At 53.1% G+C, this 115,343-nt stretch carries 102 protein-coding genes, 2 tRNA genes and 5 pseudogenes (2 of these 109 running past the window's edge); 61 read left to right on the top strand and 48 right to left on the bottom strand.

The genetic code is table 11. The features are described from left to right. The 3 genes and pseudogenes from SPI6313_RS10235 to SPI6313_RS24405 form a co-directional block, all read left to right on the top strand. A protein-coding gene (locus SPI6313_RS10235; protein WP_072620908.1) for a Uma2 family endonuclease crosses the window boundary here: on the top strand, window positions 1-338 show its 3' portion. The gene continues 283 nt to the left of window position 1, outside the view; only the last 338 of its 621 coding nucleotides appear in the window; its start codon lies beyond the left edge, outside the window; the stop codon is at window positions 336-338. 51 nt (window positions 339-389) lie between these two features. After that, window positions 390-707, top strand: a complete 318-nt coding sequence (locus SPI6313_RS10240) for a DEAD/DEAH box helicase family protein (RefSeq protein ID WP_072620909.1) — start codon at window positions 390-392, stop codon at window positions 705-707. Between the two features lie 905 nt (window positions 708-1,612). Then, a pseudogene (locus tag SPI6313_RS24405) lies at window positions 1,613-1,996 on the top strand (helicase C-terminal domain-containing protein); the annotation flags it as partial. A 969-nt stretch (window positions 1,997-2,965) separates the two neighbouring features. On the opposite strand, the gene tnpC reads toward SPI6313_RS24405, so the two are convergent. Beyond that, complete coding sequence (tnpC, locus tag SPI6313_RS23985; RefSeq protein WP_072620911.1) at window positions 2,966-4,417, bottom strand: IS66 family transposase; 1,452 nt, start codon at window positions 4,415-4,417, stop codon at window positions 2,966-2,968. 344 nt (window positions 4,418-4,761) lie between these two features. Between tnpC and SPI6313_RS10260 the strand changes: the two genes are divergently transcribed. From SPI6313_RS10260 to corA, 9 genes are all read left to right on the top strand, one after another. Then, a complete protein-coding gene (locus SPI6313_RS10260) occupies window positions 4,762-5,328 on the top strand; it encodes a Uma2 family endonuclease (RefSeq protein WP_072620913.1) in 567 nt (188 codons plus the stop codon). Between the two features lie 78 nt (window positions 5,329-5,406). After that, entirely contained in the window at window positions 5,407-5,970 is a 564-nt protein-coding gene (locus SPI6313_RS10265; protein WP_072620914.1) for a Uma2 family endonuclease, read from the top strand. Between the two features lie 95 nt (window positions 5,971-6,065). Then, on the top strand, window positions 6,066-9,020 hold the full coding sequence (locus SPI6313_RS10270; RefSeq protein WP_084668976.1) for an ATP-dependent Clp protease ATP-binding subunit: 2,955 nt from the start codon (window positions 6,066-6,068) through the stop codon (window positions 9,018-9,020). A 14-nt stretch (window positions 9,021-9,034) separates the two neighbouring features. Continuing rightward, on the top strand, window positions 9,035-9,925 hold the full coding sequence (locus SPI6313_RS10280; protein ID WP_072620915.1) for an Rpn family recombination-promoting nuclease/putative transposase: 891 nt from the start codon (window positions 9,035-9,037) through the stop codon (window positions 9,923-9,925). A gap of 106 nt (window positions 9,926-10,031) precedes the next feature. After that, entirely contained in the window at window positions 10,032-10,709 is a 678-nt protein-coding gene (locus tag SPI6313_RS10285; protein WP_072620916.1) for a TIGR00266 family protein, read from the top strand. Window positions 10,710-10,728: 19 nt separating this feature from the next. After that, complete coding sequence (locus tag SPI6313_RS10290; RefSeq protein WP_072620917.1) at window positions 10,729-11,403, top strand: TIGR00266 family protein; 675 nt, start codon at window positions 10,729-10,731, stop codon at window positions 11,401-11,403. 26 nt (window positions 11,404-11,429) lie between these two features. Further along, on the top strand, window positions 11,430-12,134 hold the full coding sequence (locus SPI6313_RS10295; RefSeq protein ID WP_072620918.1) for a TIGR00266 family protein: 705 nt from the start codon (window positions 11,430-11,432) through the stop codon (window positions 12,132-12,134). Between the two features lie 203 nt (window positions 12,135-12,337). Beyond that, window positions 12,338-13,132 (top strand): M48 family metallopeptidase, encoded by a 795-nt coding sequence (locus SPI6313_RS10300; RefSeq protein ID WP_072620919.1) that lies wholly within the window; start codon window positions 12,338-12,340, stop codon window positions 13,130-13,132. 137 nt (window positions 13,133-13,269) lie between these two features. Beyond that, window positions 13,270-14,421: a magnesium/cobalt transporter CorA gene (corA, locus tag SPI6313_RS10305; protein ID WP_072620920.1), complete on the top strand. Its 1,152-nt coding sequence runs from the start codon at window positions 13,270-13,272 to the stop codon at window positions 14,419-14,421. Window positions 14,422-14,449: 28 nt separating this feature from the next. On the opposite strand, the gene SPI6313_RS10310 is transcribed toward corA, so the two are convergent. After that, entirely contained in the window at window positions 14,450-14,980 is a 531-nt protein-coding gene (locus SPI6313_RS10310; protein WP_072620921.1) for a Tic20 family protein, read from the bottom strand. A 51-nt stretch (window positions 14,981-15,031) separates the two neighbouring features. Further along, window positions 15,032-15,259, bottom strand: coding sequence for a hypothetical protein (locus tag SPI6313_RS10315; protein WP_072620922.1), 228 nt, complete (start codon window positions 15,257-15,259; stop codon window positions 15,032-15,034). Window positions 15,260-15,472: 213 nt separating this feature from the next. Here SPI6313_RS10315 and glyA point away from each other — a divergent pair, with 213 nt between their 5' ends. The 5 genes from glyA to SPI6313_RS10340 all read left to right on the top strand — a co-directional run bounded on the left by glyA (window position 15,473) and on the right by SPI6313_RS10340 (window position 20,495). After that, entirely contained in the window at window positions 15,473-16,756 is a 1,284-nt protein-coding gene (gene glyA / locus SPI6313_RS10320) for a serine hydroxymethyltransferase (protein WP_072620923.1), read from the top strand. Between the two features lie 146 nt (window positions 16,757-16,902). Then, on the top strand, window positions 16,903-17,961 hold the full coding sequence (locus SPI6313_RS10325) for a glycosyltransferase family 4 protein (protein WP_072620924.1): 1,059 nt from the start codon (window positions 16,903-16,905) through the stop codon (window positions 17,959-17,961). 21 nt (window positions 17,962-17,982) lie between these two features. After that, window positions 17,983-19,224, top strand: coding sequence for a competence/damage-inducible protein A (locus SPI6313_RS10330; RefSeq protein ID WP_072620925.1), 1,242 nt, complete (start codon window positions 17,983-17,985; stop codon window positions 19,222-19,224). Window positions 19,225-19,281: 57 nt separating this feature from the next. Further along, window positions 19,282-19,875 (top strand): Uma2 family endonuclease, encoded by a 594-nt coding sequence (locus SPI6313_RS10335; RefSeq protein WP_072620926.1) that lies wholly within the window; start codon window positions 19,282-19,284, stop codon window positions 19,873-19,875. Window positions 19,876-19,889: 14 nt separating this feature from the next. After that, window positions 19,890-20,495 (top strand): Uma2 family endonuclease, encoded by a 606-nt coding sequence (locus SPI6313_RS10340; RefSeq protein ID WP_072620927.1) that lies wholly within the window; start codon window positions 19,890-19,892, stop codon window positions 20,493-20,495. A 27-nt stretch (window positions 20,496-20,522) separates the two neighbouring features. Here SPI6313_RS10340 and SPI6313_RS10345 read toward each other — a convergent pair whose 3' ends face one another. Further along, window positions 20,523-21,437, bottom strand: coding sequence for a branched-chain amino acid transaminase (locus tag SPI6313_RS10345; protein ID WP_072620928.1), 915 nt, complete (start codon window positions 21,435-21,437; stop codon window positions 20,523-20,525). Between the two features lie 39 nt (window positions 21,438-21,476). Here SPI6313_RS10345 and SPI6313_RS23500 point away from each other — a divergent pair, with 39 nt between their 5' ends. From SPI6313_RS23500 to SPI6313_RS10365, 5 genes are all read left to right on the top strand, one after another. Beyond that, window positions 21,477-21,623, top strand: coding sequence for a hypothetical protein (locus tag SPI6313_RS23500; RefSeq protein ID WP_175551116.1), 147 nt, complete (start codon window positions 21,477-21,479; stop codon window positions 21,621-21,623). A 19-nt stretch (window positions 21,624-21,642) separates the two neighbouring features. Continuing rightward, window positions 21,643-22,221 carry a putative antibiotic biosynthesis monooxygenase gene (locus SPI6313_RS10350; protein WP_072620929.1) on the top strand — a complete coding sequence of 193 codons (579 nt, stop codon included), beginning with the start codon at window positions 21,643-21,645 and terminating at the stop codon, window positions 22,219-22,221. 286 nt (window positions 22,222-22,507) lie between these two features. Continuing rightward, window positions 22,508-23,035: a hypothetical protein gene (locus tag SPI6313_RS23990; protein WP_072620930.1), complete on the top strand. Its 528-nt coding sequence runs from the start codon at window positions 22,508-22,510 to the stop codon at window positions 23,033-23,035. Further along, window positions 23,004-23,735 (top strand): transposase, encoded by a 732-nt coding sequence (locus SPI6313_RS23995; protein ID WP_217650564.1) that lies wholly within the window; start codon window positions 23,004-23,006, stop codon window positions 23,733-23,735. The genes SPI6313_RS23990 and SPI6313_RS23995 overlap by 32 nt, the downstream gene beginning before the upstream one ends. 42 nt (window positions 23,736-23,777) lie before the next feature. Further along, entirely contained in the window at window positions 23,778-24,257 is a 480-nt protein-coding gene (locus tag SPI6313_RS10365) for a hypothetical protein (protein WP_072620932.1), read from the top strand. Here SPI6313_RS10365 and SPI6313_RS10370 read toward each other — a convergent pair. From SPI6313_RS10370 to SPI6313_RS10390, 5 genes and pseudogenes are all read right to left on the bottom strand, one after another. Then, entirely contained in the window at window positions 24,212-24,637 is a 426-nt protein-coding gene (locus SPI6313_RS10370; protein ID WP_072620933.1) for a hypothetical protein, read from the bottom strand. The genes SPI6313_RS10365 and SPI6313_RS10370 overlap by 46 nt on opposite strands. Before the next feature lie 82 nt (window positions 24,638-24,719). Further along, window positions 24,720-25,451 (bottom strand): hypothetical protein, encoded by a 732-nt coding sequence (locus SPI6313_RS10375; RefSeq protein ID WP_072620934.1) that lies wholly within the window; start codon window positions 25,449-25,451, stop codon window positions 24,720-24,722. Between the two features lie 210 nt (window positions 25,452-25,661). Then, window positions 25,662-25,889, bottom strand: a pseudogene (secG, locus tag SPI6313_RS10380) (preprotein translocase subunit SecG); the annotation flags it as partial. 419 nt (window positions 25,890-26,308) lie between these two features. Further along, window positions 26,309-26,671, bottom strand: coding sequence for a Spx/MgsR family RNA polymerase-binding regulatory protein (locus SPI6313_RS10385; protein WP_072620936.1), 363 nt, complete (start codon window positions 26,669-26,671; stop codon window positions 26,309-26,311). A 103-nt stretch (window positions 26,672-26,774) separates the two neighbouring features. Next, window positions 26,775-27,146 carry a ribosomal protein L7/L12 gene (locus SPI6313_RS10390; protein ID WP_072620937.1) on the bottom strand — a complete coding sequence of 124 codons (372 nt, stop codon included), beginning with the start codon at window positions 27,144-27,146 and terminating at the stop codon, window positions 26,775-26,777. Window positions 27,147-27,365: 219 nt separating this feature from the next. On the opposite strand from SPI6313_RS10390, the gene SPI6313_RS10395 reads away from it, so the two are divergent. Further along, window positions 27,366-28,265: a sulfotransferase family protein gene (locus tag SPI6313_RS10395; RefSeq protein WP_072620938.1), complete on the top strand. Its 900-nt coding sequence runs from the start codon at window positions 27,366-27,368 to the stop codon at window positions 28,263-28,265. Between the two features lies 1 nt (window position 28,266). Here the strand turns inward: SPI6313_RS10395 and SPI6313_RS23510 are convergent, their stop codons facing one another. Further along, window positions 28,267-28,419: a hypothetical protein gene (locus tag SPI6313_RS23510; RefSeq protein WP_175551117.1), complete on the bottom strand. Its 153-nt coding sequence runs from the start codon at window positions 28,417-28,419 to the stop codon at window positions 28,267-28,269. 245 nt (window positions 28,420-28,664) lie between these two features. On the opposite strand from SPI6313_RS23510, the gene SPI6313_RS10400 reads away from it, so the two are divergent. The 5 genes from SPI6313_RS10400 (at window position 28,665) to SPI6313_RS10420 (ending at window position 36,145) form a co-directional block, all read left to right on the top strand. After that, window positions 28,665-31,454 carry a PAS domain S-box protein gene (locus tag SPI6313_RS10400; protein ID WP_072620939.1) on the top strand — a complete coding sequence of 930 codons (2,790 nt, stop codon included), beginning with the start codon at window positions 28,665-28,667 and terminating at the stop codon, window positions 31,452-31,454. A gap of 2 nt (window positions 31,455-31,456) precedes the next feature. Then, window positions 31,457-33,241, top strand: a complete 1,785-nt coding sequence (locus tag SPI6313_RS10405) for an EAL domain-containing response regulator (RefSeq protein ID WP_072620940.1) — start codon at window positions 31,457-31,459, stop codon at window positions 33,239-33,241. 74 nt (window positions 33,242-33,315) lie between these two features. Then, window positions 33,316-34,221 (top strand): sulfotransferase family protein, encoded by a 906-nt coding sequence (locus tag SPI6313_RS10410; protein WP_072620941.1) that lies wholly within the window; start codon window positions 33,316-33,318, stop codon window positions 34,219-34,221. A gap of 66 nt (window positions 34,222-34,287) precedes the next feature. Continuing rightward, a complete protein-coding gene (locus tag SPI6313_RS10415; protein ID WP_072620942.1) occupies window positions 34,288-35,244 on the top strand; it encodes a sulfotransferase family protein in 957 nt (318 codons plus the stop codon). 184 nt (window positions 35,245-35,428) lie between these two features. After that, window positions 35,429-36,145 (top strand): biliverdin-producing heme oxygenase, encoded by a 717-nt coding sequence (locus tag SPI6313_RS10420; protein WP_072620943.1) that lies wholly within the window; start codon window positions 35,429-35,431, stop codon window positions 36,143-36,145. A 159-nt stretch (window positions 36,146-36,304) separates the two neighbouring features. On the opposite strand, the gene SPI6313_RS10425 is transcribed toward SPI6313_RS10420, so the two are convergent. Together SPI6313_RS10425 and SPI6313_RS22335 are read right to left on the bottom strand one after the other, a co-directional pair. Continuing rightward, window positions 36,305-40,147 carry a CHAT domain-containing protein gene (locus SPI6313_RS10425; protein ID WP_072620944.1) on the bottom strand — a complete coding sequence of 1,281 codons (3,843 nt, stop codon included), beginning with the start codon at window positions 40,145-40,147 and terminating at the stop codon, window positions 36,305-36,307. Window positions 40,148-40,240: 93 nt separating this feature from the next. After that, window positions 40,241-44,182, bottom strand: coding sequence for a CHAT domain-containing protein (locus tag SPI6313_RS22335; RefSeq protein WP_084668979.1), 3,942 nt, complete (start codon window positions 44,180-44,182; stop codon window positions 40,241-40,243). A gap of 214 nt (window positions 44,183-44,396) precedes the next feature. On the opposite strand from SPI6313_RS22335, the gene SPI6313_RS10445 reads away from it, so the two are divergent. The 6 genes from SPI6313_RS10445 to SPI6313_RS10470 all read left to right on the top strand — a co-directional run bounded on the left by SPI6313_RS10445 (window position 44,397) and on the right by SPI6313_RS10470 (window position 50,129). Further along, window positions 44,397-45,974 carry an ArnT family glycosyltransferase gene (locus SPI6313_RS10445; protein WP_072620945.1) on the top strand — a complete coding sequence of 526 codons (1,578 nt, stop codon included), beginning with the start codon at window positions 44,397-44,399 and terminating at the stop codon, window positions 45,972-45,974. Between the two features lie 44 nt (window positions 45,975-46,018). After that, window positions 46,019-46,972, top strand: a complete 954-nt coding sequence (hpsE, locus tag SPI6313_RS10450) for a hormogonium polysaccharide biosynthesis glycosyltransferase HpsE (protein WP_072620946.1) — start codon at window positions 46,019-46,021, stop codon at window positions 46,970-46,972. Further along, window positions 46,957-47,928 (top strand): glycosyltransferase family 2 protein, encoded by a 972-nt coding sequence (locus SPI6313_RS10455; protein WP_072620947.1) that lies wholly within the window; start codon window positions 46,957-46,959, stop codon window positions 47,926-47,928. Before hpsE ends, SPI6313_RS10455 begins: the two co-directional genes overlap by 16 nt. Next, window positions 47,925-49,163, top strand: coding sequence for a glycosyltransferase family 4 protein (locus SPI6313_RS10460; RefSeq protein ID WP_072620948.1), 1,239 nt, complete (start codon window positions 47,925-47,927; stop codon window positions 49,161-49,163). Before SPI6313_RS10455 ends, SPI6313_RS10460 begins: the two co-directional genes overlap by 4 nt. A gap of 74 nt (window positions 49,164-49,237) precedes the next feature. Continuing rightward, window positions 49,238-49,537 (top strand): hypothetical protein, encoded by a 300-nt coding sequence (locus tag SPI6313_RS10465; protein ID WP_072620949.1) that lies wholly within the window; start codon window positions 49,238-49,240, stop codon window positions 49,535-49,537. 190 nt (window positions 49,538-49,727) lie between these two features. Then, window positions 49,728-50,129, top strand: coding sequence for a hypothetical protein (locus SPI6313_RS10470; RefSeq protein ID WP_072620950.1), 402 nt, complete (start codon window positions 49,728-49,730; stop codon window positions 50,127-50,129). A gap of 169 nt (window positions 50,130-50,298) precedes the next feature. Here the strand turns inward: SPI6313_RS10470 and SPI6313_RS10475 are convergent, their stop codons facing one another. Together SPI6313_RS10475 and SPI6313_RS10480 are read right to left on the bottom strand one after the other, a co-directional pair. Further along, on the bottom strand, window positions 50,299-50,739 hold the full coding sequence (locus SPI6313_RS10475; protein WP_072620951.1) for an ATP-binding protein: 441 nt from the start codon (window positions 50,737-50,739) through the stop codon (window positions 50,299-50,301). Window positions 50,740-51,217: 478 nt separating this feature from the next. Continuing rightward, complete coding sequence (locus SPI6313_RS10480; protein WP_072620952.1) at window positions 51,218-51,703, bottom strand: allophycocyanin subunit alpha-B; 486 nt, start codon at window positions 51,701-51,703, stop codon at window positions 51,218-51,220. Between the two features lie 413 nt (window positions 51,704-52,116). Between SPI6313_RS10480 and rlmD the strand changes: the two genes are divergently transcribed. The 5 genes from rlmD to SPI6313_RS24005 all read left to right on the top strand — a co-directional run bounded on the left by rlmD (window position 52,117) and on the right by SPI6313_RS24005 (window position 62,299). Then, window positions 52,117-53,529, top strand: a complete 1,413-nt coding sequence (gene rlmD / locus SPI6313_RS10485; protein ID WP_072620953.1) for a 23S rRNA (uracil(1939)-C(5))-methyltransferase RlmD — start codon at window positions 52,117-52,119, stop codon at window positions 53,527-53,529. Window positions 53,530-53,550: 21 nt separating this feature from the next. Then, window positions 53,551-54,027, top strand: a complete 477-nt coding sequence (locus SPI6313_RS10490; RefSeq protein ID WP_072620954.1) for a hypothetical protein — start codon at window positions 53,551-53,553, stop codon at window positions 54,025-54,027. A 69-nt stretch (window positions 54,028-54,096) separates the two neighbouring features. Continuing rightward, window positions 54,097-54,636 (top strand): tetratricopeptide repeat protein, encoded by a 540-nt coding sequence (locus tag SPI6313_RS10495; protein WP_072620955.1) that lies wholly within the window; start codon window positions 54,097-54,099, stop codon window positions 54,634-54,636. Next, window positions 54,626-59,038, top strand: a complete 4,413-nt coding sequence (locus SPI6313_RS24000; protein ID WP_139276611.1) for a CmcI family methyltransferase — start codon at window positions 54,626-54,628, stop codon at window positions 59,036-59,038. The genes SPI6313_RS10495 and SPI6313_RS24000 overlap by 11 nt, the downstream gene beginning before the upstream one ends. A 3-nt stretch (window positions 59,039-59,041) precedes the next feature. Next, window positions 59,042-62,299, top strand: a complete 3,258-nt coding sequence (locus SPI6313_RS24005; RefSeq protein WP_217650565.1) for an O-linked N-acetylglucosamine transferase family protein — start codon at window positions 59,042-59,044, stop codon at window positions 62,297-62,299. Here SPI6313_RS24005 and SPI6313_RS10510 read toward each other — a convergent pair. From SPI6313_RS10510 to SPI6313_RS10520, 4 genes are all read right to left on the bottom strand, one after another. Then, entirely contained in the window at window positions 62,285-62,557 is a 273-nt protein-coding gene (locus tag SPI6313_RS10510) for a YggT family protein (RefSeq protein ID WP_072620957.1), read from the bottom strand. The two genes, SPI6313_RS24005 and SPI6313_RS10510, sit on opposite strands and share 15 nt — an antisense overlap. Next, window positions 62,554-62,688, bottom strand: coding sequence for a hypothetical protein (locus tag SPI6313_RS24755; RefSeq protein ID WP_281248386.1), 135 nt, complete (start codon window positions 62,686-62,688; stop codon window positions 62,554-62,556). The genes SPI6313_RS10510 and SPI6313_RS24755 overlap by 4 nt, the downstream gene beginning before the upstream one ends. Before the next feature lie 64 nt (window positions 62,689-62,752). Next, window positions 62,753-63,577 (bottom strand): peptidoglycan-binding protein, encoded by an 825-nt coding sequence (locus tag SPI6313_RS24760; protein WP_072620958.1) that lies wholly within the window; start codon window positions 63,575-63,577, stop codon window positions 62,753-62,755. Between the two features lie 102 nt (window positions 63,578-63,679). Beyond that, window positions 63,680-64,498, bottom strand: a complete 819-nt coding sequence (locus tag SPI6313_RS10520) for a M23 family metallopeptidase (RefSeq protein WP_072623089.1) — start codon at window positions 64,496-64,498, stop codon at window positions 63,680-63,682. 379 nt (window positions 64,499-64,877) lie between these two features. On the opposite strand from SPI6313_RS10520, the gene SPI6313_RS10525 reads away from it, so the two are divergent. Then, window positions 64,878-65,294 carry a hypothetical protein gene (locus SPI6313_RS10525; RefSeq protein ID WP_072620959.1) on the top strand — a complete coding sequence of 139 codons (417 nt, stop codon included), beginning with the start codon at window positions 64,878-64,880 and terminating at the stop codon, window positions 65,292-65,294. Here the strand turns inward: SPI6313_RS10525 and SPI6313_RS10530 are convergent. The 13 genes and pseudogenes from SPI6313_RS10530 to SPI6313_RS25375 all read right to left on the bottom strand — a co-directional run. Continuing rightward, window positions 65,291-66,514 (bottom strand): GIY-YIG nuclease family protein, encoded by a 1,224-nt coding sequence (locus SPI6313_RS10530; protein WP_072620960.1) that lies wholly within the window; start codon window positions 66,512-66,514, stop codon window positions 65,291-65,293. The genes SPI6313_RS10525 and SPI6313_RS10530 overlap by 4 nt on opposite strands. Continuing rightward, a complete protein-coding gene (locus SPI6313_RS10535; protein ID WP_072620961.1) occupies window positions 66,507-68,612 on the bottom strand; it encodes a DEAD/DEAH box helicase in 2,106 nt (701 codons plus the stop codon). Before SPI6313_RS10535 ends, SPI6313_RS10530 begins: the two co-directional genes overlap by 8 nt. Window positions 68,613-68,669: 57 nt before the next feature. Further along, a pseudogene (locus SPI6313_RS10540) lies at window positions 68,670-69,795 on the bottom strand (RRXRR domain-containing protein). Window positions 69,796-70,046: 251 nt separating this feature from the next. Continuing rightward, window positions 70,047-70,340, bottom strand: coding sequence for a Fic family protein (locus tag SPI6313_RS10545; protein ID WP_139276612.1), 294 nt, complete (start codon window positions 70,338-70,340; stop codon window positions 70,047-70,049). Window positions 70,341-70,483: 143 nt separating this feature from the next. Next, a complete protein-coding gene (locus SPI6313_RS10550; RefSeq protein WP_072620963.1) occupies window positions 70,484-70,699 on the bottom strand; it encodes a hypothetical protein in 216 nt (71 codons plus the stop codon). Between the two features lie 3 nt (window positions 70,700-70,702). Next, window positions 70,703-71,716: a DNA-binding protein gene (locus tag SPI6313_RS10555; RefSeq protein WP_072620964.1), complete on the bottom strand. Its 1,014-nt coding sequence runs from the start codon at window positions 71,714-71,716 to the stop codon at window positions 70,703-70,705. A gap of 35 nt (window positions 71,717-71,751) precedes the next feature. Beyond that, window positions 71,752-72,342, bottom strand: a complete 591-nt coding sequence (locus SPI6313_RS10560) for a Uma2 family endonuclease (RefSeq protein ID WP_072620965.1) — start codon at window positions 72,340-72,342, stop codon at window positions 71,752-71,754. Between the two features lie 123 nt (window positions 72,343-72,465). Further along, window positions 72,466-72,951, bottom strand: coding sequence for a PIN domain-containing protein (locus SPI6313_RS10565; protein ID WP_072620966.1), 486 nt, complete (start codon window positions 72,949-72,951; stop codon window positions 72,466-72,468). Continuing rightward, the gene (locus SPI6313_RS10570; RefSeq protein ID WP_072620967.1) at window positions 72,944-73,195 is read right to left on the bottom strand and encodes a UPF0175 family protein; all 252 of its coding nucleotides are present in this window, start codon (window positions 73,193-73,195) and stop codon (window positions 72,944-72,946) included. The genes SPI6313_RS10565 and SPI6313_RS10570 overlap by 8 nt, the downstream gene beginning before the upstream one ends. Window positions 73,196-73,399: 204 nt before the next feature. Further along, window positions 73,400-73,723 (bottom strand): type II toxin-antitoxin system VapC family toxin, encoded by a 324-nt coding sequence (locus SPI6313_RS10575; protein ID WP_175551118.1) that lies wholly within the window; start codon window positions 73,721-73,723, stop codon window positions 73,400-73,402. Continuing rightward, window positions 73,723-73,929 carry a type II toxin-antitoxin system VapB family antitoxin gene (gene vapB, locus SPI6313_RS10580; RefSeq protein ID WP_072620968.1) on the bottom strand — a complete coding sequence of 69 codons (207 nt, stop codon included), beginning with the start codon at window positions 73,927-73,929 and terminating at the stop codon, window positions 73,723-73,725. The genes SPI6313_RS10575 and vapB overlap by 1 nt, the downstream gene beginning before the upstream one ends. Window positions 73,930-73,963: 34 nt before the next feature. After that, a pseudogene (locus tag SPI6313_RS10585) lies at window positions 73,964-76,015 on the bottom strand (class I SAM-dependent DNA methyltransferase); the annotation flags it as partial. A 144-nt stretch (window positions 76,016-76,159) separates the two neighbouring features. After that, window positions 76,160-76,915, bottom strand: a pseudogene (locus tag SPI6313_RS25375) (type IIL restriction-modification enzyme MmeI); the annotation flags it as partial. Window positions 76,916-77,271: 356 nt separating this feature from the next. Between SPI6313_RS25375 and SPI6313_RS10590 the strand changes: the two are divergent. Further along, window positions 77,272-78,720 (top strand): alanine/glycine:cation symporter family protein, encoded by a 1,449-nt coding sequence (locus SPI6313_RS10590; protein WP_072620970.1) that lies wholly within the window; start codon window positions 77,272-77,274, stop codon window positions 78,718-78,720. Here SPI6313_RS10590 and SPI6313_RS10595 read toward each other — a convergent pair. Further along, window positions 78,694-78,766 (bottom strand) — tRNA-Arg (locus SPI6313_RS10595). The two genes, SPI6313_RS10590 and SPI6313_RS10595, sit on opposite strands and share 27 nt — an antisense overlap. Window positions 78,767-78,962: 196 nt before the next feature. Between SPI6313_RS10595 and SPI6313_RS10600 the strand changes: the two genes are divergently transcribed. Beyond that, window positions 78,963-79,625: an Npun_F0813 family protein gene (locus SPI6313_RS10600; protein ID WP_072620971.1), complete on the top strand. Its 663-nt coding sequence runs from the start codon at window positions 78,963-78,965 to the stop codon at window positions 79,623-79,625. On the opposite strand, the gene SPI6313_RS10605 is transcribed toward SPI6313_RS10600, so the two are convergent. Then, complete coding sequence (locus tag SPI6313_RS10605; RefSeq protein WP_072620972.1) at window positions 79,622-81,019, bottom strand: GTP-binding protein; 1,398 nt, start codon at window positions 81,017-81,019, stop codon at window positions 79,622-79,624. The genes SPI6313_RS10600 and SPI6313_RS10605 overlap by 4 nt on opposite strands. Window positions 81,020-81,184: 165 nt before the next feature. Continuing rightward, complete coding sequence (locus SPI6313_RS10610) at window positions 81,185-83,092, bottom strand: heavy metal translocating P-type ATPase (RefSeq protein ID WP_072620973.1); 1,908 nt, start codon at window positions 83,090-83,092, stop codon at window positions 81,185-81,187. Window positions 83,093-83,401: 309 nt separating this feature from the next. On the opposite strand from SPI6313_RS10610, the gene SPI6313_RS10615 reads away from it, so the two are divergent. Then, entirely contained in the window at window positions 83,402-83,902 is a 501-nt protein-coding gene (locus SPI6313_RS10615; protein WP_072620974.1) for a GNAT family N-acetyltransferase, read from the top strand. 181 nt (window positions 83,903-84,083) lie between these two features. On the opposite strand, the gene SPI6313_RS23530 is transcribed toward SPI6313_RS10615, so the two are convergent. Further along, on the bottom strand, window positions 84,084-84,254 hold the full coding sequence (locus SPI6313_RS23530; protein ID WP_175551119.1) for a hypothetical protein: 171 nt from the start codon (window positions 84,252-84,254) through the stop codon (window positions 84,084-84,086). 146 nt (window positions 84,255-84,400) lie between these two features. Between SPI6313_RS23530 and SPI6313_RS10620 the strand changes: the two genes are divergently transcribed. From SPI6313_RS10620 to biuH, 5 genes are all read left to right on the top strand, one after another. Continuing rightward, window positions 84,401-85,255, top strand: a complete 855-nt coding sequence (locus tag SPI6313_RS10620; RefSeq protein WP_072620975.1) for a pirin family protein — start codon at window positions 84,401-84,403, stop codon at window positions 85,253-85,255. A gap of 69 nt (window positions 85,256-85,324) precedes the next feature. Further along, on the top strand, window positions 85,325-85,921 hold the full coding sequence (gene leuD, locus SPI6313_RS10625) for a 3-isopropylmalate dehydratase small subunit (protein ID WP_072620976.1): 597 nt from the start codon (window positions 85,325-85,327) through the stop codon (window positions 85,919-85,921). Continuing rightward, entirely contained in the window at window positions 85,918-86,781 is an 864-nt protein-coding gene (locus tag SPI6313_RS10630; RefSeq protein ID WP_072620977.1) for an alpha/beta fold hydrolase, read from the top strand. The genes leuD and SPI6313_RS10630 overlap by 4 nt, the downstream gene beginning before the upstream one ends. Before the next feature lie 254 nt (window positions 86,782-87,035). Further along, window positions 87,036-87,314 carry a hypothetical protein gene (locus SPI6313_RS10635; protein ID WP_072620978.1) on the top strand — a complete coding sequence of 93 codons (279 nt, stop codon included), beginning with the start codon at window positions 87,036-87,038 and terminating at the stop codon, window positions 87,312-87,314. Window positions 87,315-87,452: 138 nt separating this feature from the next. Next, window positions 87,453-88,148, top strand: coding sequence for a biuret amidohydrolase (gene biuH, locus SPI6313_RS10640; RefSeq protein ID WP_072620979.1), 696 nt, complete (start codon window positions 87,453-87,455; stop codon window positions 88,146-88,148). Here the strand turns inward: biuH and SPI6313_RS10645 are convergent. Next, window positions 88,145-89,188: a putative bifunctional diguanylate cyclase/phosphodiesterase gene (locus SPI6313_RS10645; RefSeq protein ID WP_175551120.1), complete on the bottom strand. Its 1,044-nt coding sequence runs from the start codon at window positions 89,186-89,188 to the stop codon at window positions 88,145-88,147. The two genes, biuH and SPI6313_RS10645, sit on opposite strands and share 4 nt — an antisense overlap. 715 nt (window positions 89,189-89,903) lie before the next feature. On the opposite strand from SPI6313_RS10645, the gene SPI6313_RS10650 reads away from it, so the two are divergent. After that, window positions 89,904-93,878, top strand: coding sequence for a PAS domain S-box protein (locus tag SPI6313_RS10650; protein WP_217650567.1), 3,975 nt, complete (start codon window positions 89,904-89,906; stop codon window positions 93,876-93,878). A 70-nt stretch (window positions 93,879-93,948) separates the two neighbouring features. On the opposite strand, the gene queF is transcribed toward SPI6313_RS10650, so the two are convergent. The 4 genes from queF to SPI6313_RS10670 form a co-directional block, all read right to left on the bottom strand. Continuing rightward, window positions 93,949-94,350, bottom strand: coding sequence for a preQ(1) synthase (queF, locus tag SPI6313_RS10655; protein ID WP_072620981.1), 402 nt, complete (start codon window positions 94,348-94,350; stop codon window positions 93,949-93,951). A gap of 505 nt (window positions 94,351-94,855) precedes the next feature. Continuing rightward, entirely contained in the window at window positions 94,856-95,233 is a 378-nt protein-coding gene (locus SPI6313_RS10660) for a hypothetical protein (RefSeq protein ID WP_072620982.1), read from the bottom strand. Between the two features lie 17 nt (window positions 95,234-95,250). After that, on the bottom strand, window positions 95,251-95,625 hold the full coding sequence (locus SPI6313_RS10665; protein WP_072620983.1) for a phasin family protein: 375 nt from the start codon (window positions 95,623-95,625) through the stop codon (window positions 95,251-95,253). 99 nt (window positions 95,626-95,724) lie between these two features. Then, a complete protein-coding gene (locus SPI6313_RS10670) occupies window positions 95,725-96,585 on the bottom strand; it encodes an MBL fold metallo-hydrolase (RefSeq protein WP_072620984.1) in 861 nt (286 codons plus the stop codon). Window positions 96,586-97,032: 447 nt separating this feature from the next. Between SPI6313_RS10670 and SPI6313_RS10680 the strand changes: the two genes are divergently transcribed. The 4 genes from SPI6313_RS10680 (at window position 97,033) to SPI6313_RS10695 (ending at window position 101,093) form a co-directional block, all read left to right on the top strand. Further along, window positions 97,033-97,599 (top strand): ferritin-like domain-containing protein, encoded by a 567-nt coding sequence (locus tag SPI6313_RS10680; protein ID WP_217650568.1) that lies wholly within the window; start codon window positions 97,033-97,035, stop codon window positions 97,597-97,599. 45 nt (window positions 97,600-97,644) lie between these two features. Continuing rightward, on the top strand, window positions 97,645-98,232 hold the full coding sequence (locus SPI6313_RS10685; protein ID WP_072620987.1) for an HMA2 domain-containing protein: 588 nt from the start codon (window positions 97,645-97,647) through the stop codon (window positions 98,230-98,232). A gap of 11 nt (window positions 98,233-98,243) precedes the next feature. Further along, a complete protein-coding gene (locus tag SPI6313_RS10690; RefSeq protein ID WP_072620988.1) occupies window positions 98,244-100,460 on the top strand; it encodes a heavy metal translocating P-type ATPase in 2,217 nt (738 codons plus the stop codon). A 348-nt stretch (window positions 100,461-100,808) separates the two neighbouring features. Further along, the gene (locus SPI6313_RS10695; protein WP_072620989.1) at window positions 100,809-101,093 is read left to right on the top strand and encodes a hypothetical protein; all 285 of its coding nucleotides are present in this window, start codon (window positions 100,809-100,811) and stop codon (window positions 101,091-101,093) included. Window positions 101,094-101,168: 75 nt separating this feature from the next. Here the strand turns inward: SPI6313_RS10695 and SPI6313_RS10700 are convergent, their stop codons facing one another. From SPI6313_RS10700 to SPI6313_RS10725, 6 genes are all read right to left on the bottom strand, one after another. After that, window positions 101,169-101,486, bottom strand: a complete 318-nt coding sequence (locus SPI6313_RS10700) for a DUF5132 domain-containing protein (RefSeq protein WP_217650569.1) — start codon at window positions 101,484-101,486, stop codon at window positions 101,169-101,171. Window positions 101,487-101,869: 383 nt separating this feature from the next. Further along, entirely contained in the window at window positions 101,870-103,228 is a 1,359-nt protein-coding gene (locus tag SPI6313_RS10705; RefSeq protein ID WP_072623092.1) for a sensor histidine kinase, read from the bottom strand. 209 nt (window positions 103,229-103,437) lie between these two features. Continuing rightward, window positions 103,438-104,046: a 30S ribosomal protein S4 gene (gene rpsD / locus SPI6313_RS10710; RefSeq protein WP_072620990.1), complete on the bottom strand. Its 609-nt coding sequence runs from the start codon at window positions 104,044-104,046 to the stop codon at window positions 103,438-103,440. Between the two features lie 202 nt (window positions 104,047-104,248). Next, window positions 104,249-105,373 (bottom strand): RNA-guided endonuclease InsQ/TnpB family protein, encoded by a 1,125-nt coding sequence (locus tag SPI6313_RS10715; protein ID WP_072620991.1) that lies wholly within the window; start codon window positions 105,371-105,373, stop codon window positions 104,249-104,251. 294 nt (window positions 105,374-105,667) lie between these two features. After that, the gene (gene groL / locus SPI6313_RS10720; RefSeq protein WP_072620992.1) at window positions 105,668-107,341 is read right to left on the bottom strand and encodes a chaperonin GroEL; all 1,674 of its coding nucleotides are present in this window, start codon (window positions 107,339-107,341) and stop codon (window positions 105,668-105,670) included. A 425-nt stretch (window positions 107,342-107,766) separates the two neighbouring features. Continuing rightward, window positions 107,767-108,507, bottom strand: a complete 741-nt coding sequence (locus tag SPI6313_RS10725; protein ID WP_425443126.1) for a TIGR00297 family protein — start codon at window positions 108,505-108,507, stop codon at window positions 107,767-107,769. A gap of 86 nt (window positions 108,508-108,593) precedes the next feature. On the opposite strand from SPI6313_RS10725, the gene SPI6313_RS10730 reads away from it, so the two are divergent. Together SPI6313_RS10730 and SPI6313_RS10735 are read left to right on the top strand one after the other, a co-directional pair. Then, window positions 108,594-108,842, top strand: coding sequence for a Ycf34 family protein (locus tag SPI6313_RS10730; protein WP_072620994.1), 249 nt, complete (start codon window positions 108,594-108,596; stop codon window positions 108,840-108,842). Between the two features lie 12 nt (window positions 108,843-108,854). Then, window positions 108,855-109,535: a lecithin retinol acyltransferase family protein gene (locus SPI6313_RS10735; RefSeq protein WP_072620995.1), complete on the top strand. Its 681-nt coding sequence runs from the start codon at window positions 108,855-108,857 to the stop codon at window positions 109,533-109,535. A gap of 63 nt (window positions 109,536-109,598) precedes the next feature. On the opposite strand, the gene SPI6313_RS10740 is transcribed toward SPI6313_RS10735, so the two are convergent. After that, the gene (locus tag SPI6313_RS10740) at window positions 109,599-110,348 is read right to left on the bottom strand and encodes an aspartyl/asparaginyl beta-hydroxylase domain-containing protein (RefSeq protein WP_072620996.1); all 750 of its coding nucleotides are present in this window, start codon (window positions 110,346-110,348) and stop codon (window positions 109,599-109,601) included. A gap of 219 nt (window positions 110,349-110,567) precedes the next feature. Between SPI6313_RS10740 and SPI6313_RS10745 the strand changes: the two genes are divergently transcribed. The 6 genes from SPI6313_RS10745 (at window position 110,568) to SPI6313_RS10770 (ending at window position 114,863) form a co-directional block, all read left to right on the top strand. Beyond that, the gene (locus tag SPI6313_RS10745; RefSeq protein ID WP_072620997.1) at window positions 110,568-111,905 is read left to right on the top strand and encodes a GTP-binding protein; all 1,338 of its coding nucleotides are present in this window, start codon (window positions 110,568-110,570) and stop codon (window positions 111,903-111,905) included. Window positions 111,906-111,917: 12 nt separating this feature from the next. Continuing rightward, window positions 111,918-113,072, top strand: coding sequence for an exodeoxyribonuclease VII large subunit (xseA, locus tag SPI6313_RS10750; RefSeq protein ID WP_072620998.1), 1,155 nt, complete (start codon window positions 111,918-111,920; stop codon window positions 113,070-113,072). Between the two features lie 85 nt (window positions 113,073-113,157). Beyond that, window positions 113,158-113,229 (top strand) — tRNA-Gln (locus SPI6313_RS10755). 130 nt (window positions 113,230-113,359) lie between these two features. After that, window positions 113,360-113,959 carry an urease accessory protein UreG gene (gene ureG / locus SPI6313_RS10760; RefSeq protein ID WP_072620999.1) on the top strand — a complete coding sequence of 200 codons (600 nt, stop codon included), beginning with the start codon at window positions 113,360-113,362 and terminating at the stop codon, window positions 113,957-113,959. Window positions 113,960-114,198: 239 nt separating this feature from the next. Then, window positions 114,199-114,426: a hypothetical protein gene (locus SPI6313_RS10765; RefSeq protein WP_072621000.1), complete on the top strand. Its 228-nt coding sequence runs from the start codon at window positions 114,199-114,201 to the stop codon at window positions 114,424-114,426. Continuing rightward, the gene (locus tag SPI6313_RS10770; protein ID WP_072621001.1) at window positions 114,423-114,863 is read left to right on the top strand and encodes a type II toxin-antitoxin system VapC family toxin; all 441 of its coding nucleotides are present in this window, start codon (window positions 114,423-114,425) and stop codon (window positions 114,861-114,863) included. Before SPI6313_RS10765 ends, SPI6313_RS10770 begins: the two co-directional genes overlap by 4 nt. Before the next feature lie 173 nt (window positions 114,864-115,036). On the opposite strand, the gene SPI6313_RS10775 is transcribed toward SPI6313_RS10770, so the two are convergent. Then, window positions 115,037-115,343 carry the 3' portion of an ATP-dependent Clp protease proteolytic subunit gene (locus SPI6313_RS10775; protein WP_072621002.1) on the bottom strand. It continues 362 nt past the right edge of the window, so only the last 307 of its 669 coding nucleotides appear in the window; the start codon falls outside the window, past its right edge — the gene reads right to left on this strand; its stop codon occupies window positions 115,037-115,039.

A 115,343-nucleotide genomic window follows, 5' to 3' on the forward strand; every position in this document is an offset into this window, starting at 1 on the left:
AACCCTTATGGGAACGGGCTTCGACGGTGATAGCAGGGTCAAGTATTCGCCTGGTGGTGGAGGTGGTCAGCACAAATTGGCGTGATGATTACACGCTCAAATTAGGGGACTATGAAGCGATGGGAATCCCAGAATATTGGCTAGTGGACTACAAGGCATTGGGAGCGCAGCGATACATTGGCTCCCCCAAAGTACCAACATTAACGGTGTGTTCTTTGGTGCAAGGAGAATATCAGGTGGCGTTATTTCAGGGGTGCGATCGGGTTAAGTCGGCGGTGTTTCCTAGTTTAGAACTGACAGCGGAGCAGGTTTTTCGGGCGGGGCGATTGGTGTTGTAGCGATTCACTCACTTTATATAAATCAAGTTCACTGTAGGAAAATAGAAGATAATGGTTGATTTCAAAAAGAAACTCAAAAATAGAACTATTTCAAAAAAAATTGATCCGCTAGAAGTTTATGATTCATTAGATCGTCGGAGCGAAACTGGGCCATTGAGACCTGCTCAAGAAAAGATATTGAAAGATTGGTTTTCAAAACGGCAAGACAAAAGAGATAATATCGTCAAACTTCATACGGGTGATGGCAAGACTCTTATTGGACTATTAATCCTGCAATCCAAGCTAAACTCTGGTGAAAGACCATGTGTAAGGATTCAGGTACTTGAAACGCAGTCACAGCAAGGCTTTCAAAATCGAGGTGAGTTCTAAACTAACAGTTCATTCTCAATAAGTACGCAAGACTAGGGGTTACAGCCTTGTTTATTGAGAATAACAAAATAGCCCGAAATAGCTGAAACCCATACTGAGCAATGCTTACATCCAAATTCTCATGACCTGAATACTTACGACCATGTTTGTACGTGTGCCCAAATAAGTACCTCGCCACGCAAGTTTGCCAGGAAGCACGCAAATTTGGAATCCCATTTACTGAGATATCTCAATCAAACGAGTTACCTGATGATTTTCTTTCTGGAAGCAAGATTCTAATAACTCATATTCAAAAAATATTTAACGGGAAAAGCAAATTTGGATTGGCGAATAAGTCTGTTGATGTAGGGGCAATAGTTATTGATGATTCACATGCTTGTATTGATGCTATAAGGAATTCCTTAACTATTAAGATTTCCAAAGATCATGATCTATATAGCTCTATTCTTATGCTTTGTGGTGACGAGATCAGGGAGCAAGGAGAAGGTAGTTTCCAGGATATACAGCAAGGAGACTACGATACCATGCTTCCAATACCTTACTGGACTTGGTTTGATAAGTACAGAGATATTACGAGCAAAATATTGGAAAGCAAAAATACCAATGAAGTGAAGTTCACATGGCCAGTAATCAAAGACATGATTAAAAACTGTCAAGCTTTTATTTCAGGGAAATCATTGGAAATAATTCCTTCTTTGATACCCATTGATAGCTTTGGTTCTTTTAGTAGAGCAAAGCATCGTGTTTTAATGTCTGCGACCACTCAGGATGATTCATTTTTTATCAAAGGATTAGGTTTCGATATCGATTCGGTAGCTCGTCCTCTTACAAATCAGGAACAAAAGTGGTCGGGAGAGAAATTGATACTCATTCCATCACTTATTCATGAAGATTTAGATCGCGAAATGATTGTGAATTACTGGGGCAAAGTTAATTCAAGGCGTAATTTTGGTGTCGTTTCACTGATTCCAAGTTTTATTAAAAAAGGTCAGTATGAAAGAATTGGTTCTTTTGTTGTGGACACAGACAACATATACAAAAAAGTCCAAGAGCTTAAAAATGGTTGTTATGAAAAAACTTTAGTCTTTGCCAACAGATATGATGGAATTGATCTTCCAGATGACTCATGTAGAATTTTGATTCTTGATTCAAAGCCTTTTTTTGATTCCCTTCTTGATCGCTACGAAGAACAGTGTCGAATCAGTAGTGACATTATAAATATACGAATAGCACAAAAAATTGAGCAAGGATTAGGTCGAAGTGTAAGAGGAGATAAAGACTATAGTGTCATCCTACTCGTAGGAGGTGACCTAATTAAATTTGTGAAAAGTTCTGGAACTAGCAAATATTTTTCAGCGCAGACTCAAAAACAGATCGAGATAGGAATACAAGTTGCAGAGTTTTCAAGAGAAGATGCTGACGATAGTCTACAACCTTCTGATATGTTACTTGAGTTGCTCGATCAGTTACTCAAGCGAGATGAAGCATGGAAAGAATATTATTCTGAAGAAATGAAAGGAATTGGTGAAGAGGAAAAACGAAAGAGCTTATATGAATTATTAAAAAAAGAATATGATGCTGAAAAATACTTCTCTTCAGGTGAGCTTGAGAAGGCCTGTGACAAAATGCAATCTCTGTGTGATGAGTTTTCAGGAGATAAATCTGAAAAAGGGTGGTACTTACAACAGTTAGCACGTTATAAATATCAAATTAGCAAAGTTGCGAGTAATGAAATACAGAAATCCGCTTTTACTTGTAATTCACAACTGTTAAAGCCAAAAGAAGGAATTAGTTATTCGAGACTTGAATATATCAATGAAAATCGAGTTAGCCGTATTCGTACATGGATATCACAATATACGAACTATCAGGACATGATGATTTCTATCGACGGCATTCTTCAAGATTTATCCTTTGGAATACCCTCAGAAAAATTTGAGGCAGCAATTCATGAAATTGGACAAGCTCTTGGTTTTTTGTGTCAAAGACCTGACAAAGAAATAAAGAAAGGGCCTGACAATCTTTGGTGCGTTGCAAAAGATCAATATTTTTTGATTGAATGTAAGAGCGAAGTAAAAGCAGATCGATCAGAGATAACAAAACATGAATCCGGACAAATGAATACACATTCTGCATGGTTTGAAGATGTGTATCGAGATGCTAATTGTAAAAGAATTCTCATAATTCCCACAAAAACACTTTCATACAATGCAGCCTTTACACATGAAGTTGAAATAATGAGAAAAAAACGTAAGGATTCAGGTAGCAGGGATGAGGGAAGGCATGGAGACTTGCTCAGGAGAAGCCGTCGCCATCAAAGCTTGTTTCAAGAAACTCAACACCGAACGCCCTTGAGTCCGACAAGTCTGAATCACACTCAGTAACCTTGCCGTCTGGGCAAAACCTGCCATCGAACGCGAGCCACCACAAACCTTACGCTTGGTTACAGCCAACCGCAACGAGCGTTCCGCACGATTATTATCCGGGGGAATTTCTGGATGGGACAGGAAATACCACCACTGATTTGCCTTATCGCGTAGAGAGCGCAATAACAAGCCCGCCTCATGCCCAGCCAGGGGGAGCCAATGCTCCACAGCCGCCTTCACCTCATAGATAAAGCCCGCCGCCCATTGATGATAGGCAGCCCCATCCTCGGTTTCACGCCACTGACGATGCTGCTCAAAGGCTGTGTCAATCAAATCCAGGAATGCCTTCGCCAACTCTGGATTTTTTCCATGCCTGAGCTTGCAGACTTTCTTGAAGTGCCGCCTTAGATGAGCCAAGCACTTCTGCTGGGCTTTCACCTCATAACCGTTGTACACACTGAAGTCATCAGAGACGAGTACACCATCAAAGCTTCGACCTAATAGGGTCTCTAATTCCGCCCTTGAACGAGTATCAGCGGCGTGGAAGAGGCAAAAACCCACCCCACACACTACCCACATCCACTCTTTCACTCCCTTGACTAGCCATGGTGTTTCATCCACTTGGGCGTAGTCTTGGTGTTTCACCCAGTTTCCCAGTTCCTCTACTGTCGGCTTAACGCTTTGGGATGCCCTTTCGTTGGTCGCTTGTAATGTCCCTACTCCCACGGTGATATTCCCCAGTTCCTCTAGGAATTCCTGCTGCTTTTCATAGCTCATGTGAGCGTAGTTCCCCAACCACACCAACAGGGATTGCAGCCCGACTCCTAAGCTTTGACCTCCCAGCACTTGCGGCGGTAACTCTCCCCATGTTTCCTGTCCGCATCGGCTACAACAGCAGCACTGCTGCTCATACTCCACTACTTCTATGGCGGGTTGGATTAACTCGGCTACTTCATGGCGGCGCGTTTTTCGGGGGACTAGGCTCAACTCTTGGCTCCCACAGTACCCACACACTTGTGCTCGCACCATTTCGTAGCGGTCTATTCTGCCAAACCCTTTGCGAGTTTTTCCCTGATGACCGGGTTGCCCACCGGGTTTACGTTTTCCTTGGCTTGGTGGCTCTTTTTCTGGGGGTTGGTGTTCTGAGCGTTTGTGGATGTCGCTTGATGGGGGTTTCGATGAACTCTCGCTATCGCTGTTGGCGTTGTTCTTGAGCCGCTCTATTTCCCAGACTAGTTGCTGAATAATCTCTTGTTGCCGCAACACCAGTTCCACCAGCACCTCTGATGATGCTTGTCTCAGTTGCTCTCGTTCGACGGCTGGGGGAATCTCGATGGGCTTCATTGTGCTAACTTAGCTGTTTTTTCTGATTTGTCAACCCCCCCCCACCTGAATCCTTACTAAAAGAGAAAACAAAAAAATTCTTTAAAGAATTTGCGCAATATGAAATTCATGATATTAGTGACTTCAAGATACAGCAATTTATCAATACACATGAATTGGCTGTGGATAATCTGAAGAAGAATTATAGTGAACGGTATTTCAAAAAGGAAACCCTTAAAAATCCATCTAAACCTAAACCAGAATGAGAGATAGAAATCTAAAAGTAGACAATGTTCACCGGAAGACAAGTTGAGCGATCACACTATTACCAAATGATTTTTTGTTTGTAACTGTCAAGACCATTTATGATGCTAACTTCTGAAAAGAACCTCACTTTGGCGGAGTTTTTGCAATTGCCAGAAACGCAGCCCGCCCAAGAATATATCAATGGCACAATTTTTCAAAAACCCATGCCCCAGGGAGAACACAGCGCCATTCAAACCGAACTGGCAACAGCGATCAATCTGGCATTAAAACCAGAAAAAATTGCTAGAGCGTTTACAGAATTGCGGTGTGTCTTTGACAATCGCGCCCTCGTTCCGGATATTTCGGTGTATCGCTGGACAAACATTCCCCGCACGAATCAGGGGCGGATTGCAAATCAATTCGACGTGCCCCCCGATTGGGTGATTGAAATCCTCTCACCCCAACAAAGCCAGACCCAAGTCACCAAAAAAATTCTCTATTGTCTGCAAAATGTGACGGTGATGGGCTGGCTGATTAACCCAGAAGTAGAAGAAGTGTGGGTGTTCACGCCGGATCAAATGCCTCGAATTTGCGATCGCGCAGAAGATCAATTACCCATCCCAGAGTTTGCTCAGGTGTTGCAGTTGACAGTGGGTGAGCTATGGCTGTGGTTAGACGAGCTTTAAGCTGCTGAAGTCTTGCCTGACACCTGAGCTACAATGACGATGAATAGGACATTTAGTGAAACAACCCGGTTATTTTAAATGGTAAGTGCTCTAACTAAATCTCTCACCCTCGAAGAGTTTTTACAACAACCTGACACCAAACCAGCTAGCGAATATATTGATGGAGTCATCATCCAAAAACCAATGCCGAGTGGAGAACACAGTGCAATTCAAGGCGATCTCGTAACATTTATCAATGCAGCACTTCGGTCTAAAAAAATTGCTCGTGCCTTCCCTGAATTACGCTGTAACTTTGAAGGCAGAGTGATTGTTCCTGACGTTTCTGTTTATACTTGGCAGCGAATTTCTCGTGACAAAAATGGGAAAGTTTGTGGTACTTTTGCGATCGCACCTGATTGGATGATTGAAGTTCTTTCTCCGGAACAAAGCCCAACGAAAGTAATCAAAAAGATTGTTCATGCTTTAAAGTATGACACTCAAATGGGATGGCTAATTAATCCGTATGAAGAATCTGTTTTAGTATATGCTCCGAACAAAACAACGGAGATTTTTGATGAGCCAGACTTGATTTTGCCGGCTCCAGAATTTGCTGGAGAATTAGAGTTAACGGTCGGTGATTTATTTGCTTGGTTGTTGGAATAGTGTGGGTGAGTTTAGATAGCACGATCGCACCCCTCCCAACCTTGGAACCGAGCACACTGATACAATAGGGTGCTAAATTGCCCACGAAGAGGAGTATGCAGCCAACGGACGCGAGTAAATTTACAGAACAGGCGTGGGATGCGATCGTGCGATCGCAGGAAGTTGCCCGCCGCTGTGGCAATCAGCAGCTTGAAGTCGAACACGTCATTTTGGCCCTCCTCGAAGAAGATGGGTTAACCAAGCGCATTCTCGACAAGGCGGCGATTGAAATCGGGGCGTTTAAACAACAGGTTGAAACCTTCGTCAATGGTCAACAGCGGTTTCCCTATGTGGATCAATTGTATTTAGGGCGAGCCTTGGATGTGATGCTCGATCGCGCCGAGGCCTCTCGCAGTAGTTGGGACGATAGCTTTATTGCGGTGGAGCATTTGCTCGTGGGATTCGCCGAAGATGCTCGCTTGGGGCGGCGTTTGTTTCGCAAGTTCAACCTTGACCCCCAGGATATTGAAACCACGATTAAAGCCGTGCGGGGCAGCCAAAAAGTCACGGAACAGAACCCCGAAGAACAGTATGAAGCCCTGGCGAAATATGGGATTGACCTGACGGAACGGGCGCGGGCGGGGAAACTGGACCCGGTGATCGGGCGGGATGAGGAGATTCGCAGTGTGATTCAGGTGTTGTCGCGGCGATCGAAGAATAACCCGGTGTTGATTGGGGAGCCGGGGGTGGGGAAAACGGCGATCGCTGAAGGTCTCGCCCAGCGGATGGTGAATGGGGATGTGCCGGAATCCTTGAAAAATCGGCAACTCGTTTCCTTAGATATGGGCAGCCTGATCGCGGGGGCGAAATATCGCGGTGAGTTTGAAAATCGGCTGCGATCGGTGTTGCATGAGGTGACCCATTCCGATGGCGGCGCGATCTTGTTTATTGATGAACTGCATACGGTGGTGGGGGCGGGCGATCGCGCCGGAGCCATGGATGCGGGGAATCTGCTCAAACCGATGTTGGCACGGGGGGAACTACGCTGCATCGGTGCAACAACCCTCGATGAATATCGCAACCATATCGAAAAAGACCCCGCCCTGGAGCGTCGTTTTCAACAGGTTTATGTGCGTCAGCCTAGCGTTGAGGATACGATCTCAATTTTGCGGGGCTTGAAAGAGCGTTACGAAGTGCATCATGGTGTCAAGATTACCGATTCGTCCCTCGTGGCAGCGGCGACGTTGTCCCATCGGTATATTAGCGATCGCTTCCTCCCCGACAAAGCGATCGATCTCGTTGATGAAGCCGCCGCCCGGTTAAAGATGGAAATCACCTCCAAACCCATGGAGTTGGAGAGTCTCGATCGGCGGATCATGCAATTGCAGATGGAAAAACTGTCCCTCGAAGGCGACCCCACCTCCAAAGATCGCCAAGGCCGCATCCAGCAGGAAATCGCCGACCTCGAAACAAAGCAAACCGGCCTCTCTGCCCAATGGGAAGCCGAAAAACAAATGCTTGAGGAGATCAACAGCCTCAAGGAAAAAGAAGATAAGCTGCGTCTCCAAGTAGAACGCGCCCTGCGGGACTATGACCAAAATCGCGCCTATCAACTCAAATTTGAGCGCGAACAACTCCAGCAAGAACGGGAAGCCAAAGAAGCCGAATTTCTCGATCGCCAAAACCAAGGCAGCGCCCTGCTGCGGGAACAAGTCACCGAGGGGGATATTGCCGATGTGGTGGCTCGCTGGACGGGCATTCCGGTGACGCGCTTGATGGAGTCGGAAAAACAAAAGTTACTGCAACTCGAAGGCCAATTACACGAGCGGGTAATCGGTCAAAATGAGGCGGTGTCGGCGGTGTCGGCGGCGATTCGGCGGGCGCGGGCGGGGATGAAGGATCTCAATCGTCCCATTGGATCATTCCTGTTCATGGGGCCGACGGGGGTGGGGAAAACGGAATTGGCGCGGGCGATCGCTGCCCTCCTCTTCGATAGCGACGACGCGATGGTGCGTCTCGATATGTCGGAATACATGGAAAAACACACGGTTTCGCGCCTTGTGGGTGCGCCCCCCGGCTACATTGGCTACGAAGAAGGCGGCCAACTCACCGAAGCCGTCCGCCGTCGTCCCTATTCCGTTGTCCTCCTTGACGAAGTGGAAAAAGCCCACCGCGATGTATTCAATATCCTGCTGCAAATCCTCGATGATGGGCGCGTCACGGATTCCCAAGGGCGGGCGGTGGATTTTCGCAACACGATTATTGTGATGACTAGCAACATCGGCAGCGATGTGATTCTGGAGAATGCGATCGCACCCCCCCGACCCGTCAAGCAAGAACTCGACTATAAACTCCGCCAACGGATCGGCCAACTCCTCCAAGCCCAACATCAAAGCCTGCTCCAGGTGGGTACGCAATTAGATGAAGCCGTTACCCCTCAAGAGGTGGAAGCTCTGCTGCGTGAGATTGTGGCGGGAATGGTGCCAGAGAGCGATCGCACCCCCTCAACCGCCAAAAGCACCGTTGGCGGCAGTAAAGACATGGACGAACTGCTGCGCGGCTATTTTCGCCCGGAATTCCTCAACCGTATCGATGAGCGCATCGTCTTTAAACCCCTGTTACGGGAAGAGTTACGGCAAATTGTCACGATCCAACTCCAGCGCATCCGCAACCTCCTCGATGAGCAAAGTATCACCCTCGAACTCACCGAAGCGGCGAAAGATCACCTCGTGGAAGCGGGCTACGATCCCGTCTATGGAGCGCGTCCCCTGAAGCGGGCAATTCAGCGCGAACTCGAAAATCCGATGGCGACGAAAATCCTCGAAAATACCTTTGGAGAAGGGGATACGGTACAGGTAGATTGTGTGGATCAAATGTTGGTGTTGACGAAAATCAGTAGCAGCCCAGCCCCTGAACCGACGGAACTCGAACCCGTTGCCATCTCCGAGGCTGATCCTATCGTCACCGAAGCTGCGATCGCTTCTCCTGCCGACGATGACCCCGACTTTGAACCAGAGGCCACCCCCGTCCAAGCGGAAATTGTCAGCGATGATGAAGGGATTTTATTCTAACGGAGCGTATTTCGATGTACTACTTCACTGAAAAATACATTAACCCCTTCACCGATTATGGGTTTAAAAAACTCTTTGGTGAAGAACCCAATAAAGATCTGCTCCTTGATTTTCTCAATGAACTCCTGCGAGAGGAACAGGGAGAGATCGTCAGTCTGAACTACATCAAAAATGAGCAATTGGGGGATACAAGTCTTGACCGCAAAGCCATTTTTGATCTCTACTGTGAAAACGAGCGCGGTGAAAAGTTCATCGTTGAACTGCAAAAAACGAAGCAAAACTTTTTCAAAGATCGCACCGTTTACTATTCCACCTTCCCCATCCGAGAGCAAACCCAGCAAGGAATCTGGAACTATCAACTCAACGCCATCTACACGATCGCAATCTTAGATTTTGTTTTTGACGAGGATAAACAGGAGCCGCAAAAGTATCGCTATGATGTGAAGCTCACGGACATCGAGACCTGTAAAGTGTTTTATGATAAACTCACGTTCATTTACTTGGAAATGCCCAAGTTCACGAAAACTTTAGAGGAGCTAGAAACGCGCTTTGATAAGTGGCTCTACATCCTCCGCAATCTGACGAAAATTGATGAAATTCCAGACGCATTACAAGAGTCCATCTTTCAAAAACTCTTTGCCGTCGCGGAAATTGCCCAGTTCAACCCTGAACAAGTTCGCTCCTATGAAGACAGTCTGAAATATTATCGGGATTTGCAAAATTCGATTGATACGGCTCGTGACGAAGGACGCGAAGAGGGGCGCGAAGAGGGGATTGCGTTGGCGAAAGAACAGGTGGCGATCGCAGGCCTTCAAAACGGCCTCTCCAACGAACTCCTGATCGAACTCACCGGCCTGACCCCCGCCCAAATTGATCAACTCAGAGCCACGCTCAAGCCCTCATGACCCAGCGTGCAAACTGTAGCGTTTCTTAAAAAAGGCCGAGAAATTCCCCGCTCTGCTGTACAACAGGGAAAGACAACGCAATCACACAATCAGGAGTAATACAGCGGTGAAATACGAGATCCGCTATAAGCCCGCCTTTGCTGCCATCTTCGTCACCCTTGATCCGGGTGAGCGTATCATTGCTGAAGCCGGAGCCATGGCCAGTATGGATGCGGGGTTGACGATGACCACACAATTTAGCGGCGGTTTGATTCCCGCCCTGCTCCGTGCCGGCTTTGGGGGTGAAACCCTCTTTACCAATACCTTTATCAATCGCACCGATAGCCCGCTGAGTCTGGTCCTTACCCAATCGATTATTGGTGATATGGAAGTGATTCAACTGGATGGCCAACAACAGGCCGCCCTCTGTCTGCAACCGGGGGCCTATATCGCCAGCACCGCCCGGATTAAGCTGGGGGTGAAGTGGGCGGGGTTTAACAGTTGGTTGGCAGGGGAAGGGTTGTTTAAGTTGCAAGTGGAAAGCAACGGCAAAGGCTTAGTCTTTTTCGGAGCCTACGGCGGCTTGACGAAACGCCAAATCACGCAGGATTTTATTGTGGATTCGGGGCATCTCGTCGCCTACGAGCCGCAAATTAAGCTCAATGTCCGGTTTGCCAAGGGCATTATTGGTTCGTTGACCTCTGGGGAAGGGTTAGTCAATCACCTCAAAGGGACGGGGGTGATTTATATGCAGTCCCGCAGTGTGGATGGGTTGGTGCGTTTCCTCCGTCCGAAGTTGAGATAAACCTAAGGAGTCAAACGGGATGGAGATTGAATTACTACATCAGCCCGATAGTGCGATCGCAAAAATCACCCTAATCGGCGGCGAAGAACTCGTCGCCCAAGCCGGAGCGATGATCGCCATGAGCGGCCACATCAACGCCAGCACCACCCTCCGACGCGGCAAAGGCGGCGGCGTTTTCGGCGGTCTCAAGCGCGTCCTCGCGGGAGAATCCCTCTTTCTCAGCGTCTTTCGTACCCCCATTACCGGCGAAATCTTCCTTTCCCCCAAACTAATGGGAGATCTCCTGATCTATGACCTGAGCCAGAGTGAACTTGTGGTTCAATCCGGTTCCTACCTCGCCAGCGAAAGCGGCGTAGACATTGACCTCGGCTTCCAAGGCTTTAAATCGATCTTTTCCGGGGAAAGTCTCTTTTGGCTTGACATCAGCGGTCGCGGTCAAGTCCTTCTCACCTCCTTCGGCGGCATTTACGAAATTGACGTAGACGGCGAATACATCGTCGATACGGGCCACATCGTCGCCTTTGAAAAAAGCCTCACCTTTGCCATCAGCAAACCGGGCGGTAGTTGGTTGGGGGCTTTCCTCGGTGGAGAAGGCTTTGTCTGTCGGTTTAAAGGCAACGGCAAAGTCTACTGTCAAACCCACAACAACTACAATTTCGGTCGCGCTGTCGGTAGTAAGCTGCCCCCTCGTTAACCCCAAATCGTTCACCGCCTAGGACTATGGAACTCAATAAATCCGAATTTGTCTACGACATCGAGCATTCTCCCGCCTACGCTGCCCTCGTCCTCACTCTCCAAGCGAATCAAAGCATTGTGGTTGAGGCCTCCGCAATGGCAGCCATGGATAGTTGCATTACCATGGCGACCAAGGTGCGGGGTGGCATGATGCAGGGGATCAAACGCATGGTGGGGGGTGAATCAATTTTTATGAACGAGTTTACTGCCCAGGGCAAGGCGGGACAACTCTATGTGTCGCCGGGTGTGCCGGGGGATGTGCAACATTATGCTTTAACCGATAATCAAGCTCTGATGGTGCAGTCGTCGGGATTTGTCGCCTGTAGCCCCACGGTGGATGTGGATAGCCAATTTCAAGGGTTTAAGGGCTTTTTTAGTGGTGAATCGCTGTTTTTACTGCGTCTCACGGGGCAGGGGTCGGTGTGGTTTAGCTCCTATGGCGGCATTGTGGAAGTGCCGGTGGCGGGGGATTATGTGGTGGATACGGGCTATGTGGTGGCGTTTGAATCGTCGTTGCAGTATGAGGTGGAAATGTTGGGGGGCTTATCGTTTAAAGGCCTGCGGACGGGAATTTTAGGGGGTGAGGGTTTGGTCTGTCGGTTCCGGGGTGAGGGGCGGCTTTGGATTCAGTCGCGCAATATTTACCCGTTGGTGAACTTTTTAAGTCCCTTCCGGCCAGTGCGAAGTTAAGGCAGGGCTAATGGGAGATGATTGAAGGTTAAATGGAGGTTGAGGTGGTCTGGCGCTAAGTCAAAAAGACAATGACGGGTAAGTTATTTATAAAAAAGCATCCAGGCAAGAATCGTGGACTTTGGCTACCCGTCAATAAACATTTGATTGTCCACTAGGTAGCCTTGAAGAAAAATAATGCTGTGTTGTTTCCAAAATGATTGATGACTGAAGATCGTAATGCTCCCCCCCGTAAACGCGAGTTATTGAGCCTATTGGCCCTGTTTGTGGGGGCGTTTTTAGTGGTGGTGTGGCTGCTGAATCTATTGGTGGGGGGGGTAATTGGGATGATTCCCCCAGAGGCGGAACGGCAGTTAGGGCGGTGGATTATTCCGGCCTTGGAGGCCGAGGCGGAGGATTCAACGACGCAGGATCGCTTGAATGATTTGCTCGATCGCCTTGAGGCAGAGTTACCCCCGGAACAGGCGGCGGTGCATGACTATCAACTCCTTTATATTCCTGACGAAACGGTGAATGCGGCGGCAGTGCCGGGGGATGTGATTTTGGTGTATCAGGGATTGTTGGCAGAGATGGAGTCGGAAAATGAGTTGATGATGGTGCTGGGGCATGAGTTGGGGCATTTTGCGAATCGGGATCACCTGCGGGGCTTGGGGCGGGAGATTACGTTACGGTTAGCGATCGCCATTTTCCTCGGAGATGCCAGCGCCCTCCAATCCCTCTCGGGCCGGATTCTCAATCAAGTGGGATCGGCTCGCTTTTCCCAAACCCAGGAAACCCAAGCCGATGAATTTGGCCTCACGTTACTCGATCGCACCTATGGCCATGTGGCCGGCGCGACGGACTTTTTTGCCCGTCTGGCCCAAACACCGGGGGCCAATGTTCAATTCCTGGCCAGTCATCCCGCGCCCGGTAAACGGGTGAAAGATATCAACGCATTGATTCAACAGAATGGCTATACCCTGGGCCAAAAAGTCCCCCTCGATCTTGATCTCGAATGACGGCGATCGCCCCCTGACCCTGACGGTTTCCGGCTCAATAGGCCCGCTCCTTCCCTGGCCTAGATTTCGTGCTTGAGGCTCAATCCGTTAGGCTGGAAAGAACCTCCCTAATTGTCCCTTCGATCCCATAATTCCGCATGAGTCAGACCCCTACCCAGTGGATACCCGAACCTGACGAGGATGATCCCGAAGATGATTATTTTGACTATTACTTTGATCCACCCGGCAGCGAACCGGGGACGCTCACGATTGATCCCGATGGTATTCCGTCGGAACTGGTGCTAATTGACTACAGCCCGGAGCACGCCACCCGCCACCCCGATGTTTCCCCGGAAACCTGCCAAGCCTATTTAAAAACGCCGTCGGTGTCGTGGATTGATGTGCGGGGGTTGGGCAGCGAGGATGTGCTGAAGCGGGTGGGGTATATTTGCCATCTTCATCCGCTGCTGCTCGAAGATGTGGTGAATGTGCCCCAGCGGCCGAAGGTGGAGGACTATAACGATCACCTCTTGATTGTGGTGCAGATGGTGTTGCCGACACCGGATGAGGAGGGGTTTTTTATTGAGCAGGTGGGGTTTGTCTTGGGGGAGCATTATTTGCTGACATTCCAGGAGGAACCGACGCGGGACTGTTTTCAACCGGCGCGCGATCGCATCCAAAACGGTCGCGGCAAAATTCGCCAAGCAGGCCCGGACTATCTCGCCTATATCCTGCTCGATGCAATTATTGATGGGTTTTTCCCGGTCTTGGAAGACTACGGCGAACGGATCGACAGCCTCGAAGATGAGGTGGTCGCCAATCCGACCCGTAAAACCCTCGAAAAAATCTATGATATTCGGCGGGAACTGTTGGCCCTGCGGCGCTCGATTTGGCCACAACGGACGGTGATTAATAGCCTGATTCGCGAACATTACGGCCTGATTAGTCAGGATGTGGAGGTGTATCTCCGCGATTGCTATGACCATGTGATCCAGTTGTTGGATATTGTCGAAACCTATCGAGAATTATCCGCGAGTTTAACGGAAATTTATATGTCGGCGATGAGTAACCGGATGTCGGAGGTGGTGAATCTCCTGACGATTATCTCGACGATCTTTATTCCCCTGACGTTTATTGTGGGGGTCTATGGGATGAATTTTGAAAATATGCCGGAGTTGGGCTGGCGGTGGGGCTATGCCGCCTGCTGGGGGGTGATGGGGGCGATCGCGCTCTGTTTAACGATCTTTTTTTGGCGGCGGGGCTGGTTTGAGGGTTTTTTTTGGAGTCCCCTCGCCTCGAAGCGTCGTTAAGGTGGCGTTAATTCAGAGTGAGGGAGATTTAGTAACGCACTTGGTTATAGGCCGCTTCGGAAACGATCGGTAAATCTGCATATTGCCCCCGGAGGGATTGCGCGATCGCAAAAATCGCCGCCGTCAGCACCGCCAAAAACAGTACACTTTCTAACCCGCCCCCTAACCATGCCGTTGGATTCGCCCCCGTCGGACGCAGCAACGGCGCACTCAAGCCGCTGGATAGCTCCAATACATCCAGCACCAACCGACAGAGAAAGGTGAAAATCGACAGGAGAATGGCTTGCACCGTATTGAAGCGCAGAAAATGGGACACCTGAGAATTGCGCACAACCAAGATGAACAGCCCAAAAAAGAGGCCCAACTCCACAAGGGGCAACCCCCCCACATTGAAAAAATAAACCTGCATCAAGGGGGTCAGCCCGATCAACAACAGTCCCAAGGGCGGAAACAAACTCGCCAGGAAAAAGCCCAACATCGCCACTTCTAGGATGGGAATCAAATACACCAAAGCCGCAAAAATCCGGTCTTGTCGTGTTGTTGCGCCACGCCAATTCATCCCGTTCGTCTCCCAATCAAAACCTTCCTAACCATAACGCACTGGGTTATCCTAGGCATCTACCGGATCAATGTTGGTGAGCCGAAACCCCATTTGGCATTCGTAATATCCGGCGGGGGTGCGATCGCTGCATTCCGCTCCATTCTTGGCGCAACTCACCAACGCACAGCCCAGCTTGCCATGGTGCCAACGGGGTCGTCCCTGTTGATCCGCTAACAAACAACCTTGGCACACCTGTTGGGGTGAAAGAATTTGGGTCTCTGTCATAATCACAAGCATAGTCCCCTCCGCAATGATGAAGTGCTGACAACAGCCATGCCTTGGGCATCGCTAACTCTTCTCATCCTTAATTTTAAGCGAATCTCTGAGGTGATCCGCTGTCATTGCTACCAAGCTTCACGGATGGGATCTGAGGTGAGATGGGCTATCCCCCAATCCGAAACAGCGTTATCATGAAAAATCTCTCCACTATACCTAAATTTTTTATCTCTTATGGCTAATACTGACCTGGAATTTTTGGTAGAAACTGACCCTGCGATCGCTGCCATCATTAACCAAGAACTCCAACGCCAACGGGATCACCTCGAACTGATCGCCAGCGAAAACTTCACCTCCGCCGCCGTCATGGCCGCCCAAGGCTCCGCCCTCACCAACAAATACGCCGAAGGTCTGCCGAAAAAACGCTACTACGGCGGCTGCGAATTCGTTGACCAAGCCGAACAACTGGCCATCGATCGCGCCAAAGAACTCTTCGGGGCCGCCATGGCCAACGTTCAACCCCACTCCGGCGCTCAGGCCAATTTCGCCGTTTTCTTAACCCTCCTCGAACCCGGCGACAAAATCATGGGCATGGACTTGTCCCACGGCGGCCACCTCACCCACGGCTCCCCGGTGAATGTGTCGGGGAAATGGTTTGAAGTGGTGCAATACGGCGTGAGCCAAGCCACGGAAACCCTCGATTATGACGAAATTTTAGCGATCGCCCAACGGGAAAAACCCAAACTAATCATCTGCGGTTACTCCGCCTACCCCCGCACCATCGACTTCGCCAAATTCCGGGAAATCGCCGATGCTGTCGGAGCTTACCTCATGGCCGACATCGCCCACATCGCGGGCCTCGTCGCCGCCGGACTCCACCCCAACCCCGTCCCCTACTGCGATGTCGTCACCACCACCACCCACAAAACCCTCCGCGGCCCCAGGGGCGGCCTGATCCTCTGCCGCGATGCAGAACTGGGTAAAAAGCTCAACAAATCGGTCTTCCCCGGAACCCAAGGCGGCCCCCTCGAACATGTGATCGCCGGAAAAGCCGTCGCCTTTGGAGAAGCCCTGAAGCCAGAATTTAAAGCCTATTCCGCCCAAGTGATCGCCAATGCCCAAACCCTCGGCCAAGGCTTAGTCGATCGCGGCTTTAAGATCGTCTCCAACGGCACGGATAATCACCTGATTCTGGTTGATCTGCGCTCCATTGGCATGACCGGAAAAGTGGCCGATCAACTGGTCAGCGGTGTGCGGATTACGGCCAATAAAAACACCGTGCCCTTCGACCCCGAATCCCCCTTTGTCACCAGCGGCCTGCGCTTAGGCTCCCCCGCCATGACGACGCGGGGCATGGGGGCGACGGAATTCACGGAAATCGCCAACATCCTCGCCGATCGCCTCCTCAACCCCGATGATGCAACGGTGGCCGCTGATTGTCGCCAACGGGTGGGGGCATTGTGCGATCGCTTCCCCCTCTATCCCCACCTGCGCATGCCTACGCCCGCCCTCGCCTAGGCCCCTCAACCCAGAATAGAATCCACAGGCTCAGGGGAACCCCCGCTCATCCCCTGAGATTTGGGCGGTTTAGGGGGATCACGCTAGGCGTAGGCGGCAATTTAGTGTAGATTTTAGCTGATCTCTCCGGTTAGGCCCCTGACTTGATGTCTTTCCATCTTTACCATCTCATTGCCTTTCTCGTCTCCGCCATCGTTGTCCTCTGGAGCACCCCTGTGGTCAAAACCCTGGGACTCAAAAGTGGCCACGTTGATCACCCCAACGAACGCAAAGTCCATCGCCAACCCATTGTCCGCTTGGGGGGGGTGTCGATTTTTGCGAGCACCCTGATCGCGGTGCTGATTGTCTGGGGACTGGGGGGGTTTGAAGGACTCTCGGCCCCAGAACAGGCCGGGATTTGGGGGGTGGCCTTTGGGAGTGTGGGCTTTTTTCTGATTGGCTTGGCGGATGATTTGTTTAATCTCAGCCCCATGTCACGGTTGGCGATGCAGGTGGCGATCGCGATCATCTCCTGGCAGATCGGAGTCAAAATTGAATTTCTCTCCATGCCCTTTGACAATCTCGTCATGCACATTGGCTGGCTCAGTCTCCCGATTACGGTGATTTGGCTCGTGGGCATGGCCAACGCGATCAACTGGATTGACGGGTTAGATGGATTAGCCGCCGGCGTTTCCGGAATTGCCGCTGTGGTGATGTTGATCGTCACCCTGTTTATGGATCAGCCCGGTGCTGCTCTTTTGGCCGCAGCCCTCGCCGGTGGAGCCTTAGGCTTTTTACGCTACAACTTCAACCCCGCTCAAATCTTCATGGGGGATGGGGGATCGTATTTTATGGGGTTTACCCTGGCGGGGGTGGGGGTGATTGGCTTGGTGAAAACCACGGCAGTCACGGCAGTGCTGCTGCCTTACTTAATCCTCGCCGTGCCAATTTTAGATATGTCAGCGGTGATTATTTCCCGCGTCTGGCAAGGTAAATCCCCCTTTCTTGCCGATAAACGCCACCTTCACCATCGGCTGCTGGATGCGGGCATTTCCCAACGGCTGACGGTGTTGTTTATCTATGCGTTGACCCTCTGGGTGGGGAGTTTGGCCCTAGCGTTTTCGGGGATTCCGAGCGGGGCTGCCTATGCGATCGGGGCGACGATGCTGTTGGCCTATGCGGGCTGGCAAGTGTGGCGGCGCAGTGGTAGTAATGTCAGCAATTAGGGGTAGATCCTAGATTTAATTATGAGTGCAGAAATTATATGTGTGGGGACGGAGTTGCTGTTGGGGGAAATCCTCAATGGCAATGCGCGGTTTTTAGCGGCGGAGTTTGCCCGGTTGGGTGTGCCCCATTATTTTCAGAATGTGGTGGGGGACAATGTTGAACGGATTCATCAGGTGATGGAGGTGGCGATCGCTCGCTCCTCTCTGCTCATTTTTACCGGTGGCCTGGGCCCGACTCCCGATGATCTCACCACGGCAGCGATCGCCCAATTTTTCCAAACCCCCCTCACCGAACGGCCCGAAATTCTCCAAGACATCACCGAAAAGTTTGCCCAGCGGCGGCGGCAGATGACCCCCAACAACAGCAAACAAGCCCTCCTCCCCGCAGGCGCGGCGGTGCTGCCCAACCCCACGGGCACAGCACCGGGCATGATTTGGCAACCCAAACCGGGGTTAACCATTCTCACCTTTCCCGGTGTGCCCTCAGAACTCTATCGGATGTGGCAGGATACCGCTGTGCCGTTTTTGCAGTCCCAAGGCTGGGGCCAGCAGATTATTCATTCTCAGGTGCTGCGCTTTTGGGGCGTGGGCGAATCCACCCTCGCCACCAAGGTTACGGAATTATTTGACCTCCAAAACCCCACGGTGGCCCCCTACGCCGCCAACGGGGAAGTGCGGCTGCGGGTCTCGGCACGGGCAGAGTCGGAAGCGGAGGCGATCGCCTTGATTGAACCCGTGGCGGCTCAGATTCGCACCCTCGCAGGGGAAGACTATTTCGGCACCGACGAGGCGACCCTTGCTTCGACGGTGGGGGCGTTATTGAGCGATCGCCGCCAAACCGTGGCCGTTGCCGAATCCTGCACGGGCGGCGGTTTAGGGGCAATATTCACCGACAATCCCGGCAGTTCGAGCTATTTCCTCGGCGGCATCATCGCCTACGCCAATCGTGTCAAAGAAACCCAACTGGGTATCAGTCCGGAAGTGTTGATCCACCAAGGCGCAGTGAGTGAACCCGTTGCCAAACAAATGGCCCTAGGGGTAAAAGCCGTGTTCAGCAGTGATTGGGGGATTAGTATTACCGGCGTGGCGGGGCCCGGTGGCGGCACAGCCCAGAAACCCGTAGGGCTGGTGTATATCGGCCTCGCCCATCCCGATGGCACGGTGGAGATTTTTGACTATCGATTCGGCCAAGAGCGCGATCGCGCCACCATCCGCCACATGAGCGCCTGCCACGCCCTCGATCGCCTCCGCCGTCGTCTCTAGGGCGCTGCTGCCGTCCTGCCCATCCGTTAAAGTAGGAAAAAACGGAAGCACACCCAGATGATCGCCGCTCAATCCCCCCACTATCTCACCCCAGAAGACTACCTCGCCCAGGAACGCCACAGCCCCATCAAACACGAATACATCAATGGCGAAGTCTACGCCATGGCGGGTACAGGCGGATTTCACAACATTATTAGCGGTAATGTTTATCTACTCTTGCGAAATCGTTTACACGGTTCCAGTTGTCGAACCTATTTCGCAGATATGAAAGTGAAATTAGCCGAGGGTAAACAATTTTTTTATCCTGATTTAACCGTCACCTGCGATTCAGATGATGATCCATCCCTCGCCTATATTACTCAGCCAAAGCTCATTATTGAAGTGTTATCCGAATCTACAGAATTATTTGATCGCGGCAAAAAGTTTCAATATTACCGCACAATTGCGAGCTTGCAGGAATATGTTTTAATCAGTGTTCGAGATTATCTAGTTGAGGTGTTTCAACGGATGGATCAGGGGTGGTTCATGCAAACATATCAGGGCGAAGATGCGATCGCACAATTTCAAAGCATTGATCTTGAAGTGCCCTTAACTGATGTTTACGCCACCCTAGACCTTAGCAATGTACGACCTGGCAACCCGTCACAATAGACAAGGAGAATCCTATGATCGCCGCTCAATCCCCCCACCACCTCACCCCAGAAGACTACCTCGCACAGGAACGCCACAGCGAGATTAAGCATGAATACATCAATGGCGAAGTCTATGCCATGGCCGGTACGACTAAAACCCACAACACCATCAGCCTCAATACAGCAATGCTATTACGCATGGGGTTGCGATCGTCTCAATGCGAAACCTTTATGGCAGATGTCAAAGTGGGGTTTGTCAACAATACCCGGTTTTTCTATCCCGATTTGGTGGTGACCTGTGATTCTGAGGATGATTCTGATCCGGATATTATTCGATCGCCGAAGCTCATTATTGAAGTTCTTTCCAAGTCCACAGAAGCCTACGATCGCGGCAAAAAGTTTCAAGATTATCGCACCTTGCCGAGCTTGCAGGAGTACGTCTTAATCAGTAGTCAAGAGTATTTGGTGGATGTGTTTCGGCGTGCTGAGAATAATCTCTGGTTATTGCAAAGTTATCAGGGCGAAGATGCGATCGCCCAATTCCAAAGCATCAACATTGACGCACCGTTAGCCGAAATTTACGCCACAGTAGATCCCGGTGAACCGCCCGATCGTCCCGACGATACACCGCCATCGTAGCCCTCCCCTAATTTTTAGCGATCGCAATTAATCAAGAGACACGGTATAGACCCAATCAGCATAGTCTGGATCGCGGTTTTCAGTGATAGCCGTGAGTTTATCGCGGAGTTGGGAAGTGATCGGTTTCTCTTGGGGGAGATGGTAGTTTTCGATCTGTTTAACGGGGGTAATTTTCGCCGCCGTTCCACTTAAAAACACCTCATCCGCAATGAACAATTCCGACTTATCCACCGGCCGCTCAATCACCGTTAATCCCATTGCTTTGGCAATCGTTGTGACGCTATCACGAGTAATACCTTCGAGAATGTCTTGCTCGTAGCCAGGGGTGATTAGTTGACCGTTGCGAATCAGGAATAAATTCATCCCCGACGCTTCACAAACCTTGCCTTGGGAGTTCATTAAAATCGCTTCATCAAAGCCCGATTCGACGGCTTCAGTTTTCGCCAGGGATGAGGTAATGTATGCGCCGCTGATTTTGCCGCGTAGGGGTAAACTGCGGTCTTCTTGGCGATACCAGGAACTAATCCGGCAGGCAACCCCATCAGGAGAGAGATAATCCCCTAATTCTAAACCATAGACAAAAAAGTCTTTTTCAATGTTATGGAGTCGTGGGGCAATTCCGAGGTCAGAGGTATAGACAAAGGGGCGAATATAAAAGGAGACAGTGGGTTGATTCTTTTTAATGAAATCAACAATAACATGCTCAATTTTATCGGCGGGTAAATCGAATTGCAGCAACCGCGCACTGTTGCTGAGGCGTTGGCAGTGGCGATCGAGGCGAAAGAGCAGAATTTGCCTGGGATTGTTGGGGTCAGGGATGCCGCGTAAACCGCCAAATGCGCCGGTTCCGTAATGGAGGGCATGGGTGGCAATGGAGATATTCGCGTCTTTAAACGGGATAAATTGACCTTGTAGGTAAGCGGTGGGGAGAAAGTTATGCATCGTTGCTAAAGAGCGGAGTTGGCTCATTAGTATATCCCATTGGCTTGGGGCCTGTATAGCGGCGCGATCGCTCCTGTGCCTGTGCCTCTTGCCGGGTCGGATCATGATAATTTAAGCATGGTCAAGGATACAGTCGTGAGCCAGTCCGGTGGCTGGATTGTGGTGCTGTGCAACGATGACGAGTGAGACGCGGGGACGATAAGGAATGGATGAGGCAGCACAGGAAACGCCGGTGACGTTGGTGATTTCTGAGGTGGTGGCGAGCGATCGCATTGCCGAATATGAAGAATGGACGAAGGCAATTAACGGGGCGGCGCGGTCTGCACCGGGTTTTGTCGGGGTGGAGATCATCCGTCCCCGTGACCCGAACTACCTGGAATATGTGGTGATCGTGAAGTTCTCGGCGTATCGTTATTTGCGGGCTTGGGTGCAGTCGGACACCTATCGGTTATGGATTCGGCGGGCGGATCATCTGGTGCGCGATCGCGCCCTCCAAGACCAACCCGACGGCATTGAACTCTGGTTTACCCTCCCCTCTAATCACATTCGCGATCGCCCCCAACCCGCCTATTACAAAAAAGTGATCATCGGCATGATGGCGGTCTATCCCCTGATTTTGCTGGTGAATCAGGTGGTGGGGCCCTTTTTAACCGGGTTGCCGCCAAAGGTGGCGCTGTTGGTGTCGGTGCTCTTCGTCTCGGCGTTGATGACCTATCCGGTGATGCCACTGTTAACCCGGTGGTGCGATCGCTGGCTTTACCCCCCGGTGCGATCGCGTTTTTAATGAAGACCGAAAATCACCTAAAACACTAATACGGAATTACACAGAAATTTTCGCCATAACATCCCTACAGGGTATATAGCGAATTGCGAAAAGATGAAGATGCTACTTCCCCCTTTGTAAGGGGGATTGAGGGGGATATTCGTACCGCAGTTTTCCTAAAACCGCTATATTACACAGGTAGAATCTTAATAAAACCCGTATAGAGTTGATTACCTGATTGACTGACAAAAGAAGTGGTAGGGATAGCTAAAGAGGTTGCCCTGACTGAAATACAGAGAATTAAGAAATGGGAGTCAGTCCTCTAGAATTGAGTTACCACAACAAAACTCTGGAGAACTGTGAAAAAAACTCCCAAATTTACAATGCCCTGAAAACCTGGTTGGGTCAAGACATCCCCTGGGCGCATCTGAGCCACCTGACTACCTGCATCTGGATGGTCATCGCCGTCATCCAAACCGGAGCAGTCAACCTCACGAAATGGCTGCCGTATCTGCCCTGTCGAGGATTGTTTGCCCAAAGTAAACAGCGGCGAGTCCGACGCTGGCTGGGCAATAGCCGCATCAATATTCATCGACTCTACAAACCCATCATCAAAGCCGCCTTAGCCGATTGGCAGGATGAGGTGATGTACCTGAGCTTAGACACCTCACTATTTTGGGATGAGTATTGTCTGATTCGGGTGGCTGTGGTGCATCGCGGTCGTGCTTTACCCCTAGGCTGGCGTGTGTTGGCTCATCCCAGTGCCTCGGTTGCCGCCAACACCTACCGAGAACTGCTCCAAGATGTCGCTCGACTCCTACCGCAAGGGGTGTAAGGTGGTGCTGCTGGCTGACCGGGGCTTTGTGCAGACGGAGACTATGACGCTGGTGCGCACCTTCGGCTGGCATTATCGCATCCGCATCAAAAGCAATACCTGGCTTTGGCACTCTGCCAAGGGCTGGAGCCAACCAAAAGCGTTTCATCTCAAACCCGGTGAAGCCCTCTGCTGGCACAACGTCAAACTTCACAAAGGTGAATGGTATGGTCCGGTTCATGTCATTTTCGGTCGCAACAATGTCAATGGCGAGTTTTGGGCGGTTGTCAGTGATGAACCGACCCACCTCCAGACTTTTGCTGAGTATGGTCTCCGGTTTGATATCGAGGAGGCGTTTCTCGATGACCAGTCTGGGGGTTGGCACCTCCAATCTTCCCAACTTCGCTCAGTTTGTGTTCTTTCCCGTCTCTGCTTCATTCTGGCTCTGGCGACTCTCTATGTCTCAGCTCAGGGTCTTGAGGTTGTCCAATCGGGCAAGCGTCGCTGGGTTGACCCCCATTGGTTTCGCGGCAATAGCTATTTTCGTATCGGTCTTGAGTGGATTCGTACTGCTCTCCTTGAGGGCTGGCGCTTGATTCGGCTTGTTGCTTTCTTTTCTAATTCTGACCCTGAACCGGCTATGGCTTCTCGTCCTCAGCATCGGCAACGCTCTTATCGCCTTGAATTCCAGTTTTGCTCTTTTTCTTACTCCCCTGACTGAATCTTTTGTCCGTCAATCAGGGTTGAGTCTCTCGTTTATCATATGCGAAGAATACTTGACAGCTTAACACAACTTACCTATCTAATAACAGACAAAGAAGAATTCAATAAAAACAAGGCTATAAAACATAATGAAATTGGACGGGTAGCTACTTTGAAAACGGCTAGAAACGAATTTGAGGCAGTTCTTATTGGAAATGGTAATGAGTACGCTGGAGATGCCACGGACTTTCTTGCAACCATTAACAGCCTGTTTAATAGTTTTAAACATTGCCTGATGCATGAAGAAAGCTGCATTTTGATGGGAGTAGATTTCCCAACAATTGTTTCATACCACGCAAAAAACAACAATCACAACAACGAGATTGTATACCACAATCACAATGCATTTCACATAATGATGGGATTCCAAGATAACGTCACGAGAATAATAAAGAACCAAAAACTATATCAACAAATAAAAACTAGATTGGGCGATCAAGAAACTCCCAACGACTCTAATCCTATATCCAGAACAGAATGACCCCGCCAGCGTAACAGGGCGATCACTTGAGCTTTGCACAGCATAAAACGCTCTGATTCTAATCGTAGAGTTTGCAGTTCTTGCTGCTCTGCCCCGGTCAAGTCTCGATCTTGATTTGCGATCAATAAATCATCATAACGAGTCATAGTTTCTGAAGGTTTTTGGCTGCGGGCAATACGCCACAATTCATCATCACTGAGACGATCCAGTGCCGCAACATCTGGCTGATAGTCTGCTGGTACATCCTGCCAATCGGGTGGACTGCCAATCTCTAACGCTCTCAAAATTACGTCAGTCAGTGTTTTACGGGTTGCCTGGGCAATCTGAATCAGGCGGGCATAGGTATGCTCAGGAATATCAATCGTGACCGTATTACTCATGGTTGTTCGGCTGTAACTTGCCCAGGTTGCGGGTTTTTCTATTGTATAAATTTCGAGGGTTTTGGCTCCCGATTGATTGGGCTTAGGGTTGGATGGGCCAGCCGAGGCGGGTGGGTGCTTGGTAGACGCGGCGCAGGGTGCGGAGGTCACGGCGGGAGATGGGGGGCGGGTCGCTAACTTGGGACGGATAGAGGGCATCGTTTGGGTTGGGGCTATGACCCCAGAGGCCGAGGGCGTGGCCGAGTTCATGGCGGGCTGTGCCTTGGATGCGGTGGGGGGGTTGGTCGGGGTTGAGGTAGAGGGTGAAACGGTGGGCGAGATGGGGGGGCGGGTGACGCTCTAAATAGAAGGTGTAACGGGCTTGGCCGTGCTGGGCATCGGGGATGATTAAGCGGCGTTGCTCCCGGTCGATGCGGATGGTACGGGGTGGGCGCGATCGCATCACCACAATATCGGCAGTGTCTGGATCAGCCGCTTCTACGAGGGGAAAATACACCGCCCAATCTGCGATCGCCCCCCGCACGGACTGCCGCCACTGCGAATCATCGTTATCTTGAATCGCCACCGTGACGGGAAACCGTGACCACACCAACGCCCCCACGGGGGTGGGTTCAATTGCGTCGAAATAGTCCTCTGGGGAATCTGAGGCAGCTTGGCCCACCGGCATGGGGGCGGTCAACTGTTGGAGGGCAGCGGGTAGGGGGTGCGATCGCGGTTCGGGGAGTTTCGCCGCCGGACTCGCAGGAGCCGTCAGCCAGAGAATCAACAGCGCGATCGCGCCACTCAAGCCCACCCATCGCCAAAAACGCCCCATGGTTACTGCTCCCCCATCAACACACCAAAACCACCCCCCTGCTGACCAAGGGGGACAAGGGGGATCACGCCGATCCATCCCCAGGGCGATCTACTCCTCAGCCGGAAGCGTTTGGGGAATGGTTGGTGCATCAGGAGTTACAGGAACCAACGGTTCAGACCCGTCCGGTTGGATAATCGCATCGGAGGGAGTCACATTTGCCGACGGAGTCCCCAGCCAACCCGCTGCCAACGCCACGGTTAAGCTCATAAAAATCACACTCAGCAGCCAGGTTACGCGGTTGAGGGTCGTTTCAGCGGTTTTCGCACTGGTGAACAGTTGCGCTTGACCGCCGATTCCGCCAATGCCATCCCCTTTCGGACTGTGGAGAATCACCAAAATAATTAAAAATAAAGCGGAGCCCGCCCAAATAAATTGAGCAATTTGCGTTACATCCATAGCAAGTTATTTACGTCAAAAATGGCACGGTCATCCGGGGATCACCGACTGTCTAGCTTAACATTCTCTATCCCTCCTGCTGTGGTGTCTACTGCTGATACCCAACGTTCTAATCTTGACCTAGCCTGCGTTTGATCTCCCTTTCAGTCAGGGCAGCGAGCTAGAAGCTCGCACTACAAAGGATTCCAGGCAGGGTAGTTTGATCTCCCTTTCAGTCAGGGCAGCGAGCTAGAAGCTCGCACTACAAAGGATTCCAGGCAGGGTAGTTTGATCTCCCTTTCAGTCAGGGCAGCGAGCTAGAAGCTCGCACTACAAAGGATTCCAGGCAGGGTAGTGTGAGCCTCTGGCTCACTTATACCAGCTTCAAACTAACACCTTGGGTTATGTCTAAGCAGGAGCTGCTGTGGCGCAGTGGCGGATCAGGTTCCGGGCCCCAAAATCGCCCGCCGTTTTTCCTCATTGGCGCGGAAGCCGACGAGTACCGCTTGCCCCTCTTTGACGAAAAGGGGGCGTTTTAATAGCATCGCATCGGCGGCAAAGGCGGCGACCCATTGGGCATCCGTCCAGGTTTTTTTCTCGTCGCCAATCGCTCGGTAGGACTGGCCGGAGGTGTTGCGCATCGGTTTGCTGCCGAGGGTGGCGACCCAGTCTTGAATCAGGGCGGCGGTGGGGGGGTGGGTTTTGGTGTTGATGAATTCGTAGGCGATCGCAGTCTCATCCAACCAGGCGCAGGCCTTTTTACAGGTGGTGCAATTGGGGATGCCGTAAACGAGGAGAGTCATGGGGATTGTGAACAAGGGAACGATAGGCGATCGTAGCAAAACCAGGCCAAAAAAAGGGCCAGCGATGGCTGGCCCCAGGAGCAAAGGAAACGATCAAAGAGGGTTAGCGAAAGGACACCGATGCGCCGTAGGATTCGAGGTAGGCGCGGATTTTGGCGGCTTCGCGGCCATCGACGGCGGTTTTCAGGATGGCGGGTGGCCGTTTTACGAGGGCTTTGGCTTGTTTTAAATCTACCCCCGTCACCATCCAGACGGCTTTGGCGATCGCCACCCGACGATTTGACGGCACGGCATCGAGTACCACATCGCAGGTCTCTAACGCGATCGCGCCATTGTCCATCCCTTGGAACCACTTCACGGGCATCGCCCCCGCATCCACCCCAAAGTTGAACTCGATTTGGTCGATCAATTCGCTGGCTTCCATCAGGGTTAAGGTTTTCATGATCTCGATGATTTGGTTCACTTTTGCAGACATGGCGCACCTCCCCATTGCCTTGAGGGTGGATCGGGTTCAGTCGGTTAACGTTTCGCCCAATGGTGGGAATTACTTAGATTGAGTTTGAGATTTCTTTAATGTTACAAGCGTAATACATGAGCGTCAAGCCCGTTAGGTTTCGTTGCGATCGCGATCGGTGCGTCAGAGATTGGGCTATGGTTGGACAGAACCGAGGTTTGGAGGCGCGATCGCACCCCGATGACATTACCCAATTTCCTCATTATTGGCGCACCGAAAGCCGGGACAACCTCCCTCTATCGCTATCTGCGTCAACATCCCCAAGTGTTCATGAGTCCAGCGAAGGAGCCGAATTTTTTCGCCTTTGGGGGCGATGCGCCGCCGGATTTTAACGGACCGGGCGATCGCGACGAACCCACCACCCTCGACCTGGCAACCTACCAAAACTTATTCGCCAAAGTCACTGACGAACTCGCCGCCGGGGAAGCCTCCACGGTCTATCTCTACAGTCCCGACGCACCCCAACGCATCCATGCCACGATCCCCGATGCAAAACTAATCGCCATCCTCCGCAACCCCATCGATCGCGCCTTTTCTAACTATCTCCATCTCCGCCGCAGCCAACGCGAACCCCTCCCCGACTTTGGCCAAGCCCTCCAAGCCGAAGCCGAACGCATCGCCAACCATTGGAAACCCTTTTGGTATTACCAAGCCCAAGGATTATACGGGCAACAATTGCAGCGTTATTTGCAATATTTTGAGCGCGATCAGTTGGGAATTTGGCTCTTTGATGATCTGAAAAATGATGAACTGGGCACGATTCGCGAAATTTTCACGTTCCTCGGTGTTGATCCCACGTTTCAACCCAATACCGGGGAGCGGGTGCGCGTCACGCCCCCCGTGCCGAAAAATCAATGGTTACACAATCTGCTCAATCGCCCCAACCCGTTAAAAGCGATCGCGAAATCAATCCTGCCCCAGGGACTGCGATCGCAAGTATCCGCCCAAGTCAATCAAAAAAACCTCACCCAGCCCAAACCCACGGAGCGCGATCGCGCCCAACTCATCGCCTCCTATCGCGACGACATCGAACAATTACAAACCATTCTCCACCGCGATTTATCCCACTGGCTCCGCTAGACTACGCCTGATCCTGCATCGTGGCGATCGCAGCCAGCAGCTTCGGGGTTGTGGGGGAGTTTTCGGGCTTCTGGCGGTGGGGGTGACGACGGCGATCGCGGTCTGTAGAATGACCGGCAATGAACGGAATGGATGCAGTGTTGCACGGTATCATGGTGCGTAGCCTGGCAAGCGATCGCCGCTTTGGTGACTCCATCCATGATTGTGAATCCGTTATGGTGAATCTGTGTGGTTCAGTCACTATTGGAGCAGCCCACGTTTGTCCCCTGTTAAGGATTCAGCGTGACCATGAGGGAAGAGGATACATCGGCTACGGTATCGCAGGAGCAGCCTGATGGCATAGTCGTAACGTCGTCCCAGGCTCCACTATCGACGCGGCTAATCGCTCAATATCACTGTTTGACCGAGTTAAGCAATGCGATCGCTCAGCATCGATCCTTACCCGATCTTTGGGCTTGGGTGGTGGCGGCGGTAACCCAGGCTTGGGACTGCGATCGCGCCATTGTCCGCACCGCCCTCAACAGTTGGGACATTGTCGCCGCCCAGGGTGAACTCACCCCCGACCCGAAATCCTGGTGGTCTGCCGCCCCCCTCGAATGTCCCTTAGATGCCCCGATCCTGTCCCGCTGGCTTGCCATTCTCTACACCGGGCAAGCCTGGCAGCCCGATCCCCACAGTTATTGTGTGCCGATTCAAACCGATCAGGGACTGTGGGGTATGTTCCTGGTGGAGCAGTCCGCCACGGTTCCGGCCTGGACGGCCCAAGAACGCCAGGGGTTAACCCTGGTGGCGCAACAAATGGCGATCGCCCTCCAAGCCCGCACCCCCTCATCCCTCCAGCCGCCGGATCTAGCTCCGCCCCTGTTTCTCCATCATCTGCTGAATAGTGATCCCAATATTGTCTTTGTCAAAGATTGGGATGATCACATCATTTGGGCAAATCAAGCCTTTGCCCAAAAGTATGGCCGTCCCCTAGAAAGCATTATTGGCAAAACCAGCCTCGAACTCGGCCACCATACCCCCGAAGAAGTTCAGGTTTTTGTGGAGCAAAATCATCACGTCATCCGCACCCAAACGGATTTATTGATTCCGGAGGAATGTTGCACCGATGGGCAGGGCAAGCAGCAATGGTGGCAATGGCTGAAACGCCCGTTTTCAATGCTGGGGCAGTCCCAACAGTATGTGTTGGGGATTGGGGTGAATGTGACGCAGCATCGTCATGCAATGTTGGCCTTGCAACGCAGTGAGCGGCGTTATGTGTCTTTGGCGGAATTGGTTCCGGTGGGGATTTTCCATGCTGATCCTCAGGGGCATCTCCATTATGTCAATGAGCAATGGACGGAGATCATGGGAATTCCGGCCATTGAGGCGATTCAAACCCAGTGGTTGTCGTTGGTGGGGGCGGAGGGGGGCGATCGCGACGGCAACCCTTGGCAACCACCCTGTAGCCCAAGCACCACTCTGAAAGCAGAATACCAATATCAACACCCCGACGGTTCCACCCGCTGGCTCTTGGAACAAACGGCCCCGGAACGCAATAGCGAGGGTCAGATCATTGGTTACCTGGGGACGATTATTGACATTAGCGATCGCAAAACCCAAGAAACCCACCTCCAACGCCTCAACCTCGGACTAGAACAACGGGTCAGCGATCGCACCGCCGCCCTGCAATCCACCACCGGCCACCTCATGGCCCTGATTCAAACCCTCCAGATCGGCGTGTTAGCCACCGATGCCACCGCCCAAATCGTCCTCGTCAACAAAGGCTTTCGGGAACTCTTTCCCACCAGTCCCGATCCAGATACCGCCGTCGGTCTGCCCCTGCTCACCTTTCTCACCTCCTGCCAAGACCAATTCCTCACCGCCACCGACTTTATCCAGCATTACCATCACTTTCTCAACAGCCGCCACCACAGCATCCATGCCGAACTCGAACTCTCCACCGGTCAAGTGGTGGAATGGGATTGCGTCCCGATTTTAAGCGAAGATCAGTACCAGGGCAGCCTCTCCATGTATCGGGATATCACCGAACGCAAACAAGTCGAGCGGAGTTTACGGGACAGCGAAGAACGCTTTCGCGCCATGTTTGAGCAGGCGGCCATGGGCATTGCTCAATTGGATTTACAAGGGCGCTTTGTCCAGTTCAACCAGCGTCTGTGTGATATTTTGGGCTATGACGCAGCCACCCTCCGATATCAGCGGCTCCGGGATATTGAGGTGCAGTCCGACTCTCCCGCCCCTCAGGACAATCGCCTAACCCCGACGCAGTGGAATCAGTTTCTCTGTGGCATGCGTGAAACCTATGCCCATGAGCAGAAATATCGGCGGGCGGACGGGAGCTTGGTCTGGGGACACATGATCTTATCTTTAGTGCGCCAAGTGGGAGGGGAGCCGGATTATTTTATTGCGATTTTGGATGATGTGAGCGATCGCAAACAAGCCGAAGCCGAAATCCTCCGCGCCCTCGACACCGAAAAAGAACTCAACGAACTCAAAACCCGGCTCATTGACATGGCCTCCCATGAATTTCGCACCCCCCTCACCACCATCCTCGGCTCGGTCGAACTCCTGCGCCTCTACGGCCAGCAATGGGATGAAACCAAACGCTACAAATACCTCCAACGTCTGCAAGATGCCGGCTTACGGATGAAAGCCCTTGTGGATAATGTCTTAACCGTCAGTCGGGCCAATACCGAACGCCTCACCCTCCGCCCCCATTTTTTTGATGTCATCGAATTCTGCCGCAACCTGATCGACGAGTTAACCATGGGCCAGGGCTGCCAAACCATCGTCTTGCAAACCGAAGGGAGCTTGCGCGATCGCTCCCATTATGTTGTGTATCTTGAAGAACGATTACTCCATCATATTTTGAGTAATTTACTCTATAACGCGATCAAGTATTCTCCCCCGGATAGTCTAATTCAGGTGGGCCTGACGGTTGAGGATCAACGGTTAATTTTCCGGATTGAAGATCAAGGGATTGGCGTTCCCTTTGCGGATCAAGATCGTCTCTTTGATGCCTTTCATCGGGCCCGCAATGTGGGCAAAGTGCCAGGAACTGGACTTGGGCTAAATATCGTCAAAAAATATGTTGAATTGCAGGGGGGGACAATTGTGTTTTGTAGCAAAGAAGGATTTGGCACCACATTTCGTGTTGCTTTGCCACTCATCGAGGAGGTCGCGAAATAGCCATGGATTCATCCCACGTCACAATTTTAATTATTGAAGATGAGGTGTCGATTCGCGAAATTATTGGCGAATGTTTACAGGCGGAAGGATACCAGATCCTAGAAGCGGAGGATGGCTTGGCGGGAGTGCATCAGGCGTTGTTGTGTCAGCCCGATTTGATTCTCTGTGATGTGATGATGCCGAAGTTGGATGGGTATGAAGTGTTGCAACGGCTCCAGGCGAACCAACAGACCCAAAGTATTCCGTTTATTTTTTTGACGGCGAAAGGTGAAAAAGAAAATTTTCGCTATGGGATGGAGTTGGGGGCGGATGACTATTTGACGAAGCCGTTTACGGTGCGGGAGTTGCTGAAGGCAGTGTTAACGCGCCTCCGGAAGCGATCCTCTGTGCTGGACTCCGGCGATCGCGCCCTGACTGCAACGCTGCCAGCCCCCACGCAACAGCGAGTTGGGCGTGATCTCTTGACCAATTTGCCGATGCGCTGGAGTTTGGGGGAGCCGTTCCATCAACTCTATCAAGATTATTTAGGGCAGCAACAGAGACAGGCTCATATTGATTGGTGTTTGCCGTTGTTTTGTCTGAGTTTGGATCGGTTTGAACGGATTACGACCACGTTGGGCTATGACTGTGGGGATCAGTTGTTGCAAGCGGCGGCGTTGCGATTACAGGATTGGGTGGGCGATCGCGGGTTTCTCGCTCGGCTCAGTAGCAGTGCGGAGTTTGCGATTCTGTTTCATCCCTTGCCCTATGACCAAGTGATCGCGTTGTCAGAGCAGGTGTTACAGCGGTTTGCGGAGCCGTTTTTGTTAAATGACCTCACGGTGATTGCGCCGCTGAGTGTGGGGGTGGTGATGGCCCCGGTGCATGGCACGATGTTGAATCCCCTCTTGCAGGCGGCCCGCACGGCGAAACAACAGGCGCAGCAACTCGGCGGCAATCATGCTCAGATGTATCAACCGAGTCCTCAGTATGTGCTGCCCAATGCGAGCGATATGATTGTGCTGGAGACGGATTTACGGTATGCGATCGCCCGCAATGAACTCCGACTCTACTATCAACCCCAAGTCTGTTTAACCAGTGGCGAAATTATCGGGGCCGAAGCCTTAATTCGCTGGCAACATCCCACCCGTGGTTTGATGACACCGGGGCACTTTATTCCCATTGCCGAGGAAACGAATTTAATCGAATCGATCAGCCATTGGGTGGTGCAGCAGGCGACCCAACAGGCGATGCAATGGCGGCAGGCGGGGTTGGGTTCCTTGCGCATGGCGGTGAATATTTCGGCCTGTCATTTTAATCATCCCGACAGTTGCCAACGGTTGATCGATTTGCTGACTCGTGCGATCGCCGACTATGACGCTCTGGAATTAGAAATCACCGAAAGCAGCTTAATGTATGATTCCACCGTCACCGTAGAACGGTTTCATCAACTCAAACGCCTGGGCATGCAGATTGCGATCGATGATTTCGGCACAGGCTATGCCGCCCTCCATTACCTCCAACAATTCCCCTTTGATAGCTTAAAAATTGATCAATGTTTCGTCCAAAACATTGATCAAAACGCTAAAAATCAAGTCATTCTTCGCACGATTTTTGAACTTGCCCAATGCTTAGAACTGCGAGTGGTGGCCGAAGGGGTTGAAACCGCTGCGGAATTGGAGATGCTGCGACGGTATCGGTGCGATGAAATCCAAGGCTACTTGTTTAGCCCGCCGGTTCCTGGCCCGGTCTTTACAGAGTTTCTAGAACAGCATAAAACCTTACCCTTGACGCGGCTGCTGTCCTAAACAGGGGGGTGTATTGTCGTTTGTGACGTTGCACGCTATACCTAAGCTAGGAAATCGCCTCTAGACCTGACACAATGCCAAATTCGCCTCGTTTTATCATCATCGGCGCGATGAAATGCGCCACCAGCAGCCTTTATCAACAGCTAGTGGCTCAACCGGGAATTTTCATGACGACCCCCAAGGAGCCTAACTTTTTCAGTGATGATGATGTCTATGCCCAAGGGATTGAGTGGTATCAGGGCTTGTTTGCCGCTGCGCCGCCTGCGGCCCTCTGTGGAGAAGCGAGCACCCACTACACGAAGCTGCCCACCTATCCCGATGCGATCGCCCGCCTCAAAACCCATCTCGGTACAGATGTGAAGTTGATTTACATGATGCGGCATCCGGTGCAGCGGCTGGTGTCCCACTACATCCACGAATGGACTCAGAAGGTGATCGACACCAAAACCGATATTAATGCCGCGCTGGATCGTCACCCCGAATTGATTGCCTATAGCCAATACAGCCAGCAAATTCGCCCCTATCTGGAAACCTTTGGCCCGGAAAATGTGCTGCCGATTTTCTTTGAGCAGTTGTGTAATGCGCCTCAACAGGAACTGGAGCGGGTCTGCCAATTTATTGGCTATCCGGGGTCGCCACAATGGCAGGAGTTGGAGCGGGATAATGTGTCGAGTCAGCGGCTGCGCAAAAGCCCGTTGCGGGATGCGATCGTCCAAGCGCCGATCTTGAAAACGATCCGCAAACGGCTGATCCCTCAGGCGGCGCGGGACTGGGTGAAAGGGTTGTGGCAAATGAAGCAACGTCCTGAATTAGCTCCGGAGCAGTTGCAACGAGTGACAGAGATTTTTGATCGTGATTTGGCTCAGTTGAATGAGTGGCTGGGGACGGCGTTAACCTGTGCCACGTTTAAGCAGACGGCGCAGGTGAGTCCGGAAGGTTGGCCGGGTTGGGGGTCGTCTGCTGCGGTTCAGGAGTCTTAACGGCAAGGGTGCGATCGCATCACCATCATCAGCAACGGCATAAACGCAGAGGAGAGGATTGAGGACATGGTGGAAACACAAGACCCCATTTTTTTAGTGGGGGCAGAATATTCGGGCACGGTGCTGCTGCGGTTGATGTTGCACAATCACCCCCAAATCACTTGGTGTGATGAGTTTGAATATGCCGTGACCTGGGTGGATCATCAGGGGCGATTTCCGGATTTAGCCACCTACCACGATTGGCTGTCTACCCATCGCATCTTTCAGTCGCGGGGCTTCATCATCGATGTCAACTTGAGTTATCCGGACTTGGTGCATAGCTTTTTAGAACAACAGCGAGAACGGCATCAGAAGCCGATTGTGGGGGCGATCGTCCATGAACATTTTGATCGGCTATTGGCCCTTTGGCCCGCTGCCCGGTTTATTCATCTCGTGCGCGATCCGAGGGATGTGGCCCAGTCCTGTGTAGAAATGGGGGTGGCGGGGAATGCCTGGATGGGGGTACAGCGATGGCTGACGGCGGAATTACTCTGGGAAGGGTTTAGTTTGCAACTGACGAGCGATCGCTTCATTGAAGTGCGCTACGAAGATCTGATGGCCGACCATCTCACCGTCTTAAACGATCTCTGCACCTTCATCGGTGTACCCTACAGCGATGCGATGCTACGCTATCCCGACTACAGCGATTACGAACTTCCCACCCCGGCAGGCCTACAGGCTTGGCAGCAGACCCTCAGCCCGGACGGAGTGCGCCAAGTGGAAACGCGGGTGGGGGATTTACTCTCGCTGCGGGGCTATGAACCCAGCGGCCTCACCCCTCTATCCTTGAACACTTACAAGCGTCTCGCGCTCACGGTTGAGAGTTGGTGGAAACGGGTGCAGTTTCGCATCCATCGTTACGGCTTGAAACTTTTCATCGCCGACTTTTTTACCCGTCGATTGGGATTGAAAGAACTCCATCGCCCCATTCAATACGAACTGAATGAAATCGATCGCCATTACTTGAAAAAATCTTGGCGATAAGGGCAAAGGATGAATGGGGCGGCAAGAGTGCGATCGCCCCCCCGGTTTAGGGTTAGACCTGCCGCAAACTCCCCGCAGCCTGTAACGATTCTTAACACCGTTTCTCAGCAAATCAGTTTAACCTAACAAACTAGGTCACTAATTTTCCGTTTAAAACTCCATATCATAGAACAGGATATTAAGTATGAGTGTCAACTTAGCTACAATGCTCAAAGAAGGGACGAAAAAGTCCCACACCATGGCAGAAAACATGGGTTTCATCAAATGTTTCTTGCGGGGCGTAGTCGAGAAAACCTCGTACCGGAAGCTTGCAGCTAACCTCTACTATGTCTACGGTGCGATGGAAGCCGAGATGGAACGCCTCAAAGACCATCCTGTCCTCGCCCCAGTCTATTTTCCGGAACTGAACCGCAAAGCCGCCCTCGAACAAGATTTAGCCTTCTACTATGGCCCCCAATGGCAGACCGAAGTTGCGATTTCCCCCGTGGGCCAAGCCTACGTGGATCGGATTCGTGAAATTGCCAACGAACGCCCGGAACTCCTCGTGGCGCACCTCTACACCCGCTATCTCGGCGACCTTTCCGGGGGTCAAATTCTCAAAAAAATCGCCGTTACCGCGATGAAGCTCGAAGACGGCGAAGGCACGGCGTTCTACGAATTTGAACAGATTCCTGACGAGAAGGCCTTCAAAACAAAGTATCGGGCTGCCATGGATGCGTTACCCGTTGACCAAGCCACGGCCGATGCGATCGTGGATGAAGCCAACGCCGCCTTTGGCATGAACATGAAAATGTTCGACGAACTCGAAGGCAACTTGATTAAAGCGATCGGGACGATGCTCTTCAACAGCCTCACCCGCCGCAACAGCCGGGGCAGCACCGAAACTGGCTTGGCGACCTAAATTCCCCCCAGGCGGGGATTAAAATCCCCGCCTCAGAGCGAAAACCCGTTCACACGGGTTCTGGAGTGGGCGATCGCCCACTTTCGCTATGAGCCCAGAACTTCAGGTCTGGGCGGTGCGGGGTTCAGCAAATTCATCCCCCTTTCGGGTGCGGTAGGGTTACCAAGGGCTGCCCACCATTACGAAACTGCTCCAGTAGTAGGGGTGTCGAAATTGGCGGGAGGTGGTGAGGTCGCCGGGGAGGGAGAAGGTGGCGGTGGGCGATCGCAATTCTCCCCCCTCCAGCACCACCTCGCCCCGCAGCATCGCCAGTTGGGCCTGTTGGAGGGCTTGGGCGCGGATCGGGGCGGTTTTGAGGGACTGATAAAAACTGCTCATCAGGCCGAGCGTACCCTCATCGCTGACATACCAGAGACTACCGAGAGAGGTTTTCACCCCAGCAGCCACGGCCAAACCCGCAAACCCCAATTCTGCCTCTGCATCCCCTAAGACCGTCCGGCAAGCACTGAGCACCAACAGATCTACCATCGGTTGATGAAAATTGAGCGTCCGAATTTGATCGAGGGACAATTGTTGATCGCCCCAAAATTGGAGGTAGGAGTTACCGATCGCGCCGGGTTGAAATTCGCCGTGGGTGGCCATGTGGATGATGCCGTAGGGGGTGCGATCGCGCTGGTTGATCGCATTGGCTGGGGTAAAGTCTGGATTGAGCAAAATCGTGCCCGGCCAGAGTTGGTTGGCGATGATATCCAATTCACTGGGCACAGCGGGGAGGGGGGCTTGGTCGGTAAAGGTATCGGCTCCCATGGCCAAAACACTCAGATTCGCCACATCGCTGTATTCAAACAAACTCAAAGACAGGCTCGGCATCATACTGAGGCTGTAGCGTTCGATCAGGAATTGCTGATCCTGCATCAACGCGGCGAAAGGTAGCGATCGCAACCCCTGATCCGGCAGAATCGCTAAATGTTCCACCCCCCGCGCCTGTAACGCCGCCTCGATCGGCGCGATCAACCAGTCATACAACTGCCGCGCCGATCGCTGATAAGCATTCGAGGTGACACTCTGCACCCCGCGCTGCATCTGTCGCGCCAATTGTGTCACGTTTTCCTGAGTCACCCCCCGCATCGGCACACGAATCGGCTTCTCTTCCTCATCTCCGGTGATCAACAGTAAATCCAGGGTGGCATTCTCCTCTGTGAACTGGGTTGATGTGACCCCTTGGGCGAAGGGAGTCGCGGCAGGGTGGGCCGGATCTTTCCCGTGGGCTTTGGTGCGATCGCGGTCTCCCGTTCCCATCAGACCAGGGGTGAAGCTAATGTAGAGCAACGCGGGCTTAACCCCGGTGCGTCGTTCCACGGAGCGGAGCAATTCGCGGGCTTGATCCACACTGACCACCTCTGGGCTAGGGAGGCCGAGATGGGCGGCAAACGTATTGGTAAACTGTGCTTCGAGGCTGGTGAACTGGGACGCGGTGAGCGGCTCAAGCCCACCGAGGGGATCAAGCCCTGAATCGCAGAAGGGGGGGCAGGTGTTAAAAAGCTCACCCGCACCAGTGGTGATGCTGGCGGTGGTGGTGATGCTGGCGGTGCCCGTACTAATGCGATCGCTCCCGTTGAGGTCAAAGAGGGTCACCGTTCCCGTGAAGGTGCTGTCGGGGGTGAAGGTGATCACGTCGCCGGGATTGAGGGTGATCGGGGTGGTGCGATCGCTAATCGTGACCCCGTTGAGGGTGAAGGTTCCCGACGCGATCAAGTTCGAGAGGGTGAGGGTTGCGATCGTATCGCCGTCGGAGTCGCTAATCTGCCCTGCCAATTCAGCAAAGGTGAATTGCGTCGGCTGGCCCGCTGCGGTTGTGACGCTGAATCCCTGCACCGCAGGCGGACTATTCACCGACGTGATCGTCGTTTGCGGCCCCACCGTTACCGTTGACCCATTGGCCGTCATCGGCACGATTTGAGCCGCCACCCCAGCCGTCGTGCTAATCGCCTGCACCCCATTGACAGTATCATCACCAATCTCAAAATTCACATTGTTCGGCCCGCCATCATGGGTAATCGACACCGACCCCGATGTGGTTACGCCAACCGTCTCAATCGAGGTTCCCTGAACCGTGCCCCGTGCTGCGATCGTCACATCTCCCCCGAAGGACGTGTAGGGGGCAGCATTGCTGGCGGTGGTGGTGATCTGCTCAAATTCGATATTTCCCGATAGGGCACTGGTGGTGAGGGTGACATTTCCCGCCACGGCAGCAGTGGGGCTAGCAGAATTGGAAGAGGTGTCAATATCCTCAAGGCTAATCGGGCCGCCTGCGGTAACCGTCACAGCCCCCGCCGTGCTCCCATTGGTTGTCACACTGGTATTCAAATCCTCCGCCGTTACCGAGCCCCCCGCCGTCAACGTAATCGCTTTCGTCGAGCCCGTCGCCGCTGATGTGTTCACCGATCCTAGAGCTAAATTACCTCCCGCCGTCAGGGTCACGCTTTGGTCTGCCTGGATCGTGTCATTGGTATCGTTCATTGTGATGTTGCGGCCCGCCGTGAAGGTGATCGGCCCTGATGCCAACGCGAGGTTAAAAAGATTATCAGCGGCATCTTCAAAAATAATGTCGTTTGTAGCTTGGAGCGTAATCGATCCGGCAATACTTTCAAGTTCACTTTCAAAAATGTCTGTTGGCCCCGGATCGGCAAACAACAGCGAACCGCTAAACCCTGAAACTCCCGCCCCCGCCCGAATCGTGATATTCGTCGGGTCAAGCAACACCGACCCCATCTCCCCTTGGGGCGCAGCCGTATCTACCCTGCCCCGAAAGGCGAGATTTTCCGCCCCGGACACTTCCACAAAACCACCATCGCCGCCGTTCTCGCCCCCCCGCGCTGAAATATCGCCGTAAAACTGCGTGGTTTGATCCGCCCAGAGAATCACCCGGCCACCGTTTCCCTGGTCGATCGCATCGGCGCGAATCTCGCTGGTTTCGTCCATCACGGTCAACTGCGCCCGTGGCATCGCGCCGCTGCCTTGTTGTTCGCCGCCGATCAAGACTGTGCCGCCGCCGTTGGTGCCGCTGGCGTTGATCGTTGCACCACTGAGGGCGATCGCATCTCCCCCAATCACCACCGTTCCCCCCTGTTCCCCCGCCACATCGATCGTGCCATTGTGAACTGCTAAACCGGGCGCGATCGGGATTTCCTTCGCGGTGCTTTGCAGCTTCAGCGTCCCGGTGCTGGTTATGGTGACATCGCCCCCGGTTAAGAGGCTGGGCAAATCGAGGGGCGCGATCGTCGTCGCGGTCAGATCCTCGGCGGGAATCTCAAGGCTGAGGAGTTGCCCCGGTTGCGAGAGGCGGAGAATATTCTCCCCCGGAACCGCCGTGATCAACACCTCCCCGGATGCCGCCGTGAGCGTTCCCGTATTAATCACCGTCCCGCCAATCAACCCCAACCGCTGCCCCGTGTTGACGCTCAGATCACCATGATTCATCACCGCCCCCGGTTCCCCCTGCGTAAACCGAAACTGAAACGGCATCCCTGTTAAAGCCCCATAGTCCATCGCCCCCACCGCATCAAACCAGCCACCATCGCTCAAACCAATCCCATCCGCCGTCGTCGCGAAAAAATCCCCGCCCACATTCAGCCGCGCCTGTGACCCAAACACAATCCCCGCCGGATTGATCAGATATAAATTCGCATCACTGCCTACCACCTCCAGCAGCCCATTAATTAACGACCCATCTCCCCCCACCACGCGCCCCAAAATATTGATCACCTGGGGATTGCTGAGAAATGTCGCAGTTTGAGCAGCAGTGAGGCCGAAGGACTCAAAGCTATGAAACAGGTTAAGGTGATCGGCGCTAAGGCTGCCCCCCGTGATCGAGATGCGATCGCCGCTTGAGGTGACCATTGTGCCAGTTCCATCAGCGGCAGGGGTGATGGTTTGGGCCAAGGCGAACGGGGCAGAACACAGGCTACAGGTTAACGCAGCAACAGAGAGTCGCAATTTCATCGCAGGATTGAGGTGGAGTCATGCTATTTTGCTCCACGATAACCTGTTCCTCTTCGGGACTTCATGGGGGGTGGGGTCAATTCATCGGCTGCTCTACCAGGGGCTTCCTACCATCGTGAAGCTACTCCAATAGTAGGGATGGCGTAAATCACGATTGGCCATCAAAGCCAGGGGGAGGGGAAAGGCGTGGTGGCGCGATCGCAACGTGGTGCCATCCACCACTACCCGACCCGATAGCAAATCTATCTGGGCCTGTTGTAGGGCTTGGGCCCGAATCGGAGCAGTGCGCAGGGCCTCATAAAATGCCGTGGTCAGCCCTAATGTACCCACATCACTGACGTACCATAAACTCCCCATGGCCGTCTTCACCCCCGCCGCCACAGCTAAGCCCGTAAACCCCAATTCTGCGTCGCGATCGCCCAATGCCGTACGACAGGCACTCAACACCAATAGTTCCACCATGGGCTTGTTGAACCCCAGGCTCCGCAATTGATCTAAAGCAAGGCGTTGATCATTCCAGAGCGATAGGTAGGAGTTGCTGAACTGTCCCGGTCGGAATTCGCCGTGGGTGGCAATGTGGATGATGCTGTAGGGGGTGCGATCGCGCTGCTGGAGGATATTCGCCTTGGTGAAGGAAGGATTGAGGAGAATTTTTCCCGACCAAAGTTGTTGAGCGATCGCCTCTAATTCAGTGGACACAGCCGGGAGGGGGGCTTGATCACTAAAGGTATCCATCCCCATGGCCAAAACCGAGCGATCGGTTAAATCGGTATAAGTAAAATTACTTAAAGACACACTCGGCATCAGGCTCACACTATACTGCTCGATTAAAAATTCTGCGCCGTCAGACAGAGCCGCTAAGGGAACCCCCCGCAAACCCTCATCCACCACAAACGCCAAATGGTCTACTTGGCGAACTCGCAACGCGGCCGCGATCGGTTGAATAAACCACTGATAAAGCTGTTGGGCTGGAATTTGGTACGCATGGGAACGTTGATTTTGAACCGTGCGCTGCATCTGGGCTACTGTCGGCTCAACTATGGCGCGGGTCACCTGGGGCAGGGGTACCCGAATCGGGGCTTCATTTCCTGTAATCAACAGCAATTCCAAGGTGTCGTGATCGGTGGCGGTGCGATCGGTAATGGTGCGATCGGTGGCGTTGCGATCGGTAATGGTGCGATCGGTGGCGTTGCGATCGGTGGCGTTGCGATCGGTAATGGTGCGATCGGTGGCGTTGCGATCGCCACTCATCGCAGTTTCTCCTTCAGAGCGCAGTGACGAGGGGATAGAGGGAGACTGAGGGGAGATCTGGGGAATGAAGCGGATATAAAGCACCGAGGGCTTCACCCCCGTTGCCAACTCTACGGAGCGGAGCAACTCCTGAACCTCTTGCAGCGTGAGTGTATTTTGACTCTCGAAGCCCAGATGGGATAAGACGAGATCCGTGAATTGAGTTTCTAGGGCGGTGACTGGGTTAGACGGTAACGATGGCCGGGCGGTGAGGGGGGTGGGTGGTTCAGCGCAAATAGGGGGACAGTTCAGACCGCCTGTGGCTGTCACGGTTGAAGAGGGTGAGGGTTCCGGAGCGGTTGAAGAGGGTGGGGGTTCGGGATCGGCGGTGATGAGGGGTGGGGTGAGCAGGGTGAGGGTGACGGCGGCGGTGGCGAAGCTCACCCCATCATTGGCGGTGAGATCGAAGAGGGTAACGGTGCCGGGAGCACTGCTGACGGCGGCGGTGTAGACGATCACATCCCCAGGATTGAGGGTGAGGGGAGTGGTGCGATCGCTGACTTCGATCCCGTTGAGGGTGAGGGTTCCGGTGAGGATGAAATTACTGAGGGTGAGGGTTGCGATCGTGTCGCGATTCACATCGTCCACCTGAGCGAGTAAGTCCCCATAGGTCAAGGTAATCGACTCCCCGGCCGTGATGGTGCGATGGAGAGGGGTGACCGTGGGCGGAGTATTGATCGACGTAAGCAGGGTGTCCGCACCAGGGTTCACTGTGCCACCGATGTCTAACACAGGAAAGGTGCCGGGGGCGATCGCACTCGATGTTTGCAGCGTATCGATGCCATTCACACTACTATCGCCCACCGTAAACGCGACATTATTCGCCCCCCCATCGTGGCTAATATTGATCGCCCCTGCGATCCAAGTGCCCAGCCCAATCCCTGCCGCTGAGGTGTCGATACTATTGCCTTGGACAGTTCCTTGGGCATTAATTGTGGTATTACCCCCCTGCGCCAAAGTCGCCAACATGAGCAAGGAAAAAGCCGACGTATCAATGGTTTGGAATTGAATATTTCCGCCCACTTGGGTCGTGCTCAATTGCACATCACCGCCGTTGAGAGTGCCGAGAAGAGCACTCACAGAGGTGTCTAATTGGTTAACAGTGAGCGTTCCCCCCGCCGATATGTTGATATCCCCCGCACTATTGCCCAGATTTGCCGTCGTCGTGATTGAGCCGAGATTAACCGTTCCCCCGGCTGCGATCGTCACCGCTTGACCATTGGTGCGAATCTGATCATTGGTGTCCTCCATCGTGATATTGCGACCGGCAGTGAAGGTAATTCCTCCAGTGGCGGCCCGGAGGTCGAAGAGATCCCCGGTCGAATTTTCAAAAATAATATCTTGGGTGGCCTGTAATGTAATCGCCCCGGTAATACCTTCGAGTTCCGACTCAAAAATCACCGTTGGGCCAGGGTCGGCAAACAGCAGCGATCCCAAAAAACCAGAGCTTCCCGTCCCCGCTCGAATGGTGATGTTGGTCGGATCAAGGAGTACCGATCCCATTGTTCCGAAGGGAGCCGCAGTATCCACCTGGCCCTGAAAGGCTAAGGTTTCCCCGCCGGAGACTTCCACAAAGCCGCCATTGCCCCCGTCGGCTCCTCCCCGTGCAGAAATGTCCCCCGCAAATGTTGTGGCTTGATCTGCCCAGAGGATGACTCGGCCGCCGTCCCCCTGAGTGATCGCATCGGCGCGAATCTCGCTGGTTTCGTCCATCACGGTCAACTGCGCCCGTGGCATCGCGCCGCCGCCTTGTTGTTCGCCGCCGATCAAGACTGTGCCGCCGCCGTTGGTGCCGCTGGCGTTGATCGTTGCACCACTGAGGGCGATCGCATCTCCCCCAATCACCACCGTTCCCCCCTGTTCCCCCGCCACATCGATCGTGCCATTGTGAACCGCCAAACCAGGCGCGATCGGGATTTCCTTCGCGGTGCTTTGGAGTGTCAGCGTCCCGGTGTTGGCCATGGTGACATCCCCCCCGGTTAAGAGACTGGGCAAAGCGAGGGGCGCGATCGTTGTCGCGGTGAGAGCCTCGGCGGGAATCTCCAGGCTGAGGAGTTGCCCCGGTTGCGAGAGGCGGATCATATTCTCCCCCGGAACCGCCGTCACGATCACCTCCCCCGTTGCCGCTGTCAGGTTGCCCGTATTGATCACCGTCCCCCCAATCAACCCCAACCGCTGCCCTGGGTTAACATTCAGATCGCCACTATTCACCACCGCCCCCGGTTCCGCCTGGGTAAACCGAAACTGAAACGGTGTTCCTGTTAACGCCCCATAATCCATCGCCCCCACCGCATCAAACCAGCCACCATCACTCAAACCAATCCCGTCCGCCGTCGTCGCGAAAAAATCCCCGCCCACATTCAGCCGCGCCTGCGACCCGAACACAATCCCCGCCGGATTGATTAAATAAAGGTTGGCATTACTCCCCATCACCTCAAGCACACCATTGATCACAGAGGGATCACCCCCGACGACTCGGCCGAGGATATTGAGCACCTGGGGATTGCTGAGAAAAGTAGCAGTTTGTTGGGCGTTGAGGCCGAAGCGGTCGAAACTATGAAAAAGATTGAGGTGGTCGGCGCTGAGGCTGCCCCCCGTGATCGAAATGCGATCGCCGTTTGATGTGACAATCGTACCGGTGCCATCGGTGGCAGGAGTAATCGTTTGGGCGATCGCTGTTCCTCCCCACCCCATCTCCACCAACCCACCCATGAGCAACGCTGTTCGCCAAGCCCTTCCCATCATTGCAATGCGCCAAATTAACGTTAATGTGTTCTCTTTGCCGGAATTAACCCCGGTACTGTTTGCACAACGCTGCAATGAAACCGCAGGAGAAGACAGATCATTGGTATCGTCTCAATCTTCCCCAATACTGGACAACAGAAGAAACACCGATCTATCGTGAAGGGTCAAAAATTTGCTCTGCTCGTTGCGATCGCTCCTCATCCATCCCTCAACCATGGCTCATGCTCCCGCCCCCTCTCCCCATAGCCCCGAACCACAGCGCGATCACCGCTGGTTTTGGGGTTTAGCGATCGCGGCGTTGGGGCTGTGGTTGATCGGCTTGGGAGGGATGCCGCTGCGAGACTGGGACGAAGGAACCTATGGCCTCTTGGCGCGGGAAATGGTGCGATCGCGCGATTGGCTGCATCTGTCCATCTTTGGGGAGCCGTTTTGGTTGAAACCACCCCTAGCGATTTGGTTGATGGCGTTGGGCTATCAGATCATGAGTTGGGGCGGGGAATTGGGATCGCCCTGGTTGGAATTTTCCCTGCGGGCTCCCTTAGCGATCGCCTCTGCCCTGGGTGTACCGCTCCTCTACTGCCTCGGTCGGGAATTATTCCGAGACCAACGCCACGCCATCTATCCCGCCGTAATTTATCTCACCCTTTTGCCCGTGGTGCGCCATGGCCGCCTCGCGATGCTCGATGGGATCGTCAATACGGCGATGATTCTGCTGTTTCTCTGTCTGTTCAAGGCGAAAAAACGACCCGTTTGGGCCATGGGAATGGGTCTGTGTTTGGGAGCGATCGCCCTCACGAAAGGCATTCTCGTCCTGGCGATTTGGGGTATCGCAGGGCTATATATTCTTCTGTCCCAGCGTTGGGAACTGTTTCGCAATTCCTACGCTTGGCTGGGTTTGTTCCTCGGTCTCGCCCTCACCACAGCCTGGTACATCGCGCAATATCACACCTACGGCGCAAACTTTTTAACGGTGCATTTCGGGGCCCAGGGCTTCGATCGTCTGGGGGATGCCGTGGAAGGCAACGACGGGCCCCTGTGGTATTACCTGCTAGAAATTGTTAAATACGGGTGGCCCTGGTTGGTGTTTTTTCCCATCGGGGTCAAACAAGCGGGGCAACAGTGGAAAACCTGGGGACTCTTGGCCCTCTTGGGATTTAGCCTATTCTTAGCCGTCGTCAGTGGGATGGGGACAAAATTGCCCTGGTATCTTTTCCCCTGTTATCCCTTTTTGGCGGTGATTTTGGGGGGCTATTTTGCAACGGTGCAGCGGCCCAAGCGCGGCTATGGCTATTTTTTCGCGTTTTTAACCATGGTGGCGATCGCCGGCGGCATTTATCTCGCCGTTGCCGATCCACAACTGCCGCTGCTGATCACGGCGGTTTGTGCAACGCTGACCTTTGGGAGCGGGGCGCGGGTATTGTTGAAACAATTGGGGGGCGATCGCCTCTTTTGCACCCTCGCCATCGGACTCTATTGCAGCCTGGCCAGCCTCTTCTGTTCCCAATCTTGGGTGTGGGAAGTGAATGAACAATTCCCCGTGCAAGCCATCGGTGCAATCATCCAAGCCGAAACCCCCCCTGATGCCGTCATTTATATGAGCCATCCCGACGGCCGCCCCAGTTTGGACTTTTACAGCGATCGCCCCCTGATCCCCGCCGATCTCCCCACCCTCCAAGCCCACCACGCCACCCATTTCCTCCTCGTCGATACAGCGACGCGGGATGCGATCGGCCCCGCCACCGAACTCGCCACCGCCAACGGCTTCCACCTCCTCGCCCCTTGGTCGCCGTGATCGAACGGGGCTAAGATTGAATTGTCCTCATTGTGCTGTGGCTCATGGCTGTTGATCTGACCGTTGCGATTCCGACTTACAACGGTGCGACCCGTTTACCGATCGTCCTAGAGAAACTGAAGCAACAGACGGGCACAGGGCTGATGTCCTGGGAAGTGTTGGTGGTGGACAATAACAGCACCGATGGGCTGGATCTCGTGGTGCATAGGATGCAGGGCGACTGGTTGCCCGATGTGCCCTTGCGCTATTGCAACGAGCCGCAACAGGGGGCGGCCTTTGCACGGTTGCGGGCGGTGCAGGAGGCGCGGGGTCTGCTGATTGGGTTTTTGGATGATGATACGATTCCGGCGGTGAACTGGGTGCAGGCGGCTTGTTTATTTGCGAAGAAATATCCGAGGGCAGGGGCGATCGGGAGTCAGATTCACGGGGATTATGAGGTGGAGCCGCCGCCAAATTTTGAACGAATTGCGAGTTTTTTGGCGATTACGGAGCGGGGGACGGAGCCGCAACGGTATGAGCCGCAATTGAAGATGTTGCCACCGTCGGCGGGGTTGGTGGTGCGGCGGGCGGTGTGGCGGGAGCATGTGCCGACGCGGCCGGTGTTGAGTGGGCGATCGCCCACCTCAATGCTCAACAGCGAAGACCTCGAAGCGATTATGCATATTCAAAACGCGGGTTGGGAAATCTGGTACAACCCGGCCATGGAACTGTTTCACCAAATTCCGGCGCGACGACTGAGCCGCGAGGGGTTGCTGTTTATTGTCCGGAGTACCGGGTTGGCGCGGCATCATATCCGGATGTTGCGCCTCAAACCCTGGCAGCGTCCGTTGCTGTTTCCCTTGGGGTGGTTGAATGATCTGCGCAAGGCGGGGAAATTCTTTTGGCAACATCGCGATCGCTTCGCCACGGATACGGTGCTGGCCTGTCAGATGGAATTTTTGCGATCGAGTGTGATCAGTCCGTTTTATCTCTGGTGGCAACGATGGAAGAACCGATAAGCGTGGCGATTATTCTCCCGGTGCGCAATCGTTGGGCCCAAACCTGCGCCATTTTGCAGCAATTGGAGGATCAAGGTGCGATCGCATCCCATCCGGTGATCGTCGTCGATGATGGATCGACGGACGGTACAGCGGAGCAGATTCGCGCCCAATTGCCGAGAGTGACGTTATTGCAAGGGGATGGCAATTTGTGGTGGACGGGGGCGATCGCTCTTGGCATGGACTACGCTTTGGGGCGTTATCCCCAGGCGGCGATCCTCTGGCTCAATGACGATATGACCCTGGCGGCGGACTTCATGACCCAATTGCAAACCGTAGCCCAGATGGCGGAACACCAAGGGGCGATCGTGGGGGGCGTGGTGAGCGATCGCAACCATCCCGACTGGTACGCCTTTAGCGGCTTAGTGCAGGGGACACCGATCCGCCACCCCACCCAATGCCGCGATCGCCTCAATCCCGCCGACACCCTTAACGGCAACATCGTGATCATCCCCAACCGCGTCGCCCAAACCCTCGGCCTCCCGGATAGCCGCCGTTTTCCCCACTACGGCGGCGACTATGAATACACCGAACGCGCCAAACATCAGGGGATTCCGCTCCGGATTGCGCCACAATTGCAAGCCACCGTAGACTATCAACCCGCCGATGTGGTGCGCTATTTACCCGTGTGGATGCAATGGTCGCTCGCGTCGGGATGGCGGCAAAAATGGCAAATTATCCAGGGGGTGCGATCGCTCAAATTTCACCATAATATGTGGCATATTGTGAATCGGATGCATCTGTACGATCCCCAAATTCCCCGCTGGCGTTACGAATGGTTTTACCTCAAAAAAATCGGGCAATGTCTCACCCATAGTCTCCTCCCCAAGGCGAAGATCCGCGCCAAAATTACCCACCATTGCCAAACCCTCGCCATTCCCCCCGATCTGATTGACGTTATCCTCAAACCCCTATGAAAGTTCTCCACCTCAGCTATTCAGACCTCGACGGTGGCGCGTGTCGGGGAACCTACCAACTCCACAAAGCCCTCCAGCGCATCGGCGTAGATTCCCAAATGTTGGTGCTCAAAAAAGACAGCACCGACCCCAGCGTCATCGGCCCCACAGAAAAAGCCACGGAACTGATCGCCAACAGCCTCCGAGGCGTGATCGATCGCTACCCCCTGCGCCGCTATCCTCAGAAAAAAACCTACGTCTTTTCCCCCGCCATTTTCCCGCCCCAAGAATTGGCGAAAATCCGCGCCGTTAACCCCGATGTGATTAATCTCCATTGGATTAACAAAGGCTTTCTCACCCCGGAAAGTCTGCCCAAGCTGGGGAAGCCATTGGTGTGGACACTGCAAGATATGTGGTCCATGACCGGGGGCTGTCACTATTCCGAAGGGTGCGATCGCTTCACCGCCCAATGTGGAGCCTGTCCCCTCTTGGGTTCAACCCAAGAGCATGATCTATCCCGCAAACTGTGGCAGCGCAAGGCCAAAGCCTGGGCCAATCTGGATTTACATATCGTCGGGGTGAGCCAATGGGTGGCCGATTGTGTCAAACGCAGCAGTTTGTTGCAACGCTATCCCGTGGCTGTGATCGGCGAAGCGATGGACACCACCATTTTTAAACCCCGCCCCAAAGCCCAAGCGCGGGAACTGCTGAACCTAGACTGCGATCGCCATTACATCCTCTTCAGCGCCCTCAACCCCACCCGCGACAAGCGCAAAGGCTTCGCCTACCTCCAGCCCGCCCTCCAACAGTTGCGCGACCTCCCCAACACGGAACTGCTGATCCTCGGTACCGATCAACTCGATCCCAGCCTCGACATCGGCCTCCCGGCCCGCTACCTCGGCAAACGCTTCGATGATCTCTCCCTCGCCCTCGCTTACAATGCGGCGGATGTGGCGGTCGCCCCTTCCCTCGAAGATGCCTGTCCGAAGGGGGCGTTAGAACCCTTGGCCTGTGGTGTGCCGGTGGTGAGTTTTGATTCCACGGGTTTAAAGGATATTGTCGAGCATCAGGTCAATGGCTACCGGGCGGCCTGTTTTGAGTCGGAGGATTTAGCGCGGGGCATTCAGTGGGTGTTAGATCAAGAGGGGGAGACCTTGGCGATCAACGCCCGCCGTACGGTGGAAACCCGATTTTGGCCCGATGCAGAAGCCCGCCAATACCTCGCCATCTACGAAAAAATCACCGGCCAGGGGTGAGTTAGGAATGCGCCCCCAAAATCGTGTACAACAAAGGGCAGTCCTACGCGATCTTGGAGAATGAATCCACGACTATGGCGGCTAAATTGCGTGTTCTCATCGATACTGTGTTTAAACGTTCCGTGCAACAGCCGGGTGTGCTGTCTGCCGATGCCAAAGTATCGGTGCAGCAGGGTCAAGAATTGAATGTGGCGCGTTATTGCCTAGCGGAACAGTTCCATCTTCAACTCACCTTTGATCATGCCCCCTTTGCGACCCATCCCGATACGGTGCAATGGTTCGTGTTTAGTGGCCATGTGGAATTGATTGAGGTGGAGCAAACGCGATCGCTCGCCCCCCCTGAGTTCCCAGACTCCGATGGTGGTAACGCTTGACGCATCCCAACGCCGCGATCAATCTGCAAAGGGGCACAGGGTAGAGCGATCGCACCCGACGCATTCTCAGACGATCAGGGCAAGCGGAGCCGTCGCGCTCCGTTTCAGATTTCAATCTGTCACGGCGGGGTCAGATCTGGGGAAGCAGCGGTTTAGAATTGATGGAAGTTCAACACGAGTATTTTAATTAATGGAACAGGCCGAAATTACTGCATTAGGTCAGTCCCTTCGCAAAATCGATCAGACCTTGTTAAACCGTGAAGGGGGGGCGGGGATTGAGCGAGTTTGGTATCAGGGTGGCGAACCCTATTTTGATGTGTTTGTGGAACGTCGTGGCACAGAAATTGAGTGGTTTCAAGTCACGCTGCGGGGGCGATCGCTCTCTTGGTATCGAAAAGGCGATCGTTGGCAAACCGGAACCACCAACGAACTGCGCACCGATGATGTTTCCTTTTATCCCGCCAGCAAAACCATCGAGAGCGATCAACACCCCGACACTCGATTCTTTCAACTCATTCAAGCCATCCTCACGACCCGGTCTGGCGATCCGATCTTTGATCGCATTCTGTCGCTCTTTCACACCTATGTTTAGGCTAGTACAACCTTTCACACCTATGTTTAGGCTAGTACAACGTCAAGGCTAAGAATTAGGCTGTTGGTAGGGTGCTGTTAGCGAAGCGTAGCGCACCGTCACATTGAGCGTTGGTCATGCAAGACGATCCGAATTAAGTCTTGACCCTGCCCTAGGGCGTTGGGGACTATTACCAGGGGGAGTGATCCCGTTTAACCCGCTTCGAGAGCCGCAATTGAGTGCCTTCCCGGTTCCAATGAACTTGGTCAAAAATGTGGTACAGAATACACATTCCACGACCATTTTCAGAAAAATCATCCGGCAGTAAATCTTCGGGATGGGTTGGGCAAGATTGGATCGGACGAAAACCCTCTCCCTGATCCGTAATCACCCATGAATACAGATCATCACAGATCGAAAACTGCACCGAAACCTGCTTGCTAGGGTCGAGTTTGTTCCCATGCTTGGCAGCATTCACCAAGGCTTCTTGTAAGCCGAGGCGTAATTCTGGCTGAGCATTCACCGGGACTTTTACTAAAAGTAAGTCAAGAATGGGGCAGAGATAGAGCGTTGAAGCGAAGCTCATTGTTTGCCAATCTTGCTTGCGAGTGGGCAAGGAAATCGCAATCACACGAAGTTACCTCCAGCTTAGAATTACAAAATGATGGTCAATGGTGCCTAGGGGGTTAGCGGTGTGAGATTATTTGTTCGTCTCAGGGCTAGGCATGATAGAAATACAAAAAAATCTGATATTTCATCCACTCATCACTGGTTTGATTTTGAAATTTTCAGGATGCAACTGGGAGGCTAAGGAAAACATTTGGGTTGGGTTAGAAAGAGCACATCAAGTTTGAGAGTGTTGAATTGCGTTGCTATTCCTCTCGATCGCATCAGCGTATGTCACATCAGAACCTCAAATTATTTAATCTATCGGTGGAATCGCGCTTTCTAATACGCACCAGTATAGCAAAGGTTTTGGTGGAACTGCTGGATTTCACCCCTTGACAAAATTTTTAGTATGTGATCTATTTAGGCGCTCAATAGACGATTGATCAAAAAGGCAAGCCCGGTTGAGCTTGCCTTTTTGATCGGAACGGAAGGGCGAATAATCAGTTCATGGCTTGGATGATGTAGTCAAAGTAGGGTTCAGTGGCTTGAGCATCTTCGGTACTCAACACCCCTAAAGAGGCATCTTTGAGGCAGCGAATAGCTTCAACCATGCCAGCAACGGGGACTTCGAGGGCGTTGTACATTTCTTTGACACCGATGAGTCCGATGCTTTCGATGGGGCCTTTGTCACCGGAGAGGACTCCATAGGTGATGAGGCGGAGATACCAACCGTAGTCCCGGAGACAGAGGGCACGCTGACGCTGGCCGAAGGCGTTGCCGCCGGGGGCGATAAAGTCAGGCCGTCTTTTCCAGAGTTCTTTGCTGGCTTTTTCGACGATCTTTTTCTCATTTTCGGCAAGGCCTTCGGCGATGCGAATGCGTTGCATTCCGGTTTCTAAAAAGGAGCTGATGCTTTTAAGCTCGCCACTGCTGGGGTAGCGGAGTTGATCATCAGCGTTGAGAATAACTTGGCTAACTACGCTCATATTAAATGTGATAGGGTCAAATACCACTGTTGACGTATTTTCCTGTCCGAACAACAAGGAAATTCGGGTTTGAGTGGTGCGGGCAAGATAATCTTATTTAACATCACTTCGCCCCTGGGACAATGCCTGAATGGTCAACTGTGCAGTGGCGATCGCGATGTGCCCCCGAAACCGCCTAGGGAGTCGAGGAACGTCTAAGATTATACTCAATTTCAGCCTTATCCCTCTATGGACTCACGGTAGACTGGTGGATTGAACCGTTTGCGGGGGTCAGACTGCCGGGGGTCTTTGAGGTAGACTATCCGGGATTGCTGGGGAGAATCGAGGGGGAAAGGCTACCGAGGGAGGGGGCTGTTTGTTAGGAATCTTTACAAAAGAAACGGAATTCATTTACACAAAAATAGATTTTCACCATGTCTGATTCGGCTAACCTGTGGCAACAGGGAACTTTAATTGATGTTGATGTTGTGGATCTTAGCGATCGCGGCGATGGGGTGGCGAAATGGGACGATCGCGCCATTTTTATCCCCGATACTGTGCCGGGCGATCGTGTTCAGGTGCGCCTTGTCCAGGTGAAGCGTCACTATGCCCATGGAAAGCTCCAGGGGATTGTGACGGCATCGCCGGATCGGATTCGGCCGCGCTGTATTGTGGCGGATAAGTGCGGTGGTTGTCAGTGGCAACATATTGATGATGCTGCCCAACGGACGGCGAAGGTGAATTTAGTTGAGCAGGCCTTGCAGCGGATTGGGGGGTTTGAGTCGTTGACCCTTGCGCCCCTGTTGACGGGGGAGACGCTGCATTATCGCAATAAGGCTACCTATCCCCTCCATCGCTCGACTCAGACTAATACGGTACAGGCGGGCTATTACCGCAAGGGCAGCCATCAGGTGGTGAATCTGAATCAATGTCCGGTGCAGGATGAGCGCCTTGATCCGCTGTTGGCGGAGGTGAAGCAGGATATCGCTGAGCGGGGCTGGAGTATTTATAACGAGAAGCGTCATCAGGGGCGGTTGCGGCATTTGGCGTTGCGGGTGGGGCGACGGACGGGGCAGCAGTTGTTGACGTTGGTGAGTTGCGATCGCGCCATGCCGGGCCTTGAGGAACAGGCGCAAATCTGGCTTGACCGTTATCCGGGCTTGGTGGGGGTCTGTTTAAACCACAATCCGCAGCGGGGCAATGTGATTTTTGGCGATGATACCCTCTGTATGGCGGGACAGCCCTATTTAGAAGAAACCTTTGCGGGGCTGACATTTCGGCTGCGACCGGAGACGTTTTTTCAGGTCAATACCGAAGTGGCCGAACAGCTTTTAGGGGTGATTCAAACGCAGTTGAATTTACAGGGTGATGAGGTGTTCCTTGATGCCTATTGTGGGATTGGGACGTTTACGCTGCCCTTGGCGCAGCGGGTGAAGTTGGCGATTGGGGTGGAGTCCCAAGGCAGTGCGATCGCCCAAGCGGAAATTAACGCCAAACTGAACGGGATTCATAACACGGTCTTCCATATCAAGACGATGGAAAACTGGATCAAAACCTGCGACACGGCCCCGGATGTGGCCCTGGTTGATCCGCCTCGGAAGGGGTGCGATCGCAGCGTGATCAACAGCCTCCTGCGCCTCAATCCGCAGCGGATCGTCTACGTCAGTTGTAAACCCGCCACCCTCGCCCGTGATTTAAAACTCCTCTGCGAGGGCGATCGCTACCGGATCACCCACCTCCAACCCGCCGACCTCTTCCCCCAAACCCCCCATGTTGAATGCGTCGCCATCCTCCAAGCCCAAACCGTCACTCCAGAGCCAAGTGATAGCATTGAGGAACCTGTTTAACTCACCCCAAATCCCCCAGCCGTGCGTTTGCCCGTCCTGTCTCTGTTCATCCTGTGGCTCATCTACGCCGTCTTTGGCTGGATTTTAGCCGAAGCCACCTCTCGCCTCTTAATTTGGGAATTGGCGGCGGTCTTAATTGTGTTGATGGCCTTGCTGTTCACGGCTCCGAGTAATATGGTGCGCAATGTGTTGACGGGGTTGATTCAATCGGATTCCCGCGCCTTTGTGTCTGTGATTATCTTGGCCTTTGCCGTGGTGATCTTAGGGACATGGTTCACCATCTTTATCCGGTTGTTGGTCTTGTTTGCGGCGGGGGCCTTGGCGCGGTTGGAATTGCAACGCTTGGGCTATGGCGAATGGGTGTCCTTTGGGTTAATTGTTTGTGTGAGTTTGTTGGGCTTTGGGATGGGTTTGGGATCACATTATTACCTGGTGTCGCCAGAGGCCACGGAGTCGGCCCGGGTGCTAGCGATCGCAGCCATTGAACGCTTAGGATAAAAACTTGGGTACGCTAGGCTCAACCCCCACCAGATTAATTTCGCAGCTTAATTTCCTTATTTTCCCGTCATGACCCAACAACGCGGCATTGTGCAACGAGTTCTGATCATTCTCTCTGGTGTGGCCTTCCTCGGCGGCACAGCCGTCATGGGCATTTCTCTGATGACCTCGGATCGCCCCCCCTCCAATGCTGCCGCCGACACCACAGCAACAGAAGCCGAAAACGCGGCAAAAACCCAACTCGAAGCCCAAGAATCCGGCTATGCGGCAGTGGTCGAACGCGAACCGGAAAACCAACTCGCCCTCGAAGGATTAGTCCAAACCCGCATCGAACTCGGCAAACTCCAAGAATCCCTCGCTCCCCTCGAAACTCTCCACAAACTTAACCCCGAAAACCCGCAATATTTGCAAGCGATCGCCGCCATCCACCTCCAAACCCAAAACTTCGCCGCCGCCCTCCCCCACCTCGAAACCCTCCACGAACTCAACCCCGACGACACCGAACTCAAAAGCACCCTCGACCAGGTTAAAACCTTCGTCGAAACCGGCGAACTCCCCCCCAGCGCCGCCCCCGCCCCTGAACCCAACCCAACGCCCAATGATGAGTAGCTCTCAACCTCAATACCGCATCCTTCTCGCTAGCTCAGATCCGGGTGTGGGGGGAGTCGCTCAATATAACTACGCTTTACTAAAAGGGTTGGGAGGACTCCATTGCCAAGTCACCTATTTACAATACGGTTCCTCCGTCGATACCGACTGGATTCGCGCCCAATATCCCCAGGTGCATCAAGTCAACATCAATCCCGATGATCCGGAATCCCTCCGCCAATGGCTGATCAACCCCACCACACAGCCCCATCTGATTCTCTGTAGCAATACCAACCCGTTCACCAACTTTGCTTTAAAAGCGATCGCCCTCGAACGACACATTCCCTACATCATCATCGAAGGCCTCGTTGAACCACACCTCGCCACCCAAAACGCCCCCTATCTCCACCTCCTCGCCCAGCACTACGCCCACGCCCACGCCGTCATCGCCGTTTCCCAAGACAACCTCACGCTGCTGCACCAGCATTTTCGCCTCCCCCCCGACCAAGGCCAGGTGATCCACTACGGCCGCCCCCCGGAATATTTCACCCCTATCGATCCCACCCTCCGCCACGACCTCCGCCGCGCTCAAAACATTCCCGCCGATGCCGTCGTCTGTTTTACCGCCGCTCGGATCGAATCCCGCAAAGGCTATCAATTTCAACTCGCCGCCATCCAAGCCCTCCGCCACACTGAACGTTGGGATCATCTCTATTTTGTATGGGCGGGGGGCGGTCTCTTTGAACCCGAACTAGAAACGGAATTAAAAGCCCAACTCGAAACCGCCAACGCCATCGACCACGTTAAATTTTTGGGACAAATCGACACCGTTCAAACCTGGCTCAACATTGCCGACATTTTTATCCTGCCGTCCCAACTCGAAGGCATGCCCCTCAGCATCATCGAAGCGATGGCTAAAGGCTTGCCGGTGATTGCCACTGCTGTCAGTGGCATTCCGGAACAGTTGGGCGAAACCGGCCAACTCCTCGCCGATCCCAAGCAGGATGCCAACCAAACCATTCAAGACCTGATTGATACCCTCACAACGTGGAGCCAAGACGCTGAACTGCGGCACGACATTGGGCGTGCCTGTGCAGCACGGGCAACACAACTGTTCACCGAAGACCGGATGCTCACGGAAACCCTCACGATGATTCAATCTGCCCTCCAAACGCCCCACGACTACATTTCCCCCGGTTTGGCTGAAGTCCACCCCGACGCGGCCTTTCCCCACATGATTGTCGGGAATCCGGACACCTGCAATTGGCCCTACCTGCGGCGGGACATTCCGCATTACTGGTATGTTGACCAACGCCAACCCACGATTGGCTTTTTAAGTCGTGATGAAGCTCATTTGCTCTATAATCTGGCTCGACAGTTTGCGGGTCAACGCGGTTTAGAAATTGGCTGTTGGATGGGTTGGTCTGCGTGTCATCTAGCTCTGGCGGGGCTGGAGTTGGATGTGATTGATCCGGTGTTGGGGGATACGACGGCCTATGAGAGTGTGTCGCAGTCGTTGCGAGCAGCGGGGGTTTTGGATCGTGTGAATTTGATTGCGGGATATAGTCCGCAGGCGGTTGAGGCTTTAGCGACTGAACAACAGCGGCGTTGGTCACTGCTTTTTATTGATGGGAACCATGAACATCCGGGGCCGCTAGAGGATGCGATCGCCTGCGAACCCCTCGCGGCAGTCGATGCCCTGGTGGTGTTTCATGATTTAGCGGCTCCGGCCGTAGCTCAAGGGTTGGATTATTTTCGCGATCGCGGTTGGCAAACCCTGGTCTACCAAACCATGCAAATCATGGGCATTGCCTGGCGTGGCAATGTCCAACCCGTAGACCACACCCCCGATCCCGCCGTCGCCTGGTCACTACCGCCCCACCTCCACGGGTACAACATCAGCGGCCAAATCACTCCATCATCCCCGTCCAATGCTTCCCCCGTGCGTGAGTTAATCGCTCAAGTCGCTGCCTTCGTTGCTGCAAATGCCAACACCACAACTCAAACATCCTACAAAGCCGATCAAGTTCTCACCGTCTTCCAACAACTCGAACAATGTGTTACGAACGGTATACAAGAAGAAGGATTACACATTGCTCGCTCTGTTTGTCTCTGTTTATTAGCTCGACATCGTGAAGCCCTTGCCGCTGCAAAACTTGAATTACAATATCATCCCCACAATCAAGACGCTCAATTACAAGTAGCACAATTAGAAGCAATGTTGGGTGAATCTGCTCATTTAGCACCCATTCCAACCCGCGATCGCCCCTGGTATACCGAATTACCAAAATCAACACTTCACTCAATTCAAACTGCCTCCCACAACTATGCCTATCGAGGCATTCCGATGATCAAAAATCCCTTTGATTTTGCTCTTTATCCCCTTCTTTTATGGCAAATCAAACCTAAAACCATTATCGAAATCGGTTCTAAAGATGGTGGGAGTGCTGTGTGGTTTGGAGACTTGTTGGACAACTTTAATATTGATGGTCATATCTATTCTCTAGATATCGTTAAAGTTACCCAGTACAATCATCCGCGAGTGACATTCTTAGAAGGTGATGGACGCAATCTTGATCAATCATTTTCACCTCAATTCTTCACTCAGTTACCCCGACCGTTATTGGTAATTGAAGATGCTGATCATACCTACGAAACAAGCTATGCTGTCCTCAATTTCTTTGATCAATATCTCGAACCTGATGAATATATTGTGATTGAAGACGGCATTATTTCCGATCTCATCGCCGATCCAACCTATAACACAGGCCCCCATCGTGCCTTACGACAATTCCTCACTGAAAATCATCACTACGAGATTGATCATCACTTTTGCGATTTCTTTGGCTATAACTTAACCTGGTGTACCAACGGTTTTTTACAGAAAAAAGCTCGTAAAAATTCAGCCCCATTGCAACTTCAATTTAAACCCCAGACAGCACAACCCTCTGATCTTGTACAAACTACTACCCCTAATTTTTGTATTGTGATTGATGGGATGTTTTTTCAGCGGTATAACACGGGGATTGCGCGGGTGTGGCGATCGCTCCTCAGCCATTGGGAAAAAACCGAATTTGCACAGCATTTAATCATTATTGATCGTGGTGGATCAGCCCCTCGCTTAGATGGCTTAACCTACCGCACCCTGCCCCTCCACAGTTATGAAAATCCCGACATTGAACGGCAACAACTTCAGCAAATTTGCGATCAAGAAAACGCCACCCTCTTCATTTCCACCTACTACACCATTCCAATCACCACGCCCTCCGTCTTCATGGCCTATGACATGATTCCAGAAATGTTGGGGGCTGATTTTAATGAACCAATGTGGCAAGAAAAGCACCGCGCCATTGAGCATGCCCAGGCCTATATCGGCATTTCGCAAAATACCTTAGATGATCTCGTGCGCTGTTTTCCTGACGCAGCCACGAAACCAAGAACCGTCGCCCATTGTGGCGTTGAACCAATTTTCACTCCCGCCCGTGAGGGTGAAATTGAACGCTTCAAACAAAAATATGGCATTCATAAACCCTACTTTATTCTCAGTGCGCCAGGAACCGGTTATAAAAATGCACAACTCTTTTTCCGAGCGTTTGCACAGTTGCCGACGCGCTTAGGTTTTGAATTAGTTTGTACGGGAAATATGGGGTACTTGGATGACGGTTTGCGGGCGATGGTTCCGGGGAATACGATTCACACCCTTTATTTAGAAGATGAGGAATTGCGGTTGGCATTTTCAGGGGCGATCGCCCTCGTGTATCCCTCCCGTTATGAAGGATTTGGTTTACCCGTCCTCGAAGCCTTGGCCTGTGGTTGCCCAATTATTACATCACCGATCGCCTCACTGCCGGAAGTCGCCGGGGAAGCCGCCATTTATGTCAATCCCGACGATGAAGCCACCATGATCGCCGCTCTGTGTGAGGTACAAAATCCCCGTGTGCGCCAATCTTTACGCCTTGCCGGACTCCAACAAGCCCAGCAATTTTCCTGGGAAAAAATGGCGCAAACGGTTGAGCAGGCGTTAATTATGGCCACTGTGCCGGTCACGAATTTGAGCGGTACTAATTATATTCTCACCCCGGATTGGTCACAATCGGAGGACATATTAAACGAAGTCCTCAGCGAACTCTTTAAAACCTTAGCTCAACAAAAAAATCCGATGACGCTGTTATTTTATGCAGCCGCTGCCAATGCTGAAGACGTGAATACATTACTGACGGGGATCGCGTTTAACTTGATGATGATGGAAGCGGTGGACTTAGATGAACATTTAGCGATCGCAATTCTCCCCCCCCTCCATCCGGTGCAATGGTCGGCGCTCTTGCCCAATATTCAAGGACGAATTCCCCTCGTTTGTGATGATCCTGAAGTTGTCACGCTTCCCCCCGTTCAAGTGTTGCCAGTCGTTCAACTCCCTTCGTAATTTATGTTGCCGCGCCGCGTCTTTTTCGACCTCATTCAACCTCAGAATTATGATCTCGTTGTTAATTTAGTCGTGGGACTGAATGCGCTAGGCGTTGACTGTTTTTGTGATCTTAAAGATTGGCCATTAGACCCGGATACCGATCGATCACTGTTGCGATATGACCCCAACATTACACCCGATGATTGTGAAGTGGTGGTGGTGGATTCAGCACTGCTGAAAACCCAAACCATTGGTGTTAACCAGTATCCTATTTTTCCGAACTATCTTTTTTATAGCGATCGCCCCTATTTCACGGTGTATCTCCATGATTTAGATGGGCCGAAAGAGCATTGGGGGTTTGAACAACAATTTGACTTAGTATTGAGCACTCATCTCAATCGTCATCACGCTCGACCCGACAAGATTAAACCCTGGAGTTTTGGCCTCTCCAGTCGGATTTTACGAATGCTTGAAACGGTGCAACCGTGGCGCGATCGCACCCCTCAAATGCTCAATCATTACCGCAGCAATCACGACACAATTCAATGGCGAAATGTCCAGGTTGCCACACCCTACGGCTCCCTCTATAGCGACACGGCGTATCTCAATCCGGACTATTCCCTCCGCACCATTGCCGCCCACCGGATCACACCGCTGCTCTCTCAACTCTGGCCGATGGAGGCAGAGCGAGACCTTGACCAATTGCACACCGGGCCCAGCGATCCCCGCGATCGCCTGGACTGGGAACACACCGCAAAACGTCATCTGCCTGCTTACTATCAACGCCTCAAAACCATCCAAGCCAGTACAGCGTTTGGCGGCTGTTTAACGGTGCTTGATCACCAGTGGGCTTTGCATGGGTGGGATAGTTGGCGGTGGTGGGAGTCCCTCGCGGCCGGGTGTTTGACGATTCATCTCGACTTGGAACAGTACGGCGCACAGTTGCCCGTGATGCCAGAAAATGGCACACATTACATCGGGTTGGATTTGGATGATTTGCCGGGGAGTGTGGCGCGAATTGAGGCATTAAAACCCCGCTGGGCCGAGATTGCCCAGGCAGGCCGGGATTGGGCGATCGCCCATTATTCTCCCCGCGCCACCGCTCAACGCTTCCTCGATCATATCGCCGCCCTCCAGCACCACCAACCACCGCTCACCCTCCCCCGTCATCGTCCTTCGGTCACCGCTTCGGCAGTTCAATGTGCAACGACGCTAACTTTTTTAATCTGTCCCAATTGGCAAAAACCAGAAAACCAATTACAAGGGCAATTATCAGAGCTTTTTAAAATTTTAGCCCAGTATCCTGAGCAGTATTTTTATCATCTTGATATTGTGTGCGATTCGCAGCAAATTGAGATGGCTCAACTGGTTTTATCCAGTGTCGTGATGGCATTGGGCTTAGAACAAGACCTTGCCATTGATGAAAAACTTAGTCTTGAAATTATTCCAGACCATCAAGAAATTCCCTGGCAAAAAGTTACTGCCTATTTTCAACTGCCCCAGACTCAACCTCTATTATCACCGATTCCCCTCACGGTAATTAGTCTTGAACAATTGCAGGCCTGGGGTAGCGAAATTCTTTGGGTCATTTTGGGGAATGACTATCATCAAAAACAACAGTGGCAGGCCGCTGCCGATCAATTTCAAACCCTCGTGAATGCTTATTCTGTGGATGCAGAAGTTTACCGAAAACTCAGCTATTGTTATCAACAATTAGGACAGCCCCATAAACGGTTACGCAGTTTGGAGTTGGGGAATACGATTCATCCTCACGACCCAAGATTTCATTTTGATGTGATTTTTGAGGCGCTCCATGAGGGCGATATTGACAGTGCGCGTCAACAAGCCCAGGCAGCTTGCGAGGCTTGTCCTCAGGACTATGTTTTTGAAATCCTCTCTCATCTCCTAGTACCGATGATTTATGGGCGGGTGGATGAGATTTTGGATGAGAAGTTTCACTATATTCAAGGGCTACAGGCTCTGATCAACGCGACTCAATTAGACACCCCTGAACACTGTCAAAAGGCTTTAGCGGGAATTAGCCAAGTTACGAATTTTTATCTGGCGTATCAGGCGTTTAATGTGCGAAATTTGCAAGGACAATATGGGGGCTTGGTGCATCGGATTGTGGCGGCTAATTTTCCCCAGTGGGTGCAGGAGTTAGCCCCCCGGCCGCACCGTGAAAAAATTCGGGTGGGCTATGTGTCGGCCTATTTCTATGCCTACAGCGGGACATTGTGGCTCAAGGGTTGGCTTCAACAGCACGATCGCACTCAATTTGAACTCTATGGCTATGATTTGGGGGCGGCTGATGATGGAATGGCGCGAACCTGTCGGGATTGTTGCGATCGCTGGTACGCCTTTAACGGGTTTTGGATCAATGCCGCCCAACAGATTTTGCAGGATGAATTGGATATTTTAGTCTTTCCCGAAGTGGGGATGGATGCGCCGACGATGACCCTGGCGGCGTTGCGGTTGGCTCCGGTGCAATGTGTGGCGTGGGGGCATCCAGTGACCACGGGGCTGCCGACGGTGGATTATTTTTTGTCGAGTGAACTGATGGAGGGGCCAAAGGCGGACGACCATTACACCGAAACCCTCGTCAAGTTGCCGAATATTGGCGTGGCTTATCCCAATCCGCCCATTCCCCCCTTGACGAAAACCCGCGCTGATTATGGGTTTGCGGAGGATGCGGTGCTGTATCTCTGTTGCCAAGCGCCGTTTAAATATTTGCCCCAGTATGATTGGGTGTTTCCGGCGATCGCTCGCCAAGTCCCCAAGGCTCGCTTTGTGTTTCTGCGGGGTGAGGTGATTCGCCAGCGGTTGATTCGTGCCTTTCATCATGCCGGGTTAGCGATCGCTGACTATTGCGAGTTTCGGCGTGTGGTGGCGCGGGGTGATTATCTCGCGGTGAATCAACTCTGTGATCTGTACCTAGATAGCTTCGATTGGTCGGGGGGCAATACCAGTTTAGAGGCCTTGGCCTGCCATCTGCCCATCGTCACCTGTCCGGGGGAATTCATGCGCGGTCGCCATACTGATAGCTTTTTGAAAATGATCGGGGTGACGGACACGATCGCGGCCAATCCTGATGACTATGTGCAGATTGCCGCCCGCTTGGGGAATGATCCTCAGTGGCGCGATCGCATCAAAACCAAAATTATTCAGCAGGGCGATCGCCTCTACGATGACCCCGATTGTGTGCAGGGTCTAGAGCAGTTCTATCGCCAAGTAACCGGGCGCGAATCACTGCCGCAACTCCGCCTAAAGCATTCGTAATAAGCCCTGCTGACCCAAAAGTAATTCCCGAATCAGGGCAATCATCCCCACCCAAATAATCGGGGCAATATCCACCCCGCCCAAGGGTTTAATCACGCGGCGGGTCGGGGCTAAAAATATCTCGGTGGGCAGGGCGATCAGGCTCCACGGCATTTTTTTTAGCTCCACTTGGGGATACCAAGTCAGCACAATCCGAAAAATAAACAAGACAATCATGAGGCCGAGCACCACACCGAGGCTGAGATTAACCCAAGTCATGAGTAGGTTCTAAATAACATCGTTAATATTCTATCGCTCTGGGCGATCGCCCCTTGGCCTTCGCGCCTGCCCCACAATGGTAAAATCCCGGCGGTGAGGGAGGCGATCGCCAGATCTTCGACCCCAGACAAAGCCCCCTCAAATCCGCAAATTTGAAGGGGTTCGCAGGATCTAAGCCTGACGTTTGGAGAATCGCTACAGTCCCATTTTGGCAATGGTCGCGGGGCCAACAATGCCATCGACGGTGAGGCCGTTGGCTTTTTGGAAGGCCGAGACGGCGGACTTGGTGTCGGGGCCGTAGATGCTGTCGATGCCAGCGGGGCCGATGCCGTATTTGAGTTCGACGAGTTTGGTTTGGACGGCTTTCACGGTGTCGCCCCGTGACCCCATCAGGAGGACAGTGCGGCCGCCGGTGTTGGCGGGGGGAGCGGCGGCGATGGGGGCGGTGTAGGGGCCGTAGACCCAGCGACCGCTAGAGAGTTGGAGCCAATCGCCTTGGATTTGGGTAACGGCTTTGAGGGGAGCGCCATCGCGGACACACATTGCCGCCGCGTATTGAATGCCGGGGCCGGTGCGGGCGTTGAGGCAGCTATTTTTTGGGGTGTTGACTTGGCGGAGGCGGTTGCCGGTGGCCATGGCGGGGGGCGTGGCTTTGCCGTAGGTGGTGTAGGGGCCGTAGACCCAGCGCCCGCTGGAAAGTTTGAGCCAGTCGCCTTTGGTTTCGATGACGGGTTTGAGGGTTGCGCCTTCGGTGACGCAGGTGGCGACGGTGTATTGAGTGCTGGGGCCGGTGCGGGCGTTGAGGCAGCGACCGCTGGGGGTGTCTACTTGGGTATGGGCGATCGCAACGGGAGCGATCGCGCTAATGGATGCCACTAAGACCCCCACCGCCAACAGCTTTAACCATGGGGCGCTCGGAGCCTTAGCCCATTCAAAAAAATCGACTTCGCTGAAATCGTATTCAATGCCGGTGTTGGCTTCATGGGAAGCATAGGAATGGGTATAAGCGAGTGCGTCCACGATGGTCTCCTTGCAATACTGAGAAAAACAATTTCTGTTTACTGTTGTACGGCAAGATTAACCCAATGGGACAGAGAATTTACAAATTTTCGTGCGATCGCTTCACGAAGAACGCAATAATCGCTCTTGACGAATCCGCTGCTGATTTTCAAAGACTTGGAGGCGATCGCCATCCACTTGATAGATAAATTGGCCATTCCGGGCTTGATAGCTCGACCCATTAAACACCGCTGGCAACCAGATCGAATGGTAAGGCTCAAGTTTCGCCTGCCCAAAATACCAAAGCTGATCGCTGATTTGACAAATTTGCACCCGAAAATTCTGGGTTTCACCGTTGATTAACGTTGTGCCGGGACAGCGATCGCTCCGGGGTGGACTAGCCGGGATGCGCCCCGCCACCAAGGCCGGTAATTGGTCTAACGGGTTCTGGGCGGTCACACTGTCAGGATAATATTCAAAATGCAAGTGGGGCCCGGTGGAATTGCCCGTGCTGCCCATCTCTGCAATGATCTGCCCCTGCTCCACCCATTGCCCGACGCTGACGGTTACTTTGCGATTGTGTCCGTACACTGTGCGGCTGCCGTCCGGGTGGCGCAGTTCCACCGCATAGCCAAGACCCCAATTATCCCACCCGGCGAGAATCACCTCCCCGGCTTGGGCGGCGAGGATGGGTGTGCCGACGGGGCCAGCAATATCAAGACCCTCATGGTAGCGGTGGAAGGGTTGGGAAATGGTGCCGGTGGTGGGCCAGATTAACCCCGTGGCGGTGCGTTGGGCCAGTTGGGCTTCGGCGGGGGGAATGAGGCGGTTCGGGTCACGGTGCGATCGCTGCATTGGCAACGAGAGGGCCATCGTCCCCACCACCACAACCCCTAAAATACTGAGCGAAAGCGATCGCACGACTTGCCCCACAACTGTCATCGCTGATTTCATCCTTTAAAACTGTACTGCATCTTTCAGCGCAGGGGTGAAGACTCAGGAGAGTTCCCCCAGTTGCCATCGGCCATAATGGAACAGATGCAGCCCTAGCGTTCTAAGGAGGATGGTTGTGATTAAGCGTTGTTTATTGTTCTTGTGGGTGGTGTTGATCTGGTGCGGTGGGGCCGTGCCGGCCTTGGCCCAGGCGGATAAATATTAGCGATGCCTTGCTTGACGGGAAACAGGTGCGCCAACTCTGTGCGATCGCCTCCGGAACCAATGGGCAAACCGGCGTAGAGACCCGCGTGTCCTTGGGATGTCGGGAATCCTAACCGCTTATAATAGAAGGCCAAGACCCCCAGCCCTCACCCCCCACGCCACAATGTTCGGTCACTACCAAAAAAGCTGTCTCCGCATTGAATTGGACGCATCCCAAGCTGCGATCGCTGCCAGTCTCCAAAACCCCGACCAGTTCCGCCGCTGGCTTTTTCCCCAACGCCTCGACCCTGACATCTCCAACCCCCTCAAAGCCGGTGCCACCTTCACCGCTTGGACAGGCCCAATCGCCATCGATCACTACGTTGATGTAGCCACGCCCCAAAGCCTCCGCCTCATCCTCAGTCGTGGCATTGATGGCTTCCACGAATGGTATTGGGGCGACGGTTGGGTACAGTCCCGCCTCGAAGGGATCTCCCTCCTCCCCATTTCCCTGGGGCAAACCGTCACCTTGATGCGCCTACGCTATTTCCTCACCCATTCTGCCACTGCTGACCCTCAACCCACAGCCCAAAAGCCCTAGCGAGCAATGATGCTGGCGGTTTCGAGATCATAGTGAACCTGATCGAGCGTGCCCGCTTGGATATGGGCGATCGCGGCTTCGATCGCCCCCAACGGCACAAAAAACCACTCTTGCGGCTGCACCGGTAACCCAAAGCGATCCATCAATTCCAGATCCAACCGCGCCGCCTCAAAAAATCGGTGGAGGAGGGCTTCGAGTTTTTTCGGGTTGATGTTGGCGAGTTGAAAGGTGGTGACGATTTCGACCGCAGCGAGGAGATAGGTGGGGTCTTTCGCGGCATGGATGATCCGTTGGTTCACATCGCCGCTGGTCATGCCGATTTTGTGGATCAGGGTGCGATGCTCTGCGATGAAGGGATGATCCGATTGACTGCGTAACACGTAGACCTGGCCGGTGTGCCGATCGGCAGGGGTGAGATTTTGGGAGGCAAAGAGGGGGCCAAAGTTGCTGACGAGTTCGGTGATGCGGCGACTGGTGCGATCGCGGTTTAAGGCCCGTTGTAGCGATCGCAATAATAGATTGCTCTCTGTGCCGTTGTCATAAATCACCCGCAATTCTGCATTGGGGCGGCCATAGTCACTGATGAAAAATTCCCCCATCGCCGCCACTAACACCATCTGCCCGTCAAGAATGAACAGATTTCCCGCCTGAATCGCTGCATTGTCTTGATATTTCAGGGTGTGACGCGCCCCGGTTTTTAACGCCTGCTTGACCTGCTGGAACAGGGGTTTAAATTGGTTGAAGTCCTCACAGGGGGTGCGCTGGGCGATTTCTTCCGCCGCTTTAATGTCTTGGCGCGAACGACGTTTGTCGCGCAAGCTACGCACATGGGTGAGTTGCGTCACATCATCCACCGCCGCCCCATTCAAACCCAATTCCGCCAGCAACGCCTGATCATCCAGTGTCGGCGGAACCTCTAGATCCGGGGTTGCCGTGAGTAACCCCCGTGAATCCAGTGGTTCCAAGAGAGTGCGGCAGTCGGCCAAGGCCCGCAGACGATCGAGACGAACCGCATAGAGACGCTCGAAAATATCGCGGTCATCACCATGCTGCGGCAACCGTCCCCGCTCCTCCACAAACCGCTCAATCTCCTCAAATCCGGCAATGATCCGCTCCTCACGGGGGGAATACTGCACCGGAGCCGGAGCCGTGAGATCAATCCCCAATTCATCGAGGAGGGCGCGATCGCTGTCTGTGGTTTGCGGCATTTTTTTAACCATCCCTGTCCTCCTTCACTTTGCGCTGTAGGAATGTGACCCCCTCAGCCATACGTCGCTCCCAGGGGTCTGCCGCCGTCAGCGCAGGCAAGCGACCCCGCTCCTGCTTAAACCGGACGGCGCGGTGAGCCAGGTCTCGCGCCTCGTCCACACTGAGGCTCAAGCGTTTAGCCGTAATCACCGCCGCAATCTGTTGGAGTCGTTCTTCGTTCATGGCTTTGGCGAGGATGGCGTAGGCTTCCCCAAAGGGATTAATGCGATCGATCAGATCCATATCGAGGTCAGTGACCGAGAGGGCAAACTGTTTCACCCCATCGATCAGGGCGGTGTTTTTCGTCGGTTCGGGGTCTTCCCTCACTCCTGACTCTTCCAGGGGCGAGGGAAAAAGATTGTAGGTTCCTCCGGTTTCGTTGAGGATGTATTTTTTGCCCTGTTGCACGAGGTTGAAGGCGGCGATCGCATGTTGGCGCACTGCCTCTTGATCCTCCGGTTCAATGGTGGGATATTTCTCCTGGATAATCTTCCCCATCCGCACTGTGGTGATTTCTTCCGGCACGAGTTCCGAATCAAACAAGCCCCGCTCAATCGAGGGTTTATCCTGCACCAAGGCCGTCGTTAGTTCGAGCAAATCTTCGGTGCAAATCCGCTGGGCTTCTGGGCTTTTCGGCATCGCGAGGCCCTTAATCTCCAGTTGCACCTGGCCCGTCTGCCGATTGATTCCCACATTACAACCCGTCGGATCATACCCCTCTGGGCCATAGTCATACCCCGCCGTGGGTTGATTGTCGGGGCGTTTGGGGCGAAATTCAAAACGGGTCGCGAGCACTTGTTCCATGAGCAAACTAGCAGCGATCGCTTTTAACATATCATTCACCGCCTCCGTCACCACCTCACTGGTCGCATCGGGTTCCGCGATCAGGTTAGAAAAGCGGGCGCGGGTCTTGCCCGGTGCGTCACGGGTGGCGCGGCCAATAATCTGGACAATTTCCGTCAAGCTCGACCGATACCCCACCGTCAGGGCATGTTCACACCAAATCCAATCAAACCCCTCTTTTGCCATCCCCAGGGCGATAATGATATCCACATGATCGCGGTTTTCTTTTTGGGTGGGGTCTTTGAGGGCCGTAACGACGCGATCGCGCTTCGTCGGGTCATCATCCACCAAGTCCGCAACCTTCAGCACCGTCCCGTCTGGGGTGCGAATCCGTTGAAACCCCGTCTCCGGATCAGTGCCTTGCCATTCCCCTAATGTGTCGAGAATATGTTCGACTTCGCGGATTTTGTCTTTCGTGCTTTCGCGGGAGTTGACATTGGGAATATGGACAATGGTTTTCTCTTTTGGGTTGAGCACCCGCATAATTTCGCTGGTATAGTTCCCCGCATAAAAGTAATAGCCGATGTCTAATTGTTTGAGGTATTGATAGCCGTTGAGTTGTTCGTAGTAGGTGTAGGTGACGGTTTCAAAGCACTTTTCATCTTCGGGGTGTAGCACCGCTTCGGCATCGCCGCGAAAATAGGAGCCGGTCATGGCGACAATGTGGGCGCGATTGCGGGTCATCACTTGGCGCACCTGTTCGCCTAATTTATTATCCGGATTGGCCGAAACATGGTGAAATTCATCGATGGCAATGAGGCGATCGTCAAAGCCTTCGATGCCGAACCGTTCCACCGCAAACCGAAAGGTGGCATGGGTACAAATTAAAATCTGATCGTCACTGTTCAGAAAGGTTTGCATGGCGTTCACTTTGCCGCCATCGGTTCCGGGCGCGTCGCAGAGATTCCACTGGGGCGCAACTATCCAATCGGCAAAAAAGCCAAAGTTTGACAGGGGTTCGTTATGAAAACTGGAGCCAATCGACTTTTCTGGCACGACGACGATCGCCTGTTTTAAGCCTTGGTTTTCCAGTTTGTCGAGGGCAATGAACATCAGGGCGCGACTTTTTCCGGAGGCGGGGGGGGATTTGATCAATAAATATTGTTCGCCGCGTTTGTTGTAGGCGCGTTCTTGCATGGGGCGCATCCCCAGTTCATTGGCTTGGGTGGATTGACCATCCTGGGCATAGGTGACGGAAATGGCGGGAACAGAGACAGGGTTGTTCATCAAAAACTCCTTGTGGAAACCCCCACCTCGCACCGCAGGTGGGGGAGGAAACAAGCGTCAGGCAGCGGGGTTAAATGCCCCACTGACTGACAATCTCTGCGGGCAACTGACCAAAATACCCGTGGCGCGATAGAGTAGCTCAACCTTGGCAGCACTAAACTGCCCAATACGCTTCCCAGTGAACTCAGAAACAGAAACTTGCCGAGTCGTATCCCCACTCACATAGCCCACCGAGACGCGACCTGCCATCTCAGCCCGCACTAGATCCCCCTTCCGGAATCCATGGCGGGTTACTGTGCCCCCATATTTGCGGCGTAGACCCTTCTGACGGGGAACCATGAGGTGCAGTTGCCTGCGACTGATGGGTGGCCGTTTAATCACCACAAATGGGGCAGATGTGAGCTTAACCTCTCCAAACCAAAGATAACCGTGACTGCGTTTCCGGTGGAAGGGACGATACTCGATGAAGTATCCACAGGCTAAAGCGATACCATCTACCGCATGGGTTTGGGGAATTTGTTCTGCTTTGTCCTGAGACTTCTTCAATCCCAGGGTAGAGCGAAGTTGAGCGGTGCCATTGCCATCCTGCTGCCACCCGTAGCGAGTGTAGACGGGGGCAATCTGCTCCATTTTCTCAATGGCGTAGGCTTGCCCCACCATGACCGGAGAGAAACCTTTCCCAGATTTTGCTCCCTTTCGACCTGAGGTTAAGTCCACGTCGGCGCGAACTTTCTCGTAGCCAATGGTGGCAATGGGGAACAGTTGGGACAACTCCTGAGCAACTCGAAACTCTAGGTCTCGGTTGGCTCGGATACTGGGGGGCACTTTCTGTTGTTTACGGTTGTTAAATCGCTTTTGGTCGATGATTTCGTAGCTGGAAGGGTAACTCTCGATTAATCCGCCGACTGCGGCGAGAACGCCGTAGCATTCTGCGATGATCCATCCGTTCACGCACCCTGGGGTAGGGGAGTTCTAGGTGGGACTGGAATAATGTCGCTTGAGCGGATTGAACGGCAATCCCTGAATAGAGTTTGCCGGGATCGACCCCGACCACGATGGGCTGGGTATTGCGACCCGATGGCTCCGCTTTCAGGCGCACTGCCTTGATCCGTAGATTGGTTTTCACCCATTGGGCCTTGCCCTGCGCTACCCACCGTTGAGCGCGACTACTCTTAGTGGGCATGGCAGGAGTACCATCAGGGTTTTGGACTGGGATGCGTGCATGGGAAGATAATTCCAAAACTATAGGTCTCTTCAGCCAGTGAGTACGGTGTTTCTGGGCTGAACCCACTCCCTGAGATTCCAGGGCCTTACAAATAATCCGATTTAGAGAAGCAACCGGAAGTGTTGCCGTACTAACCTTGGTGGCCTATTCGCAGCTACGACCGGGTTATCTCCGGTCACTCCCCCACCTCGGCGGATGCCAGGTGGGGGTCATTGAATATCGGACATGACAGCACAGGTTAGCTTAAACTTGAGTGCTTCATTAAAATCTTCTTCAAAAATGAGAGATTCAATCAGTTCACTCAAAAGATCTTTAGAAACTTTTCCTTCTGCTATCCATACCGTAATATTTTCCATTTCTAGAATAAATTTGCCAATCAAAAATTGATAACCATTGATTTCCAAGAAATACGCACCCAAAGCAATGCTAGAGCGTTTATTGCCATCAACAAAGGCATGAAATTTATTGATGGCAAAACACAAATGAGTCAGTTTATCTTTGATTTCAGGTAAGCATTCAGGTCATGAGGATTTGACTGTAAGCACTGCTCAGTATGGGTTTCAGCTATTTTGAGCTATTTTGTTATTCTCAATAAACAAGGCTGTAACCCCTAGTCTTGCGTAATTATTGAGAATGAACTGTTAGTTTAGAACTCACCTCGATTTTGAAAGCCTTGCTGTGACTGCGTTTCAAGTACCTGAATCCTTACGATTTCAGGATAGTAGCAATCGTTTTGAATGTGGTCTAAAGCACTTTCTAGTAGTCCTAGATTGTTGACTCCAGGAAATCCCTCTGATTTTTCGATAATCCAATCATGGAGCTTAATCGCATAGTGAATATCAAAGTAAAAAATGGTTGTCATTCTTTACCGATCCTTCAAGCGTTTAAACACAGCCAATAGGGTTGGATCAGCAAGTTGTTCTTCTAAAGAATGGCTGGCCTCACCTAAAAACTTATCAAAGTCACTCTCTGGAACACTTTGAACATAGGCTTCTAATTTTTGGTGGAGTGCATCCCGAAACCCTAAATCCCGACTCGCCATTTTGACACGCGCATCTTCAATAATGGGTTTAAGATAGGGATTATCTTCTGATGCAGAAAAAATTGTATCTACTTCTACTTTAGTTAGTTTTCTACCTTGTTTTTCAGATGCAGTTTTCATTTCTGCGGCTAAACCATTTTCAAGACTAGCAATAGCTTTAAGAACTTCCGCATACATTGTTTCACGAGGGCTATCTTTTTTGCTTAAGTTCAAGATTTGTTTATATTCTTGTGCTTGTTCTCGAAAAACAATCTGATAGATTCTATTGGTATAAATACCATATTTAAAGTTGCCCAGGTCGAGATAATGATCGAGGGCATCGGTAAAGGTTTTACGATAGTTAAATTCTTGATAGGCAGCCGGGACATAGTTGCAATCTCTCTGGTTGATATATTTAGTGTGTCCGCCTGTCCGTTCAGCGATCGCATCAATGACGATATCGAGAATGCGCGATCGGATGGCACGGGCGAGATCGCTCTCGACGAGAACCATCGCGAGGTTGAGGGTGGCGCGAAAGGTGAACACGCCTAACACCGTGGTTTTGGTACCGTAATCAGTTACGTTACCATCAGTTAAAGCCTTGAATTCTCGTAATTTTCGACCCCGCAAGACGGTGTAGCCGTTGGCTCGCAATTCATCGCTGTGGCTGGCTAGGTATTTTTCGATCGTGCTCTCACTAATGCCGAAAATTTCTACCAATTGTTGTTTGGTAAAGAGTAATTCACCATCATAATAGGTTCCCCCTAAGCCTAGGTGTTCTTCGATTTTTTCAAGGGCGTAACGGTTGTTTAAGATGTTTTGGCGTTCGAGGGGAGATGAGGTTAAGTCTTTGGTCATCATTGACAATCTTTTTTGAAGTTAGGCGTGAAGGGTTAACTCGATTGAATGGTTTCTGGAGAAAAGTCAATACCGCGATACACTTGTTCAATGGGGAAGTTCAAGTTTACAGATTGCAATTCGACTGTTTCTCCAGCTCGATAGTTAATGATTTCCCAGCGTCCATTTTCTGTTTTACGATAAAGATCGATCGCAATTTCTTTGGAACTGACTAAGACATAATCTTGTAATTGGGGATTCTGGCGATAGCGAAAGAATTTGTTGCCACGGTCATAGGCTTCTGTACTGTCGGATAAAACTTCAACGATTAGACAAGGATAGGTAATATATTGAGTTGTGGTTTTATCTCTTGGATCGCAGCTAACGCTCACATCGGGGTAGGTATAGTCATTCGTTTCAACAATTTTCACCCGACAGTCGGAGTTAAAGACCTCGCAGCTACGATTAGATAAGTGATTATCTAGCAAAGCACCAAATTTTAAGGCAATGCGGCTATGGTTTCGGGTTCCGCCACTCATGGCGTAGATTTCGCCATTGATGTACTCGTGGCGCTCTAATTGCTGTTCTTCCCAAGCAAAGTATTCTGTGGGGGTTAATTTTAGGGAGTGGCTCGGAACGGTAAACATGATCCTATTCTCCAATGATCTGTTTTGATTTTAGCATTCGGTTTTTTGTCAAAGGGGATATTTTGCTATACATCTCGAAGGGTTTTGGGGGGCGATCGCTCTCGTTTTTGAATTTGCGACTTGTTATTCTCCTGCTAGGGCGATCGCCTGCGCCATCAAGATAGGACTAATGCGTAAGCCCACTTGACATAAGTTGTCTAAATCCTGCTTTACAGATGGAATATATCCTCTTTGTTTAGCTAGTACGATGATAGCCAAAGTACCACGAACGGGAATGTTTAAGATTTTAGCGGCTTTCCGTGCGGCTAGATCATCAATAATCGCCTCATAATTAGGGCGCTGAATTGCCCAAGATAAAACTTGACTTTCACCTAAACCTAAATCCCAATTAGCAATTTTTGGATCAATTACTGGTGCAGGTTGAATAAATGCTTTGCCAGATTTTTCAATCCAATTAGCAGCGCTATCAGTGTAGCCTCCTAAACTAATTTCATCAGCGACACCTTGAGGAATAATGACTTGATCACAGAGTTGGTTGAGCAAATCAATGCGATCTATTTTGGTTAGACTGATAATCGGTGAGGCATTGACGACCCAATATTTAGCCACGGTTAATTTCCTCGTTGAGTTCTTCTGGGGTAGTTTGGAAGGGGGATACTTTAAATTGATCGAGGGTTTGCAGGAAAGATTGACGGCTGATGCCTGCTATTTCAGCAGCTTTGGATTGAGAGATCATGCCGATTTCATACCATTTGACGATGGCTGCAAGTAACATTGCTTGGGCAAATTCATCGGGGGTGCTACGAAGGGTAGAGAAGGCACTTTCGGGTAAGTTGATTTGAATTTGAATCATTGGTTTGATGAATAAGTTGTTATTGATATTATGATTTTGTTTTGCGTTGGGTGGATTTTTTGGTAGATGGTTGTTTGGCGGTCATTTTGCTATACATCTCGAAGGGTTTTGGGGGGCGATCGCTGTCGTTTTTGAATTTGCGATCGCTTTGATAGGGAGAGGATTTACCAAAATTGATCTATTTCATAGGAGCTAAACACATTGTCAGCACTGAGGATGACTAAACCTCGATCGATCAAAAGGATCGCGATGATGGAGGGGTAGCGTTAAATAGTAATCTAAATCACACTGTTCAATTGATAAAACTTCTACATTAAGTTGGGTTAGTAATTGATAAATCTCTTTGATTGTGTAGCCAATTTTTAATTTTCCGATATTGATTTTAATGACAATTTCCCACAAACTAACAACACTTACAGAAAGGTTAATGCTATCGTCCGTCAGTATACTTTTTACCCGATCGCTCAATCTTGAATCGTCTTCAATAAACCAGAGAAGCGTATGGGTATCAATTAAAAAGTCTGGCACTACATATACTCCGCTAATTCTTCTAATGGTGCATCAAAGTCATCTGCCATCCAGAGTTTACCTTGCCAAATACCGAGGGCTTCTGTGCGACGCATGATTTGCTTGGGTTGTTGATATTTAGCGAGGAGTTGATCGATGAATTGTAAGGCTTCTTGCTGTGCTGATTCTGGTAATTGCTGAAGTCGTTGGAGAATAATCTGTTCCATAGGGCTACCTCTTGCTGAAAGCACCATACTTATTCTAACCCGATCGCTTTGTGGTTTTGCGTTGGGTGGATTTTTGGGTGGATGGTTGTTTACTGGTCATTTGGGTGTACATCTCGAAGAGTTTTTCGAGGCGTTCGGTGTCGTTTTTGAAGCGACGACCGATGTAGATGCGTTCGATGATTTCGTCGTTTTGGTCGTGGGTGCGGCGAATTTCGGGATAGTCTTTGTCCATGCGTTTGGGGTCGTACATTTCGGCGATGGTGGCGGGGAAGTAATGTTCACGGGCGAGGAGGATGTTTTCGGCGGCGCGGGTGAGGTCTTTTTTGTTTTGGGTGGTGAGGGTGGGAACAGGAAAGGTATTCCAGCCGAGGGTATTGGAGTAACGATAACGGGTTTCAAGTTTGCCGCAAACGGTCGCAATCCAAACCAAATGCAACCGCGACGCAATTAACGCCATGTTCCACAACGGCGCATCGTAAAGCGCGAATGCACTATCTGCTACTATCGTGCCAACTTCACACAGTGTAAATGGTAAAAATTCACGATTTTCTGAACTATGTCTTGGTATCACGACAGGAGATTCGATTCCTTTTTGACGAACTTCTTGAAAACGATGTGACCATTTTGCCGCCGATTTAGTTGCTAACTTGGAGCTTTTTTCTCGAAAACTTTTGACTTTTTCTATACGTCTAAAAATAGGAAAAATATTAGCAGCTTCTTCGAGTTCTTCATCTTTAATCCATAAACAATATCTTAAAGATCCATCTATTGCATCATTCGATCCGACAAAGCGACGTATAAAAGATTTTTTGATATTGCTTTCATGAGAGACTTCTTTGTACTCTTCAGTAGATAATATTAATCCACCAGAATCTGTGGGCTTATTCCCATAATCCATGGATGCCAATTTACTCAATGAGTACGAATTTTTATTGATAATGATGTTAGCACCTGAAACTAAATAAGCATTTATGTTTTCAGTTTCTTTTGCAATTGTTTGATTTTTGTCATTCACTGAAAATAGATAACGAACCTTGTTGGCGTTTCTAGAAATCCCCACAATTACAACTGTTACGCCTGCGTTATGACTCGCTAAATTTGCCCACTTGAATGATGTATGCGCGAAATTAATTTCGTGTTTTGTTTCAAAAATTAACGGCCACAAAATCGGGACTTGTTGACCCTGACAAATCGAATTTGTAGACACAAACGCCGCTGCTGCTTGGGTTTGCGTGCCATAATCCGCCGCCTTCATAAACCAACCCGATACATAATCAAGCGACTTCCATTTTTTAGTTCGCCCCTCAAAAATGGCTTTTAAATCTGACTTTTGCTCCTTGGATTGCCACGTCGAACCTAAATAGGGTGGATTGCCACAAATGTAGGTTTCCCCCCCCATATTCTCAAAATCCATTTCTGTTTGATCGTAGGTTTCCCCCCACAGATCCAAACCCTCATAAAGAACCCTCACCCCCGTCCCCGTTGGCGGACATAACTCCAACCAATTCAACCGCAACGCATTCCCACAAGTCACCCAATTCTCACTCTTTAACGGCAAAAACTCTAACAACGCCAAATAAGCACCCCGATACAACACATTGCATTGATACTCCGCAATAATCAACGCCAACCGCGCAATCTCACAGGAAAAATGCCGAATCTCAATTCCCCGAAAATTCGTTAGAGGAATCTCAGAAGCGCGAACCGCCTCCCCCCGCCGCAGATTAATTTCCGCCTCGATCGCCCGCATCTCCTTATAGGCAATCACCAAAAAATTCCCCGAACCACACGCCGGATCAAACACCCGAATCTTCGATAACCGCTTCCGCAGATTTAACAACTTGCGGGCATTGTCCCCCGCCGCCGCCAATTGAGCGCGAAGATCATCCAAAAATAATGGATTTAAGACCTTGAGGATATTCGGCACACTCGTGTAGTGCATCCCCAACGCACCCCGCTCCTCCTCGTCCGCGATCGCCTGAATCATCGAGCCGAAAATATCCGGGTTAATCTTCGTCCAATCCAGACCGCCCACATGGATGAGGTGCGATCGCGCCATCTTGCTAAAACGAGGAATGCCCTCACCTAGCGAATTACTTATGATCCCCCCCAGCTCCCCTTGAAACGGGGGGAGAATTTTCTTCTTCCCCCTTTTTAAGGGGGATTGAGGGGGATCTATACCCTGAAGCGCAGACAGAGATTCTTGTCCCCCCTTGGGAGAAGAGGCTAGGGAATGAGAACCAAACAGCCCCCCATTCACATAGGGAAACCCATTCGCCCAATTTTTAATCCCCGCCGCCTCCCGCTCATTTAACGGTGTCGCCATCGCCCGAAATAACTCGCCGATCACCTCATGGGTATTCGTCCCGTCACTCATCTGGGCTACAGTCTGCGTAAACAAACCATCCCCCAGAAAAATACCCGTATCCTCCGCAAAAAAACAGAAAATCAACCGCGCCATGAAATGGTTAAATTCATCCTGACGCTGCCCCCACTCCGGGTTATCCTTCAGCAACTCCACATAGAGCCGATTTAGCCGCGCCGTCGCTTTGATATCAAAAGCATTTTCGCGGATTTGCTTGACGGTGGTGATCCCCGCCAACGGGAGAAAAAACCCAAAATGATGATGCAAGTCGGGGTAGTTGCAAGCGATCGCATCCCCATCGCTCAGGTTTTCCGCCTCCAGAGTCTCGCCATCCGTCGCCAGGATAAACGTCGCCTTGTATTTGTGCGTCGCGGCACTCTCCCGCAACGCCGTCAGCGTCGCCACCACCTCCCCCACTGCGCAAACCTTGATGTGGATATTGTTGCGCTGCAACACGCCACCCTGATCCGATTGGTTAGAACTGCTTTTTTGACTCTTGAGCCGCTTGATCGTCGTGGCCTTGTTGCCAAACGCCATCAGAAACGCAAACGGGAACTCGTCCGCGTCAAACGGCGCAGCAGCCAGTTGGGAGATAGCCTCTTCAATTTCAACAGCGTTCATGGGCAATGGAGAGAATTTCACTGTTGATCTTAGCGAGTGAAGGTGCGATCGTTCCCCCCGTCAGGCATTGAAATCCCCGCCTCACAGCGAAAACCCGTTCACACGGGTTCCGGAGCGGAGCCGGGGATTGAAATCCCCGCCTCACAGCGAAAACCCGTTCACACGGGTTCCGGAGTGGGCGATAGCCCACTTTCGCTATGAGCCAAGAACTTCAGTTCTTGGCGGAGCCGGGGATCGAAAACCCCGCCCCACAGCGAAAAACGGCGTATGTTATAACGGGGAAAACGTGGGCCAAGCAGCAAAAGCGCCCATGATGTTGGCGATAAACGATTGAGGAAACGCTCATTTTTCAACTGTTGGACGGGATCGAGACGGGCTTGAGTGGACTGATTGCAGCCTTAGAGGCGGTGCTCTTTTTCCCGGTGGGAGGAGTGCCGCTGATTGTTTTATGGTCGATTGTGGGGACGGTGGTGTTGACGCTGCGGATGCGGTTTTTGGGATTGCGGGGCTTAGGAGAAGCGATCGCACTCCTGCGCACCCATAACGCCACGCCCAGCGGGGTGAGTTCGTTCCAAGCCTTCACCACAGCCCTGTCGTCAACCATTGGCTTGGGGAATATTGCCGGAGTTGCGATCGCGATTAGTGTGGGCGGCCCTGGGGCCTGTTTTTGGATGACGATCGCGGGCATTTTCACGATGAACACCCGTCTGATTGAATCCACCCTGGGCCGTAAATATCGCCAAACCAACCCCGACGGCAGCGTCTCCGGTGGCCCGATGTACTACCTCACCCACGGCCTCGCCGCCCAAGGCAAAGCCCGCTGGGGGAAAATCCTCGCGGCGATTTTTGCCCTCTGTTGTGTGTTGGGGGCGTTGGGGTCAAGCGGGATGTTTCAGTCGGGCCAGTCCTACCGCACCCTCGTCCATGTGATGCCGGATCTGTCGGCGTGGGGCTATGGCGTGGGGCTGGCGATCGCCGTTGCCCTCGTCACGGTGGGCGGCCTCCATCGCGTCGGTCAAGTCACCAGTTGGCTCGTGCCGATCATGTGCGCTCTCTACGTGATCACGGCGGTTTATATCCTCGGCCTCCATTGGCAGGCAATCCCCGCTGCGCTACAAACGATTTGGCATGAAGCCTGGCATCCCCGTGCCGGTCTCGGTGGCGTGGTGGGGCTGATGGCCTTGGGCTTTCGGCGGGCGGCATTTTCCAACGAAGGCAATATCGGCACGGCTTCGATCGCCCACGCCGCCACGGAAGGCACAACCCCCATTCAAGAAGGCTTGATCGCCTCCCTCGAACCCGTGATCGATACGGTCTTAATCTGTAACCTGACGGCCTTGGTGATTATCGTCACCGGAACCTACCAAGACCCGCAATATGCGGACTTTGCCGGGGCAGAATTAACCAGTGCGGCCTTTGGCAGTGCGATCGCTTGGTTTCCATGGCTCCTGGCGGCCGCGACCTTTTTCTTTGCCTTTTCGACGATTATTTCCTGGGGCTATTACGGCGAAGCGGCCTGGGTGTATTTGTTTGGCTCCAAGCGTCGCCCCCTTTATCAAGGCATTCAACTCAGCTTAATCATTGCCGGAACCCTGCTCCGCCCGGAATTGGTGGTGCAAGTGAGCGATATTTCCCTGCTCTTGATGACGGTTCCCAATCTGCTCGGTTTGTATTCCCTTAGCCGCGAAGTGCGCGACGATCTTGTGCTTCACTTCAGCCCTGGCACATTTTCACCGGATTTTGCCGCCGCTGCCCGTCGCCAAGAGGCCGCCATGGTACGCTCTGGACAGGACTCGAACCTGTAACCGAACGCTTAGAAGGCGTTTGCTCTATCCATTGAGCTACCAGAGCTAGATTGATCGATCGCCCACGGGAAAATTAGGCATAGCTATTGTAGCGGTTGGGTTTGCGATCGCGCAATTTCCCCACCAATCCAATTCCACAGCGATGCAGAGGAATTTCTCAAGGTAAACTAATATAGCAATAATCAGGAGACTGACTTGCTACCCTGTTGCCCTGACCCTCCGCAGGAGTCATCGACCCCATTATGTTTATTCTCCAACGGCAGGATGTTGAGATCTCCAGCGTTCAGCACCCCAAACGAGAACAACAAATTCCGATCTTGAAGTATCAAGACCAAACGTTTCGCCTGATTAGCGTCTTCGATGTCGCCAAAGCAGAAGAAGCGAAAACGTTTTGGAAAGATCTGACCGACAATCAGGGAAAGTTTTGTGTCTTGCTCCAGGAAGAAAACCGCCACAGTGTTTGGGGGCGTGTCAAGCTTGAACAATTAATCGGCGATAGCAACGATGAATCCAGCCCCGTTTCCTCGGTTCAAGCCGCTTTGCTGATTTTGCAAGCGGTGTATTTTGATGTCGAAGAACTCCTCGGCGGCCGTCAAGCCAAACTCTTTCACCAAGAAATGACCACGGCCCTCCAAAGTCGCCAAATTCCCCAGGTGGATTCTGGCAAAGCTGTGGATCAATTACTGAAAGTCGATCCCCTCGGCAATTTCAAGGCTCCCAGTTGGGCCGAGCAGCATTTAATTGCAGTGTTACAAGAGGTTTATCGGATTGGCAAAGAGTTTTTTGGCAATGCTAATTTTGCCGATGAACTGGATGATATTTTGCTCGATATGCCCGATCAAGACCGCCAAGATTTTCTCGCTTGGCTGAAACAATCCACCCTCGGTAAACAGTGGAAGGGTTAAGCGATGGGGGGGTGGAGTTTGGCGGTGAGTTCGGTTTTGATCCGGTAGAGGATGGATTGTTCATCGAGGGTGGCGAGGATGTTTTGGATTACGGTTTTCGGGCCGTCGGGGCCCCAGGTTGCGCCGTTGGTGAGGTAGGTTTGGGTGATGGTTGCGATCGCATGGGTCATCACCCCCGCCACACTGGCCTGCATGATCGCCACGGAGAGATAGGGGGCTAAACTCGCGCCCCCCGTTAACGGTGCAGTGATGCCTAACACCCCCTTTAAGCCGCTTAATCCCAAGGTTGTCACCACATCACTGAGGGTAATGCCGCCCATCCCCAGGGCGATCTGACGCAGCAGGGCCACCGCGCCGCCGTGGGTCATGGGCAGGCCGTAAAGTTTCGAGAGGGAGAGGATCAACGCCACATCGATCGCGGCTCCCGTGAGGAGGTCGAGGACGGTAACGGGATTGATCGCGATCGCGCCTGCCTTGGTCATCACTGCCCGCCAGGTCAATTGCTCTGCCCGCTCGGCCCGGATCTGCACCTTCCGCGCCACCACTTGTTCATTCAGTTCGCTGGCGTAGAGCATCGTATTCAAGGCCAGGAGGGATTTTCCTTCCCGGTGCAGCACATCGAGAATTTTCACCTTTAACGGCGCGATCTGGGCCGCTCCCCGTTGACGTTCGATCCGGGTTTGGCCGCGATCGCCCACCTGCACCGCCACCAAGGGCGAGGCTGCCACCATCACCACCTCATCGGGGGAAATCAATTCCCGCACCCGCTCATCACAAAGTTTGTGATAGATGGCGCAGCGATCGGCCTCTGGGTATTGGTCAATCTTGTTAAACACCAAGAGCATCGGCTTGCCCACCTCCCGCAACTGCGAGAGGGCATTGTATTCCACCTGGGTCATATCCCCAGAGACAATGAAGAGGATCAGATCCGCCTGTTTCGCCACCTGTTTCGCTAACTGTTCCCGCGTTTGGCCGTCCACCTCATCAATTCCCGGCGTATCCACCAGTTGAATCTGGGCATCCCGCACCGAGGGAATCACCACCCGCTGCACCTGGAGCGCATCGGTTTCCACCGTCCAGGCTGCATTACTAATCGTCCGCGTCACCCCATGCAATGGCCCCACTTCAAACGCTGTCTCCCCCAGCAGCGCATTCAACACCGAAGACTTCCCCCGCCCCACCATGCCAAAGGCCGCAATCTGCACGACGGAATGATCGAGCTTGTCGAGCACTTTACTGAGGTGTTCGAGTTCGTGATGGAGTCCGGCTTCTTCTTGGGGGGTGAGGTCGAGGTGTTGAACGAGGTTGTGGAGGGCGGTTTGGGCCTGTTTGTAGTGGAGTTCGCCTTGGATAGCGGCAATGTCGAGGAGGGTCGTTTCAAAGTCGTCGGTCATGGCAGCCGGAGCAAGGGGTATTTCTTCCCGATTTTAGAGGGTTCTGCGGTGCGATCGCTGCTCCGGATGGGGAGTGTGGGCATCTTGCCCGCAGAATCCTAGATCCTAGATGAAGCAGGGAGCGAGACGCTCCCACTCCCGTAGTCCGGCGATCGCTTGCGTCCATTAACGGGCGATCCGGGTGGCGTTGACGATCGCAAGCAGAGCCACCCCCACATCGGCAAAGACAGCTTCCCACAGCGTCGCCACCCCCCAGGCACTGAGGAGAATCATGAACCCTTTGATGCCGAGGGCGAGGGCAATATTCTGCCAAACGATGCGCCGGGTGCGATGGGCCAGGGCGATCGCCTCCACCACCTGTAACGGCGTATCCTGCATCAGCACCACATCCGCCGTTTCAATCGCCGCATCTGACCCCAAGGCCCCCATTGCTAACCCCACATCAGCACGGGCCAAGGCGGGCGCGTCGTTAATCCCATCCCCCACAAAGGCGATCGCTCCCGGTCGTTCCCGTTGAATTTCTGCTACGGCTGTGACTTTGTCTTCCGGGAGTAAGCCCGCGCGATAGTCGCTCACGCCCAATTGAGCGGCGATCGCGGCGGCGGTGCTGGGTTGGTCGCCCGTGAGCATTACCGTGTGAGTGATACCCAACTGGGCCAACCGTTGGAGTGCGAGGGCCGCGTCGGGTTTGGGGGTATCGGCGAGGGTGATGTGGCCCGCGTAGTGGTGATCAACGCTGAGATGTACCACCGTTCCGGTGGTGGGGGGCAGGGCGAGATCAGGGAAAAGGCGATCGCTCCCCGCCCACACCATTGCATCCTGCACCTGCGTTTTCACCCCATAGCCCGCCTCCTCGCGGTAATCCGTGACGCGATCGAGGTCTAACGGTTGACCGTAGGCAGCGCGAATCGAGGCCGCGATCGGGTGGCTGGAATGGGCTTCGGCGTGGGCAGCGATCGCCAGCAATTCCCCATCGCTGCGGCCGTTGGTGCTGTGAATCTCTGTAACTTGAAACTCCCCTTGGGTCAGGGTTCCGGTCTTGTCAAAAATCACCGTTTTCACCTGAGTCAGGGTATCGAGGAACGTTGCCCCCTTGATCAAAATGCCCCGTTTCGCCGCCCCACCAATGCCGCCGAAATAGCCCAAGGGAATGCTAATCACCAAGCCACAGGGACAGGACACCACCAGCAAAATTAACGCCCGATAGCCCCAGGCTTGCACCGTCGCACCGGGAATAATCAGGGGTGGAATCAAGGCGAGGGCGATCGCACCTAGCACCACGATCGGGGTGTAAATTTGGGCGAATTGGGTGATGAATTTCGCGGTTTTCGCCTTGCTGCGGCTGGCGTTTTCCACAAGATCGAGGATCTTACTCACCGATGATTCTCCAAACGGCTTCGTGACGCGCAGGGTGAGTTGGCCGGTTTGGTTGAGGGTTCCCGCGAGGGCCGGATCACCCGGTTCGACGGGGCGGGGCATGGATTCCCCAGTTAACGCAGCCGTGTTAATTTCCGAGATTCCCGTCAACACCACCCCATCGAGGGGAATTTTTTCGCCAGGATTGACCTGGAGGCGATCGCCCACCTGCACCTGTTCCGGATGCACCACCTGCCAAGCTTCATCTCGCCACACCATCGCCCGATCCGGTCGCACCGCCAACACCGCCGCAATCGATCGCCGCGACTGGCCCACGGCCTGTTCTTGCACCCATTCCCCCGCCCGATAAAACACCATCACCGCCACCGCTTCGGGATATTCCCCCAGCACCAACGCCCCCAGGGTCGCGATCGTCATCAAAAACGTCTCATCAAACATCCGTCCCCGCAGCAGATTCCGCCCCGCTTGGATCAGCACCGGCCAGGCACTCCAAAGATACGCGCCGCCCAACACCCCCACCGCCACGAGCGGCCATTGGGGCAAACTCTGCTGCATCCAAACCCCCGCCGCCACCACGATCGCGATCGCCCCTAGCTGCTGTAATTCTCGGTAAGACGGGGTGACGGGATCATGGGTAGACCCCGGTGGGGATGCGGTCGAGCAACGACAACAGGAGGCAGGGGCGGGTTGTGTCATGGTTCAAACTCTCTTTTCTAAGCCATAATCTTGTTTCTAATCCTAACGTTTCACCTCGTCAAAAATCACCCCACTTGAGAAAATTTTAATGCCATTTTAGAATCAGAATCATTATCATCAATGCTCAAGATTCTGTTCATTCAATTACATTACTAAAACGATTATCATCTTCATGGTTGATGATCTTAATTCAAGAGCAGGATCATATTCGTGAGCAACGGTGCAATATTTGCGATCGCTCCATTTTAATCCATCCCAAAATAGCCTACGCTAGAATAACCTAGACCTTCAATCTTTCCCGTTTCAGCCATGCTACAAACCTATAAAACTTTTGTAATTCGAGACTGGCAGGAGCGCGATCGCACCGCCGCCGCCCACCTGATTCGAGATGTTTTAAGAGAATACGGTCTCCCGTGGGAACCGGAACAAGCCGATCGAGATGTGATCGAGGTGGAAACCCATTACAGTGATCAGGGGGGTGAATTTTGGGTGATTGAACAGGATGAAACTCTGGTGGGTACGGGGGCATATTATCCGATTGAACGGGGTGAAAATGCTGTTGAAATTCGTAAAATGTATCTCCATCCCACGGTGCGCGGTCAAGGGTTAGGACGTTTTTTACTCACAGCTTTAGAAACGGCAGTTCAACAGCAGGGATTTCACGAAATTTGGATTGAAACGGCCACATCTTTAGCCGAAGCCGTGCAATTATACGAACGTCATGGCTATCAAAAAGCCACGGGTGTTGAAACGGCTCGCTGTGATTTGGTCTATCGAAAACTGCTGCCACAGCATACCCTGATGGACTGATAGCGCTTTTGTTCAGAATTGGCTGGGGAGACTCCCTCACGACACTGGGTTTGGAGACCACACCCCGACCCAATCGGTTCCCGTCGGGGCTGGGTTGCCCAGGCTGGGGGTCTACGGAGTCAGATCACGAGGGCATCCCCATCAGCAATGTTGTGTGAGTCAATCAGCCGCATAACGATAATCACGATCGCTCCTCACCGCACACCCCCAGCACCACCCGACTCAATCTGGGGAGCAAGGGAAATGGTGCATCCGGAGGCGGTACGATCAGAAATACGGCGATCGCAGCCCGATAGACTGGCAATGCTGAGTACAGGACAAAAAATCCGGTTTCGGCTGAAGTCCTGATCATTACATCGGTTGGGTCAAGTCATCGCGAACCCCAACAGGCTCGATCAAAATCCAGCCTCTGTCGTGCGGGCATCTTGCCCCTTGGGATGCAGACCCAACAGGGAGCATCCTGCTCCCACCCCGTTCAAACGTTGGTTGAGGACTTTAATGACCATCATTCCACCCCATATTCAAGACCTTGGCGGCTTTGCAGTGCGTCGGCTTCTGCCCAATGCTGCGGTCTCCATGATTGGCCCGTTTATCTTTTTTGATCACATCGGGCCAGCGGACTTTCCCCCCGGTCACGGTGTTGATGTGCGACCCCATCCCCACATTAATCTGGCGACGGTGACCTATTTGTTTGCGGGGTCGATTTTGCATCGGGATAGTCTGGGGACGGTGCAGGAAATTTGGCCGGGGGCGGTGAATTGGATGACGGCGGGGCGGGGGATTGTGCATTCGGAGCGATCGCCCGCTTCAGAACGTGCCCTAGAATCCCAACTCCACGGCATCCAAACCTGGATCGCGCTTCCCGATGCCGATGAAGAGGCCCCGCCGAGTTTCTCCCACCACCCCGCCACCACGATCCCCACTTGGACAGCGGACGGTGTGACGGCGGTGCTGATCGCTGGAACCTATGGGGGTCAGACTTCCCCTGTGCCAGTGTTTTCACCCTTGGTGTATCTCGATTTGCAATTTACCCCTGGGGGACGGTTCACCCTGAAGCCCGAAGGCAGCGATCGCGCCCTCTACAGCGTCACGCCGGGGTTAAGTGTCGATGGTCAACCCTTGGCGCACCATCACTTATTGGTGTTGGACTCTGGCCAAGCTGTGGAGATTACCGCCACGGCCCCGGCTCGCTGTCTGGTGATTGGGGGTGAGCCGTTGGGGGTGCGGCATAAATGGTGGAATTTTGTGTCAAGTCGGCGCGATCGCATCGAGCAAGCAAAACGGGATTGGGTGGCGGGCAACTTTGATCCGGTTCCGGGGGAAACGGAGTTTATTCCCTTGCCTGCGGATTAGGGGCGATTGGGTGGGGGAGCGCGATCGCCTATCATGAAAAGTTACGCCTACCCTTGTTGAAATAGACCCATGAGTGAAGTAAAAACCGTTTCTGGCCGCGGTCTCCCCCTGCGCGGCAGCGACATCGATACCGATCGCATTATTCCCGCCCGTTACCTGCGCTGCGTTACCTTTGACGGGTTGGGGGCCCATGCCTTCGCCGACGATCGCGCCGCCAGCAACGGCACTCACCCCTTCGATCAACCCCAGTACCAAGGGGCGAATATTTTGGTGGTCAATGGTAACTTTGGCTGCGGTTCCTCCCGTGAACATGCCCCCCAAGCCCTGCAAAAATGGGGCATCCAAGCCGTGATTGGCGAAAGTTTTGCGGAAATCTTCTTCGGCAACTGTGTCGCCCTGGGGATTCCCTGCGCCACCGTCACTCCCGACCACGCCACCCAACTGCAAACCGCCCTCGAAGCTGACCCCAGCCGCCCCGTTTGCCTCGACCTCGTCGCCCTCACCGTCACCGCTGGCGACCTCACCCTGCCCGTCACCCTCGCCGACGGCCCCCGCACGATGCTGACGAGTGGCAAGTGGGACAGTTGCGGCCAACTGGTGGCCAACGCCGATCAAGTGCGCAGCACCGCCACCCAACTGCCCTACCTCGCTTGGGGTGTGGCATGAATTTGATTGAACAGACGATCGCAGCCGGCGGCCACGATTGGTTTTATCGGGAAATCACCCCCGATGTCCCCAATGGCAAACCGCCCATCCTCTTTATCCACGGCATTCTCTGCCATAGCTACGGCTGGCGAATTGTGATGGAAACCTGTGCTGAGGCGGGGTATCGTGCGATCGCCCCCGATTGGCTGGGGTTTGGTCGCTCAGCTAAACCCCAGCCCCGCGAATTTGCCTACAGTCCCGCTGCCTACGAAGCCGCCTTGGGGGACTGGATCAACGCGATGGAGCTTGAACAGTTTACCCTCGTGGCCCAGGGCTATCTTGGCTCGGTGGGGGTGCAATATGCCTGCAATCATCCCGAACAGATCGATCGCCTCGTCATCCTCAATACCCCCCTCACCACTAGCGCCACGGTGCCTTGGATCATGCAACGCTGGACGATTCCCTTTGTGGGGGATATGTTGACCCAAGATCCGCTGTTGGTGGATCGCACCCTAGAAGGGGGTAGCGGCTTGGTAATTGAAGAAAATGAGTTAAGTTTCTACCGCCAACCGTTTTTAAAAAGCTCCCAAGCGGGCCGGGCGTTGCTGATGACGGCGAAAAAGCTCAACCTCAGCCAGGCCATGGGTCAACTCAGCCAAGACCTCGCCCAATGGCGCAAGCCCACGCAAATTATCTGGGGGATGGCTGATCCCTGGCTGGATGGGGAACCGGTGCGCCAACAGTTGCAAAAAAATCCGATGGTGGACTGGAATGCGATCGCTGAGGCAAAACACTATCCCCAAGAACATTGGGGCCAGGAGATTGGGCAAATTTTGTTACCCTTTTTAAACCGTGAGTTTTCGGATCTTGGGGGGAGTTAATTGGGGGTTGCCCCTGGGGGAGGTTGGGTCAACGGTGCGATCGCACCGGGTCTGTTAATGGAGCTACTGCTGATACCCAACGTTCTCAGGTTGACCTCGCCTGTGTTTAATCCCCCTTTCAGTGAGGGCAGCGAGCTAGACGCTCGCACCACAGAGGATTCCAGGTAGAGTGAGCCTCTGGCTCACGTATACCCCCCCTTCAGAGTCGTAACTTGGGTGATGTATAAGCAGTAGGTTGATGGAGAGAGGGAATCATGCTTGCGGATCATTATGCTTTAATTCGCTCCAGTCAGGATGGTAAGTATGTGACGGCGCGACCCCGCCAACCGGAGGAGCAGTTTTTGTTGCTGTTTCGAGAGGATTATGAGGCGCGAAGTTATCTCAATGCCCATGGGGGAGAATTGCGCGATCGCTTCCAAGTCGAAGCGTTGAGCACAGCGAATTTAAAAGACCTCCTCAGCCGCTGGGGTTTTCAAGGGGTGGGGATTGTCACCGATCCCTTGATTCCGATGATTGATTTTTTAACGGTTTGATCAGGATTCAGGGAAGCGATCGCCGGAGCCAGACCGCAGGATTGTGATATTGTGCCGATTCGTGTGTTTCGCTACAGTTTTCGCCCCCATTCCCCGGAATGATAGAGCCATCTTTTCGTGATCTGGTCGCTGATTACCATGGCTCGATACGTTGACTCCACACCTTACCCCTACCCCTACAACGGCGATTTGCGACCGGACAACACGGCGCTGATCGTGATTGATATGCAGATCGATTTTTGTGGTGAGGGGGGATATGTGGATCGGATGGGCTATGACCTGTCGTTAACACGCGCCCCGATTGAACCATTGCAGCGGGTATTTGCGGCGTTGCGATCGCAAAACATCACCATTTTTCACACCCGCGAAGGCCATCGTCCCGACCTCACCGACCTGCCCGCCAATAAACGCTGGCGCAGTCAACAAATCGGCGCAGGCATCGGCGATCCGGGACCCTGTGGACGGATTCTCGTACGGGGCGAACCGGGCTGGAATATTATTCCGGAACTCGCGCCATTACCGGGAGAAGCGGTGATTGACAAACCCGGCAAAAGCGCATTTTACGCCACGGATTTAGATCTGCTCTTGCGACGAAATCAGATCGAGAACTTGATTTTGGCGGGGATTACCACGGACGTTTGTGTCCATACCACAATGCGGGAAGCCAACGATCGCGGCTACGAATGCCTCATCCTCTCCGACTGTACCGGAGCCACCGATCTCGGTAATCATCAAGCCGCCTTGAAAATGGTCACCATGCAAGGGGGCGTGTTTGGGGCAGTGGCTGACTCAACGGCCTTACTGACAGCCCTCGAAACTCCTGCGATCGCCTAAGCCGCCACGATCGCATCATCGTGGAGCAGTTGCAGCGCATGACTTGCCCCCACCGGCTTCGAGAACCAATAGCCCTGGAGCGAATGGCAACCCAGGTCTGCCACTTGTTCTAGATCCGCTTCCGTTTCAATCCCTTCGGTAATCACCGTCAGACCGACGCTGTTCGCCAGTTGGATAATGCCGCGAATCATCTCCCATTGTTGCTGCACCACAAAGGAGCGATCCACCTTGAGCACATCCACCGACAGTTGATGGAGTCGCGCTAAACAGGAATAGCCTGTACCAAAATCATCCAGATAGACCTGAATCCCCGATGCCTTAAGGATTTGGAGGGTTGCGATCGCCGTCGGATTTTCAATCACCGTACTTTCCGTCACCTCCACCCGAAAACTCCCCACCGTCACCACATGGCGCTCTAGAATTGCGATCGCCCGCTGGGCAAAATCCCGCTGCAACAACTGCAACGGCGACAAATTCACACTCATCGTTAACGGATTGCTGCGGGGAAACACCTTCTGCCATTGGGCAAGCTGTTGGCAAGCCTGTTCAAACACCCAGAGACCCAACTCATGGATCAACTGAGTTTCTTCGGCGATCGGAATAAACAGATCCGGCGACACACCGCCGCGAGTGGGGTGATGCCAGCGCAACAAGGCTTCAAACCCTTGGATCGTGCGATCCTGCGCATCCACAATCGGCTGATAGAACACCTCAAACTGGCGATTATCCCACGCTTGAAAGAGATCCTTTTCCAAGCGCAGCCGCTCTAACCCCGCACTGGAGAGCAACGCTTGGGTATTATGCCGTTCATCCTCCAGAGTCGTCGTGAGGCGCAGGAGGCGATCGGTGTTATTCGCTGCAATCCGGAGTAAGTGCTGGCCCTGTTCCGTGTGGGGATCAATTTTGCCGCTGAGCAATAACCCCAACGCGCCCCGAATCGAGGTTAAGGGCGTTCTAAGCTCATGACTAATTTCAGCCGTTGCTGGGCTTAGATCCTCACTGAGAAGAGAATAAAAATGTTGAGGAGAAGGAGAATTCATAACCAGTTCAGGTTTGTGTGACATGGTGACCATCGACATAATACCCTCAGTAAATCTAACCAGATCGGCCGTGCAACGAGCGTAGACTAGAATGTAAGCTTTTATTTCAATACATAAAGTTTAAGGACAACTTGTGAAAAAGTTGGGAAGGATATCCGTGATTCTACGGTTTCCCAAACGCATATTTCGTCCATTCGTTGCTCGTAACTAGGCAGTGGAAGATACCTAAAGATTTGGACTGTGCAACCTTACTCGTCTTTTGCCCTAGTCTTGAATCTATGCCTCATTAAAGATTCAGTTTGCTTGGGCAAAACAGTCCGAATTTAGGGCAATATGTAAAGATGAGGGAGACAAAAAGATGAGTCAGAGCTAGTCTGAGCGAAGGGTTGAGATCGTACTGAGCCTCAGTCCCCAGGGAACCCCGTCGTGATTGAAAAACCCCAACTATTCAGCCCGGCAACTCCGCCCCCTTCAGTATAAAGCCCAGGAATTTTATATACAGCCCAGAGATGTTACAAATTAACTGCTGAATTATTAAAACGACTTAGACCACCAGCCCGACCGCACTATTACATTGTCATCTCTAGCGTCTGTCTGTGATGCTGGGTAATCAGGGGAATCGCAAAAAATAGATTAACATCACGGGCTGACATGATTGGCTGTTTCTCAAAAGTCTATGAATATACCTGCACCATCTAGTTCAACTGGGGACATTTTGGTCACAGATGATACACCTGCCAATCTCCGACTGTTAACCGGAATTTTGGTGAAACATGGGTATCAAGTCCGAGCGGCTCGGAGTGGCGCGGCGGCCTTGATGGCGGTGCAAGCGAAGCAACCGGATCTGATTTTACTCGATATCATGATGCCGGAAATGGATGGCTTTTCGGTCTGCGAGCATTTAAAGGCAGACCCGAATACTTGCCATATTCCGGTGATTTTCATTAGTGCGTTGGATCATCCGGCGGATAAGGCGCGGGCGTTTCAAGTGGGGGGCATTGACTATATTCCGAAGCCGTTTCATCGCGAAGAGGTGTTGTTGCGGGTGAGTCATCATTTGGGGTTACGGCGGGCGCAGGATGCGTTGCGGGCTAGTGAAACTCGATTTCGGCTGATTTTTGAGAATGCGGGGGTGGGCATTTTTGTGGCTCAACCCGATGGCAAGATTCTCAAGACCAATCAAACGTTTCAGCGCTTTCTCGGCTATCAAAGCTCTCAGCTTTACCAAATGTCTTGTCTGGATTGTCTGGGTGAGGCGGATCGGGCTATGACGCTGGAGAAGTTGCAGCAGATTTCGCAGGGGGGGTTGGCGCATTACGAGACGGAGCAGCGGTATCGTCGTTCGGATGGTCAATGGATTTGGGGGCGGATGACGTTGTGTGGGGCGGTGCAGGATCAGGCGGTGCAGTTTGTGTTTGGGATGGTGGAGAATATTGATGCCCAAAAGCAGGCGCAGGAGGCGTTGCTGGCATCGGAACGGGAGATGCGGGCGATTTTTCAGGCGATGACGGATTTGGTGTTGATTCGCGATCGCGATGGCCGTTGTCGCAAAATTGCCCCGACCCAGGCGATTAACACGCTGGCGACGACGCATCTGTTGGGTAAGACCTTGGATGAGATGATGCCGATGAATGCCGATCGCTTAAAGCAGGCGATCCAAACCACGTTGGATCAACAGCAGATGACGAAGGTGGAATATGAATATAGCCATGATCATCAGCCGCTGTGGTTTGATGCGCGTCTCTTTCCACTGACGGAGGATACGGTGGTGTGGGTGGCGCGGGATGTGACGGAAGACCGTCTGATTGCGAAGAAGTTGCAGCAAAGTGAGCAAGAGATTCGCAGTATTTTTGAGGCGATGACGGATCTGGTGCTGGTGGTGGATGTGGAGCGTCAGCAGGTGCAGGTGATGCCGACGAACTATGGTCGCTTGTTTGAGAATAGTGCTGAGGTGATTGCGGCGACGTTTAATCAGTTTTTTGAGTCCGATGCTCCGACGTTTTGGCAGCCGATTCAACAGGTGTTGTCTGAGAAGTTGACGTTTAATTTTGAGTATTGCTTGCGGTTGCCGGAGGGGACGGTGTGGTTTGCGGCGAATATTTCGCCGCTGCCGAATCAGTCGGTGATCTGGGTGGCGCGGGATATTAGCGATCGCATCCGGGCCGAACGCGATTTGCAAAGTTTGGCGGCGGAGTTGGAACAACGGGTGATCGAGCGCACGACCCAGTTACGGAAGGTGAATACGAATTTGCGGGCGGAAATTAGCGATCGCATTCAAGCCGAAGCAAACCTCGCCAAGTCCGAAGCCCGGTTCCGTCTCGCCGTAGACAACATTCCCAACATGTTTGTGATCTACGATCGCCACCTCCGCTATCGCTTCGTCAACACCCAAGCCCTGCAAACTCTCAAACGTCGCCGGGAAGACATGATTGGGCGCACCGATCGCGAAATTTTCCCGGACATCATTACCCAAGCCTATGTGCCCTTGCTGGAACAAGCGGTGGACTGTCGCCAAGTGCAAGGGGCAGAATGCACCCTCGAAATTCCCCAACAGAGTCGTTTAACTTTTAATGTCACCTATGTGCCCCTGCTCAGTAGTACCGGTGAGATTGAACAAATTTTAGGCATTGCCCATGATGTCACGAAGCAAAAGCGATCGGAGCGGGTCATTCGTCAGGCTAAAGAACAACTCCAGGCGGTGCTGGATGCCGTGCCGGGGTTTGTGTCTTGGATTGGGATGCTGGCTCCCAGCGAGGCAAACAGCCCATCCGAACTGTACTACCTAGGGGCCAATCATCAATTGGCCAGTGCGTTTGAGATGCAGCCCCAGGACTTTACGGGGCAGCCGCTGGGGTTCTTAGCGTCTGGCGATGCCTTTGAACAGATGTTACGGGATCTGTTTCGGTCACCGGAGCAGACTCAATCCCGCGTCATCTCCATGGATATGAAGGATCACGAACGGCGGCATTACTTGGTGGTGGCCCAAAAGTATCAACAGAATCAGGCGGCGGTGTCGGTGGGCATTGACATTACGGCTCGGATGAAGGCGGAAACGCAGTTAAAACATGCCTATGGGCGATCGCAACTCCTCTCCGAACTGACCCTCAAAATCCGCCAGTCCCTCGACTTGGACGAAATTCTCCAAACCGCTGTTTGGGAAGTGCATCAAATCTTGCAAACCGATCGCGTTGCCATTTTGCAATGCGATGCGGATCATCAATGTCGCGTCATTAAAGAATCCGTGGGCGACAACATTGGGGCGCTGGGGTTGGAATCGCGATCGCGATCGCCCCAGGGCATCGATACCCCCTACCTAGCGATTGATGACACCGAACAGTACGCCGGCGATCCCCAGCAGATTCTGACCTTTGGCACCCATCCGGTGCGATCGCAATTCTTGATGCCCATTTTTATCCAACAACGGTTGTGGGGCGGGATTCTCGTCCAGCAATGCCAAGTTCCCCACCATTGGGAATCCGACGAAATCGACTTGCTCACCGCCCTCGCTGATCAATTGGGGATTGCGGTGTCCCAAGCGGAGTTTCTCAATCACCTCGAAGAACGAGTGGCCGAACGCACGGCCGAATTGCAGCTTGAAATTGCCGAGCGCACCAAGGCTGAAATTGCCCTGCGGGAAAGTGAAGCGCAACTCCATCGCGTCATTCAAAGCAATGCCTACGGGATTGTGGTGTGCGATCGCAATGGGCAGATTAATTTTGCCAACGCGGCCGCCACCGAACTGTTTGGGCGACCGGCGGCAGACCTCCTCAATTTTGATCTCGGCATTCCGATTCCCAGCGGCGATCGCAGTGAAATCTGCCTGATCCATCCCCAAGGGCAGCAATGTGTGGTGGAAATGCGATCGGTGGAGATCAATTGGTATGGCCACACCGCCTATCTCCTCTCCCTGATGGACATCACCGAACGCAAAGCCATTGAACAGATGAAAGATGAATTCATCTCCATCGCCAGCCATGAACTGCGCACCCCCCTCACCTCGATCCGAGGTTCCCTCGGTCTCCTCGCCACCGGGCGTTTAGGGGAACTGTCCGGTAAAGGCCAAAAGATGCTAGAGATCGCCGTCAACAACACCGATCGCCTCACCCGTCTGCTCAACGACATTCTCGACCTCGAACGCATTGAGTCCGGGCGGATTAAACTCCTGCGGCGGCGTTGTGATGCCCTCGAACTGATGCAGCAAGCGGCCCAAGCCATGGTCAGCATGGCCGAACAACAAAGCCTCACCCTCTGCCTCGAATGTAACCAAAATGCCTTTGCCCGCTATCCTCTCCCCAACGACAGCGAGCCGCTCCATTCCACCTTCCCGGTGTATATCTGGGTCGATTCGGATCAAATTCTGCAAACCCTCACTAACTTGATCAGTAATGCGATCAAGTTTTCAGAGCGCGATCGCACCATTTGGATCAACCTCGTCCCCCATCCCGACCAGGTGGTCTTTTCTGTCACAGACCAAGGGCGCGGCATCCCCCCCGACAAATGCGAGGCGATTTTCGGGCGGTTTCAGCAAGTGGATGCCTCAGACTCACGGGAAAAAGGCGGCACAGGCCTCGGCCTCCCGATCTGCCGGGAAATCATCCACCGTCACGGCGGCGAAATCTGGGTCGAAAGCATCCTGGGGGTGGGCAGTACCTTCTATTTCTCCATTCCCCTCAAACCCGAAAGTCCATAACACACCCCGACCCCCCGACTGGATCGCGCCGGGGGATTTGGGAAATTCAACGGATTGCACTCCGTTGGGCTTATTTACGGTGGGTCACTTCAATCACGGTGTGGACGTTGCCTCTGGGGGTGAAATCGCCTTTAATCGTCATTTCGAGGGGATCGCAGGCGGCGACAAAATCATCCAAAATTTGATTGACGCTTTCTTCGTGGGAAATGTAGCGATCGCGATAACTGTTGATATAGAGCTTCATCGCCTTCAATTCAATCACCCGCTGATCCGGTACATAGGTGACCTCAATCGTGGCAAAGTCCGGATAGCCCGAAAACGGACATTTACAGGTAAATTCCGGTAGGGACACCTGGATCGTGAACCGGCGACCCGGTCGGGGATTGGGAAACGTGATTAAGGAACCTTGTTCAATTTCGCGCTCACCATATTTAATCTCAGGCGCGGAGCGGGGGGAATCGGTTTGGGTCATGACAATGCTTTACGAAAATAGTGCGGGAGTCTGAAAGCCCCGTCAATTGATTGCGGGGATGAAAGACGAAACGAGCGACGTTAGTCGCCCTCCTTGGGCCAGTGGTGTTAGGCTGATTATATTGGATTTCAAACGTCCAGGAACTATCACAAGGCTAAAAACCGACAGACCTAGAAGCATTTAAGGGTAAGCAGGCAGCGTAATGAGTGGGCGGATTGCCGACTGCGTCATCCAATCTAACGATTTGGTCGCCTAGGAAGACTTGAAATGTGAACGGGTTAGTCTGCGATCGGCATCGGGCTGAGTCGATAGTGAAGCGGGTTTGTATGCTGCGCCTTGGACTAACTACCGTGGGGCACAGGGGAAGTTATACGCTTGGGGAGATTAGACCTCTGGCTGGGTTGGAGCAATCCTGCTGAGTTAAGTCCGGTCGATGAACCAAGAATCCCCGTCGCTGTCTTCGCGGGGAGTGTCAAAGTTCAGCAGATCGCAAGGATAGCAACGGCTAGGGCTGAGTTCCTTCCCAGTCGGGACAATGGGTATCGCCTTTACCGTAGGGATGCAGCGCACAGACGAGCAGGTTTTTATTATAAACATGGCCGTGGTAATGCTGACAGCCTTGGCAGGTGGGGGGCGGCGCGACCCAATGCAGGGAGGGAAAGGGAGCGATCGCCTCCTCATCCTGAAGCCAAGTTGACCAATCCTCCGGCTCCGTCAGATCCGCCCACAGGGTTTGCACCCACGCCTCCCAATCCTCCGGCTGCATCTCATTTAACTCTTCACTGAGGGCCGTGGCGGCCGTGGTGATATCCTGCACCGCCTCCTCAAGCTCCGTCGCCACATCAGTGCAGAATGTCCAAAATTCCTTTGTCCAATCATTCATAACAGTTCAGATCAGGCCTAATCGAGGTTTTGCAGCCGTCGCAATTCCGCTTGGAGAGCGTCCACCTGTTGGCGGAGATGTTCCGCTTGGGGGTCATGGGGGTTATCCTCTTCGTCGTCGAGGATTTCGATGGGGCGCGGCCCTGATGGTGGCGGCGGCGGCGGATCGGTGCCATCGGTGACCGGCGGCCGCTGGGCCTGCTGAATCAAATCATCGACGAACTTACCCGCTTCTTCGGCTTGGAGTTCGCCCCGCTTCACCATCTCATCGGCGAGCAGTTGGGCTTGTTTGCGGAGTTCTTGGAATTGTGTGCCGGCTTTTTCCCCTGCATAGGAGGCAAGACCGACACCGAGATAAAACGCTTTTTGAACGAGATGACCAAAACCAGGCATGATGGATGTCTTGGATGTAAGGATGCGCACCAATATACCGTCTGGCTCTATGGTAGACGAAATCTGAAGGGGCTGCCGGGGCAGGGTCGGGGTTGAGACTTAGATCGATGCGGGGATCAGTTCGATGGTTTTGCCTTCTTGGGCGAGGGTTGCGCCGGGAAACACCGCTTGGATTTGGGCCCCGATGTCATCGAGAAAATCATCGGTATGGAGGGGATCATGGTGGAAGATAATCAATTGCTTGACCTGGGCGGCTTTGGCTACTTTCACCGCTTCTTGCCAGGTGGAATGGCCCCAGCCGACTTTGCTGCTCTTGGGATTGTGGTATTCCGCATCGGTGTAACAGGCATCGATGATCAGCACATCGGCATGATCGGCGAGGAAAAGCACGCTGGGATCGAGGCGATCGGGATAATGTTCGGTGTCGGTGACATAGGCGACGCTGAGGCCTTCCCACATGACGCGATAGCCGATCGCTTCACCGGGATGGTTGAGGCGGGCATTAGCGATCGCCACCTCCCCCAATTGAAACGTCTCGCCAATATCCAAATCATGGAAACACAATTCCGCCTGCATCACCTGGATCGGCACGGGGAAATTGGGATGGAGCATCTGATCATGGTGGCGTTGCTTAATCGTCGCCCCATTGGGAGCCACCGCCCCATAGATATGAAACCGATTCCCCCCCACAAAAGCCGGGGTAAAGAACGGAAAGCCCTGAATATGATCCCAGTGGGTATGGGTGAAGAAAATATGAGCTTCTATGGGCATTTGACCCAGCATGGATTGTCCCAGCACCCGTAGCCCTGTGCCCCCATCAAAAATCAGACGCTCGCCCCCCACTTGCATTTCCACACAGGGCGTATTGCCGCCGTAGCGCACGGTTTCAGCCCCTGGGCAGGGAATGCTGCCCCGCACTCCCCAGAATTTAACTTTGAATCGTGGTTGTTGCTCGGACATAATCACTTTGATTAGGGTGAGGGGTGCAGGTGAGGCAAGGGCGGATCAACGGGGGGGGTGAGAATGGTGTTGATTTTGAAAACACCCTCAGTACCATTGTGATCAAACTGCACCACTTTTGGGTTTCACTCAGGATGAAGTTCAAAATTCTTAGCGACAGCACGACAGGACGAGGCGAGCACGGAGATCCGCATCACACGGGGTGAATGTTCATTATGGCCTTTCTATTGTACGTGTTGTCCGCAAGGGTTCCCACCGTAAGGGCTAATTTTGAGGGGTAATTTTTCGTGACTCCCCCACCCTTGGGATGGACGGGTTAAATCCAGAGGGGTTGATTCTTTATTAAGAATTAATTTCATCAATATTGACAACTACTTTCATTAAGCGGCAAGATTAGCTTCAGATCAATCATCTGTTGTCTGACTCGATAGGGGGATAATGTCCAACATGACTGAGCATGAACGCCTTGCTGCGGCGCTCACGGAAGCATTGCAAGACGAATATAAAGCACGCGCCACCTATCGCCAGATTCTGCGCCGCTTTGGTCAAGTGCAACCTTTTGTCAATATTCTCAATGCAGAAGAGCGCCATATTCGCGCTCTTGATCCCCTCTTTCATCGTTACCAAATCCCGATTCCGGCTGATCCTGGGCCGGGTCAGGTGACGATTCCCGATTCCCTTGCCGCAGCCTGTGCCGAGGGTGTGACCGCAGAACTTGAAAATGGTGCGATGTATGACCGTTTACTGGCGATGACGCAAGCTTATCCCGATGTGCAGCGGGTGTTTCGCAACTTGCAGCGGGCCTCTCAACAGAATCACCTGCGGGCGTTTCAGCGGGGTGTGGCACGGGGGATGCGATCGGCCACTACCCCAGTGACGGATCGGCCGCTGATCTGTGGCGGGGGACGGGTTATGGGTGAAGGCTGTGGTGCTCAGAGTTGTTGGGGTTCAAGACGAGTCAGCCCTGTTTTGGCTAAGGGTGGCGGCCGTCGCTATCACGGCGGACGAGGGTGATTCGGTGGCGATCGCATTTTTTTTTGAATAACGGAAACATAACCTATGACAGATACTGCGGCAGCCATCAGTGCGCCCACACCGGAGACAACCGTAGCCAGCCGGATCGGGGCATGGCTCGATACTTATAGCGAAATTGCGATGATTTTGCCGGTCGTGGCGGGCTTGCTCACGACGAATCAACTGCGATTACGGGGGGCGCAGGCGCTTTTGGTGAATTTGTTGATTGCGGCGATTGTGCGCCAAGGTGTGGGCCAGTTACGGGAACAAGCCCAGGCCACCCCACCGCCGACACCACCTCATCCTGCGACGGATGCAGCGGGAGAAGACGGGGCGATCGCCTCCAATGACTATGTGATTGTCCATGCTGTTCCAGGGCGAATTCGGTTACGCATTCCTCGGCTACGGGGCGATCGCCTCTATGCCAAACAGGTACAAACCCTATTGACAGCCGATGCGCGGGTGAAGCAGGTGCGGATCAATCGCGCTGCGGCATCCCTGGTGATTCAATACGATGATGCGGGCCTGACGGAATTGGAATTGGGGATGTATTTGTTACAGATTTTAGAACAGGCGGAAACTCCCCCCACGGCTGCACCGCCTGAACCGCCTGCTGCTGATTCCTACCCTTAATAAATAAATCTATGACTGTTTGTGTTGTATCACCGCCTCCTGCGGATCAGGGGTGGATTGTCCATGGGATGCCGGGGCGGTTGCGGTTGCGCTTGCCGCTGCTGGCTTGCGATCGCACCGCCCTAGCCCACCTGGAACAGGACTTAAGCCGCATCATCGGGGTCATGACGGTACGCATTAATCGAGCGGCGCGATCGGTGATTCTGAGTTATCGCATCCAGGTGATTCAGGAATCTGCCTTGGCCGCTCAGGTGTGGGACTGTTGGCAACGGTGTCCGAAAAAAACCGCCAGCACCGTCGTCTCCCCGAATCTTCCCCGGTTCTCCGGGTCAGACCTGCTCACCCCATTGCCCGCCTTGGCCCGTGCAGAATTGGGCTGGCCGATGTTGGCAACCGGCCTTGGACTGGTGGGGCGCTGGCCGCGGTTGGCGTGGCTGCGATCGCTGGCAGCCTTGGCCCTCCTCAAAGCAGCTTGGCCGATTGTCCAACGAGCCTTGCGGAGTGTGGTGCAAACCCGTCGCTTAAACATTGACTGTCTTGATTTTCTGGTGTTGAGTTTGAGTGCAGCCCAGGGAAAACTGATCACCCCCGCCTTGGTGATCGCCCTCCATGAACTAGGGGATGCCATCCGAGAACAAACCGCCCGGGCCACGGAAGTCCGCACGGCTGATTTACTCGATGCGATCGGCCGCTGGGCATGGGTGCAAACCGAACCCGACCATCCCCCCCAGCAAATTCCCAGCGATCGGGTCGAGGTGGGGGCGGTGGTGATCGTCTATCCCGGCGAACAGATTCCCGTGGATGGGGTCGTGCTCAAAGGGGAAGCGCTGGTGGATCAACAGGGTTTAACCGGGGAAGCAATGCCCGTCGTCTGTCAACCAGGAACAGCGGTGTTGGCTTCGACCTTGGTGCGATCGGGACAGATCTACATCCGGGCGGAGCGCGTCGGGATGAATACCCGGGCAGCGTTGAGTTTAGCCCTGTTACAAAAAGCCCCCGTTCAGGATACCCGCATGGCTAACTATGCCGAACAACTCGCCGATCGCCTCATTTGGCCCTCGCTGATCCTAGGGGCGATTGTGTTAATCACGACCCGTGATCCGTCCCGTGTCGCGGCGATTTTGACCCTGGATTTTGTCACCGGTGTGCGGGTTTCGATGCCCACTGCCTTCCTGGGGGCGTTGAACCATACCACCCGCCACGGCATCCTCGTGCGCAGTGGTCGCACCCTCGAACAATTGGCGGAAATTGATACGGTGGTTTTTGATAAAACCGGCACATTAACCCAAGGGGCGATCGTGGTAACCGAGATCCAGCCTGCCCGCGCTGATCTCACCGCCGATGACCTCCTTCAACTGGCCGCAGCAGCGGAACAGCGCCTCAACCATCCGGTGGCTGAGGCGATCTGTCAGGCGGCCCGCGATCGCGCCTTAACCCTGCCGAGCCGCGACACCTGGCAATACGAAGTCGGATTAGGCATACAAGCGATCATCGATAGGCGCGAAGTTCATGTAGGGAGTGAACGCTTCTTAACAGAAATTGGCATTAATATCCCCCCGAATGGCCCCCGTTCGACCTCCGATTCTCAGATCTTCATTGCCCGCGATCGCGAATTCCTCGGCAGCATCACCTACAGCGATCCCCTCCGCGCCGAAAGTTCCGCCCTCATCCAAACCCTACAAACCGAATACGGCATCAACATCTACCTCCTCACCGGAGATACACCCGCCCGCGCCCAACAAGTGGCCCAAACCCTCGGCATTCCCCGCGATCAGGTTTACGCCCACGCCTTCCCCGACGAAAAAGCCCGCATCGTCCGCGACCTGCATCAAGGCGGGCGCACCGTTGCCTTTGTGGGGGATGGCTTAAATGATTCCGTGGCGCTGGCCTATGCCGATGTGTCGATTTCCTTTGCCCATGGTGCGGAAATTGCCAGAGAAACCGCCGATGTTGTGCTGATGAATGATGATCTGCGGGATCTACTAGAAGCGATTTCCATTGCTCACCAAACTCGCAATCTCATCGATCAAAATGTGGCGCTGGTGGTAGTACCGAACCTCGCCGCCCTGGGTTTAGCCACCACCTGGGGACTCAATCCCCTCATCGCCACGGCCATCCATAATGGCTCGGCGATCGCCGCCGGACTCAACAGCCTTCGCCCCCTCGTTGAACACCAACTTGATGGCGGCAGTCGTCGCCAATTTCCCCCCAGTCCTGAGGCTGGTTGACTGACAAAATTAGCCAGATCCCAGAAAGCCCTCACCCTAGGGGAGAGGGAACTGGAAAAATGGATCGGCTCCCCTCGCCCTCTGGGAGCGGGGTGAGAGGTGAGAGGTGAGGGCGATCAACTTTTGCCCGTCAACCAGGTTCTTAGGACATTTCCCCATCCCCCCCCTTGGGCAAAACAGGAACAATTACTGCAAATTATTCTCATTTACCCAAAAGCCTGCTACCGTTGAAATAGCAATCCAGTTTCAGGGTGGGACGTTCAACCCAAAACCGGGACTCTGACCCGATCTGATTTGGAATTGCGCACATCATTGCCATGGACTTTTCGGACTTTATCCCAAAACACTATGTCCTTTATCCATCTTGAAAAATCAATCTTGACCTTCCACTTCAAAGAAATTTTGGAAGATCGCGGCCAAGTTAACCCCCTGGCTTTACTGGGGTTGGGGGCGTTGATTGTCGGTTCCAAACTAGCGACCCAGCCATCGGGGCGATCGCTGTATGGGACGACCGCGATTCCCCTGCGCCAGTGGGTTGCCACTGCCCAAAAACGTGAACTCACCCAACAACTGCACACCCTCGTCCATCCCTCAAGGGCAATAGAACCCTCGTCATTTCCATTTCAGCCTTAACCGCAAAAAAAAGCCTCTCCCACCATCGGGGAGAGGTGCGACCTGGTATCGATTGGGGAGTGAGCGGATTCGGGATTAGGACTCTTGAGATGTGGATTCTGTGGCGGGCAGGGTTGTGAGTCCATGGGCTTCGGCACGCGCTTCCGCCGCAACATCGGCTACCATTTCCGCCGTTTCTGCGATCGCACCTTTTGCCTTTTCATAGACTAACACCCCAGATTTAATTGTGCTTTTTAGCAGGGGTCGAACCAAGGGCAACACCACCGGAGTCAATGCCACGGCGGTCACCCCAACTAATACCGTGCGCGTACTAGGATTTCTCGTCAACTCTGCGATTCTAGAGCGCAAGGTTTGAGCAACAACAGCATTTCCCATATTCGTTAACTGTGTCATTTTTTTTCGATGTTGATGACGCGATTGTGTTGTTGTTTCTGCCCCATCAACCGGAGGATAAGGTAAGAAGCCAACATTATCAATTATACGTTGAATCAATGAATGAGGATTTTTCCTGTTTGCAAATCGTCAAGAAACGTTGAATAATAGCATGATTCAGATGGTCATGATTAAGGGTCTAGATGTTATGGAATAATGAGACGGCGGGCCAGAATTTTTTAAGCCCGATGCTAATAGGATAATGAGTGCTAAATGAGGCTCTATGCTTCTATTTTGGCTCTGAATAAAGCCGTTGTGAAGAGTGCGAAAATAAAGAGGGGTGGATTCTTGCTAGAGGGCGATCGCACTTCGTCCCAGGAGTTCCCATCCCTCAAACAATGCCATCACAGACCTGGGGCGGTCTTGCTGGGATGGTTGAGAGTTAAGGGGGTGAGGGCGGGGAGCAGGATGGTGAAGGTGGTTCCGTGGTCGGGTTGGCTCTGTACCGTAATTTCACCCTGGTGCTGATCGACGATCGCCCGCACGATCGCTAACCCTAGGCCTGTGCCGGTGGTGATGGTGCTGCCAGATTGCCGCGATCGCGCCGGATCAACCCGATAAAACCGATCAAACAAATGGGGCAAGGCTGCCGCTGGAATGCCGATCCCGGTGTCGGCGATTTCAATGACGAGATGGAGCGATCGCCGCGTTAAGGTAACGGTCACGGCCTGGGGGTGGGGGGAGTGCGATCGGGTGCTATCCAAGGCATTACTAATCAAATTCGTCAGCATCCGCGCCAACTGATCCCAATCCCCCTGCACCGCAAACAGCGTCTCATCCTCACAATCTGCCCCGTTGGGCGTGGAAATCTGCAATGACAAAGCCACCCCCGCCTGAGCCGCCACGAGCCGCTGCTCTTCGAGCACCTCAATCAACAACGCATCCAAGGGCAACGCCTGCCCCGTGGGCTGCAAAATGCCACTATCGGATCGCGCCAAAAAGAGCAGATCATTCACCAACCGCCCCAGGCGTTGGGTCAACCGTTCCACCACCTGTAACTGATGGTGCTGCATCTGTGGATCACCGTAGCTCAGGGCCGTTTGCACATTGGCTTGAATCATGGCGATCGGGTTGCGCAGTTCGTGGGAGGCATCGGCGGTAAACTGCTTCAGTTGTTGGTAGGATTCGCCGATGGGCTGCATCGCCAACCCGGACAGGAGCCAGCCAATCCCCGCCACACCGCCAATCATCGCCAATGTCCCCAAGGTCAGGTCAAAAATCAACTGCTGAATCGGTTTGGTGACTTCAAACCAGGGATGACTGACGCGAAGATAGCCGAGGACTTGCCGCCCCCGTTCGATCCGTTTGGTGACTTGGCGCAGGAGGTGATCGGGGGAGAGGTGAATGGTTTGGCCGTGGCGATTGAGTTGGAGGGGGAGGGTGGGCGGTTGGTCGAAGGTAGACCAGAGTAATTGCCCGGTGGGGCTGAACCATTCAAGATCAATGTGATCCGCTTCCACCACATCCCCATTGTGGCGAAAACTGGCTTCGACGTTGAGGCGATCGCCCCCCTCGCTGGCCGGAAAGGGTTCAACAATCAGCGATCGCTCCACCACCTCCACCACATGTTTCAACGTGTCATCCATGCGATCGATCAAGGTGCTGCGCACATAAAAATAAACCCCCGTCGCAAAACAGAGGAGCAACACCGCCGTCACTGCCGCATACCACAGCGTCAACCGTCGTCGCGTTGCTTTAAACATCGGCCCTGCCTGCATTGAAGGGACTCCACGAACTCACTACGCCTAGTGTATCAAGGTTCAAATCCCTAGACACACGAAAACCGCCGTGAGGATGATCGGCGGTTTTCAAACCTGAGGATATGAATTGGAACGCGATCAGGATTCAGATCACGAAGTGAGGTTTGAGGAGGTACGTCAGCCGCGATCGCACCTCTTCCCACTCGGTTTTTCTAAACCTTCCGAGAATAATATTCAACCACGAGCAGTTCGTTGATTTGCAACGCCACCCATTCGCGCTCAATCACGCCGGTGACTTTCCCTTCCATCAAATCCTTGTTGTATTCGAGGTGACTGGGGACATTAGCCAAACCGGGATATTCCATATTGGCCTTCACCAGGTTTTTCGAGGTGTCGCGATCGCGCACCTTCAGCACATCCCCCGGACGACATTGATAGCTCGCAATATCCACAACCCGGCCATTCACCATCAAGTGGCCATGGTTCACCAGTTGCCGCGCCCCCGGAATCGTCCCCGCCATACCCAAGCGGAACACCGTATTATCCAAGCGCATCTCCAACAGTTGCAGCAAACGCTCACCCGTGGAACCCGTGGCTTTCCGGGCTTTCTTCATGTAATTCACCATCTGCTTTTCGGTAATGCCATAGTTGAAGCGCAATTTTTGCTTCTCCTCTAACCGAATCGCATATTCTGAACGCTTACGACGCGCTTGGCCATGCTGCCCAGGCGGATAATCCCGGCGGGAGCTTTTCCGGCTCAACCCCGGCAATTCGCCCAAACGGCGCGTAATCCGTAAACGAGGCCCTCTATATCGAGACATTAATCTTTAAACTCCTGTGATCGAAATCGCTGAACGTTCCAAATATTGGGCGAATGCGAGAGCTTATCATCCTAAACTCGCGCTTACCCACAGACCTCTAATTATACGCAATCGCTCTATCCCAATCAAGAGACGATCAAAATCTGTTCAATGGAAGCATCATTGACTTACTCCCCCGTTTAGAAAACGGGGGATTCTGGGATCAAACAGCAATAGCAGGCAACGCCTGTCTGACATCACCTAACCCAATGGCTGAAGCCCCAGCCACTTTAATATTCATCGCCGCATTCTCATCCCGGTCATTCTCTGCCGAGCAACTGGGACACCGCCAATGGCGAGTCTCTAAATCCAGATGCTCCAAAATATGACCACAACTTGAACAGGTCTTGCTCGAAGGGAACCAGCGGTCAACATAGACCACCCGCTTCCCCTTCTTCGTCGCCACCCACTCCAGGATTTGCAGAAACTCCCGAAACGCCAAATCACTCACCTTACGCCCCCAAAGCCGCTGCATCGCCTTGAGGTTTAAGGTTTCAAAACACAGCACATCAAACTGATTCGTCAGTTGATGGGCTAACTTCCAAAACCAGTCCCGCCGTCGATGGGCAATATCTTCATGCTTGCGGGCTAAGTTCAATCGGGCACGTTCTCGATTCGCTGAACCCTTTTGCTTGCGAGATAATTCTCGACTTGCTTTGCGAACTGCATTGAGTGACTGCTTGAAGAACAAGGGTGCATCAATCTTGAATCCCTCAGAACAGGTCAGAAACGTCTTGAGTCCAAAATCAAAACCAGCAATGTTACCTGTCTCGGTTTTGACTTCAGGCTCTGATGGCGTATCGACAGTGACAATCATCCACAGTTCTCCGAGGGGAGTCCGCTTAATAGTCAGGGTTTTGACCTTGCCCTCAATGGGACGAGAGTGCCAATATTGATAGACTTTGTTCCCAATCCTGACCCGGTTGCCACCGAGGAATTTGTACCCAGCTTGCTTGAGGGTGAAGGATTTGTACTTTCGGGTCTTCTTAAAGTTTGGCAGGCGAACGCCTTTTTTGTTGTGTTTGAAGAACAGTTGATACGCTTTCTCAATTCGTTGGCAGATATCCTGTACGGCTTGAGAACCCACCTGCAACCACCAGGGGTTCCGTTTCCGAAGCTTGGCGATGTGTTTTTGCAGTCGGGCGCAGTTCAAGTGCTTGCCCCACATTCGGTAGTACCGTTTGTGGAGGGCAACACAATGGTTGTAGATACGCCCTGCGGCATTGATTGTCCGCTTGAGGTATCTATTCCGCTTATGCTGGTAGAGCTTGAACTTGAGCGTTTTCATGGTTGCTATGATACCTCGGTATCACGGCTGAATAAATTCAGCCCTTCGCTTATATCCCCCGTTTGGAAAACGGGGGCTTTACGCTTTACATTCGTAATCAGGAATGCGAGCAGGATGCTCGCTACGGCTAATCTCCAGCGGACAAGATGCCCACACGACAGAATGAATCCGCAATCCAGACCATCAGCCCAAGCTTCAGAGGGTTGGGGATGATGTCAAAAACCCCCCTTCACAAGTGAAGAGGGGTTTAAACAGATTGGACAATCGAGCCACAGGGGCAGGACTGGCTTAGGCTTACATCATGCCCATGCCACCCATGCCACCCATGCCGCCCATGCCGCCCATACCGCCCATGCCGCCCATGCCGGGATCAGCACCTGCGCCAGCGGGTTCGGGTTTTTCGACGACGAGGGCTTCGGTGGTTAAGACCATGCCCGCGATCGAGGCGGCGTTTTGCAACGAGGAGCGCACGACCTTCGCCGGATCGATGATGCCAGCGGCGATCATGTCTTCGTAGACACCGGTAAGGGCGTTGTAGCCGATGTTGTCGGCGCTGTCACGCACTTTTTCCACCACAACAGACCCTTCCACACCGGCATTATCTGCCAGTTGGCGGAGGGGTTCTTCGAGGGCGCGGGCGACGATGTCCGCAGCGACTTTTTCTTCGGGGTTGGTGAGGGTTTCTTTGTAGGCCAACGCCTTTTTAACGAGGCGAATCAAGGTCGTCCCACCACCGGGGACGATGCCTTCTTCAACAGCCGCTTTCGTGGCATTGAGGGCATCTTCGATCCGGAGTTTACGGTCTTTGAGTTCGGTTTCCGTGGCGGCACCGACTTTGATCACGGCAACACCACCGGCCAGTTTGGCGATTCGCTCTTGGAGTTTTTCCTTGTCGTAGTCGGAATCGGTTTCGTCGAGTTGTTTGCGGATTTGGACGATCCGTTTTTCCACGTCGCTGGTGAGTTCTCCGGTGGCGACGATGGTGGTGTTGTCTTTTTCGATGGTGATTTTGCGGGCTTTACCGAGCATGTCGATGGTGATGGTCTCCAAGTTTAAGCCCACTTCTTCGGAGATGACGCGACCTCCGGTGAGGACGGCGACATCTTGGAGCATTTGTTTGCGGCGATCGCCAAACCCAGGGGATTTAATGGCGGCTACATTCAACACACCCCGCGCTTTGTTGACCACGAGGGTGGCGAGGGCTTCGCCGTCCACATCTTCAGCAAGGATCAGGAGAGGATTCCCCGAACGCGCCACTTTTTCGAGGACGGGTACGAGGTCAGCGATCGCACTGATTTTTTTATCGACGATCAAGATGTGGGGATTTTCAAAATCCACAATCTGCCGTTCTTGGTCGGTGATGAAGTAGGGGGAGATGTAGCCGCGATCGATCTGCATCCCTTCGACGACTTCAAGTTCCGTCGCCATGGATTTGGATTCTTCAACAGTGATCACGCCGTCTTTGGTGACTCTTTCCATGGCTTCGGCGATCATTCGACCCACTTCTTCATCGTTCCCGGAGGAAATGGTGGCAACTTGAGCGATCGCATCCCCGGCAATGGGTTTCGCCAACGCTTCAATTTCCGCCAACAGATGGTTGATGGTTTTGTCTAACCCACGCTTGAGGGCGACCGGATTTGCACCGGCTGCCACGTTTTTCAAGCCTTCACGGATTAGCGCTTGGGCCAAAACCGTGGCGGTGGTGGTTCCGTCCCCGGCGAGATCCTTGGTGCGGGAAGCCACTTCCCGAATGAGGCGAGCACCGGTATTTTCGAGTGGATCATCGAGTTCAATTTCTTTCGCAACGGTAATCCCATCGTTGACGATTTGGGGCGCACCAAACTGCTTTTCAAGCAGGACGTTACGGCCTTTGGGGCCAAGGGTAATCCGAACCGCATCAGCGAGTTTATTAACCCCTCGCTCTAGCGCCCGGCGTGATTCTTCTTTAAAAGCAACAATCTTTGCCATTGCAAGTTTACATAGAGAGTTCACTAGTCAATTTAGCACTCTCTTGTCGGGAGTGCTAAATTGAGATTTTCTGAGGCATTAAAATCCCGAAGCCCTGACAGCGCAAAGGATTCAGGATCTTAGCTCTGTCCCGTTTCAGTCGTGTTACAGTTGTCAACTGCTGCAAAGGTGTACATTCCCGAACCTCAGAAGTAGGGTTTTATGTCCTCAACCTTCTACAAGCCCACAACCGCCAAGAACTTCAGTTCTTGGCTCATAGCTGAAACCCGTTAAAACGGGTTCGGCAGGAGTGGGCTTGAGCCGACTTTGGCGATGAGTCGGGGCTTTGAATCCCTGGCGGGGTGGGACTCTCCGTTTTAATCAGTTTTAAATTGACCGCCATGGCATCCCGTTTGTCCTAACCACAGATCCAGCCCCTGCGATCGTCAAATCCCCACCACTTGCCACACCCAGGCCAAGCCCACGGCAACGATCGCACCAATGGCCGTATTAATCCCATTCACCACTTCATTCGTCAGCCAAGCGTAATTTTCTTGGAATGTCGCCCCGATCACGCTTTCTAAATTGGTGGCAATGAAGGCAGCGATCGCACAGAACCCCACCCCCAGCGGGTCAACCATTCCCACCGCTAACCCCACCAGAGCAAGGATCACCGAGGCCAACGCCCCCGCGAGGGTTCCCTCTAAACTCACCGCCCCTTCCGTACCGCGTTCCACGGGTTGTAGGGTGGTGATTAAAAAGGTGCGTTTACCGTAGGCCTTGCCCACTTCCGAGGCCGTCGTATCGGATAATTTCGTGCTGAAACTGGCCACGTAGCCCAGGGTGAACAGGCCCGCGCCCACGGGCCACAATGCCGCCCCCACCGCGCAGAGCGTCCCCACCAACGCCGACCCCCAGACATTTTCTGGGCCGCGCAGGCCGCCGCGTTTTTCCGCAATGCCCGCCGCCTCTTTTTCGGCCATGCCGATTTTCGTCACCCCAGAGCCGACGAGAAAGTAAAACATCACCACCGCGTAGCCCTGCCATTGCAGCGTCCCCCACACCAACACCCCCAAAATCCAGGCGTGGAGATAGCCCATTGGGGTGAGGAGTTTTTTCGGGATAATCCAGGCGATGCCGATTAAGACCGTATTGATTGCGATCGCCACGAGCCAAGCGTTTGCCATCATCAAAACCCCAAATCAAAATCCTTTCCAGCCTATCCCAAAACCCCAATGTTAGAATGCAGCTAAGGACTCTGGACGGATGACCTATGTGTATTTGCATCAACTGCCACTACGTCGATCGCTGCACCACCTACCACGCCGTTGAACATCAACATCAACAGCCCCACCTCACCGAATCCCCGGATTTTGAAGCGACCGAACCGAGCATCAACGTCAACATCCGCACCGCTGCGGACTATGTGGAAATGGAATGGGACGTGGTGGGCTGTGAGAGCTTTTTAGAAGAAGCGGGCAAATGGATCAAGCTGCGACCCGGCGAACCCGTCCCCACCTAACCCCGTAAACCTATGGCCTTGGGCGATCAACTCTACGTTATCCGTCCGTTTCTCAACCTCAGCGGTGTGTATGAACATCACGGCATTGATTGCGGTGATGGCACAGTGGTTCACTACCGCAAGCCCAGCGAGGTGGTCGAACGCACCGATCGCGCCACCTTCACCCAAGATCAACCCGTCTACTGCAAAACCTACCCCACGGCGTTTATTCCGTCGGTGGTGGTGCAGCGGGCGATCAGTCGGCTGGGGGAGCAGCGGTATAATTTGCTGTTTAATAATTGCGAGCATTTCGCCACCTGGTGCAAAACCGGGGTAAGCCATAGCCAGCAGGTGAAGGATTTTATCCCCTGGATTACAACGACCCTCAATCCAGAACAGCTTGAAACGCCCCTCGATCGCGCCCTTCACGGTACGGAACACCAAAAAGCGAAGGCGGAACTCGATCGCGCCTTAACTCAAATTCGGGTGGTTTGGGATGATCTGCAACCGAGGTATAAAGAGGCGATCGCAGAAGTGAAGGCCTGGGAAGCGATCGCGCAACAGTCCCTAGGGCGCGATCGCGAAGACCTGGCCCGCGCCGCCCTCCAGCGCAAAGTGAACTATCAGAAGGAGAGCGATCGCCTCGAAACAGAGTTGCAAAAACTCGCCACCATGACCGAAACCCTGCTGCGCAATAGCCTCAAATTGCGGTAGAGACAGGACTGACACAGCAAACCGAGCAAGGGGTTTAAACCCCTTGCCTACAAGGTTGGGCGACTACCGGGACACCGTTTCCCGTGGGGGCGTAGAAAATTTACGCTCCCAGGCTTCATGGTTGGCGCGGGCATCTTGGACGATGGGCGAGGCGGAAACGAGATGACAGGCGAGCCAATTGACGAAGGAGAGGGGAAACCGCAGCGGGCGCATCACGTCGAGAAACAGCACCGCCCGATAGCCATCGGTGTCGTTCCAGACTTCGTGATCGTAGGTGTCGTCAAAAATCAGGCTTTTGCCTTCTTCCCAGATGGCGATTTGGTCGTCGATTTGGATGCGGCATTGGTCGCGGGGTTCGGGGACTTTGAGGGCGAGGTGATAGCGGATGAAGCCCTTATGTTTACCGCGATGGCGGGGGATATGTTTGCCGGGGGCGAGGATGGAAAAGAAGGCGACTTTCACGCCGGGGATGGTGTCGAGGAGCTTCGTGGTTTCGGGGCAGCGATCGCAATTCCCCTGGGCGCGAAAATTAAAGGCCCAGAAAAAATAAGTTTTCCAGCGGTTATCGTTGGCGATTCGGTATTGGCGTTGAGAAATATCTTGAAAATTGGGCAGATCATCCACCCGTTCGAGGATCTGATCCAATTCCTGGCGAATCACGGGCCAATTGGCTTCGAGGGTCTCCGCCCAGGGAAATTGTTCTTTGGTGAAAAACACGGATTCGCCCACTTTGGAGTAGCGCGGCACAATCTTCTCAGCCCAAGGCACAGCCTGCTCTAACCGTTTGACAATCCAACCCATGAGACGCTTCATAAACCCTCTGCCATTAATTTCAGCACCCTAGTGTACAAAAAAACGGTTCGGGATTGGGGGCGATCGCGTTTCAGTTCTGCGATTGGCCTGCGATCGTTGCCGTTTGTCACGGGGGCACATTGGGGCGGAGTGTCGCTCTAGTTGTGAACGTTGTTGCGAACGTTGTTGAGATCGCCCATCATTGTTAGCCATGGTAAGTGTTTCAGAGCCTCGACACCCATGAACCCTGACGATCATTATCAGCAAGCCCAATCGAGTCTAAAGCACACCCTAGGATGGTATGCCGGATTTCAGCGCCATGGGCGATATTTACCCAGCCCGGAACTTCAGGCCGCAGTGCGATCGCACCTGCAAACCATCAAAGCCGCCCTGACCAAACTAGAACAGCATGCAGTGCGGATTGCGGTGTTTGGCCTGGTGAGTCGGGGCAAATCGGCGGTGTTAAATGCCTTGGTGGGGCAGAATACCCTAGTGACGAGTCCGATCAATGGCGAGACGAAATATCCCCAATCCGTGCGCTGGTTACTGGGGGACGAGACGCAAATTGAACTGATTGACACACCGGGATTAGATGAAATCGAAGGCCAAGGGCGGGCGACCATGGCCCAAGAGGTGGCCCAACAGGCGGATTTGATTTTGTTTGTGGTGGCGGGGGATATGACGCGCACGGAATATGAGGCATTGCGGGAGTTGCGACGGGCCCATAAACCGCTGATTCTGGTGTTTAACAAAATTGACCTCTATCCTGACGTGGATCGCGCTGTGATTTATCAACAGTTGCAGCAGTGGGCGGAGAATGGAGGACTGGATCGGGAGTTGACAGCGTTGATTTCCCTGGATGAAGTGGTGATGGTGGCGGCTGATCCTGCTCCATTTCCGGTGCGGACGGAATGGCCCGATGGGCGAGTGACGGAGACCTGGGAAACGCCGCCGCCCCAGATTGAACCATTACGGGCGAAAATTCTCGACCTGCTCCAGCAAGAGGGGCGATCGCTCCTCGCCCTCAATGCCCTCGTCCAGGCCCGCCAAGCTACCCAATCCCTCGTCAGTAAAACCATTGAACATCGGGCCGCTGAAGCCGAAGCCTTGATTTGGAACTATGCGAAGTGGAAGGCGGTGGTGGTGGGCTTAAACCCGATCGCGCTTTTAGATGTGGTGGGGGGTGCGGTGACGGATTTGGCCTTGATTCGGAGTTTGGCGAAACTGTACGGGTTGCCGATGACCAGTTTTGCCGCCGAAAAACTCTGGCGCAAAATCCTCTTTAGTTCTGGTACATTACTACTAGCAGAGTTTGGCAGCAATGCGGTGCTGGGCATCGGCAAAAGTGCCAGCCTCGTGGATGCCTCCCTGTGGGGGACTTGGACAACGACGGCACTTCTGCAAGGGGGGTTGGCGGGCTACGGTTCCTACGTGGTGGGCAAGGTGGCGCAGCAATACCTAGAGCAGGGCTGTACCTGGGGCGATCGCGGCCCCAATACCGTGATTCGCACAATCTTGACCCAAGTAGACCGCCAGACGATCATCGATCGCCTCCGCCGCGATTGGCTCAATTCTTAACCTTTGCAAGCTATGGAACTGATTTCACGCTCGGTCTCAGTGGCCGGTCTGACGGACTACATCAAAAGCAGCCTCGAAGATGACCCCGTCTTGCAGCATGTCTGGGTGACGGGGGAAGTGACTACGGCGAACGATCATCGGGTGGGGTTATTTTTGACCCTAGCTGATCCGGCGGAAGAAGCCACGGTGCAGGGGGTGGTGTGGGGTCGGATGCGGTCTCAGTTGAAGCATCATCCTCGCGTTGGTGAGCAGGTGGCGGTGCTGGGGTCGGTGAGTCTCTACGCGAAACGAGGGGAATATCGGCTGCAAATTGTCCAGATTTTGCCCTTGGGGGATGGGGCCCAGGCGTTGCGGTTGCAACAGGTGCGATCGCGCCTCGCCGCCGAAGGTCTGTTTGATCCCCTCTTGAAACAACCCCTCCCGGCCCATCCCCGCACGATCGCGATCGTCACGGCCCCCACCGCTGCGGCCTGGGGCGATATCCAGCGCACAATCCAAGCCCGCGATCCGAGTATTCACATTCTTTTCGCGCCGGCCACCGTCCAAGGGGAACAGGCTCCCGCCAGCATCGCCGCCGCCCTAGACCGGGTGGAAGCCGACGATCGCGCCGAGGTGATCATCCTGGCGCGGGGGGGCGGCGCAACGGAGGATCTGGCCTGTTTTAATGATGAACGGGTGATCCGAGCGATCGCAGACTGTCGGCGGCCGGTGGTGACAGGGATTGGCCATGAACGGGATCAAACCTTGGCGGATCTGGTGGCGGATGTGACGGTACATACACCCACGGCCGCAGCGGAACGGGTGGTTCCCTCGGCGCTGCAACGGCTCCAAGACCATCACCAGCGGCGCGATCGCCTCCTGCGGGCCCTACAAACCCGTCTGGCTCATGAATCCGACCACCTCCAAACCCTCCGCGATCGCCTCCACCGCCTCCCCCAACAGGCCCCAAGCCTCCAACAGGCCCGCCTCCAAACCCAAATTTTTCGCGAAAAACTTGCCGCCCTTGATCCCCGTGCGGTGTTGCAACGGGGCTACGCGATCGCCCAACGGCCCAATGGTGCGATCGTGCGGCGGAGCGATACCCTCACCCCCGGCGACACCCTCACCCTGAAACTCGCTCAGGGCACGGTTCAGGTCACGATCACCGCCCTCGATCCGGAACCATGACCAACTTGTGATCAAAATTCTTGACAATTTTCCGGATCAAGCTGCTATACTGACAAAGGCTAGCGCACTGAAACGCCCAGCACAATGGGGTGTCGCCAAGCGGTAAGGCAGCGGTTTTTGGTACCGCCATTCCCAGGTTCGATCCCTGGCACCCCAGCATCTTAAACGAGCGAATCCGATCCACCGGGTTCGCTCGTTTGTGATTCGGTGGGTCGGATCGGTGCAAGCCTGAGATCGCCGTCTAAAATAAACGATGGATTATCTCTCTTCAGCGCCAGGAATTATCTATGACAGCCTATCGAGTTGGGATCGCGGGGCCCGTGGGGTCGGGAAAAACGGCATTATTGGACGCGCTCTGTAAGGCATTGCGCGATCGCTACGAAATTGCGGTAGTCACCAATGATATTTACACCCAAGAAGACGCGCAGTTTTTGGTGCGATCGCAAGCCCTGAGTAGCGATCGGATTCGGGGCGTGGAAACGGGGGGTTGTCCCCACACCGCCATCCGCGAAGATGCCTCAATGAACCTCGCCGCTGTGGCGGAACTCGAAGCCACGTTTTCACCGCTGCAACTGGTGTTTCTCGAAAGCGGCGGCGACAATTTGGCGGCCACCTTTAGCCCGGAATTGGTGGATTTAACCATCTATGTGATCGACGTGGCCGCAGGGGATAAAATCCCCCGCAAGGGCGGCCCCGGCATCACCAAATCCGATCTCTTAGTGATCAATAAAATCGACCTCGCCCCCTATGTCGGCGCAGATTTAGCCGTCATGGATCGAGATGCGAAAAAAATGCGAAGCGATCGCCCCTTCATCTTCACCAACCTCAAAACCCAACAGGGCCTCGATGAAGTCATCCACTTCATCACCACCCAAATTGTCCTTTAATCTTAACTGCATCATGCCTCTATGGCGGCTTCGCAGGCGTGGGATATATTTGATGAATATCTTCGGCCTCCGCTGGTTTAATCCTGCTCAAATTCCAGCAATGTTGAGGCACGATAAGTGGCTGACGCGATAAGTGGCTGACGCGATAAGTGGCTGACGCGATAAGTGGCTGACGCGATCGCACCTTTGGGTATGATCGTTTTTAGAAATATTAAAGAAATGATAGAAACTTAGATCCTATGAATCACTTGTTAGAGGAAATGATCCAAAAAATCCAGATCCTATCTGAGCCAGATCAGAATCGTATTGCTAAAGACGTGATTCAGTCCATTGATCGCATCATTCAACAGACTCACGCAAAGACAAACCATTCTTTAAATCAGATATTACAATTACCAATCTTAGATGAAGAAGAACTAATGCTTTTTGAACGAGATCAGGACACAGGACGAGATTGCATTTTATGAGTTATCTTCTAGATACTTGCACTTTGTCGGAATATTTGAAGAAAAAGCCGAATGATTCAGTGATTTCTTGGATGTCCGAACAGAATGAAGATGCATTATTTTTAAGTGTTCTGACGATTGGTGAAATCAAAAAAGGAATCGTCAAAATAGAAAATCTTCACCCTGAAAAAGCCAGACTATTATCACAATGGCTCAAAAGTATAGATGCTCGGTTTACATCCCGTATTCTGCCAATTGATCAGGGAGTTATTGATGTATGGGCTACAATGTGCGGAGAAGCATTGAAACATGGTCAAAAACTGCCTGTCATTGATAGTTTAATTGCTGCAACCTGTCGCTATCATGATTTGAGTTTGGTGACTCGCAATATTAAAGATTTTTTGGTCATGAATGTTACTTTGATTAATCCTTGGCGTGAGGGTCAGGATATCACGTAGGGTGGGCAATGCCCACCACAAGAGAGTTTTGACTTCCTCAAAATGTCCTAACCACCAATATACTGCTATATATGATCGTCTTACGCTGTGGACAAGGTGGGCATTGCCCACCCTACAACTCAAGGTTTAGACGTTCACGAACGATCCACACGACCAAGATTAGCACTTCAAAATCATGGGGTTGATTCCGCTGCTGGCATCATTGGATGTTGCTCAATGACCTGATCTACGATGCGGTATTCCTGGGCTTCCGTGGCACTCATGTAATAGTCACGCTCCGTATCGCGGCGGATTTTTGCGATCGGTTGTCCGGTATGAACTGCCAATAAACGATTGAGTAAATCCATCAGATATCTGGATTCTCGTGCTCCAATTTCAAGATCCTCTGGATTGCCGATCGCAAAGCCAAAGGGTTGATGAATCATGATCCGGGCATGGGGAAATGCAAACCGTTTTCCGGGTGTCCCCGCAGCGAGTAAG

This window comes from Spirulina major PCC 6313, assembly GCF_001890765.1.
In the GTDB taxonomy this organism is placed as follows: Bacteria; Cyanobacteriota; Cyanobacteriia; order Cyanobacteriales; family Spirulinaceae; genus Spirulina; species Spirulina major.

Coding starts and splice junctions, on each gene's coding strand:
- SPI6313_RS10680 (WP_217650568.1), top strand. CDS start 97,033: ATGACTGAGCATGAACGCCTTGCTGCGGCGCTCACGGAAGCATTGCAA.
- SPI6313_RS10530 (WP_072620960.1), bottom strand. CDS start 66,514: ATGGTTAAAAAAATGCCGCAAACCACAGACAGCGATCGCGCCCTCCTC.
- SPI6313_RS10290 (WP_072620917.1), top strand. CDS start 10,729: ATGGAGATTGAATTACTACATCAGCCCGATAGTGCGATCGCAAAAATC.
- corA (WP_072620920.1), top strand. CDS start 13,270: ATGAGTCAGACCCCTACCCAGTGGATACCCGAACCTGACGAGGATGAT.
- SPI6313_RS10390 (WP_072620937.1), bottom strand. CDS start 27,146: ATGTCTGCAAAAGTGAACCAAATCATCGAGATCATGAAAACCTTAACC.
- SPI6313_RS10620 (WP_072620975.1), top strand. CDS start 84,401: ATGACCATCATTCCACCCCATATTCAAGACCTTGGCGGCTTTGCAGTG.
- SPI6313_RS10570 (WP_072620967.1), bottom strand. CDS start 73,195: ATGATTCAAATTCAAATCAACTTACCCGAAAGTGCCTTCTCTACCCTT.
- leuD (WP_072620976.1), top strand. CDS start 85,325: ATGAGTGAAGTAAAAACCGTTTCTGGCCGCGGTCTCCCCCTGCGCGGC.
- SPI6313_RS10415 (WP_072620942.1), top strand. CDS start 34,288: ATGGTGGAAACACAAGACCCCATTTTTTTAGTGGGGGCAGAATATTCG.
- SPI6313_RS10665 (WP_072620983.1), bottom strand. CDS start 95,625: ATGCCTGGTTTTGGTCATCTCGTTCAAAAAGCGTTTTATCTCGGTGTC.
- SPI6313_RS10705 (WP_072623092.1), bottom strand. CDS start 103,228: ATGTTTAAAGCAACGCGACGACGGTTGACGCTGTGGTATGCGGCAGTG.
- hpsE (WP_072620946.1), top strand. CDS start 46,019: ATGGCTGTTGATCTGACCGTTGCGATTCCGACTTACAACGGTGCGACC.
- SPI6313_RS10420 (WP_072620943.1), top strand. CDS start 35,429: ATGAGTGTCAACTTAGCTACAATGCTCAAAGAAGGGACGAAAAAGTCC.
- SPI6313_RS10385 (WP_072620936.1), bottom strand. CDS start 26,671: ATGACTCTCCTCGTTTACGGCATCCCCAATTGCACCACCTGTAAAAAG.
- SPI6313_RS10645 (WP_175551120.1), bottom strand. CDS start 89,188: ATGAATTCTCCTTCTCCTCAACATTTTTATTCTCTTCTCAGTGAGGAT.
- SPI6313_RS23990 (WP_072620930.1), top strand. CDS start 22,508: ATGGGAGTCAGTCCTCTAGAATTGAGTTACCACAACAAAACTCTGGAG.
- SPI6313_RS10615 (WP_072620974.1), top strand. CDS start 83,402: ATGCTACAAACCTATAAAACTTTTGTAATTCGAGACTGGCAGGAGCGC.
- ureG (WP_072620999.1), top strand. CDS start 113,360: ATGACAGCCTATCGAGTTGGGATCGCGGGGCCCGTGGGGTCGGGAAAA.
- tnpC (WP_072620911.1), bottom strand. CDS start 4,417: ATGAAGCCCATCGAGATTCCCCCAGCCGTCGAACGAGAGCAACTGAGA.
- SPI6313_RS10370 (WP_072620933.1), bottom strand. CDS start 24,637: ATGAGTAATACGGTCACGATTGATATTCCTGAGCATACCTATGCCCGC.
- SPI6313_RS10690 (WP_072620988.1), top strand. CDS start 98,244: ATGACTGTTTGTGTTGTATCACCGCCTCCTGCGGATCAGGGGTGGATT.
- xseA (WP_072620998.1), top strand. CDS start 111,918: ATGGAACTGATTTCACGCTCGGTCTCAGTGGCCGGTCTGACGGACTAC.
- SPI6313_RS10560 (WP_072620965.1), bottom strand. CDS start 72,342: ATGTTTACCGTTCCGAGCCACTCCCTAAAATTAACCCCCACAGAATAC.
- SPI6313_RS10270 (WP_084668976.1), top strand. CDS start 6,066: ATGCAGCCAACGGACGCGAGTAAATTTACAGAACAGGCGTGGGATGCG.
- SPI6313_RS10735 (WP_072620995.1), top strand. CDS start 108,855: ATGGCCTTGGGCGATCAACTCTACGTTATCCGTCCGTTTCTCAACCTC.
- rpsD (WP_072620990.1), bottom strand. CDS start 104,046: ATGTCTCGATATAGAGGGCCTCGTTTACGGATTACGCGCCGTTTGGGC.
- SPI6313_RS10605 (WP_072620972.1), bottom strand. CDS start 81,019: ATGACCGACGACTTTGAAACGACCCTCCTCGACATTGCCGCTATCCAA.
- SPI6313_RS10770 (WP_072621001.1), top strand. CDS start 114,423: ATGAGTTATCTTCTAGATACTTGCACTTTGTCGGAATATTTGAAGAAA.
- SPI6313_RS10480 (WP_072620952.1), bottom strand. CDS start 51,703: ATGAGCGTAGTTAGCCAAGTTATTCTCAACGCTGATGATCAACTCCGC.
- SPI6313_RS10445 (WP_072620945.1), top strand. CDS start 44,397: ATGGCTCATGCTCCCGCCCCCTCTCCCCATAGCCCCGAACCACAGCGC.
- SPI6313_RS10335 (WP_072620926.1), top strand. CDS start 19,282: ATGATCGCCGCTCAATCCCCCCACTATCTCACCCCAGAAGACTACCTC.
- SPI6313_RS10465 (WP_072620949.1), top strand. CDS start 49,238: ATGGCGGCTAAATTGCGTGTTCTCATCGATACTGTGTTTAAACGTTCC.
- SPI6313_RS10520 (WP_072623089.1), bottom strand. CDS start 64,498: ATGACAGTTGTGGGGCAAGTCGTGCGATCGCTTTCGCTCAGTATTTTA.
- SPI6313_RS10375 (WP_072620934.1), bottom strand. CDS start 25,451: ATGGGGCGTTTTTGGCGATGGGTGGGCTTGAGTGGCGCGATCGCGCTG.
- SPI6313_RS10300 (WP_072620919.1), top strand. CDS start 12,338: ATGACTGAAGATCGTAATGCTCCCCCCCGTAAACGCGAGTTATTGAGC.
- SPI6313_RS10670 (WP_072620984.1), bottom strand. CDS start 96,585: ATGTCCGAGCAACAACCACGATTCAAAGTTAAATTCTGGGGAGTGCGG.
- SPI6313_RS10330 (WP_072620925.1), top strand. CDS start 17,983: ATGAGTGCAGAAATTATATGTGTGGGGACGGAGTTGCTGTTGGGGGAA.
- SPI6313_RS10455 (WP_072620947.1), top strand. CDS start 46,957: ATGGAAGAACCGATAAGCGTGGCGATTATTCTCCCGGTGCGCAATCGT.
- SPI6313_RS10265 (WP_072620914.1), top strand. CDS start 5,407: ATGGTAAGTGCTCTAACTAAATCTCTCACCCTCGAAGAGTTTTTACAA.
- rlmD (WP_072620953.1), top strand. CDS start 52,117: ATGTCTGATTCGGCTAACCTGTGGCAACAGGGAACTTTAATTGATGTT.
- SPI6313_RS10395 (WP_072620938.1), top strand. CDS start 27,366: ATGACATTACCCAATTTCCTCATTATTGGCGCACCGAAAGCCGGGACA.
- SPI6313_RS10610 (WP_072620973.1), bottom strand. CDS start 83,092: ATGACACAACCCGCCCCTGCCTCCTGTTGTCGTTGCTCGACCGCATCC.
- SPI6313_RS10535 (WP_072620961.1), bottom strand. CDS start 68,612: ATGAACAACCCTGTCTCTGTTCCCGCCATTTCCGTCACCTATGCCCAG.
- SPI6313_RS10495 (WP_072620955.1), top strand. CDS start 54,097: ATGACCCAACAACGCGGCATTGTGCAACGAGTTCTGATCATTCTCTCT.
- SPI6313_RS10410 (WP_072620941.1), top strand. CDS start 33,316: ATGCCAAATTCGCCTCGTTTTATCATCATCGGCGCGATGAAATGCGCC.
- SPI6313_RS10630 (WP_072620977.1), top strand. CDS start 85,918: ATGAATTTGATTGAACAGACGATCGCAGCCGGCGGCCACGATTGGTTT.
- SPI6313_RS10555 (WP_072620964.1), bottom strand. CDS start 71,716: ATGACCAAAGACTTAACCTCATCTCCCCTCGAACGCCAAAACATCTTA.
- SPI6313_RS24000 (WP_139276611.1), top strand. CDS start 54,626: ATGATGAGTAGCTCTCAACCTCAATACCGCATCCTTCTCGCTAGCTCA.
- SPI6313_RS23510 (WP_175551117.1), bottom strand. CDS start 28,419: ATGATACCGTGCAACACTGCATCCATTCCGTTCATTGCCGGTCATTCT.
- SPI6313_RS10315 (WP_072620922.1), bottom strand. CDS start 15,259: ATGCTTGTGATTATGACAGAGACCCAAATTCTTTCACCCCAACAGGTG.
- biuH (WP_072620979.1), top strand. CDS start 87,453: ATGGCTCGATACGTTGACTCCACACCTTACCCCTACCCCTACAACGGC.
- SPI6313_RS10460 (WP_072620948.1), top strand. CDS start 47,925: ATGAAAGTTCTCCACCTCAGCTATTCAGACCTCGACGGTGGCGCGTGT.
- SPI6313_RS10310 (WP_072620921.1), bottom strand. CDS start 14,980: ATGAATTGGCGTGGCGCAACAACACGACAAGACCGGATTTTTGCGGCT.
- SPI6313_RS10730 (WP_072620994.1), top strand. CDS start 108,594: ATGTGTATTTGCATCAACTGCCACTACGTCGATCGCTGCACCACCTAC.
- SPI6313_RS22335 (WP_084668979.1), bottom strand. CDS start 44,182: ATGATGGGAAGGGCTTGGCGAACAGCGTTGCTCATGGGTGGGTTGGTG.
- glyA (WP_072620923.1), top strand. CDS start 15,473: ATGGCTAATACTGACCTGGAATTTTTGGTAGAAACTGACCCTGCGATC.
- SPI6313_RS10745 (WP_072620997.1), top strand. CDS start 110,568: ATGAACCCTGACGATCATTATCAGCAAGCCCAATCGAGTCTAAAGCAC.
- SPI6313_RS24005 (WP_217650565.1), top strand. CDS start 59,042: ATGTTGCCGCGCCGCGTCTTTTTCGACCTCATTCAACCTCAGAATTAT.
- SPI6313_RS10695 (WP_072620989.1), top strand. CDS start 100,809: ATGTCCTTTATCCATCTTGAAAAATCAATCTTGACCTTCCACTTCAAA.
- SPI6313_RS10715 (WP_072620991.1), bottom strand. CDS start 105,373: ATGAAAACGCTCAAGTTCAAGCTCTACCAGCATAAGCGGAATAGATAC.
- SPI6313_RS10425 (WP_072620944.1), bottom strand. CDS start 40,147: ATGAAATTGCGACTCTCTGTTGCTGCGTTAACCTGTAGCCTGTGTTCT.
- SPI6313_RS23995 (WP_217650564.1), top strand. CDS start 23,004: ATGTCGCTCGACTCCTACCGCAAGGGGTGTAAGGTGGTGCTGCTGGCT.
- groL (WP_072620992.1), bottom strand. CDS start 107,341: ATGGCAAAGATTGTTGCTTTTAAAGAAGAATCACGCCGGGCGCTAGAG.
- SPI6313_RS10740 (WP_072620996.1), bottom strand. CDS start 110,348: ATGAAGCGTCTCATGGGTTGGATTGTCAAACGGTTAGAGCAGGCTGTG.
- SPI6313_RS10510 (WP_072620957.1), bottom strand. CDS start 62,557: ATGACTTGGGTTAATCTCAGCCTCGGTGTGGTGCTCGGCCTCATGATT.
- SPI6313_RS10295 (WP_072620918.1), top strand. CDS start 11,430: ATGGAACTCAATAAATCCGAATTTGTCTACGACATCGAGCATTCTCCC.
- SPI6313_RS10700 (WP_217650569.1), bottom strand. CDS start 101,486: ATGACACAGTTAACGAATATGGGAAATGCTGTTGTTGCTCAAACCTTG.
- SPI6313_RS10260 (WP_072620913.1), top strand. CDS start 4,762: ATGATGCTAACTTCTGAAAAGAACCTCACTTTGGCGGAGTTTTTGCAA.
- SPI6313_RS10350 (WP_072620929.1), top strand. CDS start 21,643: ATGGATGAGGCAGCACAGGAAACGCCGGTGACGTTGGTGATTTCTGAG.
- SPI6313_RS10240 (WP_072620909.1), top strand. CDS start 390: ATGGTTGATTTCAAAAAGAAACTCAAAAATAGAACTATTTCAAAAAAA.
- SPI6313_RS10405 (WP_072620940.1), top strand. CDS start 31,457: ATGGATTCATCCCACGTCACAATTTTAATTATTGAAGATGAGGTGTCG.
- SPI6313_RS10765 (WP_072621000.1), top strand. CDS start 114,199: ATGAATCACTTGTTAGAGGAAATGATCCAAAAAATCCAGATCCTATCT.
- SPI6313_RS10685 (WP_072620987.1), top strand. CDS start 97,645: ATGACAGATACTGCGGCAGCCATCAGTGCGCCCACACCGGAGACAACC.
- SPI6313_RS10340 (WP_072620927.1), top strand. CDS start 19,890: ATGATCGCCGCTCAATCCCCCCACCACCTCACCCCAGAAGACTACCTC.
- SPI6313_RS10725 (WP_425443126.1), bottom strand. CDS start 108,507: ATGGCAAACGCTTGGCTCGTGGCGATCGCAATCAATACGGTCTTAATC.
- SPI6313_RS10365 (WP_072620932.1), top strand. CDS start 23,778: ATGCGAAGAATACTTGACAGCTTAACACAACTTACCTATCTAATAACA.
- SPI6313_RS10660 (WP_072620982.1), bottom strand. CDS start 95,233: ATGAATGATTGGACAAAGGAATTTTGGACATTCTGCACTGATGTGGCG.
- SPI6313_RS10600 (WP_072620971.1), top strand. CDS start 78,963: ATGTTTATTCTCCAACGGCAGGATGTTGAGATCTCCAGCGTTCAGCAC.
- SPI6313_RS10550 (WP_072620963.1), bottom strand. CDS start 70,699: ATGACAACCATTTTTTACTTTGATATTCACTATGCGATTAAGCTCCAT.
- vapB (WP_072620968.1), bottom strand. CDS start 73,929: ATGGAACAGATTATTCTCCAACGACTTCAGCAATTACCAGAATCAGCA.
- queF (WP_072620981.1), bottom strand. CDS start 94,350: ATGACCCAAACCGATTCCCCCCGCTCCGCGCCTGAGATTAAATATGGT.
- SPI6313_RS10280 (WP_072620915.1), top strand. CDS start 9,035: ATGTACTACTTCACTGAAAAATACATTAACCCCTTCACCGATTATGGG.
- SPI6313_RS10525 (WP_072620959.1), top strand. CDS start 64,878: ATGTTCGGTCACTACCAAAAAAGCTGTCTCCGCATTGAATTGGACGCA.
- SPI6313_RS10325 (WP_072620924.1), top strand. CDS start 16,903: ATGTCTTTCCATCTTTACCATCTCATTGCCTTTCTCGTCTCCGCCATC.
- SPI6313_RS10635 (WP_072620978.1), top strand. CDS start 87,036: ATGCTTGCGGATCATTATGCTTTAATTCGCTCCAGTCAGGATGGTAAG.
- SPI6313_RS10470 (WP_072620950.1), top strand. CDS start 49,728: ATGGAACAGGCCGAAATTACTGCATTAGGTCAGTCCCTTCGCAAAATC.
- SPI6313_RS23530 (WP_175551119.1), bottom strand. CDS start 84,254: ATGATCAGGACTTCAGCCGAAACCGGATTTTTTGTCCTGTACTCAGCA.
- SPI6313_RS10345 (WP_072620928.1), bottom strand. CDS start 21,437: ATGCATAACTTTCTCCCCACCGCTTACCTACAAGGTCAATTTATCCCG.